The organism is Salinivibrio sp. ML323, from assembly GCF_001995745.1.
In the GTDB taxonomy this organism is placed as follows: Bacteria; Pseudomonadota; Gammaproteobacteria; order Enterobacterales; family Vibrionaceae; genus Salinivibrio; species Salinivibrio kushneri.
The window spans coordinates 1-115,343 of the sequence record NZ_MUES01000005.1 but is presented as its reverse complement, the minus strand read 5'-3'; the positions used below and the strand labels follow the sequence as shown (position 1 = coordinate 115,343).

The 115,343-nt window shown below is 50.6% G+C and carries 102 protein-coding genes, 1 pseudogene and 1 riboswitch (1 of these 104 running past the window's edge); of the genes and pseudogenes, 43 read left to right on the top strand and 60 right to left on the bottom strand.

Annotation, left to right across the window (positions count from 1 at the left end; genetic code table 11):
* The 4 genes in view from BZG13_RS05455 to pspA are tightly spaced (at most 50 nt apart) and all read right to left on the bottom strand, a layout consistent with a single transcriptional unit that may run on beyond the window.
* Positions 1–668: the start of a YcjX family protein gene (locus BZG13_RS05455; protein WP_077485656.1), read on the bottom strand. It extends 724 nt beyond the left edge of the window; only the first 668 of its 1,392 coding nucleotides appear in the window; it begins with the start codon at positions 666–668; its stop codon lies beyond the left edge, outside the window.
* Positions 669–718: 50 nt separating this feature from the next.
* Entirely contained in the window at positions 719–1,108 is a 390-nt protein-coding gene (gene pspC, locus BZG13_RS05450) for an envelope stress response membrane protein PspC (protein WP_077485654.1), read from the bottom strand.
* Positions 1,105–1,335, bottom strand: a complete 231-nt coding sequence (gene pspB / locus BZG13_RS05445) for an envelope stress response membrane protein PspB (protein ID WP_046073483.1) — start codon at positions 1,333–1,335, stop codon at positions 1,105–1,107. The genes pspC and pspB overlap by 4 nt, the downstream gene beginning before the upstream one ends.
* Positions 1,336–1,356: 21 nt before the next feature.
* Positions 1,357–2,025 carry a phage shock protein PspA gene (gene pspA, locus BZG13_RS05440; protein WP_077458064.1) on the bottom strand — a complete coding sequence of 223 codons (669 nt, stop codon included), beginning with the start codon at positions 2,023–2,025 and terminating at the stop codon, positions 1,357–1,359.
* 210 nt (positions 2,026–2,235) lie between these two features.
* Between pspA and pspF the strand changes: the two genes are divergently transcribed.
* From pspF to BZG13_RS05410, 6 genes are all read left to right on the top strand, one after another.
* Complete coding sequence (pspF, locus tag BZG13_RS05435) at positions 2,236–3,258, top strand: phage shock protein operon transcriptional activator (protein ID WP_077485652.1); 1,023 nt, start codon at positions 2,236–2,238, stop codon at positions 3,256–3,258.
* Between the two features lie 124 nt (positions 3,259–3,382).
* Positions 3,383–5,002 carry an ABC transporter substrate-binding protein SapA gene (sapA, locus tag BZG13_RS05430; RefSeq protein ID WP_077485650.1) on the top strand — a complete coding sequence of 540 codons (1,620 nt, stop codon included), beginning with the start codon at positions 3,383–3,385 and terminating at the stop codon, positions 5,000–5,002.
* Between the two features lie 3 nt (positions 5,003–5,005).
* Positions 5,006–5,968 (top strand): ABC transporter permease, encoded by a 963-nt coding sequence (locus BZG13_RS05425; RefSeq protein WP_069361474.1) that lies wholly within the window; start codon positions 5,006–5,008, stop codon positions 5,966–5,968.
* A complete protein-coding gene (sapC, locus tag BZG13_RS05420; RefSeq protein ID WP_069361473.1) occupies positions 5,955–6,842 on the top strand; it encodes a putrescine export ABC transporter permease SapC in 888 nt (295 codons plus the stop codon). Before BZG13_RS05425 ends, sapC begins: the two co-directional genes overlap by 14 nt.
* Positions 6,842–7,849, top strand: a complete 1,008-nt coding sequence (locus tag BZG13_RS05415; RefSeq protein WP_069361472.1) for a peptide ABC transporter ATP-binding protein — start codon at positions 6,842–6,844, stop codon at positions 7,847–7,849. Before sapC ends, BZG13_RS05415 begins: the two co-directional genes overlap by 1 nt.
* Positions 7,833–8,648 carry a peptide ABC transporter ATP-binding protein gene (locus tag BZG13_RS05410; RefSeq protein WP_077485648.1) on the top strand — a complete coding sequence of 272 codons (816 nt, stop codon included), beginning with the start codon at positions 7,833–7,835 and terminating at the stop codon, positions 8,646–8,648. The genes BZG13_RS05415 and BZG13_RS05410 overlap by 17 nt, the downstream gene beginning before the upstream one ends.
* A gap of 63 nt (positions 8,649–8,711) precedes the next feature.
* Here BZG13_RS05410 and pyrF read toward each other — a convergent pair whose 3' ends face one another.
* The 9 genes from pyrF to gyrA all read right to left on the bottom strand — a co-directional run bounded on the left by pyrF (position 8,712) and on the right by gyrA (position 19,786).
* Positions 8,712–9,410 carry an orotidine-5'-phosphate decarboxylase gene (pyrF, locus tag BZG13_RS05405; RefSeq protein ID WP_077485646.1) on the bottom strand — a complete coding sequence of 233 codons (699 nt, stop codon included), beginning with the start codon at positions 9,408–9,410 and terminating at the stop codon, positions 8,712–8,714.
* A gap of 87 nt (positions 9,411–9,497) precedes the next feature.
* A complete protein-coding gene (lapB, locus tag BZG13_RS05400; protein WP_069361469.1) occupies positions 9,498–10,667 on the bottom strand; it encodes a lipopolysaccharide assembly protein LapB in 1,170 nt (389 codons plus the stop codon).
* 3 nt (positions 10,668–10,670) lie between these two features.
* On the bottom strand, positions 10,671–10,958 hold the full coding sequence (locus BZG13_RS05395; RefSeq protein ID WP_069361468.1) for a LapA family protein: 288 nt from the start codon (positions 10,956–10,958) through the stop codon (positions 10,671–10,673).
* A gap of 288 nt (positions 10,959–11,246) precedes the next feature.
* Positions 11,247–11,531, bottom strand: coding sequence for an integration host factor subunit beta (gene ihfB, locus BZG13_RS05390; protein WP_046073494.1), 285 nt, complete (start codon positions 11,529–11,531; stop codon positions 11,247–11,249).
* A gap of 72 nt (positions 11,532–11,603) precedes the next feature.
* Positions 11,604–13,274 carry a 30S ribosomal protein S1 gene (rpsA, locus tag BZG13_RS05385; RefSeq protein ID WP_069361506.1) on the bottom strand — a complete coding sequence of 557 codons (1,671 nt, stop codon included), beginning with the start codon at positions 13,272–13,274 and terminating at the stop codon, positions 11,604–11,606.
* A gap of 102 nt (positions 13,275–13,376) precedes the next feature.
* Positions 13,377–14,060, bottom strand: a complete 684-nt coding sequence (gene cmk / locus BZG13_RS05380; RefSeq protein WP_069361466.1) for a (d)CMP kinase — start codon at positions 14,058–14,060, stop codon at positions 13,377–13,379.
* A gap of 200 nt (positions 14,061–14,260) precedes the next feature.
* Positions 14,261–15,547 (bottom strand): 3-phosphoshikimate 1-carboxyvinyltransferase, encoded by a 1,287-nt coding sequence (gene aroA, locus BZG13_RS05375; RefSeq protein ID WP_077485644.1) that lies wholly within the window; start codon positions 15,545–15,547, stop codon positions 14,261–14,263.
* A gap of 262 nt (positions 15,548–15,809) precedes the next feature.
* Positions 15,810–16,895 (bottom strand): 3-phosphoserine/phosphohydroxythreonine transaminase, encoded by a 1,086-nt coding sequence (gene serC / locus BZG13_RS05370; protein ID WP_077485642.1) that lies wholly within the window; start codon positions 16,893–16,895, stop codon positions 15,810–15,812.
* A 215-nt stretch (positions 16,896–17,110) separates the two neighbouring features.
* Positions 17,111–19,786, bottom strand: coding sequence for a DNA topoisomerase (ATP-hydrolyzing) subunit A (gene gyrA / locus BZG13_RS05365; protein ID WP_077485640.1), 2,676 nt, complete (start codon positions 19,784–19,786; stop codon positions 17,111–17,113).
* Between the two features lie 624 nt (positions 19,787–20,410).
* Between gyrA and ubiG the strand changes: the two genes are divergently transcribed.
* The 5 genes from ubiG to yfaE all read left to right on the top strand — a co-directional run bounded on the left by ubiG (position 20,411) and on the right by yfaE (position 25,960).
* Positions 20,411–21,121: a bifunctional 2-polyprenyl-6-hydroxyphenol methylase/3-demethylubiquinol 3-O-methyltransferase UbiG gene (gene ubiG, locus BZG13_RS05360; protein WP_077485638.1), complete on the top strand. Its 711-nt coding sequence runs from the start codon at positions 20,411–20,413 to the stop codon at positions 21,119–21,121.
* Positions 21,122–21,145: 24 nt separating this feature from the next.
* Positions 21,146–21,802: a phosphoglycolate phosphatase gene (gene gph, locus BZG13_RS05355; RefSeq protein ID WP_077485636.1), complete on the top strand. Its 657-nt coding sequence runs from the start codon at positions 21,146–21,148 to the stop codon at positions 21,800–21,802.
* A 396-nt stretch (positions 21,803–22,198) separates the two neighbouring features.
* On the top strand, positions 22,199–24,487 hold the full coding sequence (gene nrdA, locus BZG13_RS05350; protein WP_069361460.1) for a class 1a ribonucleoside-diphosphate reductase subunit alpha: 2,289 nt from the start codon (positions 22,199–22,201) through the stop codon (positions 24,485–24,487).
* A 52-nt stretch (positions 24,488–24,539) separates the two neighbouring features.
* Complete coding sequence (gene nrdB / locus BZG13_RS05345; RefSeq protein ID WP_077485634.1) at positions 24,540–25,673, top strand: class Ia ribonucleoside-diphosphate reductase subunit beta; 1,134 nt, start codon at positions 24,540–24,542, stop codon at positions 25,671–25,673.
* Positions 25,670–25,960, top strand: coding sequence for a class I ribonucleotide reductase maintenance protein YfaE (yfaE, locus tag BZG13_RS05340; protein ID WP_069361458.1), 291 nt, complete (start codon positions 25,670–25,672; stop codon positions 25,958–25,960). The genes nrdB and yfaE overlap by 4 nt, the downstream gene beginning before the upstream one ends.
* Before the next feature lie 36 nt (positions 25,961–25,996).
* On the opposite strand, the gene BZG13_RS05335 is transcribed toward yfaE, so the two are convergent.
* Complete coding sequence (locus tag BZG13_RS05335; protein WP_241824779.1) at positions 25,997–27,250, bottom strand: CinA family nicotinamide mononucleotide deamidase-related protein; 1,254 nt, start codon at positions 27,248–27,250, stop codon at positions 25,997–25,999.
* 226 nt (positions 27,251–27,476) lie between these two features.
* Here BZG13_RS05335 and tyrP point away from each other — a divergent pair, with 226 nt between their 5' ends.
* A complete protein-coding gene (gene tyrP / locus BZG13_RS05330) occupies positions 27,477–28,649 on the top strand; it encodes a tyrosine transporter TyrP (RefSeq protein WP_069361457.1) in 1,173 nt (390 codons plus the stop codon).
* 68 nt (positions 28,650–28,717) lie between these two features.
* Here tyrP and BZG13_RS05325 read toward each other — a convergent pair whose 3' ends face one another.
* The 3 genes from BZG13_RS05325 to cysB all read right to left on the bottom strand — a co-directional run bounded on the left by BZG13_RS05325 (position 28,718) and on the right by cysB (position 31,833).
* Positions 28,718–29,443, bottom strand: coding sequence for a sulfite exporter TauE/SafE family protein (locus tag BZG13_RS05325; RefSeq protein ID WP_100297945.1), 726 nt, complete (start codon positions 29,441–29,443; stop codon positions 28,718–28,720).
* A gap of 112 nt (positions 29,444–29,555) precedes the next feature.
* Positions 29,556–30,782, bottom strand: a complete 1,227-nt coding sequence (locus tag BZG13_RS05320; protein WP_077485632.1) for a methyltransferase — start codon at positions 30,780–30,782, stop codon at positions 29,556–29,558.
* Positions 30,783–30,855: 73 nt separating this feature from the next.
* Positions 30,856–31,833 (bottom strand): HTH-type transcriptional regulator CysB, encoded by a 978-nt coding sequence (gene cysB, locus BZG13_RS05315; protein WP_077458037.1) that lies wholly within the window; start codon positions 31,831–31,833, stop codon positions 30,856–30,858.
* A 367-nt stretch (positions 31,834–32,200) separates the two neighbouring features.
* Here cysB and BZG13_RS05310 point away from each other — a divergent pair, with 367 nt between their 5' ends.
* The gene (locus BZG13_RS05310) at positions 32,201–32,959 is read left to right on the top strand and encodes a DNA repair protein (protein ID WP_077485630.1); all 759 of its coding nucleotides are present in this window, start codon (positions 32,201–32,203) and stop codon (positions 32,957–32,959) included.
* Positions 32,960–33,033: 74 nt separating this feature from the next.
* Here the strand turns inward: BZG13_RS05310 and BZG13_RS05305 are convergent, their stop codons facing one another.
* Positions 33,034–33,549: a low molecular weight protein-tyrosine-phosphatase gene (locus BZG13_RS05305; protein WP_077485628.1), complete on the bottom strand. Its 516-nt coding sequence runs from the start codon at positions 33,547–33,549 to the stop codon at positions 33,034–33,036.
* A 215-nt stretch (positions 33,550–33,764) separates the two neighbouring features.
* Here BZG13_RS05305 and cobO point away from each other — a divergent pair, with 215 nt between their 5' ends.
* Positions 33,765–34,355 (top strand): cob(I)yrinic acid a,c-diamide adenosyltransferase, encoded by a 591-nt coding sequence (gene cobO / locus BZG13_RS05300; protein WP_077485625.1) that lies wholly within the window; start codon positions 33,765–33,767, stop codon positions 34,353–34,355.
* 47 nt (positions 34,356–34,402) lie between these two features.
* On the opposite strand, the gene BZG13_RS05295 is transcribed toward cobO, so the two are convergent.
* From BZG13_RS05295 to apbC, 5 genes are all read right to left on the bottom strand, one after another.
* The gene (locus BZG13_RS05295; RefSeq protein ID WP_077485622.1) at positions 34,403–35,482 is read right to left on the bottom strand and encodes a metal-dependent hydrolase; all 1,080 of its coding nucleotides are present in this window, start codon (positions 35,480–35,482) and stop codon (positions 34,403–34,405) included.
* Positions 35,483–35,534: 52 nt separating this feature from the next.
* The gene (locus tag BZG13_RS05290; RefSeq protein WP_158074867.1) at positions 35,535–37,670 is read right to left on the bottom strand and encodes an AsmA family protein; all 2,136 of its coding nucleotides are present in this window, start codon (positions 37,668–37,670) and stop codon (positions 35,535–35,537) included.
* Between the two features lie 122 nt (positions 37,671–37,792).
* Positions 37,793–38,380 (bottom strand): dCTP deaminase, encoded by a 588-nt coding sequence (gene dcd / locus BZG13_RS05285; RefSeq protein ID WP_046073840.1) that lies wholly within the window; start codon positions 38,378–38,380, stop codon positions 37,793–37,795.
* A 117-nt stretch (positions 38,381–38,497) separates the two neighbouring features.
* Positions 38,498–39,142 carry a uridine kinase gene (gene udk / locus BZG13_RS05280; RefSeq protein ID WP_069361447.1) on the bottom strand — a complete coding sequence of 215 codons (645 nt, stop codon included), beginning with the start codon at positions 39,140–39,142 and terminating at the stop codon, positions 38,498–38,500.
* Between the two features lie 141 nt (positions 39,143–39,283).
* The gene (gene apbC / locus BZG13_RS05275) at positions 39,284–40,408 is read right to left on the bottom strand and encodes an iron-sulfur cluster carrier protein ApbC (RefSeq protein WP_077485615.1); all 1,125 of its coding nucleotides are present in this window, start codon (positions 40,406–40,408) and stop codon (positions 39,284–39,286) included.
* Between the two features lie 157 nt (positions 40,409–40,565).
* On the opposite strand from apbC, the gene metG reads away from it, so the two are divergent.
* Together metG and BZG13_RS05265 are read left to right on the top strand one after the other, a co-directional pair.
* Complete coding sequence (gene metG, locus BZG13_RS05270; protein ID WP_077485613.1) at positions 40,566–42,602, top strand: methionine--tRNA ligase; 2,037 nt, start codon at positions 40,566–40,568, stop codon at positions 42,600–42,602.
* Positions 42,603–42,845: 243 nt separating this feature from the next.
* A complete protein-coding gene (locus BZG13_RS05265; RefSeq protein WP_077485611.1) occupies positions 42,846–43,625 on the top strand; it encodes a hypothetical protein in 780 nt (259 codons plus the stop codon).
* 60 nt (positions 43,626–43,685) lie between these two features.
* On the opposite strand, the gene serS is transcribed toward BZG13_RS05265, so the two are convergent.
* The 5 genes from serS to lrp all read right to left on the bottom strand — a co-directional run bounded on the left by serS (position 43,686) and on the right by lrp (position 50,523).
* On the bottom strand, positions 43,686–44,972 hold the full coding sequence (gene serS, locus BZG13_RS05260; protein WP_077485609.1) for a serine--tRNA ligase: 1,287 nt from the start codon (positions 44,970–44,972) through the stop codon (positions 43,686–43,688).
* 73 nt (positions 44,973–45,045) lie between these two features.
* On the bottom strand, positions 45,046–46,368 hold the full coding sequence (locus BZG13_RS05255) for a replication-associated recombination protein A (protein WP_443216353.1): 1,323 nt from the start codon (positions 46,366–46,368) through the stop codon (positions 45,046–45,048).
* Between the two features lie 11 nt (positions 46,369–46,379).
* Complete coding sequence (lolA, locus tag BZG13_RS05250; protein WP_077485765.1) at positions 46,380–46,979, bottom strand: outer membrane lipoprotein chaperone LolA; 600 nt, start codon at positions 46,977–46,979, stop codon at positions 46,380–46,382.
* Between the two features lie 46 nt (positions 46,980–47,025).
* Complete coding sequence (locus BZG13_RS05245) at positions 47,026–49,797, bottom strand: DNA translocase FtsK 4TM domain-containing protein (protein WP_443216354.1); 2,772 nt, start codon at positions 49,795–49,797, stop codon at positions 47,026–47,028.
* A 231-nt stretch (positions 49,798–50,028) separates the two neighbouring features.
* A complete protein-coding gene (lrp, locus tag BZG13_RS05240) occupies positions 50,029–50,523 on the bottom strand; it encodes a leucine-responsive transcriptional regulator Lrp (RefSeq protein WP_046073519.1) in 495 nt (164 codons plus the stop codon).
* A gap of 166 nt (positions 50,524–50,689) precedes the next feature.
* On the opposite strand from lrp, the gene ald reads away from it, so the two are divergent.
* The 7 genes from ald (at position 50,690) to infA (ending at position 58,252) form a co-directional block, all read left to right on the top strand.
* A complete protein-coding gene (gene ald / locus BZG13_RS05235; RefSeq protein ID WP_069361442.1) occupies positions 50,690–51,814 on the top strand; it encodes an alanine dehydrogenase in 1,125 nt (374 codons plus the stop codon).
* Between the two features lie 119 nt (positions 51,815–51,933).
* Complete coding sequence (trxB, locus tag BZG13_RS05230) at positions 51,934–52,896, top strand: thioredoxin-disulfide reductase (RefSeq protein ID WP_069361441.1); 963 nt, start codon at positions 51,934–51,936, stop codon at positions 52,894–52,896.
* 77 nt (positions 52,897–52,973) lie between these two features.
* A complete protein-coding gene (cydD, locus tag BZG13_RS05225) occupies positions 52,974–54,743 on the top strand; it encodes a heme ABC transporter permease/ATP-binding protein CydD (protein ID WP_077485607.1) in 1,770 nt (589 codons plus the stop codon).
* Positions 54,736–56,454, top strand: coding sequence for a heme ABC transporter ATP-binding protein/permease CydC (cydC, locus tag BZG13_RS05220; protein ID WP_077485605.1), 1,719 nt, complete (start codon positions 54,736–54,738; stop codon positions 56,452–56,454). The genes cydD and cydC overlap by 8 nt, the downstream gene beginning before the upstream one ends.
* Before the next feature lie 14 nt (positions 56,455–56,468).
* Positions 56,469–57,179, top strand: coding sequence for a leucyl/phenylalanyl-tRNA--protein transferase (gene aat / locus BZG13_RS05215; protein ID WP_077485603.1), 711 nt, complete (start codon positions 56,469–56,471; stop codon positions 57,177–57,179).
* Positions 57,179–57,904, top strand: a complete 726-nt coding sequence (locus BZG13_RS05210) for an arginyltransferase (protein ID WP_108743515.1) — start codon at positions 57,179–57,181, stop codon at positions 57,902–57,904. Before aat ends, BZG13_RS05210 begins: the two co-directional genes overlap by 1 nt.
* 129 nt (positions 57,905–58,033) lie before the next feature.
* On the top strand, positions 58,034–58,252 hold the full coding sequence (gene infA, locus BZG13_RS05205; RefSeq protein WP_021022425.1) for a translation initiation factor IF-1: 219 nt from the start codon (positions 58,034–58,036) through the stop codon (positions 58,250–58,252).
* Between the two features lie 61 nt (positions 58,253–58,313).
* Here the strand turns inward: infA and clpA are convergent, their stop codons facing one another.
* Both clpA and clpS read right to left on the bottom strand, forming a co-directional pair.
* Positions 58,314–60,569: an ATP-dependent Clp protease ATP-binding subunit ClpA gene (gene clpA / locus BZG13_RS05200; RefSeq protein WP_077485600.1), complete on the bottom strand. Its 2,256-nt coding sequence runs from the start codon at positions 60,567–60,569 to the stop codon at positions 58,314–58,316.
* A gap of 45 nt (positions 60,570–60,614) precedes the next feature.
* On the bottom strand, positions 60,615–60,935 hold the full coding sequence (clpS, locus tag BZG13_RS05195) for an ATP-dependent Clp protease adapter ClpS (RefSeq protein ID WP_046073527.1): 321 nt from the start codon (positions 60,933–60,935) through the stop codon (positions 60,615–60,617).
* Positions 60,936–61,743: 808 nt separating this feature from the next.
* Between clpS and cspD the strand changes: the two genes are divergently transcribed.
* On the top strand, positions 61,744–61,965 hold the full coding sequence (cspD, locus tag BZG13_RS05190; protein ID WP_046073528.1) for a cold shock domain-containing protein CspD: 222 nt from the start codon (positions 61,744–61,746) through the stop codon (positions 61,963–61,965).
* 77 nt (positions 61,966–62,042) lie between these two features.
* Here the strand turns inward: cspD and BZG13_RS05185 are convergent, their stop codons facing one another.
* Both BZG13_RS05185 and BZG13_RS05180 read right to left on the bottom strand, forming a co-directional pair.
* Positions 62,043–62,624, bottom strand: coding sequence for a thymidine kinase (locus tag BZG13_RS05185; protein WP_046073529.1), 582 nt, complete (start codon positions 62,622–62,624; stop codon positions 62,043–62,045).
* A 107-nt stretch (positions 62,625–62,731) separates the two neighbouring features.
* On the bottom strand, positions 62,732–64,315 hold the full coding sequence (locus BZG13_RS05180) for a Na+/H+ antiporter NhaC family protein (protein WP_077485598.1): 1,584 nt from the start codon (positions 64,313–64,315) through the stop codon (positions 62,732–62,734).
* Between the two features lie 88 nt (positions 64,316–64,403).
* Positions 64,404–64,585, bottom strand: a riboswitch (Lysine riboswitch).
* 271 nt (positions 64,586–64,856) lie between these two features.
* Between BZG13_RS05180 and BZG13_RS05175 the strand changes: the two genes are divergently transcribed.
* On the top strand, positions 64,857–65,282 hold the full coding sequence (locus BZG13_RS05175) for an H-NS family histone-like protein (RefSeq protein WP_069361433.1): 426 nt from the start codon (positions 64,857–64,859) through the stop codon (positions 65,280–65,282).
* Between the two features lie 51 nt (positions 65,283–65,333).
* Here BZG13_RS05175 and BZG13_RS05170 read toward each other — a convergent pair whose 3' ends face one another.
* The gene (locus tag BZG13_RS05170; protein ID WP_077485596.1) at positions 65,334–66,305 is read right to left on the bottom strand and encodes a lytic murein transglycosylase; all 972 of its coding nucleotides are present in this window, start codon (positions 66,303–66,305) and stop codon (positions 65,334–65,336) included.
* Between the two features lie 11 nt (positions 66,306–66,316).
* A complete protein-coding gene (locus BZG13_RS05165) occupies positions 66,317–66,592 on the bottom strand; it encodes a YcgL domain-containing protein (protein ID WP_069361431.1) in 276 nt (91 codons plus the stop codon).
* A gap of 269 nt (positions 66,593–66,861) precedes the next feature.
* On the opposite strand from BZG13_RS05165, the gene minC reads away from it, so the two are divergent.
* The 3 genes from minC to minE are packed head-to-tail and all read left to right on the top strand — an operon-like array spanning position 66,862 to position 68,625.
* Entirely contained in the window at positions 66,862–67,524 is a 663-nt protein-coding gene (gene minC, locus BZG13_RS05160; RefSeq protein WP_077485594.1) for a septum site-determining protein MinC, read from the top strand.
* Between the two features lie 17 nt (positions 67,525–67,541).
* Complete coding sequence (gene minD / locus BZG13_RS05155) at positions 67,542–68,354, top strand: septum site-determining protein MinD (protein ID WP_069361429.1); 813 nt, start codon at positions 67,542–67,544, stop codon at positions 68,352–68,354.
* Position 68,355: 1 nt separating this feature from the next.
* The gene (minE, locus tag BZG13_RS05150; protein WP_046073536.1) at positions 68,356–68,625 is read left to right on the top strand and encodes a cell division topological specificity factor MinE; all 270 of its coding nucleotides are present in this window, start codon (positions 68,356–68,358) and stop codon (positions 68,623–68,625) included.
* A gap of 56 nt (positions 68,626–68,681) precedes the next feature.
* On the opposite strand, the gene rnd is transcribed toward minE, so the two are convergent.
* From rnd to BZG13_RS05115, 7 genes are all read right to left on the bottom strand, one after another.
* A complete protein-coding gene (rnd, locus tag BZG13_RS05145; protein ID WP_077485759.1) occupies positions 68,682–69,833 on the bottom strand; it encodes a ribonuclease D in 1,152 nt (383 codons plus the stop codon).
* An 85-nt stretch (positions 69,834–69,918) separates the two neighbouring features.
* On the bottom strand, positions 69,919–71,610 hold the full coding sequence (fadD, locus tag BZG13_RS05140; protein WP_069361428.1) for a long-chain-fatty-acid--CoA ligase FadD: 1,692 nt from the start codon (positions 71,608–71,610) through the stop codon (positions 69,919–69,921).
* A 121-nt stretch (positions 71,611–71,731) separates the two neighbouring features.
* Positions 71,732–72,691 (bottom strand): alpha/beta fold hydrolase, encoded by a 960-nt coding sequence (locus tag BZG13_RS05135; protein ID WP_241824778.1) that lies wholly within the window; start codon positions 72,689–72,691, stop codon positions 71,732–71,734.
* Positions 72,692–72,709: 18 nt separating this feature from the next.
* The gene (locus tag BZG13_RS05130) at positions 72,710–73,255 is read right to left on the bottom strand and encodes a Slp family lipoprotein (protein ID WP_069361427.1); all 546 of its coding nucleotides are present in this window, start codon (positions 73,253–73,255) and stop codon (positions 72,710–72,712) included.
* 22 nt (positions 73,256–73,277) lie between these two features.
* Positions 73,278–73,580 (bottom strand): hypothetical protein, encoded by a 303-nt coding sequence (locus BZG13_RS05125; protein WP_069361426.1) that lies wholly within the window; start codon positions 73,578–73,580, stop codon positions 73,278–73,280.
* 32 nt (positions 73,581–73,612) lie between these two features.
* Positions 73,613–74,308: a tRNA (adenosine(37)-N6)-threonylcarbamoyltransferase complex dimerization subunit type 1 TsaB gene (gene tsaB, locus BZG13_RS05120; RefSeq protein ID WP_077485592.1), complete on the bottom strand. Its 696-nt coding sequence runs from the start codon at positions 74,306–74,308 to the stop codon at positions 73,613–73,615.
* Entirely contained in the window at positions 74,309–76,273 is a 1,965-nt protein-coding gene (locus BZG13_RS05115; RefSeq protein ID WP_077485589.1) for an ATP-dependent DNA helicase, read from the bottom strand. It abuts the gene before it with no gap.
* Positions 76,274–76,432: 159 nt separating this feature from the next.
* On the opposite strand from BZG13_RS05115, the gene purU reads away from it, so the two are divergent.
* A complete protein-coding gene (gene purU / locus BZG13_RS05110) occupies positions 76,433–77,266 on the top strand; it encodes a formyltetrahydrofolate deformylase (protein ID WP_069361423.1) in 834 nt (277 codons plus the stop codon).
* Between the two features lie 448 nt (positions 77,267–77,714).
* Positions 77,715–79,445 (top strand): arginine--tRNA ligase, encoded by a 1,731-nt coding sequence (gene argS / locus BZG13_RS05105; protein ID WP_077459555.1) that lies wholly within the window; start codon positions 77,715–77,717, stop codon positions 79,443–79,445.
* Between the two features lie 73 nt (positions 79,446–79,518).
* Here the strand turns inward: argS and BZG13_RS05100 are convergent, their stop codons facing one another.
* Complete coding sequence (locus BZG13_RS05100; RefSeq protein ID WP_077485587.1) at positions 79,519–80,124, bottom strand: DUF924 family protein; 606 nt, start codon at positions 80,122–80,124, stop codon at positions 79,519–79,521.
* A 165-nt stretch (positions 80,125–80,289) separates the two neighbouring features.
* On the opposite strand from BZG13_RS05100, the gene BZG13_RS05095 reads away from it, so the two are divergent.
* Positions 80,290–80,718, top strand: a complete 429-nt coding sequence (locus BZG13_RS05095; protein ID WP_069361420.1) for an HIT domain-containing protein — start codon at positions 80,290–80,292, stop codon at positions 80,716–80,718.
* Positions 80,719–81,020: 302 nt separating this feature from the next.
* On the opposite strand, the gene BZG13_RS05090 is transcribed toward BZG13_RS05095, so the two are convergent.
* From BZG13_RS05090 to znuA, 3 genes are all read right to left on the bottom strand, one after another.
* The gene (locus BZG13_RS05090) at positions 81,021–83,717 is read right to left on the bottom strand and encodes an AraC family transcriptional regulator (RefSeq protein ID WP_158074866.1); all 2,697 of its coding nucleotides are present in this window, start codon (positions 83,715–83,717) and stop codon (positions 81,021–81,023) included.
* A gap of 134 nt (positions 83,718–83,851) precedes the next feature.
* Positions 83,852–85,186, bottom strand: coding sequence for a murein DD-endopeptidase MepM (gene mepM, locus BZG13_RS05085; RefSeq protein WP_077485583.1), 1,335 nt, complete (start codon positions 85,184–85,186; stop codon positions 83,852–83,854).
* The gene (gene znuA / locus BZG13_RS05080; RefSeq protein ID WP_077485581.1) at positions 85,170–86,066 is read right to left on the bottom strand and encodes a zinc ABC transporter substrate-binding protein ZnuA; all 897 of its coding nucleotides are present in this window, start codon (positions 86,064–86,066) and stop codon (positions 85,170–85,172) included. Before znuA ends, mepM begins: the two co-directional genes overlap by 17 nt.
* Positions 86,067–86,146: 80 nt before the next feature.
* Here znuA and znuC point away from each other — a divergent pair, with 80 nt between their 5' ends.
* Both znuC and znuB read left to right on the top strand, forming a co-directional pair.
* Positions 86,147–86,911 (top strand): zinc ABC transporter ATP-binding protein ZnuC, encoded by a 765-nt coding sequence (gene znuC / locus BZG13_RS05075; RefSeq protein WP_077485579.1) that lies wholly within the window; start codon positions 86,147–86,149, stop codon positions 86,909–86,911.
* Entirely contained in the window at positions 86,904–87,695 is a 792-nt protein-coding gene (gene znuB, locus BZG13_RS05070) for a zinc ABC transporter permease subunit ZnuB (protein WP_069361415.1), read from the top strand. The genes znuC and znuB overlap by 8 nt, the downstream gene beginning before the upstream one ends.
* A gap of 70 nt (positions 87,696–87,765) precedes the next feature.
* Here the strand turns inward: znuB and sucD are convergent, their stop codons facing one another.
* From sucD to sdhC, 8 genes and pseudogenes are all read right to left on the bottom strand, one after another.
* Entirely contained in the window at positions 87,766–88,638 is an 873-nt protein-coding gene (gene sucD, locus BZG13_RS05065; protein ID WP_046073551.1) for a succinate--CoA ligase subunit alpha, read from the bottom strand.
* A gap of 2 nt (positions 88,639–88,640) precedes the next feature.
* Complete coding sequence (gene sucC / locus BZG13_RS05060) at positions 88,641–89,807, bottom strand: ADP-forming succinate--CoA ligase subunit beta (protein ID WP_077485577.1); 1,167 nt, start codon at positions 89,805–89,807, stop codon at positions 88,641–88,643.
* 105 nt (positions 89,808–89,912) lie between these two features.
* Positions 89,913–91,121 carry a 2-oxoglutarate dehydrogenase complex dihydrolipoyllysine-residue succinyltransferase gene (gene odhB, locus BZG13_RS05055; RefSeq protein WP_069361413.1) on the bottom strand — a complete coding sequence of 403 codons (1,209 nt, stop codon included), beginning with the start codon at positions 91,119–91,121 and terminating at the stop codon, positions 89,913–89,915.
* A 28-nt stretch (positions 91,122–91,149) separates the two neighbouring features.
* Complete coding sequence (sucA, locus tag BZG13_RS05050) at positions 91,150–93,960, bottom strand: 2-oxoglutarate dehydrogenase E1 component (RefSeq protein ID WP_077485575.1); 2,811 nt, start codon at positions 93,958–93,960, stop codon at positions 91,150–91,152.
* Between the two features lie 115 nt (positions 93,961–94,075).
* Entirely contained in the window at positions 94,076–94,786 is a 711-nt protein-coding gene (locus BZG13_RS05045) for a succinate dehydrogenase iron-sulfur subunit (protein WP_077485573.1), read from the bottom strand.
* A 14-nt stretch (positions 94,787–94,800) separates the two neighbouring features.
* Positions 94,801–96,485, bottom strand: a pseudogene (locus tag BZG13_RS05040) (FAD-binding protein).
* Entirely contained in the window at positions 96,486–96,836 is a 351-nt protein-coding gene (gene sdhD, locus BZG13_RS05035; protein WP_077485571.1) for a succinate dehydrogenase, hydrophobic membrane anchor protein, read from the bottom strand.
* A complete protein-coding gene (gene sdhC, locus BZG13_RS05030) occupies positions 96,830–97,222 on the bottom strand; it encodes a succinate dehydrogenase cytochrome b556 subunit (RefSeq protein WP_077485569.1) in 393 nt (130 codons plus the stop codon). The genes sdhD and sdhC overlap by 7 nt, the downstream gene beginning before the upstream one ends.
* 399 nt (positions 97,223–97,621) lie before the next feature.
* Between sdhC and BZG13_RS05025 the strand changes: the two genes are divergently transcribed.
* Positions 97,622–98,911 carry a citrate synthase gene (locus tag BZG13_RS05025; RefSeq protein ID WP_077485567.1) on the top strand — a complete coding sequence of 430 codons (1,290 nt, stop codon included), beginning with the start codon at positions 97,622–97,624 and terminating at the stop codon, positions 98,909–98,911.
* Between the two features lie 112 nt (positions 98,912–99,023).
* Here the strand turns inward: BZG13_RS05025 and BZG13_RS05020 are convergent, their stop codons facing one another.
* Together BZG13_RS05020 and BZG13_RS05015 are read right to left on the bottom strand one after the other, a co-directional pair.
* Entirely contained in the window at positions 99,024–99,782 is a 759-nt protein-coding gene (locus tag BZG13_RS05020; protein WP_077485565.1) for a Nif3-like dinuclear metal center hexameric protein, read from the bottom strand.
* A 141-nt stretch (positions 99,783–99,923) separates the two neighbouring features.
* The gene (locus BZG13_RS05015; protein WP_069361406.1) at positions 99,924–100,121 is read right to left on the bottom strand and encodes a DUF2517 family protein; all 198 of its coding nucleotides are present in this window, start codon (positions 100,119–100,121) and stop codon (positions 99,924–99,926) included.
* A 146-nt stretch (positions 100,122–100,267) separates the two neighbouring features.
* On the opposite strand from BZG13_RS05015, the gene BZG13_RS05010 reads away from it, so the two are divergent.
* Positions 100,268–101,074: a DUF1853 family protein gene (locus tag BZG13_RS05010; RefSeq protein WP_077485563.1), complete on the top strand. Its 807-nt coding sequence runs from the start codon at positions 100,268–100,270 to the stop codon at positions 101,072–101,074.
* A 63-nt stretch (positions 101,075–101,137) separates the two neighbouring features.
* Here the strand turns inward: BZG13_RS05010 and pgm are convergent, their stop codons facing one another.
* Both pgm and seqA read right to left on the bottom strand, forming a co-directional pair.
* Entirely contained in the window at positions 101,138–102,784 is a 1,647-nt protein-coding gene (pgm, locus tag BZG13_RS05005; protein ID WP_077485561.1) for a phosphoglucomutase (alpha-D-glucose-1,6-bisphosphate-dependent), read from the bottom strand.
* A 28-nt stretch (positions 102,785–102,812) separates the two neighbouring features.
* Positions 102,813–103,358, bottom strand: coding sequence for a replication initiation negative regulator SeqA (seqA, locus tag BZG13_RS05000; protein WP_077485559.1), 546 nt, complete (start codon positions 103,356–103,358; stop codon positions 102,813–102,815).
* A 99-nt stretch (positions 103,359–103,457) separates the two neighbouring features.
* Here seqA and BZG13_RS04995 point away from each other — a divergent pair, with 99 nt between their 5' ends.
* The 3 genes from BZG13_RS04995 (at position 103,458) to fldA (ending at position 105,152) form a co-directional block, all read left to right on the top strand.
* Positions 103,458–104,231, top strand: coding sequence for an alpha/beta fold hydrolase (locus tag BZG13_RS04995; RefSeq protein WP_077485557.1), 774 nt, complete (start codon positions 103,458–103,460; stop codon positions 104,229–104,231).
* Positions 104,232–104,291: 60 nt separating this feature from the next.
* Complete coding sequence (locus tag BZG13_RS04990; protein ID WP_021022467.1) at positions 104,292–104,513, top strand: DUF2788 domain-containing protein; 222 nt, start codon at positions 104,292–104,294, stop codon at positions 104,511–104,513.
* 111 nt (positions 104,514–104,624) lie between these two features.
* Complete coding sequence (fldA, locus tag BZG13_RS04985) at positions 104,625–105,152, top strand: flavodoxin FldA (protein ID WP_046073566.1); 528 nt, start codon at positions 104,625–104,627, stop codon at positions 105,150–105,152.
* A gap of 70 nt (positions 105,153–105,222) precedes the next feature.
* Here fldA and BZG13_RS04980 read toward each other — a convergent pair whose 3' ends face one another.
* Positions 105,223–105,723, bottom strand: a complete 501-nt coding sequence (locus BZG13_RS04980) for a DUF4442 domain-containing protein (protein WP_077485555.1) — start codon at positions 105,721–105,723, stop codon at positions 105,223–105,225.
* A 184-nt stretch (positions 105,724–105,907) separates the two neighbouring features.
* Between BZG13_RS04980 and fcrX the strand changes: the two genes are divergently transcribed.
* Positions 105,908–106,354, top strand: a complete 447-nt coding sequence (fcrX, locus tag BZG13_RS04975) for a ferric iron uptake transcriptional regulator FcrX (protein WP_069361401.1) — start codon at positions 105,908–105,910, stop codon at positions 106,352–106,354.
* Between the two features lie 52 nt (positions 106,355–106,406).
* On the opposite strand, the gene glnS is transcribed toward fcrX, so the two are convergent.
* Positions 106,407–108,074, bottom strand: coding sequence for a glutamine--tRNA ligase (glnS, locus tag BZG13_RS04970; protein ID WP_077485553.1), 1,668 nt, complete (start codon positions 108,072–108,074; stop codon positions 106,407–106,409).
* Between the two features lie 213 nt (positions 108,075–108,287).
* Positions 108,288–109,796, bottom strand: coding sequence for an N-acetylglucosamine-specific PTS transporter subunit IIBC (gene nagE, locus BZG13_RS04965; protein ID WP_077485755.1), 1,509 nt, complete (start codon positions 109,794–109,796; stop codon positions 108,288–108,290).
* A gap of 316 nt (positions 109,797–110,112) precedes the next feature.
* On the opposite strand from nagE, the gene nagB reads away from it, so the two are divergent.
* From nagB to BZG13_RS04945, 4 genes are all read left to right on the top strand, one after another.
* Positions 110,113–110,913, top strand: coding sequence for a glucosamine-6-phosphate deaminase (gene nagB / locus BZG13_RS04960; RefSeq protein WP_077485551.1), 801 nt, complete (start codon positions 110,113–110,115; stop codon positions 110,911–110,913).
* 11 nt (positions 110,914–110,924) lie between these two features.
* On the top strand, positions 110,925–112,061 hold the full coding sequence (gene nagA, locus BZG13_RS04955) for an N-acetylglucosamine-6-phosphate deacetylase (RefSeq protein WP_077485549.1): 1,137 nt from the start codon (positions 110,925–110,927) through the stop codon (positions 112,059–112,061).
* Positions 112,062–112,068: 7 nt separating this feature from the next.
* On the top strand, positions 112,069–113,283 hold the full coding sequence (nagC, locus tag BZG13_RS04950; RefSeq protein ID WP_077485547.1) for a DNA-binding transcriptional regulator NagC: 1,215 nt from the start codon (positions 112,069–112,071) through the stop codon (positions 113,281–113,283).
* A 395-nt stretch (positions 113,284–113,678) separates the two neighbouring features.
* Positions 113,679–115,259, top strand: a complete 1,581-nt coding sequence (locus BZG13_RS04945) for a cation:proton antiporter family protein (RefSeq protein WP_077485545.1) — start codon at positions 113,679–113,681, stop codon at positions 115,257–115,259.
* The last annotated feature ends 84 nt before the right edge of the window (positions 115,260–115,343 follow it).

Genomic DNA, 115,343 nt, shown 5'->3' with positions numbered 1-115,343 from the left:
AGTTCACCTGGCAGCACAAATCGACCTGGCTGCACCCAGTGCAAGCCTCCGTGCGCTTTACACTGATGCAAAAACGCGGTGTAGTCTTCGGCAATGTCCGCCAGCATTTTTTCATCCGCTGGGGCAAATGGATCAAGCGCCGCCGCTTTGGTTGTCCAGGTGGCCGCCAGCTCGCCGCGGCGACCAGTGAGTAGCCCTGCTTGTTTGGCCGACCATTGCGAGTAGCTTTGGCTTAACAAGGGCAAATCGAGCAGCCACTCCCCCGGATAATCGACAATATCCACGTATAGCGTGGCCATTTCATTGATTGCCCTCAGTGCTGCCGACTGGGGGCGATAGCGCACCGCGAGGCGTACTTCACTGACATCACGTGTCGGTGACGGCCATACCGGTGGGGTTTGATGAAGCGCCTGCATGGCACTGTCGTAATCAAACGCGGGCAGATGCATGTGCGGATGGGGCTCTCGACGTGCACCCAACCCCCGCCCCTGTTGCACCAATGACATCAGCGGTAAGTTCGGCTCGGTGCCTAAATGCGTCAATTGATTGATAAGAGATGTAATAAAGGCGGTTTTACCCGCGCGAGAAAGACCGGTTACCGCGAGGCGAACATGACGGTCAGCCCCACGGCTCACCCACTGCTTCACACGCCTTTTCACTGATGGCATAGGTTGATATGGCTCCTAATTGGCCAAGCTGCCCAAACAGGGCAGCGAGGTTAGAGTTGTTTGAAGGCTTGGTCGACGTTAAAGGTCGAAGAGGTCACATAGGCTTCCATGTGCGTCACCTTATCTTCCATTTGGCTAAACTCACGGTCGAGATCGGCAATCAATTGGCTCGCCGATTTTCCTGACTGCCAAGGTTTTTGCTTCACTTGATGCTCTTGTTGCGCGGCACTCGGCTCTTGCCTGACCTCTAGCGGCTTTTTATCCAGGATCAGTACCGCCGCGATATAAGCGACCACCACAAAGAACCCAAAACCGAGTAAAAACGCCGAGACAGTGAGGATGCGCACTAACCAAGTTTCCATGCCAAAGTGATTGGCAAGCCCGGCGCACACCCCAGCAATGCGGCCATTTTCTGGATCTCTATACAAGGTATTACTCATGCGCGTTGCCTCCAGTGGGGGGCTTCTGCATCCAATAAACGTTCTAGGTTATCAACCCGCGCCTGCAGCTTTTCGGCACGTTGCGCCAGCTGTTGCAGTGTCTCGTAATCTTGCCCACTCAGGCCTTGCGCCACTTGACGCTTACTGCGGTAATGCAGAAATAACCACAGCGGGGCGACAAACAGCAGAAAAATCGCCAGTGGGAAACCGAGAAATAATGATGACATGTCCGCTCCTTGTGGTATCGGTTACGATTGGTTGTTTTTCATTTTGGCTTTTAAAGACGCCAGCTCTTTTTCAATCTCATCCTGCGCTTGTAAGTCAGCGAACTCGTCTTCTAGGCCTTTGCCCTGGCCGACTTGATAACTGTCCGCTTCTGCTTCTAGTTCGTCAATACGTCGCTCATATTGTTCAAATTTTGCCATCGCTTCATCGGCGCGGCCACTGCCAAGGTGACGGCGCACATCGCGACGATTACCCGCGGTTTCACGACGAATTGTCAGTGATTGCTGACGTGCGCGTGTCTCGCTTAACTTGGTTTCTAGTGCCGCAATTTCGCCAGCAAGCTTCTCTACGCTTTCGTTAATCAGCGTCAGCTCCTCATCCAACGCAACTTTAACATCATGCGCTTTCTGCTTCTCAATCAATGCCGCACGAGCCAGGTCTTCACGATCTTTTTGCAATGCGAGTGAGGCTTTGTCCTGCCACTCTTGGATCTGGCGCTCGATGTTTTCAATTTTACGCGCGACCTCTTTTTTATCGGCTAGCGCTTTTGCCGACGAGGTACGCACCTCAACGAGGGTGTCCTCCATTTCTTGAATGATCAAACGGATCATTTTTTGTGGATCTTCTGCCTTGTCTAACAAGGCGTTGACGTTAGCATTCACAATATCAGCAAAACGCGAAAAAATTCCCATCATAAACTCCTTAAATACGCTTCCTCATTGATGAGCCATAGAGTTAAGGCCAATGGCGCGTTAACCCGTGGTACTCGGCTCTGACACATCCAATAGAATTCAAATCCCATGCCAACTTTTAATACGTTTATTTTCAATAAGTTAAAAAGGATTGCGTTACCCTACTAAAAAGGTCATGATGAAGGAAACCACTATTTGGTAAAAATCGCCATGCGTGAACAAGACAATTTACTGGGTGAATCGGACCGTTTTCTCGCCGTGTTGGATCATGTCAGCCAACTGGCACCGCTTAACCGTCCAGTGCTGATTATGGGTGAGCGCGGAACCGGGAAAGAGTTGATTGCACAGCGTCTTCATTATCTCTCAGCACGCTGGTCGCAACCATTGGTGAGTTTAAATTGCGCCGCACTCAGCGAAGGATTGATCGACTCCGAGTTATTCGGCCACGAAGCCGGCGCCTTTACCAGCGCCAAAGGCCGACATGCGGGACGCTTTGAGCGGGCGGAAGGCGGCACCTTGTTTTTGGACGAGATCGCCACCGCGCCATTGGGCGTGCAGGAAAAGCTGCTGCGGGTGATTGAATATGGCGAGTATGAGCGGGTAGGTGGTGTCTCTCCCCTGCGTGCCGATGTGCGCCTTATCTGTGCCACTAATGAAGACTTACCTGGACTGGCGCATGAGAACCGCTTTCGACCCGACTTGCTTGATCGGCTGGCGTTTGATGTCATTCACCTCCCGCCACTTCGCGAGCGTCAGCAAGATATTTTGTTATTGGCTGAGCACTTTGCGATGAAAATGGCCGTGGAGCTTGGCTACGCGTTATTTGCCGGCTTTTCCGAGCACGCTAAGTCTCAATTGTTAACGCATACGTGGCCAGGCAATGTGCGTGAATTAAAAAATGCCGTCGAGCGTGCCCTCTCCCGTCACAATGATCCCAACACGCCCATCGACACGATTTGTTTAGACCCTTTTTCACCGCCTTGGCAGCGGGCTCATTCTGCGGTCACTGCGGCCACTTCCACCACCAAAGCCGACTCACTGCCCCCTCTGCCACTCGACCTCCGTCAATGGCAAACCACGCAAGAACGCGATTTGGTCACAGCGGCGCTGTCGCAAGCCAACTATCATCAGAGAAAGGCCGCGCAGTTACTTGGCCTAAGCTACCATCAATTTAGGGGGCTGCTGCGAAAACATAACGTGGGGCAACACGACGCGCATGACCCGATGCGCTGAGTGTACGGACACAGATACACCCCCTATGCAAAGAAACACCAGATAGCCCCTACTTTGCTTGGTGGTAAAGCCGTTTCGGTGGTAGATTACGGGGTTTACTTTGATAGCTGATTTCACTTGGTTTATGCGCGTTTTTTTCCAGTTTTTGATCCTGGGGGTGAGTGGTCTGCTCCTTGCAGGTTGTGACGCTGCCAGCGATCAACGTGCGGCCGACAATCGTGGCTTTGTGTTTTGTGGCCCTGGCCAGCCGAACACCTTTAACCCTCAGTTGACCGATGGCGGCCTCACGGCTGATACCTTGTCGAGTCAGCTTTATGACCGTCTACTGCGACTCAATCCCGAGACGTATCAACCCGAGGCGATGCTAGCAAAAAGCTGGCAGGTGAGTGATGATGGTAAAACCTACACCTTTTCTCTGCGTCGTGGCGTCGCGTTTCATCGCAGTGCTCAGTTTACCCCTTCGCGGTACCTCAACGCCGACGATGTGGTGTTTTCCTTTCGTCGCCTTATTAACCCACGCCATCCTTTTCATCACATTTCCGGTGGTCAGTATCCGTGGTTTGATAGCATGAACTTTGCCGGCTTGGTGACCAGCGTTAAAGCGCTCGACACCTACCGCGTGCAATTTACCCTCTCTCGGCCCGATGTCTCTTTTCTCTCCACCTTGGCTACCAACTTTTCAGTGATCCTTTCAAAAGAGTATGCCAACCAATTGCTGGAGGCGGGCACGCCAGAGAAGCTCGATACCTATCCGGTTGGTACCGGCCCTTTCGCGCTGGCGGAGTACCAGCCACGCGAGCTTATTCGACTGCGCCGCCATTGGCAGTACTGGCAAGGCCCTGCGCCGATGGAACAGGTGGTGTTTGATGTTTCCACGCGCGGCACAGGGACGCTTGCAAAAATGCTGACGGGCGAGTGTGATGTGCTCGCCTCGCCCGTTGCGAGCCAGCTTCCCGTGGTTGTCGGTGATGAGCGCTTTAGTTTATCGTCGCAAACAGGGATGAATGTGGCCTTTATTGCGCTCAATACCCGCCACCCTGCGTTATCGGAAGTGGCAGTACGTCAAGCGATTAACCTAGCGATTGACCGAGGGGCGCTGCTCAGTTCGGTCTATTATGGCACTGGCGCGCCGGCCACCAGCTTACTGCCACCCATGTCATGGGCCTATGATCCTAATCGAAAAACCCAGTATGATCCCAAGCTGGCCGCAGCATTACTTGCCAAAGCAGGCTATCGTCATGGTTTCAGTGTCGATTTAACCGTGCCGCTTAAACCCACGGCGTTTAACCCCAGCCCACGTAAAACCGCGGAATTAATCCAAGCGGACTTGGGAGAAATTGGTATCGACGTCGATATTATCCCGGAGAAAACCGTCAATCGCACGTCCATTCGCCAAGGTGATGACAGCCACGATATGGTATTAACGGGATGGGTCGCCGATAATGGCGATCCTGATACGTTTTTACGTCCTTTGCTCACCTGCAACGCGAAGTTTACGGGCTGGAACATCTCTAACTGGTGTAACCGCTTTTTTGACCAAACGCTAAATCAGGCGATTGCCACGGACAAGATAGCCAAGCGCAAGGCGTTATATCAGGAAGCTCAAACTATCCTTGACCGTCGCATGCCCGTCATTCCCCTGGCCCACGGCATTCAGCATCAAGTGCGTGACGCCAGCCTAACCGGACTGACAATGACGCCCTTTGGGGCCGACAGTTTCGCCGATGTGTCGCGGGAGCGCTAACCGATGTTGATTTATACGTTACGACGCCTCAACTTATTTTTAATCACCCTAGTGATCCTCACCTTGGTCGCCTATAACATTATGTTGCTGGCACCCCATTCAAATTGGCACCAATTTGATTACTGGATAGGCTGGATTTACTACATTCGCCAACTGCTTGATGGCGACCTCGGCTTAGCCGCCAATGGCTCACCGGTTGTCGAGACACTGGCGCACGTCGCACCCGCGACCTTAGAGCTATGCTTTGCCGCGCTCTTTATTAGCTTGATTGTGGGCGTGCCATTGGGCACGCTGGCTGGCATTCGTAGCCAAGGGCCAGCCGATAAAGTGATTTCTTCGTTTGCTCTGGTGGTGTTCTCCATCCCTACATTCTGGTTGGCTATCCTCTTTATCATGGTTTTCTCGCTCGACTTACAGTGGTTTCCGGTGTCTGGGCGCTATAACCTTTTGTATGAAATCCCGCATATTTCCGGCTTCGCGCTGGTGGATTTGTGGCTGTCAGACTTACCGCTACAAGGCAAGGCCGCAACAGATATTGTCCGCCACCTGGTGTTACCGACCCTAACGCTTGCCGTGGTCCCGACCACCGAGATCATTAAAATGGTACGCGACTCTATGGCCTATGTGATGCGACAGAATTACATCAAAGCCGCCGCGACCAAGGGGCTATCAAAAACGGAAATCGTGCTTCGTCACGGGATGAAAAACGCCATTCCACCGATCATCCCTAATTTTGGTTTACTGGTTTCCACTATGGTGACCTTTGTGATCATCGTCGAGTCAGTATTTAACTGGCCTGGGATTGGGCGCTGGCTACTCGATACGCTCATCGCTAAAGATTATGTGTCAGTACAAGGCGGCGTCTTGGTCATTGGTGGGTTTGTATTACTGATTAATATCATCTCGGATGTATTGGGGGCTTTTATGAACCCGCTGGTAAGGAAAAAATGGTATGCCCTCAAATAGTGTGTACGTTGAACAGCATATCCCGACCCAATTCGAGCGCACCTGGAATGCGTTTCGTCGCAACAAGCTTGCGGTGATCGGCTTTTGGTGCCTGGTTGGGCTCATCCTTGTTACCTTATTTGCCCCCCTACTCGCCCCGTGGAGCCCGCAGCATCAAACAGGTCACTTACTGATGGCGCCCTCTTGGGTGCAATCAGGGCAAATTGAGTACTTTTTAGGGACCGATGATCTGAGCCGCGATATGCTCTCACGCCTGATTGCGGGCTCTCGACTCACCTTTGGCTATGCGCTGATCACCGCATTGGCCGCGTCGCTGGTCGGTGTGGCGATTGGCGTACTGGCTGGGATGACCAAGGGACTCAAGTCGAGTGTATTAAACCATATCCTAGATAGTATCCTTTCTATTCCATCATTATTGTTGGCCATTATCGTGGTGGCGTTTTTAGGTGTGGGAGAAACCCAAGTATTACTCGCTATTTGGCTATCACTGATCCCACGTATCATTCGCGCCGTGTATACCGCGGTGCATGATGAAATAGGGAAAGACTATATCATTGCCGCGCGCTTAGATGGAGCCAATGATTTTTATCTGCTCTATCACTCGATTTTGCCCAATATCGTCACTGTGCTGAGTACCGAAATTACCCGCGCGATTTCTGTCGCCATTCTTGATGTGGCGGCACTCGGCTTTTTAGGTCTTGGGGCACAGCCGCCCGCGCCTGAATGGGGCGCCATGTTAGGGGATTCTGTCGAGCTGATTTTCACTGCGCCTTGGACGGTCACTCTGCCTGGAATGGCGATTGCGTTCAGTGTGTTGGTTGTTAACCTAGTGGGTGAGGGGATCAGCCAAGCCATCAACGCAGGAACTGAATAATGCCGTTACTTGATATTCGACACCTGACCATAGAAATAGAAACCCCACAAGGCATGGTGAAAGCCGTCGATCGTATGAGTTTGACCATCAATGATGGTGAAATTCGTGGCTTGGTGGGTGAATCCGGATCGGGCAAAAGCTTAGTGGCTAAAGCCATTTGCGGCGTCACTAAGGATCAATGGCATGTGACCGCCGACCGATTACGCTTGGGTAATATTGACTTATTAGAGCTACCCGCGCGCGAGCGCCGCCATGTGGTCGGCAAAGACATTGCGATGATTTTCCAAGAGCCCTCTACCTGTCTTGACCCTTCCGAAGTGGTGGGGCATCAGCTTGAAGAGGCGATTCCGCCCGCTTCATTCTCAGGCAGTTGGTGGCAGCGTTTGAATTGGCGCAAACAACATTCGATTGCCTTGCTGCATAAAGTGGGCATCAAGGATCACAAGCGAGTCATGGAAAGCTACCCGTATGAGCTGACAGATGGCGAGTGTCAAAAGGTGATGATTGCGATGGCGATTGCGAACCGCCCTCGCCTATTGATTGCCGATGAACCGACCAACGAGTTAGATCCCATTACGCAGGCGCAGATATTCCGTTTACTGAGTCGCACCAATCAGCTCTCCAATACCACGATATTGCTGATTAGTCATGACCTGACCTTGGTGACGCGTTGGGCTGATAGGATCACCGTGATGTATTGTGGCCAGTCAGTGGAATCGGGTAACCGCGAGCAAATTTTGACGACGCCGCACCACCCCTATACCGATGCCTTATTGCGGACGATGCCTGATTTTAGTCGCGACATCCCCCACAAGAGCAAGCTAGAGACCTTGCCTGGCTCAATACCGCCACTACAGCATTTGCCCATCGGTTGTCGACTGGGGCCACGTTGCCCGTATGCACAGCGTAAATGTGTGGAAACCCCACATACGCAAAAAGTGAAAAACCATAAATTTGCCTGTCATTTCCCACTCAACATGGAGAACAAGCATGGCCGCTCTTCTTGAAATAGATGGGCTCACCAAAGATTATCATCACCGGACTGGGTGGTTGAGAAAGCGTGTCACTCATGCGGTTAAGCCTGTGTCTTTTTCATTGGATGTGGGGGAAACCATTGCCTTTGTGGGCGAGAATGGCTCAGGGAAATCGACGCTGGCACGCATGATTGCGGGTGTTATCGAGCCAACGGCAGGGCAAATCCGAGTTAATGGCGAGACGCTGCGTTACAAAGATTACCAAACTCGCTGTAAGTTGATTCGGATGATCTTCCAAGATCCGAACACCTCGCTCAACCCACGCAATCAGATCGGGCAAATCTTAGAAGGCCCCTTGCGACGAAACACCAATATGACCCCGCAAGAGCGCGGCAAACGCATTAAGAACACGCTATTGCGCGTGGGCTTGTTACCCGAGCACGCCTACTTTTATCCGCAAATGCTGGCCACCGGCCAAAAGCAACGGGTATCGCTTGCGAGAGCCTTAATTCTGCAACCCAGTGTCATTATCGCTGATGAAGCCTTAAATGGCTTGGATATGTCCATGCGCTCGCAAATCATCAACTTGTTGTTGGAGTTACAAGATGAGATGGGACTGTCTTACGTGTATGTGTCTCAGCATATGGGGGTGATTAAACACGTCACTGACAAATTGATGGTGATGCAAAAAGGGAACGTGGTGGAATCAGGCAATACCGCAGACATTTTTGCCAACCCGCAACACGGCTTGACGCAAAGGCTGATTGATAGTCATTTTACCGCACCTGTCTTAGACCGGCGTTCGCATAAATCAGCTGGCGCACGGCCATAGCCTGATCAAGAGCGGCATTGTTAGCCGCTCTTTTTATTGCCATTTATCTATGATCTTAATCGCTTAGCTAGTTAACGTTTGGTTGATCGCTGCCAGCACAGCAGCAGGATCGGCTGCCTGCGTTACTGGCCGACCGATCACAAGATAATCAGAGCCCGCTTGCACCGCTTCTTTTGGCGTCATCACTCGGCGTTGGTCACCTTGGTCACTGCCGGCGGGACGGATCCCCGGAGTGATCAACTTAAACCCATCTCCACATTCAGCCTTCAATAGACTGGCTTCATGCGCAGAGCACACCACCCCATCAAGCCCTGCCTGCTTGGTTAACCCCGCTAAGCGCTGCACCTGTGCTTGCGGTGACGTATGAAGGCCACTGTCAGCTAAATCGTTTGCTGTCATGCTGGTCAGTACGGTCACGCCAATCAACCAGGGGCGATTGCCGCCATAGGGGGCCAGGGCTTCACGTGCCGCAACCATCATTCGCTCGCCACCAGAGGCGTGGACGTTGACCATCCAGACTCCTAACTCCGCCGCCGCCGACACCGCACGTGCACACGTATTGGGGATGTCGTGGAATTTAAGATCGAGAAATACCTCATGTCCCCCCGCGTGCAGCTGTTTAACTAATGCCGGCCCAAATAAGGTGAACATTTCTTTGCCCACTTTTAAGCGACATGAGCCCGGCTCTATCTTATCCACAAAGGCCAGTGCTTGATTCATGTCTGCGTAATCGAGTGCCACGATGACTTTTGGGTCGTGCATGTTGTCTCCTTGTTCCTTATATAGTGTTCAGCTAAGCGGTGATTCCCGCGCGATAGATAAAAAAACAGCGATGCCAATGCATCGCCCTTATTCACCATCAAGCCCCCGGATTGGCTTGATTGCCCCCCAGCTTTTGCAGGACGGGCATTGCCAGTAAAGCGCGTGAGTGGAGAAGCCGCATTTTCGACAACGATAATGCGGTTTCACCTTCATCTGTTCGGCGACCAAGTCTTTTAGCGTGTTCAAACTGGTTTTCGCGCGGCCCTCTTCGGCTTGGTCGACATGGTATTCCATCAACTTGTGGAAACCGCGCATGGTCGGATTGCGAGTAAGCTGGCGGGTGAGAAAGCTTTGTGCCATCGCGATATTTTCATTGTTGCCAATCACTTCTGACAGCATCAGCTCTGCGCTGACCCCAGCGTTCTTTTCAATACACTCTTTTAAAAATCGGACCAAATGCATTTCACGCCCTAATGCACGGTAGCTCTCCGCCAGCAAAGGTAGCGCTTCACTGACAAAGTCCGCATCCTGCTCAAGGATGTTCTCCAGCTGCTTGATCGCCCCTTTGTAGTCTTCATGCTGGATATCGAGTTTGGCCAGCTTCAAACTGGCACGCACACAGCTCTTATCATACGACAGGGCGCGGCGAAAGCATTGCCGTGCCTTGTGTTCATCGCCCTCAGCGAGTTGTTGCATCGCCAGCTCACAGTGAAAATGGGCAATGTCTTTACGTAACTTATGCTTGCCCATCTTGACCAGTTTGCTCGCGGTATCAATGGCGTTTTCCCATTCGCGAGTTTGCTGAAAGATAGCCAACAACTGCTGAAGGGCAAACTCTTGATAATCTGGCTCATCCACCAGCTCGGAAAATATCTTTTCTGCGCGATCAAAAAAACCGGCGACCATGTAATCTTTGGCCAGCTGTTGCATGGCGAGGTTCCGTTGATCAAGCGTCAGATTAGGGCGAGCAATCAGGTTCTGGTGGATGCGAATCGCGCGATCGACTTCGCCCCGAGAGCGAAACAGATTGCCAAGGGCAAGGTGGGTATCAATGGTCTCATTGTCGACCTGAAGTAGCTCGATAAACAGATCGACTGCTTTATCTGATTGTTCAGACAGCAGCAGATTGAGCCCCGCCACATACTGACGAGACAAGTGATGTGACTGTTCTTGCCGTCGATGACGAGCATTCCTGTTACCCATATACCAGCCGTAACCGGCCGCAATGGGGAGCAACAGAAACAACAGCTCTAGCATGAATTATTGTTCCTTAAGCGGGTCCGTGCGCAATTTATCAAGTTCTTTGCGTTGCTTATCCACCTGCTTGCGCAGTCTTCGAGCGGTCACTCTCGCTTTTAGGTATAACGCACCGCAGATTAACCAGCCAATGCCAAAACCCATGACAAAGACGATACCCAAGATCACAGAAAGACGAAATTCCCCTTGGGCAATTAAGTAGTTAAAGTTGACCACATCTTGGTTTTGCGCTCCCAGCGCCAAGGTGATCAGAAAACATAACACCAGAAACAGAATGCCGAGTATTTTCACAAGTATTCCCTCATTGCGAAAGGCCTAGTGCCTCTTCAATTATGGCAGAACGACAAGATGCGAGGCACTTGTCACTGTGAACGTTTGCTTGATACAACAAAACGTTACTAATACACCCTTGGCTCGCGCTGTCCACTCGCATGATGGCAAGTGGCAAGGTTTTAGCTGTGGGTACAAGATCTTACACAGAAGGTATGATTATGCAGGAAATTCGCCACGCAAGCTATGATCGATAGGCATAAAAAAACGGCATACCTGCAGCATGCCGTTTTTTCCAGCGTCTATCGCTTAACCATAGATGTTAACGCGATCACGAAGCTCCTTACCAGGTTTGAAGTGCGGGACGTATTTACCGTCAAGCTCCACTTTTTCCCCTGTTTTCGGATTACGCCCCACACGAGGCGCGCGATAATGCAGTGAGAAACTACCAAAACCACGGATTTCGATCCGATCACCGCTTTCAAGTGTGGTCGCCATATGCTCAAGGATTTCCTTGATAGCATCCTCTACCTGCTTAGCAGACAGATGGGCTTGCTGACTACAGAGCCTTTCAATTAACTCAGATTTGGTCATAGACACCCCGCTTTAGTATGTTTCTCAACAGTATAAATGCAGAGGGGGAAAATTTCCCCCTCAACTTATACATTATTCGCTCTTCGCTGCTTTAAACGCGTCAGCCATAGCATTACCGATAGCGCCTTCATCAGATTTGTTCAGGCTAGCCATCGCTTCTTGCTCGTCAGCTTCGTCTTTCAGACGAACAGACAGGTTCAGAACGCGGTTCTTACGGTCAACGCCGGTGAACTTCGCTTCAACGCTGTCGCCAACTGAAAGGACTTGTGTCGCGTCTTCAACACGGTCACGCGCGGCTTCAGAAGCACGCAGATAACCTTCAACACCTTCTGCAAGCTCAACAGTTGCGCCTTTCGCGTCAACAGCCGTTACCGTACCGTTAACGATAGCACCTTTCTTGTTCGCTGCCAGGTAGTTGTTGAATGGGTCTTCTTCCATCTGCTTGATGCCCAGTGAGATACGCTCACGCTCGGCGTCAACCTGAAGAACCACTGCTGAGATCTCGTCGCCTTTCTTGTATTCGCGAACGGCTTCTTCGCCAGCCACGTTCCAAGAAATGTCAGACAAGTGAACCAGACCGTCGATGCCGCCGTCTAGACCGATGAAGATACCGAAGTCAGTGATTGACTTGATCTTACCAGTTACACGATCGCCTTTGTTCTGAGTTTCAGCGAATTGCTGCCATGGGTTGGCTTTACACTGTTTCAGACCAAGGCTGATACGACGACGCTCTTCGTCGATGTCCAGAACCATGACTTCAACTTCGTCACCCACGTTAACCACTTTAGATGGGTGGATGTTCTTGTTGGTCCAGTCCATTTCAGACACGTGTACCAGACCTTCAACGCCTTCTTCGATTTCAACGAAGCAGCCGTAGTCAGTTAGGTTGGTTACACGGCCAGTCAGCTTGTGACCTTCTGGGTAACGGTTAGCAATAGCTACCCATGGATCTTCACCCAGTTGTTTCAGGCCAAGCGATACGCGAGTACGCTCACGGTCAAACTTCAGAACCTTAACGTTGATTTCGTCACCAACATTAACGATTTCTGATGGGTGCTTAACGCGCTTCCACGCCATGTCAGTGATGTGAAGCAGGCCGTCAACGCCGCCAAGATCAACGAACGCACCGTAGTCAGTCAGGTTCTTAACGATACCTTTAACTTCCATGCCTTCTTGCAGAGAAGCTAGCAGCTCGTCACGCTCAACGCTGTTTTCTGACTCGATAACCGCACGACGAGAAACCACAACGTTGTTGCGCTTCTGGTCAAGCTTGATTACTTTGAACTCGAGCTCTTTGCCTTCCAGGTGAGAAGTGTCACGTACTGGACGAACGTCAACCAGTGAACCCGGTAGGAACGCACGGATGCCGTTCAGTTCTACGGTGAAACCACCTTTCACTTTACCGTTAATAACACCGTTAACGGTTTCAGCTTCTTCGTACGCTTTCTCTAGCTGGATCCAAGCTTCGTGACGCTTCGCTTTCTCACGAGAAAGCTGAGTTTCACCGAAACCATCTTCCACTGCGTCCAGGGCTACATCGACTTCACCGCCGATTTCAATTTCAAGTTCGCCAGCAGCGTTCTTGAATTGGTCAGCTGGAATAGACGATTCAGATTTCAGGCCTGCGTCAACCAGAACGAAACCGTTCTCGATAGCAACAACAGTACCCTTAACAATAGAACCTGGGCGAGTTTCGATTTCTTTTAGAGACTCTTCAAAGAGTTGAGCAAAAGATTCAGTCATTATATTTAAATCTTCAATTTGATAAACGTCCACGGGTATCCTACCGCATGGGGTTGTTAAATATGTTAGCTATCATCCTTGCAGCTAACGGTTATAGACTGCTTATGCAGCCGATAATTTGCTTTCAATAAACGCCAGTGCTTGTGCAATCACTTCGTCGATTGATAGCGACGTTGAGTCTAGCACTAATGCATCTGACGCGGGACGCAATGGCGCCACCGCTCGATTGCGGTCACGATCATCACGCTCTTGAATTTCGCTTAAAAGGCGGTCAAAGGTAACATTAACCCCCTTGCCTTGCAACTGATGCTGGCGCCGGCGCGCGCGTTCTTCTGCGCTAGCATCCAGGAAGATTTTCGCCTCGGCTTGCGGAAAGACCACGGTGCCCATATCACGGCCATCAGCAATCAAACCTGGCTCGCCGACAAACGCACGCTGACGGCGCAACAATGCCTCGCGAACACGCGGGAGGGCCGCGACTTTTGATGCTTGGTTGCCCACTTGTTCAGTGCGTAAGGCACCAGACACATCTTCCCCTTCGAGGATCACCTTCACCAGTTCACCCTCAGCGATAAATTGGACGTCTAGGTTCGCCGCCAACGGTACCAGCGCGTCTTCTGATGCGGTATCTACGTCATGATGAATCGCCGCTAATGCCAAAACACGGTAGATGGCGCCAGAGTCTAGCAAATGCCAGCCTAGTGTCTCCGCCAACCGCATACATAAGGTTCCTTTTCCTGCACCACTTGGGCCATCTACTGTAATCACAGGCGCCTGTGTCGGCATAAATCTCTCCACGTTCGTCAACTTTACTCGATTCGCGTCGCTTGCGGTTTAAAACGGGTTTGACGCCTGGCATATCGTCATGCGACAAACACACCGTTTGCCCAACAAGCCCATCGATAAATCGGCGCATAGTATAGAAGAAATCCGGCAGGAAATCATTGCTGCTGCGTCGATATCAGCAGCAATGAGTTGCAGTATGATTATTCCGCAATGCTGATTGCCGCGAGCTTCTCGAAATAATCCGGGAAGGTTTTTGAGGTGCAGCCTGGATCGTTGATAGTGACGGGCGTGTCACTTAACGCCACTAGCGAGAAGCACATTGCCATTCGGTGATCGTCATAGGTGTCGATGGCCGCATGTTGCAACTGCGTTGGTGGCTCGACATATAGATAGTCTTCGCCCTCTTCAACCACAGCACCTACCTTTTTAAGCTCGGTAGCCATTGCGTACAGACGATCGGTTTCTTTGACCCGCCAATTGTACACGTTGCGGATCCACGTCGGTCCCTCGGCAAATAAAGCGGCCACACCAATAGTCATCGCGGCATCAGGAATATGATTAAAGTCCATGTCGACGCCTTTAAGTGTTTGTCGACGGGCAAGCACATAATCCTCTCCCCACTCGATCTCAGCCCCCATCGCCGCGAGTGCGTCGGCAAACTGAATGTCGCCTTGTACGCTATGACGCCCAATACCCGTGACTTTCACTTCTCCGCCTTTGATTGCGGCTGCGGCAAGAAAATACGAGGCTGATGATGCATCGCCCTCTACCATAAAATGGCCTGGCGATTGATAACACTGCCCGGCAGGGATCACAAACGCTTGGTAGTGATCATTTTGTACCTCAACACCAAATTGCGCCATGATGGCTAGGGTAATATCGATATAAGGTTTAGAGACCAGATCCCCTTTAATAGTGATCCGGGTTTCTTGCTCCGCAAATGGCGCGGCCATCAGTAATGCGGTGAGAAACTGACTGGAGATGCTACCATCAATGCTAACGTCGCCACCCGCCAAGCCAGTGCCATGGATACGTAGTGGCGGATAGCCTTCAGTCTCAAGATACTGGATATCAGCACCAATCGCATTCAGGGCGTCAACAAGGTGGCCAATAGGACGCTCTTTCATTCTCGGTTCACCTGTCAGGGTGACATCTCCCTCACCCAGGCACAATGCAGCCGTTAAGGGTCGCATCGCCGTGCCCGCATTGCCGAGAAACAGCGTAGTCGCCTCAGCGCTATTAAACGGTTGTCCCAGTCCTTGCACCACACATTCGGTGCGATCGCTGGACAATTGATAGTCAACCCCCAACGCGGTAAATGCATTGAGCATATGCCGCACGTCGTCACTATCCAGTAAATTGGTTAATCGGGTGGTGCCTGAGGCTAACGCGGCAAGCAATAGCGCGCGGTTAGACACACTTTTAGAGCCGGGAAGATTAATTTGGCCGTTAACATGAGAAATCGGGGAAAGTGTCAGTTGCTCCATTCTGGTTTATATCCGTGATGCTTAGTGCCCCCAGAGTAACCAAAATACCGGTTACCTCACAATTATTATTTTTGTCATCCTCGCCTCCCAAATAAAAAACCGCTTCCCCGTAGAGAAGCGGCTTGGTTTTGTGCTCGAGCCATTGGCAGATAACGCCAAACGATGGCTGGTAACGCCAAGAGATGGCCACAAGCGCCAATGATTTGGGAAGGTCACCCTGTGGCATCTTAACGCAGCCGTCGAGCTTGACGGTCACGGCCCTTTACTGGCCGTATTTTTTCTCGAACTTGGCCATAAAGTCGACCAAGGCTTGAACGCCCTCAAGGGGCATGGCGTTGTAGATAGAGGCACGCATGCCGCCCACATCTCTGTGGCCTTTCAGCGCCTGTAAGCCCTGTTCCGTTGCTTCAGCAAGGAAAGTCTCATCCAGGTCGCTGTTCGCCAACTGAAACGGCACATTCATCAAGGAACGATTGTCTTGGTGAATGTCATTGCGATATAAGCTCGATTGATCAATCGCTTGGTAAAGCAGGGCTGCTTTTTGTTGGTTACGCGCGTAAATCGCTTCGATCCCGCCTTGTTTTTTCAACCATTTAAAGACTTCGGCGGCCAGATACCAAGCAAAGGTCGGTGGCGTGTTAAACATCGAGTCTTTCTCGGCCAACACTTGATAATTAAGCACACTAGGCAAGACGTCTTTGGCTAAACCGAGTAAATCATCACGCACAATCACCAAGGTCAGCCCGGCAGGACCAATGTTCTTTTGCGCGCCAGCGTAAATCACCCCATATTTCGACACATCAATCGGACGTGACAGGATGGTTGACGACATGTCCGCGACAATGGGTTTATGGGTTTCAGGCAAATCATTGATTTCGATACCATCAATGGTTTCGTTAGGGCAGAAATGGACATACGCCGCATCATCACTCAGTAGCCAGTCTTTCGCCGGCGAGATAGCGCGCTTGCCCTCTCGCTCGCGGCGAACATTGATAACATTGGGCGTGCAATAGCGTTTGGCTTCTTTGACCGCACTTTCGGCCCAGTAGCCGCCATCGACATAATCGGCGATGGTGTGGCTCCCCATTAGATTCATGGGCACCGCGGCGAACTGCGCTCGCGCGCCTCCCTGACAAAAAAGAATATGGTAGTTATCAGGAATCACTAAAAGTTCACGCAAATCTTGCTCTGACTGACGGGCAAGGGCTAAGAATGCTTGGCTGCGATGCGACACTTCCATCACCGAGGTACCAAAGTCTTGCCAGTTCATCAATTCTTTTTGCGCTTTTAGCATCACCTCGCGTGGCAACATCGCGGGGCCTGCGGAAAAATTATATACCTTATCCATGTTGGGGAGGGGCTCCTGCTTATTTGTCACTTGCGGCGTCGAACGTCGCAAGGGTTTCTCTGTTTTAAAAGGCGTGTGATTGATTTAACACGTTTCGCGAACAATTTGAAAGCGCCAACGCCGATCCGAACACAATTTCCGCCATCACTCCTGTTAATAGGCAATAAAAAAGGGTGCAGTTCACTGCACCCTTAAGACGTTATCTCAGCGACGACTTATGCGTCTTGATCATCATCAGACGCAGGCGACTGATCGTTAGCATCGCGTTCGCCATCATTGATAGGCGCTGATGCTTTGCCACCGTCAGACTGAGTGGTTGTCCCGGCTTCATTAGCCAGCGCTTCCATCTCCTCTTCGTCTGGTTCCTCGATGCGCTGCAGGCCCACCACTTTCTCGTCATCACTGACGCGAATCAAGCGTACACCTTGGGTGTTACGCCCTACTTGGCTCACCTCTTCTGCGCGAGTACGGACTAAGGTCCCCGCATTAGTGATCATCATCAGCTCATCGCCTTCACAGACTTGGATGGCACTGACAACGTCGCCATTACGCTCAGAGACTTTGATCGAAACCACCCCTTTGGTCGCACGACTCTTGGTTGGGTATTCTGCCAACGCTGTACGCTTACCAAAGCCGTTCTCGGTCACGGTCAAGATTTCCGCATTCTCTTGCGGCACAATCAAAGAGACGACCTGATCGTTTTCAGCCAATTGAATGCCTCGTACCCCCGCGGCGGTACGACCCATCGCGCGAACGGTGTCATTGGATGCCAGGAAGCGCACTACTTTACCGAATTGCGAGAACAGCATGACTTCACTGCTATCATCAGTGAGCTGGGCCCCAATCAGGCTATCGCCCTCACGCAAGTTCACTGCAATGATCCCGGCGCTACGTGGACGGCTAAAGTCAGTCAGTGGTGTTTTCTTAACGGTACCATGAGCTGTGGCCATAAAGACGTATTTGTCTTCTTCATACTCACGCACTGGCAGGATCGCGGTAATACGCTCATCTTCTTCCAGCGGGAGTAGATTCACAATTGGCTTACCGCGCGCATTACGCGATGCATGCGGCAGCTGATAGACTTTCAGCCAGTACATACGCCCGCGCGTCGAGAAGCACAGTATTGTGTCATGAGTATTAGCAACCAGCAGTCGCTCAATGAAGTCTTCATCCTTCATTCGCGTTGCTGATTTCCCCTTACCACCACGGCGCTGCGCGTCATAATCGCTCAGAGCCTGATACTTAACATAACCATCGTGTGACCAGGTTACCACCACGTCTTCTTCATTGATAAGATCTTCAATATCAATGTCGGCACTCGCCGCGGTGATTTCGGTCAGACGTTTGTCACCAAAGCCATCACGCACCGCTTCAAGCTCTTCACGGATCACTTCCATCAAGCGCTCGGTACTCGCCAAGATATGCAGCAGCTCCGCAATTTGTTCCAGCAAGCCTTTGTATTCGTCTAAAATCTTTTCGTGCTCAAGCCCAGTCAGCTTGTGCAGACGTAAATCAAGGATCGCTTGTGCTTGCTGCTCGGTCAGATAGTACGAGCCATCATCACGGGCACCAAATTCTGGCGCCAGCCATTCTGGACGGGCGTTTTCACCGCCCACGGCTTCCAGCATGGCGGATACGCCCCCGAGTCCCCAACCTTGATCTTGTAGCTCTTGCTTGGCCACAGCAGGGGTGGGCGCTTGACGAATGAGCTCAATCACTTCATCGATATTAGCCAGCGCAACCGCTAAGCCTTCGAGGATGTGGGCACGGTCGCGCGCTTTACGCAACTCATACACGGTACGACGTGTGACCACTTCACGGCGGTGGTTAACAAAGCACTCAAGCATCCCTTTAAGGTTAAAGAGCTTCGGCTGGTTATTATCCAACGCCACCATATTCATGCCGAATGACGTCTGTAATTGGGTTTGCGCGTAGAGGTTGTTCAGTACGACCTCAGCCACCGCATCGCGCCGACACTCAATAACAATCCGCATGCCCTCTTTATCGGACTCATCACGCAGCGCGGAAATGCCATCAATTTTCTTGTCTTTAACCAGCTCGGCAATCTTTTCAATCAAACGCGCTTTGTTGACTTGATAGGGGATTTCATTGACAACAATGGTCTCTTTACCATTTTTGTCAGTTTCGATATCCGCCTTGGCACGCAAGTAGATTTTGCCACGCCCGGTTTTGTAGGCGTCTTCAATCCCTTTGCGACCATTAACCATTGCCGCTGTCGGGAAGTCTGGGCCTGGAATGTGCTCCATCAGCTCATCAATAGTGATATCTTCATTATCGATATACGCCAGACACCCGTTAACGACTTCGGTTAAGTTGTGAGGTGGGATGTTGGTTGCCATCCCGACCGCAATCCCGGAGCCGCCGTTAACCAGCAGGTTGGGGACACGCGTTGGCAATACGTCCGGGATTTGCTCGGTACCGTCATAGTTCGGCACATAATCCACGGTTTCTTTGTCGAGATCGGCAAGCAGCTCATGGGCAATTTTCGCCATACGCACTTCGGTATAACGCATTGCCGCGGCTGAATCACCGTCGATAGAGCCGAAGTTACCTTGGCCATCTACCAACATGTAGCGCAGTGAGAACGACTGTGCCATGCGCACAATGGTGTCGTATACCGCACTATCACCATGGGGGTGATATTTACCGATTACATCGCCGACCACACGGGCCGATTTCTTATATGGCTTGTTCCAGTCGTTGCCAAGTACGTTCATCGCGAATAATACGCGGCGGTGTACTGGCTTTAGGCCATCACGCACGTCAGGAAGAGCTCGGCCAACAATGACGGACATTGCATAGTCGAGATACGAGCTTTTCAGCTCCTCTTCGATATTGACTGGCGTGATCTCTTTAGCAAGATCGCTCATGGAGCCAACATCCCTCAAATAATGTTTGCGTATTCAAATACGTGACCACGGAGGATAACACAAACCCTCTGTGGAGACACGCGAATATGGCTAAGATGTATCACGGATCTCGTTAGCAAACGCGCTGAGCGCGTCTACACGGACAAAAAGCCACCACTTGCGAAGCTAACTTTGATTTTTTTACTAGAAAAGCCCACAAGGTGTCTGAGCGCGAAAAAGGGATGATCCCTTTAACTTGAGCACACGATCACTTTTTTAGCAGGCACAGAAATATCAACCATACTTAGATGTGACGTGTCTGACCGACCTAACGTTGGTTAACCTGATACATAGAGGAGGCATGATGCTCACTCGTATCGTTAACGCGATTGGTGCCTGTCTCATAGCAGGCAAGTACCTTTTGGCTGGCATAATAGCCATCAGCGCCATTTTAACCGCGGCGTAATGTGGTTCCCTCTGCACGGCGGTGGTTGGCCGTCGTGCTATTTCTCTACCTGTGCACCTTGCCCTCGACTCAGGCTATCTATTTCCAGTCATATCACCGCGGCCCGTAAGAAGCATGGCTTCTTTTTATCGCGTTGGATTTCGTTATAATGCAGCAAAACCGATAAGGAAGCTGCAGTTATGAGCCAAGTACCTAATGTCGATCCGGCGGAAATTCAGAAATTCGAGGATATGGCCTCGCGCTGGTGGGATCGAGAAGGTGAATTTAAGCCTTTGCATCAGATCAACCCATTACGCCTCGATTATGTCTTGGACAAAGCAGGCGGGTTATTCGGCAAAACCGTACTTGATGTCGGGTGTGGCGGCGGCATCTTAGCGGAAAGCATGGCGCAAGAAGGCGCTGAGGTCACCGGCTTGGATATGGGCAAAGAGCCTTTAACTATCGCGCGCCTCCATGCCCTTGAAGCGGGTGTCGATGTGCAGTATATCCAATCGACTGCTGAAGAGCATGCCAGCAGCTATGCGCAGCAATACGACGTTGTCACCTGTATGGAAATGCTCGAACATGTGCCTGAACCCGCCTCCGTGATTCACGCCTGTGCACAGATGGTAAAACCCGGTGGTCATGTCTTTTTCTCGACACTGAACCGCAATACCAAATCTTGGCTGTTCGCAATTCTAGGAGCAGAACATGTGCTTAAATTGGTGCCAAAAGGTACGCATGAGCACCATAAGTTTATTCGCCCCTCAGAGCTGATGAACATGATTGATGGCACCCCGTTAACGGCCAAAGACATGACAGGGCTTCACTACAACCCGGTGTTTGATACCTATAAACTCTCCAACGCCAATGTCGATGTGAATTACCTGGTTCACACCGTCGCGCCCTAGCCGACTGATAAGGAGCTTGCCAGCATGACCCCATCGACCATTCTCTTTGATTTAGATGGCACATTGCTTGACACCGCCCCCGACATGGGTGAGGCCGCCAACCGCGTCCTCGCCGAGTTTGACTTGCCTCCGTTAACACGCGAGCAAATTTATACCCATACAAGTTTCGGCGCACGCGGCCTGTTAAGCGCTGGATTTGGCGAACAAGCACAACATCAAGACCCTGTCGCCCTCCGTGCGCGTTTTCTTCATCACTATGGTGATGCGATATGCCATGGCACCCAGCTTTACGCTGGCATAGACACCCTGCTCGACAAGCTGGATCAGTTGCGCATCCCCTGGGGCATTGTGACCAATAAGCCCGAAGCGCTTACGCATCAATTACTCGCCTTCTTCCCACGCCTGCAAAAGGCCAAAGTCATCGTTGGCGCCGATACCTATGCTCATGCCAAACCGCACCCTATGCCTTTGCTTGAAGCAGCCAAAAGCCTCAATTGTGTGCCACAACAAGGGCTGTATGTCGGAGACATTGAAAACGATATATTAGCGGCGCGCGCGGCGAATATGGGCGCAGCCGTCGCAGGATGGGGTTACACCGGCGATCAAGCCTTAGTTCATAATTGGAAAGCAGATCATATTTTCGCCAGGCCGGATCAGCTTAGCGCCATTCTTGGATCCTAGTCACACCCCACATTTTGTGGGGTTTGCTGTCTTTTCAATCAGTTAAAAACGATCACTGATCATCGCTAAGATCAACCAAAATAAATTTTTTTTATTACCAATTTTTGCCTTTCAGTGATTGAAATTCTCACTAATCTTGTCGGCCTTGCGTCACTAGGTTGGTGATTACTAACTTTATATATAACATCCCCAAGATATCCACACCCACCCCAACAAAGACTGGCTTGCAAAAAGTAGGTTATATCACTATCTTGTAACCGACTCGGACATCGCCCCCTATATATAGTGTATGAGCGACGAGATGTCCGCATAGAGGCCGACCAAAAAATCATCAGCATTTTATAAAAACTTGCGAAAAAGAGCAGTTTGGCAAGGGAATATTGGGAAAGCATACAAATGAACCAAGAAATTACCGTATTAAAGCGTGATGGACGCAAAGAAAACTTAAACCTCGATAAAATCCATCGCGTAGTGACTTGGGCTGCCGAAGGCCTCTCAAACGTTTCTGTTTCTCTGGTTGAGATGCGCTCTCACATCCAGTTTTACGATGGCATGCGCACGGAAGATATTCACGAGACAATCATCAAAGCTGCCGCCGATCTGATTTCCGAAGAGAGCCCGGATTATCAATATCTTGCAGCTCGCTTGGCTGTCTTCCACCTACGTAAAAAAGCCTATGGCCAGTTCGAGCCCCCTAAGCTGGTTGATCATGTCAAAAACATGGTCGAGAAAGGCAAGTATGATCAGCATATCTTGGAAGACTACAGCGAAGAAGAGCTTGATACCCTAGACAGTTACCTCGATCACTGGCGCGATATGAACTTCTCATACGCCGCGGTGAAGCAGCTGGAAGGGAAATACCTGGTGCAAAACCGTGTCACCGGTGAGATTTACGAAAGCGCACAGTTTTTGTACATGATGGTCGCTGCCTGCCTGTTTGCGTCATACCCGAAAGAAACACGTTTGGACTACATTCGTCGTTTTTATGATGCTGCCTCGCAGTTTAAGATCTCACTGCCAACGCCTATCATGTCTGGGGTACGTACGCCTACACGTCAATTTAGTTCTTGTGTGCTGATTGAGTGTGACGACAGCTTAGATTCTATCAATGCCACATCCAGCGCGATTGTTCGCTATGTATCGCAACGTGCAGGTATTGGTATTAACGCAGGCCGTATTCGCGCGTTGGGTAGCCCAATCCGTGGCGGTGAAGCCTTCCATACTGGTTGTATTCCGTTCTATAAGTATTTCCAAACCGCGGTGAAGTGCTGCTCGCAAGGCGGTGTTCGTGGTGGCGCAGCGACCTTATTTTATCCAATTTGGCACCGTGAAGTGGAATCACTGCTGGTATTGAAGAACAACCGTGGTGTAGAAGAAAACCGTGTGCGCCACATGGATTACGGGGTGCAAATCAACAAGTTGATGTATACCCGCCTACTTAAAGGTGGCAACATTTCCTTGTTCTCCCCGTCAGATGTGCCTGGCTTGTACGACGCCTTTTTCGAAGATCAGGATGAATTCGAACGTCTGTATACCCAGTATGAAGCGGACGACACTATCCAACGCGAGACGGTAAAAGCGGTCGACCTGTTCTCACTGATGATGCAAGAGCGCGCCTCAACCGGCCGTATCTATGTTCAAAACGTTGACCATTGTAATACCCATAGTCCGTTTGATGCATCGGTGGCCCCAATTCGCCAGTCGAACCTGTGCTTAGAAATCGCGCTACCGACCAAGCCACTGAACAATGTTGAAGATGAGAACGGTGAGATTGCACTGTGTACGCTGTCCGCCTTTAACCTGGGTGCGCTTGAATCACTCGACGAGCTGGGTGAGTTGGCCGACTTAACCATTCGTGCCCTTGACGCGTTATTGGATTATCAAGATTATCCGTTACCTGCCGCGCGCAAAGCGACCATGAACCGTCGTACCCTGGGTGTGGGTGTGATTAACTTTGCCTATCACCTCGCTAAGCACGGTGTACGTTATTCGGATGGCAGTGCGAATGGCCTCACCCACCGCACTTTCGAAGCGATTCAATATCACTTATTGCGTGCGTCCGTGGAGCTGGCGAAAGAAAAAGGCGCGTGTCCTGCGTTTAACGAAACCACTTATTCACAAGGTATCCTCCCTATCGATACCTACAAGAAAGACCTGGATGCGATTTGTGATGAGCCATTACATCTGGATTGGGAAACCTTGCGCAAGGATATCCAAACCCATGGTTTACGTAACTCAACGCTGACCGCTTTGATGCCGTCAGAGACGTCGTCACAAATTTCAAATGCCACCAATGGCATTGAGCCACCACGTGGTTTTGTCTCAGTGAAAGCCTCCAAAGATGGCATTCTCAAACAAGTGGTACCTGAGTATCACAAGTATAAAGATAATTACGAACTGCTCTGGAACATTGGCAGCAATGAAGGTTACTTGCAGCTAGTCGGTATCATGCAAAAATTCGTTGACCAAGCGATTTCTGCCAACACCAATTATGATCCGAGCCGACATGCAAGCGGTAAAGTTCCTATGAACCAGCTGCTTAAAGATTTGCTCACCGCGTACAAACTGGGGGTGAAAACCCTGTACTATCACAATACCCGTGATGGCGCGAGCGATGGTCAGTCGGAATCAACCGCGGCGCAGGCGGCTGAAGATGATTGTGCCGGCGGTGCATGTAAGATCTAACACACACATGCAAAGGGGCCCCTGGGCCCTTTTCTAGAGGTTTATAAGATTCATGGCTTACAGTACGTTTTCTAAAATCAACAATGACCCGCTCAAAGAACCCATGTTCTTGGGCCAGTCCGTTAATGTTGCCCGCTACGATCAGCAAAAATATGAAATTTTTGAAAAACTGATCGAAAAGCAGTTGTCGTTCTTTTGGCGCCCAGAAGAAGTGGACGTATCGAGCGATCGTATTGATTACAACAAGCTACCTGAACATGAAAAGCATATTTTCATCAGTAACTTGAAGTATCAAACCTTGCTGGACTCTATCCAAGGTCGCAGCCCTAACGTCGCGCTACTCCCACTGGTTTCTATTCCAGAGCTAGAAACCTGGATTGAAACCTGGAGCTTCTCTGAAACCATTCACTCTCGCTCTTATACCCACATTATTCGTAATATTGTGGCTGATCCGGCGATTGTGTTTGATGACATCGTGATGAATGAGCACATTCAAAAGCGCGCAGAAGACATTGCCCAGTATTATGATGACCTGATTGAGCTAAGTAACTACTACCACCAGCTGGGTGAAGGGACACATTCCATTAATGGGCAAACGGTCACGGTCAGCTTACGCGCGCTCAAGCGTCAGCTGTATTTGTGCCTGATGTCGGTCAATGCGCTTGAAGCCATTCGCTTCTATGTCAGTTTTGCATGCTCCTTTGCCTTTGCCGAGCGCGAACTGATGGAAGGGAATGCTAAGATCATCAAGTTTATTGCCCGTGACGAGGCACTGCATCTGACCGGGACGCAGCACATGCTCAACATTCTACGGAGTGGTCAAGACGATCCTGAGATGGCTGAGATTGCTAAAGAATGCGAGCAAGAGTGCTTTGACTTGTTCAAAAAAGCCGCTGAACAAGAAAAAGATTGGGCCGAGTATCTATTCCGTGATGGCTCGATGATCGGTCTGAACAAAGATATCCTGTGTCAGTACGTCGAGTACATTACCAATCTGCGTATGTCTGCGGTGGGCTTAGCGCCTGCCTATGATAATGCCACGCAAAACCCCATCCCTTGGATTAACGCTTGGCTGTCCTCGGACAATGTTCAAGTGGCACCACAGGAAGCCGAAATTAGCTCGTATCTGGTCGGTCAGATCGATAACGAAGTCAGCGTCGAAGACTTTGGCGACTTCGAGCTATGACCCGTATCACCATCGAAGTGAACGGCATAATGGTGGGTGGCAACACCCACCAAAACTTGCTGGAGCAGTTAGAAGACGCCGGTATTCAGCCTGAATATCAATGCCGAAATGGCATGTGTGGCGCCTGCCGCTGTAAGCTTAATCAAGGGTCTGTCACGCAGGGAGAAAGTATGGCGTTTGTAATGCCAGGCGAAATCCTCGCTTGTCAAAGTGCGCCGCAGACGGATGTGTCCATCGCGTTCGACTACCAACCCGCTGACATCAAAAAACAAGTGAACGAGGCGTAATACAATCGCCTCGCCTTCCGTTCTCTTGCCGACCTTCTATTCTATGCTGTCTGCATCAATGTAAATATCGTCATGTCGTGTCAGTGAAGCATAATCGGCAATCACCGTATACCCACTTAAGTAGCGCCTTAACATATCTAATAACACCGTAGAGATGTAACAGCGCGCATCGTCGTGAGACAGTTGCCGTTTAAAGCTTAATCGCTGCCCCCACTCGCCCTCTGGTGTGGAGATAGCCACACAAATTTGTCCGTGCAGTTCCGGGCCACAGGCAAGGCCAATTTGCTTTTGGTCGGGGCTGATCGTCGCACTGGCCATCGCCAGTGATGCCGCCAAAGGATTAGCCACCGCTTGCTCCGGCACATGCGCGTTCGACATTACCCAGCCTTGTTCAACCAAGTAAGCCGCTTGGCCATTGAGTAAGCTTGATAGCCAACCACCGGTAAATTGCTCGGCGACTTTCAACGCCATACCGTGACGTTTAACGTCAAACGCTAATGCTGACACCATTGGCTCATTGTATGACACCACGTAATCAGCAAGCCGCTGTTGCAATGCCTCAAGGAGGGTGTCTTTTTCATCATGGTCTGCATCAATAAACAGTTTCACCTCAATAAAAGGCAAACTCGAGCGATAGCCCAGTGACACATCGTCAGGAAGCACTAATGATGCCATCACGTCACTGATCCCGGACTCTGACAAGCCAAATGTAAACAAACGGTAACAAGATCGCGCTTTTGCTGCGTAAACATGTAACAACTCAGGAAGGATTTGGCGCTCAACCATGTCGAAAAACTCAGAGGGCACTCCAGGCGTAAAATAAAAATTACACCCATTGAGTTCACAGTGAAAACCACACGCTGTTCCTTTCGGGTTCTCAATTAAGCGCGCGCCGTCAGGTAACATCGCTTGCTTAAGGTTGCTTTGTGCCATCGGCCGGCCGTGTCGCTCAAACCGCTGTTTCAGCTCATCGAGCCACGCTTCGTTCAGTGTCAGCTCCACCCCCATCGCCGATGCCATCGCCGCCGTGGTGAGATCGTCCGTAGTGGGCCCAAGCCCGCCGTTCACAATAACCACTTGCTCTGTCTGTGATAACCGAACTAATTCAATCGCCATATCATCAAGGTCATCCCCAATGGTCACCCGGCGAGACATCGTTAGCCCGTTCTCAAATAAAGTCCTTGATAGCCATGCTGCATTGGTATCCGTGATATCTCCCAGCAACACTTCCTCTCCGGTAGAAAGCATCGCGATTTGTGGCATTGGTGCTTGATGTTGTTGGTTTTCCACCCTGCCGCTCCTTATTGGTCACCGTGATTCGTCTTTGATTATGACATTAGACCGCTCGATTCACTACCCCAGCCTAACCGTACACTTTACTTTACTGAGTCGTACCTTTAGCATTACACGCATCCGTTTTTTTATCTGCATAGACAGTGCACAATGCGCATAAATTCACGTTATCTTTTGTGCGAACACAACAATTAACTTTTTATTAACACTGGTTAAACATAATATGAATAAAGTACTAGGAAGTTCGCTGATTATCGCAGGGACCACGATTGGCGCAGGTATGCTTGCTCTACCGCTTGCCTCTGCCGGTATTGGATTTGGAGCGTCGATGGCATTAATGGGGGCGATGTGGGCGTTGATGACCTATACCGCGCTATTAATGCTAGAAGTCCATCAGTACGCTGACGCGGATGCCACACTACACAGTCTGGCCAAACAGTTTTTAGGGGATAAGGGGAAGTGGCTTGCCTCATTCGCCATGTTATTCTTGTTCTATTCCCTATGCGCCGCCTACATTGCGGGCGGGGGGAGTCAGCTTAATGAGAAGCTGGCCCAGTGGTCAGCGATCGAGCTACCGCCAGCAGCCGGTGCGGTATTGTTCACCCTCGTGTTTGGCTTAGTGGTGACGCTAGGGACGAGTAAAGTGGATTTAATCAACCGTGGTTTATTTACCGTTAAAGTCTTATTCCTGATTTTAGCGTTAACCTTACTCACCCCACACGTATCCAGCATTAACTTAGTAGAGATGCCAGTCGAAAAAGGGCTCTTGGTCGCTGCATTGCCCGTTATTTTCACCTCTTTTGGCTTCCACGGCAGTATCCCCTCGATTGTGCGTTATGTCGGGATAGATCTCCCTTCCCTACGCAAAGTGATGATCGTCGGCTCCACCCTGCCACTTGCCCTCTATATTTTTTGGCAAGTCGCGAGCTTAGGCACCGTTGCACAATCTACCTTAGTTCAAAACGGCGAGCTGTCTCAGTTTGTTGCCATCATCCAATCGGTGGTGCAGCAAGATTATATCGCCTCCAGCATTTCGCTGTTTGCTGATTTAGCCTTAGCCACGTCATTTCTTGGTGTCAGTTTAGGCTTGTTTGACTTTATCTCGGACAGTTTTAACCGCCAAGATAGCATACGTGGCCGCTTGCAAACCGCCGCTATAACCTACTTACCGCCTTTGGTATTCGCACTTTTCTACCCTCAGGGATTTATCACAGCGTTAGGTTACGCGGCGATCGCTCTGGTGATTCTTGCGGTGGTGTTACCTGTGCTGATGGTGCGTAAAGCACGTCAAACCGTCTCAACAGATGAGCATTATCAGGTGATTGGTGGGAACCTTGGCCTTAGCTTGGCAATGGTGGGAGGCATAAGCGTTGTAGTGGCACAGTTTATTGGCTGATCATCGCTCGCTAACCATCCAATGATTCAATGACGCCCCACTGACTGGGCGTCATTTTTTTATTTTTTCTAGCCACCCATCAAGCCGCGTACCAGCGTACTGACTCCAGCTAAGGTACAGAGTAGCAACATTGCCCGACGGACGAGCTGCGGTTTCACCTTTGGTGCGACGCGATAAGCAAGCCATGTCGCCACCAGTACGGCAGGCACCGCAAATGCCGCTTGCTTTAAGTGCCACCATGTCAGAAAGTCCGTGGCGCTTAAGGCGATCAAAGACAAGATGCAGCTAATCGCAAAGTACCCCGCCAAGCATGCGCGCATCTTATTGACATCCGCATGTTGCAATACAAGAGCCATTGGCGGGCCACCAATACTGGTGGTGGTGCCCATCACTCCAGAGGTAAAACCGGCGACAAAAAAGTTTCGTCGATTAGGGGCAATGTCAAAGCGCATCACACTCGCCAATACTGCGATTAAGACGGCTGCCCCGATGATAATTTCCAGCATTTGTGTTGTGACGACTAACATCACGCCCCCAGCTACAGCAGTCCCCGGCACACGGCCTAAGTAAGCCCAACTAAGATCACGAAATGAGAGTTGATGCCGATATTGCCAAGCATTAATACTCGCTAATGTCAGCCCTACCATAGAAATGGTGGTCGGGACGAGTTTGGGATCAATCATCAGCAACAGTGGCGCGGCCACAATCGCCATGCCAAACCCAACCAAGCTTTGCACAAAACAGCCAAGCCCCAAGATCATGGCCACCGCCATGGAGACGCCGATATCAGGCATAAAAAGTAACTTCAGGTAAAGATAGGTAACCCGAGTGTAACGATTTACCCAGTCTTGAGCGAGCTTTTACGGGTAATCGCCTGATCGACACTTGTCCACCAGGCGTAACACGTCAAAGGTGTGCTGGCCTACTGGGCGCATTGTTCTTTTCGGCGTGGATCAACAGGTTGCGTGGCGTCAATTCACGCTCACAAAACTGTATCAGACTCACCGAGTACCCATGCTGCTCAAGGTATAACACCCTATCCAACACCAGCCATATTTCCATTGCTCGGCGAAAAGCACTCTTAACGACGTTGATTTGTTCGAGGATGGCAAAACGGGCTTCTCCACGGCGCAAATAGCCATCCGCATCGAAGTCAGCGGGGAACGTAAGCCCTTTTTGTGCCGCCCCCCAGCGACAAAATGCAGCAAACCCTTGGTGAAGTTGTGATTTTTTCAGTGCCGGTAATGGCAAGTATTGATCTTGGTTTTGCCAGTCCCGCTGCCATTCATCAAAACCTAAGCGATAAATTACTTCCTGTTCCCGTTGGCGACGAACGCGCTGTCCGCCGGTCACCGACTCTTGGACGGCAAGTTTAAGGTCGGCTTTTTTCAACCGTACTCCCGTTCCCTGCGCGACATCCGAGAGCGGCTGATAAGTCTCCTCACGAATAAGGTGATAGCAACACGGCGAGACGGATAGGCGCGACATGCCACACGTCACCGCTTTTTGCAGGAGTTGTACATGCAAGTCGCCGCAGGCATGTAACGCTAACCCGTGGTCACAACCGGCCATCACAGCGGCAGCCTCCGCGCCCATGGCATCTAAGGGATAAAATCGCATCGCGAGGGCGTTGCGCAGCGCAAACGCTTGTCCTTGATCGCAAAGCGCCTTTTGCCATTCAATACTCTCAACCGGCTTAGCGGTCACCGATGACATGGCACGCCCGAGATACCCTTTTCCGGCACACCACTCAAGGTAACGTACCGTCTCCCCGTGAGTGGGAACTGCACCGATGTATGCCTCGATTTGCGCCCACTTTCTTCCCGGGACCCCTACCGCCAACCGCGGATCCACCCCCAGCTTGGTCGTACTCGCCTTAGGCACAGCGGTGAGTTCGGTCAATGACGCCAACGCAGGCCACCAACTCGACAGCTGGGTAATCACGGCGTCAGGTGCGGCTTTTAGCGCTATAACCTGGGAATAGTCCAAGCTTGCCAGCCAAGCGCATAATGCGTCTTCTTCCTGCCATGGTAAACGTCTATGTGCCATTGGCATTGGTTGCCATAGCCATTGGAACTGGGTAAGAAGTTGGGTTAATTGCTTGAACTGTTGCTGAAAAGAGACGGAAGACATGGCGGCTATCAAGACTTGAATAAAGCGTGATCAAAAAAGGCTGCTTGACGCAGCCTTGTCATACTCGTGCAGTTTAACGAATTGGCAGCGGAATGTCCTTAAACATGCCATCAATTTCTTCGTTTGAACGTAGAGCCACCGCTTGATCTATCACATTGCGCGTCAGGTGTGGGGCAAAGCGTTCAATAAAGTCATACATATAGCTGCGAAGGAAGGTGCCTTTACGAAACCCAATTTTGGTCGTGCTGGCACCAAAAATATGGCTGGCGTCAATGGCGACGAGATCTGAATCAGCTTGGCTATCCATCGCCATACTGGCAATAACCCCCACCCCTAGCCCCAACTTCACATAGGTTTTGATCACGTCCGCGTCTGTAGCGGTAAATACAATCTTGGGGGTGAGATTAGCCCGGTGGAACGCCTCATCCAACTCTGAGCGCCCGGTAAAACCAAAGACATACGTCACGAGCGAATAGGCCGCTAAGTCCTCGATGGTAATATTGTCTTTTTTCTGTGCCAGCGGGTGATCAGGCGTGACAATAATCGAACGATTCCAGTGGTAACACGGCAGCATGACCAAGTCTTCATAGAGGTGGAAAGCTTCGGTCGCGATAGCAAAGTCTGATGTGCCTTTGGCGACCGAGCTGGAGATCTGCGTTGGCGTCCCCTGATGCATATGCAAAGAGACTTTCGGATACCGCTTGGTAAAGGCTTGAATCACATCCGGTAGTGCATAACGGGCTTGTGTGTGGGTGGTGGAAATATTGAGGTTTCCCATTTCTGGGTGCGTATGTTCACTCGCCACCGCTTTAATGCTTTCAACCCGAGACAAGATGCTTTGAGAGATTTCCACAATGGCCTCACCAGCAGGGGTAACTTGGGTCAGGTGTTTGCCACTGCGCTCAAATATTTGCACGCCGAGTTCGTCTTCTAGTAATCGAACTTGTTTACTGATCCCAGGCTGAGAGGTATACAAACTCTCTGCGGTCGCAGACACATTTAGGTTGTGGTTGACGACCTCAACGATATATCTAAGCTGTTGTAGTTTCATAGTGCAGACGCGCGAGCCTCATGGGTTAAGTGACAGCATTGGGTTCTGATAGATTATTTATATACCCAAATTAGACTATTTAATAGGCTTTGGTTATATAAACGTTAGCGATTGCACATTCACTAAGCAACTTGGTGAACAAACGTGATATGACTCGACCGCTAAAATTTGATTATTCCGATACGTTTATCGCCAAGTGCACGATTATGGACCACACTATTAGCAGCGCATGCGAATCGGATGTCATGTGCAGAGTTAGAGGCGGATCACTCATACTGCCTCCATCCTTGATTGATGCTATCTCTGTCGGTTGAGATCGTGTATCTTAACCCGTTGAGTTTATTACAAGGAACATCGACGCTGAATTATGAATATTGCCTTGATAGCTGGCCTTTGTGTCATATTGCTCGGCCTGATTGTCGGCTACAACATATTGGCTCAACAACGTAAGCAAATTGAATCTCACAAGCGCCAAGAGATGGCAAAGCACATTGCAGTGATTGACGCCACCGAAGAGCTTATTGGTAATGCGCATAACCTGCCTTATAGCGGGACCTTGTTGGTTTGCTTGAATAAGAAGATCCTGGATTCCTTGAAAGCCATGTACGAAATTGATGATTCTGATAAATCCATCAAACAGCGTATCAGTGCGACGCAAGCGCAAATCGATGAAATCAAACAAAGCTACTCAAACCGCGAATCGACTTCCTTTAAAGTACCAGATAACGATCGACAAGCCATTTCGATGCTTAAGTTAGTAAAACGTCTGCGCTCGGTGGTGAAAGCGGAGCATTCAAAGGGACGACTTGCAACACAGGCGTTTGTGGCTGAGAACGCGCGCTTGGAGCAGATGCAGCTTAAAATCAATATTGAGAACGTGATTAAGCGTGCTAATGACGCCAAGCAAAAAGGGCAAATGGGCACCGCTCAGCAGTTATTGAAAAAAGCGATTGATGTGGTCTCGCCCAAAACCGATGATTACTCGCAAGAGATGAAAAAGCATTTAGAGCAAATGCATAGTGATATCACCCAAACACTGAATACGGGCCATGAGAAACTCCAGTCGGAACAAGAAGAAGAAAGAAGTGATCTGGACGAGTTGTTTGCGCCGAAAAAGAAATGGTAAATCAGCTTACGTAGGCTTAAAACAAACGGCGCGTTGATACGCGCCGTTTGTTTATTCTTCTCCTGCTCTTGCGCTCATCCCCTAGACGCGGACTCTCTCAACGAGCGTGGCAAAAGATGCGCTTCAATATGATCCAGCACCCCATCTGCCGCTTGTTCAAGCAAGTCTAACACCCGCTCAAAGCCGTCCGGGCCACCATAATAAGGGTCGGGGATCGGCCCATCGGTATGCTCCCCCCAGTGGAGAAATAAAGACAGTTTGCCTTGGTGCTCGGGTGGGCATTGCGCTTGCAAGTCAGCCAGGTTGCTCTCATCGGCTGCCAGAATCATGTCATGATAGCCAAAGTCAGCTGGGCCAACCTGGCGCGCGCGAATACCTTCAAACGAGTAGCCTCTCGCCTGCCCCGCCGCTTGGCTACGTGTATCAGGCGGATTACCCTGGTGATAACCTGCCGTGCCCGCTGAATCAATATCGACTGCCAAGCCTCGCGCCTGTGCGCGAGCACGTAATACGACTTCAGCGGTGGGCGAACGACAGATGTTGCCCAAGCACACCACCAAAACACTGGGCCTTTGATTATCCGATGTCATCAGCGTTAAACCTCCTTATGGCTAGGCTTTCAGCTTACCAGTAAGGATAAACGCTGCCTATAGTGAGGCAGGTAATCGACACCCGCCTGCTCTAGCGTTTGTATAAAACGCCCTATTTGGTTGGAACTGTTTGTTTGCGCACCGCGTGTCAACGTTGGCATCCAACCTATCGTCCCTTTAATATAGACCTAAGTTAACCAAAGGTTGGAAATCACATGTCAGAACACAGTCATCAACAGCGCCAGCAAAAACTGAAAGAAAAAGTCGATGCTCGGATTGACGCCGCACAACAAGAAAAAGGGCTATTTCTTATTATTACTGGCAACGGCAAAGGCAAATCCACCTCCGCGTTTGGCACCGTCGCACGCGCCGCAGGCCATGGCTTCAAATGCGGGGTGGCGCAGTATATCAAGGGAACCTGGGCATGCGGTGAGCGAGACTTACTCAGTCAGCATGGCGTGGACTTTCATGTGATGAGTACAGGGTTTACCTGGGATACCCAAGATAAAACGGCCGACACCCAAGCCGCACAAAAAATCTGGTCAGCATGCAAAACCATGCTCAGCGATCCTGGTTACGATTTGGTCGTCCTGGACGAAATCACCTATATGATCACCTATGGCTATATTGATCTAGACGATGTCATCGCTACGATTAACCAACGCCCCAGTGAGCAATCGGTGTTAATCACGGGTCGCGGTGCGCATCGTCGTCTCGTTGAAATGGCGGATACCGTGTCTGAGGTTCGTAATGTTAAACACGCCTTTGATGCGGGTGTTAAAGCTCGCCAGGGTATTGACTGGTAGGCGTTATCGAGAGCCTACAAGACAATAATGAGCGTGCAGAGGCACGCTCATTGCTTTGAAGTGCCGCTGGTCGGTACCGCTGTAGAGGATAGCGTATCAACAGACGTATCATTCGCTTGACACGATTGCCGACAGAGTTTGGCATCGATGGACTGATCGCCCAACAAGCGTTGCCACAATGCCGGGAGCGCGGTCTCAGGCAAAGGGCCAGGCTCGAGTTGTTGAGGCGCGACCGGCGCCCACTCCCCATTCATCTTTTGCTCTGCCAGTAAAAACTGAAACGGCTGATAGGCGGCCACCCCGAAGCGTAAGTCGGTGACGACCTGCTGCCCGTTTCGGTTTTCAAAGCGAATGAAATTACGCGAAAACGTCCGCAGAGCACTGAGGGTATCAGAGTTTGCCAGCGGCCACTCTCCCAGAGGCTGCGTGACCCAATCAATTGACGGGTTGGCATCAAGTCGTGAGGCCAGCCCCTCCCAGTATTGATCTTCGCCACTGACGACCACACGCCACAGTAAAGTGTTAAACGGCGTTGGCATAATGATCAACGGCTGGCCTTCCAGCAAGGTTCCTTGTGTTTGCTCGGCAACCCGGTTTTCTATTTGATGGAGCTGATACACAGAACTGGCCAAATAAAGACTCGAGACCATCAACCCAACACCACACATCCTGGCCCCAAGATGGCGCCATACCAGCGCGCTGATGAGCGCAACCAGTAGGGGCAACGTATAAAGGGGGTCGATAATAAATAAACTCGCTACCGCTACTGATGGCACATCAAGCGGCCAGAATAGCTTGGTGCCATATACCGTCATGGCATCAAGCAATGGATGGGTGACAAGCACCGCGATGACCAGCACCATCAATTGCCACAGTGGCCACTGACGCTGCCAGCGCCACCAGCACCAAGCAATGAGCGCGCCGACCCAAGGCAATACGAACAGCGAGTGGCTAAAACCTCGGTGATTCACAGTGTTCGCCACCGGATCGCCATAATCAATCAATACATCCAGATCCGGTAAGGTCCCCAAGGCCGCGCCCGCCAGCAGCACTTTCGGTGAGCAGCGTTTACCCGCAACCAAGCCCGCGACCGTCGCGCCTAACGCGGCTTGCGTGACAGAATCCATAAAGCGCCCTTTAATGACTTTGCATTAGATAGCCTGATGAGTGATGCGCCGATCACTGAAATAAATTAAGGAGTTTATCTGCCGTCTCTTTGACCTTATCGTCATCCGCTTTATCACCCAGTAGCTTTTTCAGCCCCCGTTGCGCCTCTTTGCGTACTTTCTCTTCTAACGCTTTATTACTGCTGAGTAACTGCTTAATATCTAATTTATAGCTCGGCGATTGCCAAGTACCAGCTACCGTCACTGGGATGGTCACATCACGCAGTTCATCAATATCTTTACCGCCCTGGCCTTTACTGGTCTCGACCACCGAGGTATAGACGTTAAAATCGAGTGTCTCTTTCAGCAGATCGGTTTGTCCGTCACTACGTACCCGAAGCGCCGGCGCTTCCAACAGTAAGTCGGTGGTGCGTGCCATGCCGTTACCTAGGGTAAAACTTGCCGTGAGTGCGCTAAAGTCCGTTTTACGTACTTCTTTGGCGGCCGCTGCCGACTCACCTTTTAGGGTTGCTTTCGCCTCTCTGAGCATCTGCGCCAAGTTAATGCCATTTATCGCGCCATCTTCGAAGAAAATAGCGACACTGCCTTGAATCGCTTGACGCAATGCATACGGTGACAAGCCTTTGCCCTGTACATTGATATCAAGATTCCCCTTACCTTCTAATAAGTCCACCTCAGCGGCATCTTCCAGTAAAGGAAGCACTTGGATCCCACGCGCTTTTTTACTCACCTGATAGCGCGCAGGGGTTTGTGTGGCATCTAGCATCCCTTGCACAACCACGCTGCCTTCATAGGCTTGTGTGGTCAGCTCGGACACGTCGACCTTGCCACGGTCGATGGCAACCGTCGCACGCGTTTTCCCCAAGGTAACATTACTCACGGTCAGCCCTTTCATCGCCAATGAGCCGACAATATCTAGCGTCTTCAACACACTCAGATCAGGCTCTTCTTTGCTCAGGGGCGCAGCTTGTTTGTTGGAGCTGGATGGTGCATTAGCGTCAGACTCACTTGCTTTTGCGGACTGACTAGGCGCTGCGTCTGTCGGTAGCAGCGTATCGAGGTTGATATGGTTGGTATTCAACGCAAAGCGCACTTGGGGGATCTCAGTCAACTTGACCGCCACTTTGCCATCCACCACAACATCATCGTCGTTCAACCGGCCGGTCAATTCACTGACCGTCACCGTTTGCTGGTTGATGTCAAACACAATATCCGCGGCTAGCGCTTGGCTAAGAGACGAGTGGGGAATAGGCTCGCCGGACAGTGTCGTGAGCATGTCTAACCCCTGAACAGTGACCTTATCTTGCGTTTTTGCGATAGTCACCTGGGCTTTACCTGAGCTTTCAATGTCGATGTCAGCCGTTTGCGCATTCACATTGAAGCCTAATTTCGCTGTCTCGCCCAGCGAAAAACTATCAAGGGTAATATTGGCTTGTTCAATCACCATATCACCTTGCTCTGCCGAAAGCGTCAACGCCAGTTTGCGCAACTGGCTTTGTATCACGTCACTGGCCAATTTCAACTCGCCTTGACCTTCCACCGCAAAGCGGGCGTCATTTTGCTCGCCGCGCAACGACAGTGATAGCGGCGTCCACACATCCGTCGCCAGATTGCCCACCTCAAGATCCACATCGCGCAGCGCCGTCATGGTGCCCGCTTGATCATCTTTGACGACCACACTCGCGTTAGCCACACTGAGCCCTTGTAACGATACATTCCACGTCTTTGCCTCGGTGCTCGTCGTCTCAGAGGATGAGTCTGATTCTGGTGTCGGCTCTGTTTGAGGCGCTGCGGTCTGTGATGTCGTGGTGAGGTTGCTCTCCCCATTACTCAGGGTTTGAATAAAAACATGAGGGTCTTGCAATATTATTTCGCCGACCTGCAAGGTTTGCGACATCAAAGGCAACACATCGACAGACAGGCGTGCTTGAGATAAGCGCATCAGATCGGGTTCATCAAAGCCAGGGCGATTTTTTATCGCGACATCCTCGACTGAAAACCCCAAACTTGGCCAAAACTGCCAAGCAATGTCGCCACCGATGACCATGTCATAGCCTGTCTGCTTTTTAACTTGCTCGACCAACAATGGCTTAAACTGGTTAGGGTTAATAGTCGCGAGCACAGCGGCGATGCCACCGATGACAACCACCACCAAAACAACAAGAGTAAGGGCGATTTTTTTTATCATTGCAAGATGCTCCTTGTGCATAACAGGCGATACCACTCGCGAGAGATACTCGCCTTATCGACCATGATTTCACGATCGGGTTCCCCGTTAGAAAAAATGCGCCCGTAGGCGCATTGCAATCGTTAAACCTTGTCTTGACTAATGCGAGAGGCGACGGCCCCTTGCTGATTTTTGTATTTTGCGTTGTCGCGTTTGTTATACGGCTTATCAGCCGCGCCCGACATAGGCTCAAAACTTAACGCACCAATCGGCATACCGGGTCGTAGCGCCAAAGGCAAACGACCATTGTTATAGAACTCGAGGACAATACGGCCCGACCAGCCCGGGTCAATCCGGTGCGCGGTCACATGCACCATCAGCCCTAAACGTGCCAACGACGAACGGCCATCAAGCCAGCCGACGATATCGTCCGGTAGGGTCACCGCTTCATGCGTGACAGCGAGCGCGAGCTGGCCTGGGTGAAGATAAAATGCCTCACCATCAGCAATCTCAATTTCATCACTCATCACACGTTCAAGCTGGGCATTGACCTCTTCTTTCGGGCCAGATAGATCGATAAATGCCGCGCCGTGATCATTAAAGACACGGAATTGATTGCCCAATGTCACATCCGCCGTCACACCAGAAATCGACGCCTCTGCCGGACGCGGCTCAATTTTGATGCGGCCATCATCAAGGTGTTCTTTGATATGCCTGTCGCATAGTCGCATCGGATAGTCCTCACGGTTAATACATGGAGCGATACACTGCGCACCGCATTCACTTAGCTCGTTGTCCTCTGCATACAAAAGCAGGGAGTGGTGATCCGTTAAGCCATCATAAGTCAATCAGGCTTTCAGTAATCGCGCGATATGCGCTTTTAATACATCAATCGCAATGCGGTTTTTCCCCCCGCGTGGCACGATAATGTCGGCATATTGCTTTGACGGCTCAATAAACTGCATAAACATAGGGCGGACCGTCTTCTGATATTGCTCCATCACAGAGTCCATGGTGCGGCCGCGTTCAGCCACATCACGTTTCATGCGACGCAACAAGCAAATATCAAGGGGGGTATCCATAAAGACGCTGGCATGGATAAGATTGCGCAGACGTGGGTCGGTCAGTAACAGGATCCCTTCCAAAATGATCACCTTTTTGGGCGTCATGGTGGTGGTTTCATCCATACGGGTATGCTCTGAGTAGCTGTACACAGGCACATCGACAGACTGACCGGCCGCGAGGCTTTCTAAGTGCTCGCAAAGCAAGTTATGGTCTAGCGCTTGTGGATGGTCATAGTTGGTTTGTACGCGCTCTTCCATGCTGAGATGGCTTTGATCGCGGTAATATCTGTCTTCCGTGATCACGCCGATTTGATGATCGCCGACTTTTTCCTTTAATTCCTTATAAATCGTGCTAGCGATCAGGCTTTTACCGGAAGCAGAGGCACCTGCTATGCCGATAATAACGCATTGGTGGTTGTTGTCACTCATAATATGAATACCCAGAGGAAGCTTGGCGGAATCTACATAAACCGCCTGATTATAGGGAGTTGAAGCCGCTGGCGCCAGAGAAAATCACGCTTCCCTGACGCATCCGTCGCTTTAAGCCTGCTACAGCTGCCCGTTGCTCAATCAGGGCGACACCGTTTGTACGCTTATTTGTTCAGGGCGCGTTTCCCCTTGCCAGTAAAGCTGACTGGCGACGGTGGCTGCCATTTGGCGATAAACCGCAGCGTGCTCACTGTCGGGGCGCGCCACCATACTCGGTGTGCCTGCGTCTATGTCCTCACGAATGGCGACATGAAGCGGTACTTGTGCCAAGACCGGTACCCCCTGTTCACGGGCCATTTTCGCCGCACCACCGGTACCGAAAATCGCTTCATGATGGCCGCATTGCGAACAAATATGGTAGCTCATGTTTTCTATTACCCCGAGAACCGGCACCTGTACTTTCTCAAACATCGCCACGCCTTTAATCGCATCAGCCAGTGCGAGATCCTGTGGTGTGGTGACCACCATCGCCCCCGTCACCGGAAACTGTTGCGCCAAACTAAGCTGAATGTCGCCCGTGCCTGGCGGCATATCAACCACCAAATAATCAAGTTCAGGCCAGCGGGTTTCATTGATCAATTGAGCAAAGGCTTTCGATGCCATCGGCCCACGCCAAACGGTGGCGTTATCGGCGGGCACCAGGTAACCAATTGAATTAGAGGCGATGCCGTGACGCCTCACAGGCTCCATCAGTTTGCCATCATGGGTTTGTGGCTCGCTGTCTTTAGCGCCGAGCATTATCGGCAGCGATGGGCCATACACATCCGCATCGACAATGCCCACTGATGCCCCTTCGGCGTGCAGGGCCAGTGCCAAATTGACCGCCGTCGTCGATTTACCCACGCCGCCTTTGGCCGAACTCACCACTAACAGGTTTTTCACCCCTTTGACGGGCGCTTTGTCACCACTTTTTATCGGCGCCACTCTCTGTGTCAGTTGAAACTGCTGCGCCAATGACGTCGACTGGGCACTGAGCCACTCATCGAGCGCCTGCATCACTGACGCCGCTGCAAATGGGAATGTCACCTTAAAGCCGTCTCCACTCGCGCTCACCCACTGTGGTTGGCTTGCCCACTGCTCCACCAAGCGCGAGTGTGAAAACTGATTCAATAGACTCACTGCGTCGTCCACATTGGTCAGCGGGGCGGCCGTGTCTTGTTTTTGTTTTTGTTTTTGTGCTTTTTTCTTTTTAGAACCAAATAACATGCATCACCATCCCATTGATTAAAATATATTAGGCCGGATTGGCAACGTTTAACGGATAAACCGCCTCACTCACGGCCTGCACTAGGCAAGGCATATCGTATCAGGTAAGATTTCCGCAATCATTCCATTCATATCATAAGAGCGAACAAACAAGATTATGGCTGCAACCCCACGGAAAATTCTGGTGACCTGTGCGCTGCCTTATGCGAACGGCTCGATTCATTTGGGCCACATGCTCGAGCATATTCAAGCAGATGTATGGGTGCGCTATCAGCGCCTACGTGGCAACACGACTCACTTTATTTGTGCCGACGATGCCCACGGTACCCCCATTATGTTGAAAGCACAGCAAATGGGTGTCGAGCCAGAAGCCATGATCGCTGGCGTGCAACAAGAGCACCAAGCCGACTTTGATGGCTTTGATATCAGCTTCGATAATTACCACAGCACCCACAGTGATGAAAACCGCGAACTCGCCTCGTTTATCTATACCCAGCTACGCGATAACGGTTACATCACCAGTCGAACTATTTCTCAACTGTTTGATCCGGAAAAAGAAATGTTCTTACCGGATCGCTTTGTCAAAGGCGAGTGTCCAAAATGTCACGCCGACGATCAGTACGGTGACAACTGTGATAACTGTGGTGAAACCTATACCCCGGCAGAGCTGATTAACCCTCGTTCAGCGGTGAGCGGCGCGACGCCCGTGATGCGTGACTCTGAGCACTTCTTCTTCGATTTGCCACAATTTGAACAAATGCTCAATGAGTGGACGAAATCCGGCTCACTGCAAAGTGAGATTGCTAACAAGATGAATGAGTGGTTTGAAACCGGCCTGCAGCAGTGGGATATTTCCCGCGATGCGCCCTACTTTGGTTTCGAGATCCCTGATCAACCTGGCAAGTTTTTCTACGTTTGGCTCGATGCGCCAATTGGTTATATGGGGTCATTTAAAAACTACTGTGACAAGCGCGGCGACATCGACTTTGATGAGTATTGGAAAGCCAACAGCGATGCCGAGCTTTATCACTTTATTGGCAAAGACATTGTTTATTTCCATAGTTTGTTCTGGCCCGCCATGCTCGACGGTGCCGGTTTCCGCAAGCCAAACAACGTCTTTGTGCACGGTTATGTCACCGTCAACGGCGCGAAAATGTCCAAGTCGAAAGGGACATTCATTAAAGCAAGCACTTACTTAAAGCACCTTGACCCTGAGTGCCTGCGTTACTACTACGCCGCCAAACTCAACAGCCGTATTGATGATCTCGATTTAAGCTTGGATGACTTTATTCAGCGCGTGAATACCGACATCGTCAACAAAGTGGTCAACCTAGCCTCTCGCAACGCGGGTTTCATCAGCAAACGCTTTGACGGTCAGCTATCAACGGTTTGCTCTGAGCCTGAGCTATATCAATCCTTTATCGATAAAGCCGAGCACATTGGCGAGCTCTATGAGGCCCGTGAATTCAATCGCGCCATTCGTGAGATCATTGCGCTGGCCGATAAGGCCAACCAGTACGTCGATGAGAAAGCCCCTTGGGTCATCGCCAAAGAGGAAGGAAAAGAGGCTGAGCTACAGGCTATTTGCTCAGTGGGTATTAACTTATTCCGAGTGTTGATGACTTATCTAAAACCCGTGATGCCAAAACTGGCCGAACGGGCGGAAGGCTTTTTAAACGATACCCTCACGTGGGAAAGCATTGCCACTCCACTCACTGGCCATCAGATCACCAAGTTCAAGGCGTTATTTAACCGGATTGATCCGAAAGCCGTCGATGCCATGATTGCTGATAGCAAAGAAGATGTTGCGACCGAAGAGGCGGAAAAAGCCAAAGCGCAAGGGCCTTTGGCTGATGATCCTCTCGCGGATGAAATTGAATTTGGTGACTTTGCTAAAGTGGATCTCCGTATCGCCAAGATCCTTGAGTGCGAAGCCGTGCCAAAAGCGGATAAACTGCTCAAATTCAAGCTCGATATTGGCGGTGAAACACGTCAGGTTTTCGCTGGGATCAAATCGGCCTACAAACCGGAAGATCTGGTGGGCAAGCACACTGTGATGGTCGCCAATCTAAAACCAAGAAAGATGAAGTTTGGCATGTCAGAAGGCATGATTTTAGCAGCCGGCCCTGGCGGAAAAGAGATTTGGATCTTAGAGCCTCATGAGGGTGCCCAGCCAGGTATGCGGGTCATGTAACCTTGCTGCCTCGTCAATTTGCACAAGCAGAGAATAAAGAGCCCAGCCGGGCTCTTTTTTTGCCCAATAGGTGCCAATCCTCCGCCTCCCTGCACTACAAGAGGGCAACCACTCCCTAACACGGTGCGTAAAACGCCCACCATCAGACCCCGATCAAGGCCATACAAGGCGTGATTAACCTCTCAATTTTGGCATGCTTCATGCTCCTTCAGAGAGACACGCGAGCCATAGCAAGGAGAGCATATGGGATGGTTAGTGATGATAGGAATACTGGTGCTCACGATTGCTAGCGTGGTGGCGGTCATCGTGTATCGTCAACGACCGGATTGGCGATTGCATCAACTGCATGAGTTACGAGCTTTGCTCCAGCATGCGGGTTACCTCGCCACCCAACCGCGCGTCGATCCGTATGACTATCAACGATTGCTGGATCAAACACGTCAGTTACACCACTTGGCACCCCATGCGCAAAAGCCAATGTATCGGCTTTTTTTCCATCACCTTCACGCCTTGCCACAATATGATGATGTGACCCAGGCCAAGATGAAAAACCGCGCCTTGCAGCACCTAGCGTACTTGGTGGATGAAGCCATCCCGCCGGTGTTAATTGCCTGTGGTGATGACCACACGCTCTCGTCTTACCAACAAATTTGGTATGCCGTGTTAGAGCTACTTCAAGCTCGCCAACGCTTTTCCTACGCGTCAATACAACTGGAGAACGCAACGCCCAATGCGCACCAGTCCCTAAGCTTACAACAACAAATACTCATCAAGCGCTTAGCACAACTGCGCGACCTTGAATTGGGCGATGCATTCACCAATAAGGTTAATCAGGTTATCTCACAGCTTGATAATGTACACACCTTGTCACTCAATCGCCGCCTGGCGGTGGCACAGCAAGTCAACGCCGTGATGCTTGATGCCCTCGATACCTTTCTGGCGACGCTGCTCGCGCGCTTTCCTGCACCAAAGGATGATATTTTCAATACGCTGTCACCCATCAATGACTCACACCATCAATGATCAACCTCTAAGCCATTAAAAAGCCGGCGCAAGGCCGGCTTGATAGCATCATGATGGCACTTACCCAATATGGGTTTGCCCGCCCATATAGGGGCGAAGTGCTTCAGGGATCTCAATACGGCCATCCGCTTGTTGGTAGTTTTCCAAAATAGCCACCAAGGTACGGCCTACCGCCAAGCCCGAACCATTCAAGGTGTGCAACAGTTCAGGTTTTTTCTCACCTTTACGACGGAAACGTGCCTGCATACGGCGAGCTTGGAAGTCCATGGTGTTTGAGCACGATGAAATCTCACGATAAGTGTTTTGCGCGGGCAACCAGACTTCTAGATCGTAGGTTTTCGCCGCACCAAAGCCCATGTCGCCGGTGCAGAGCAACATCTTACGATATGGCAGGTTTAGCAACTGCAATACTTTTTCTGCATCCGCAGTCAATGACTCCAGAGCTTCCATTGAGTCTTCTGGCTTAACCACCTTCACCAACTCAACTTTATCGAACTGGTGCATACGGATAAGGCCGCGCGTATCACGCCCGTATGAACCTGCTTCTGAGCGGAAGCAAGGTGTGTGTGCGGTCATGCACAGCGGAAGATCCGCTTCATCGATGATTTCATCACGTACCATGTTGGTCAGCGGCACTTCCGCGGTTGGGATCAAAGACATGCCAATCCCTTCTTCCGTCGCCGGCTGGGTATGGAACAAATCTTCACCAAATTTAGGCAGCTGACCGGTGCCATAGAGGCTGTCCGCATTAACCAGATACGGTACGTACATTTCGGTGTAACCGTGCTCGTTGGTGTGCAAGTCGAGCATAAATTGCGTGAGCGCACGATGCATACGCGCCATTTGCCCTTTCATCACGATAAAGCGAGAGCCTGACAGTTTCACCGCACTGGCAAAATCAAGACCACCGGTGAGTTCGCCGAGGTCGACGTGATCTTTAACCTCGAACTCAAATTGACGGGGCTCGCCCCAGCGCGAAATTTCCTGGTTTTCAGACTCGTCTTTGCCACTAGGCACTTCTTCGGCCGGTAAGTTAGGCACGCCCATCACGACATCATTCACTTTTTGCTGGAGCGCCGCGAGCTCTGTTTTCGCCGCATCCAATTCATCACCCAGGTTTGCCACTTCTTCGAGCAATGGTGCGATGTCTTCACCCTTTGCTTTAGCCTGGCCAATGGACTTCGATCGGGAATTACGCTCTGCTTGCAGTTGTTCGGTGCGAATTTGCAGCGCCTTACGTTGTTCCTCGAGTTCACGCATAGCGTCAACATCAAGCGTAAAGCCACGACGAGCGAGTTGTTGAGCGGTTTGTTCCAGCTCAGTTCGAAGTAATTTGGAATCCAGCATGCTAATCCTGTGCTTTCGGGTTATTGACTGTAAATTGACGAAGTTAAACCTTACCCAAAAAGGGTAAACTTGCCTAGCGCTTTTGCGGGCTTTTTATATCCTGCTCTGCGAGAAAGGCGAGCTTTTCGGCGATTTTAATTTCTAGCCCACGATTGACGGGCTGATAGTAACTCGCCTCGCCAAGCTCCGGGGGGAGATAGCGCTCTCCCGCGGCATAGGCATTGGGCTCATCGTGGGCATAGCGATAGCCGTCTCCGTGTCCCATTTGCTCCATCAATGCCGTTGGTGCATTACGAAGGTGCATAGGAACAGGCGCATTCGCGGTGTCTTTAGCATCACGCAAGGCTTGTTTCCACGCGGTATAAACCGCGTTACTTTTAGGCGCACTGGCCAAATACACCGCGGCTTGAGCAATGGCGCGCTCACCCTCTGCCGGCCCTACGCGGGTAAAGCAGTCCCAGGCGTTAAGCGCGACCTGCATCGCGCGCGGATCGGCATTACCGACATCCTCTGAAGCGATCGCAAGTAGTCGCCTGGCGACATAGAGCGGATCGCCCCCTGCACTGACAATCCGTGCGTACCAATACAATGCTCCGTCGGGGCTCGAGCCGCGCACCGATTTGTGAAACGCAGAAATCAAGTCATACCACGCATCACCTTGTTTATCGAATTGCGCCACTTTTTCGCCAGCCACGTCTTTAAGCATCGACATCGTGATTTGGCCATCGGCCATGTCTGCCAACATTTCCAATAGGTTTAACGCCATACGTGCATCACCACTGCATGCTGCCGTTAATGCTGCTTTCACGCCGTTATCAAAGGCTAAAGACTGCTTACCGAGCCCTCGCTGCGCGTCGGCGAGTGCTTGATCAATCACCGCTTCCAAATCGCTCTCATCAAGGCTGGTTAGGCGGTACACACGGGCGCGCGATAGCAGAGCGTTATTAAGCTCAAATGAGGGGTTTTCCGTGGTGGCACCAATAAACGTCACCGTCCCCGCTTCCACATGGGGTAAAAACGCATCTTGCTGGCTTTTGTTAAAGCGGTGCACTTCATCGACAAACAAAACAGTACGAATGCCGGCTTGCTTGTTTTGCTCTGCGCGCCCAATCGCCTCTCGGATCTCTTTGACGCCAGATGTCACGGCCGAGATCTGTTCCAGCTCTGCGTTGGCTTGGCGCGCGGCAATATCGGCGAGCGTGGTTTTACCGGTCCCCGGAGGCCCCCAGAAAATCATCGAATGGAGGGAGCCCGATTCAATCGCCCGGCGAAGCGGTTTACCCTCGGCGAGAAGATGGCGCTGCCCGATGTACTGGTCAAGCGTGAGGGGCCGCATACGTGCGGCCAGTGGGCGAAAATCGTCTGCAAAGTCAAGCGGTAAGGTCGCCACAGTCACCTCCGAGGCAATTATCTTGGTTGGCGCTGATCGTCGACCATCACTGAGTCGGGTGGCGTAAACGAAAACAGGTCCGACGCCGGTGTTTGTCGACTAAACTGGCTCAGCGTAAACTGGCTCTGTTGCCCATCTTGCTCAACCACGGTAAAACCGGTCAAGGTACCATCCGGCTTCACCGTGACCTCAAATTCGCCAATGGTGCCTGTGGTTTTTGGCGTTAAGGTAAAGGTGTCAGCCTCTTGGGTGATTTGATAAGCCTGCCAATCACTGGGCTGATTGCGCGTGAGCAATACAAACGGCGTTTGTGCCGTGGCATCCTCCAGCCACATCGCCGTCACTTGCTCAACAAAGGGGCTGTAGTACCAGAGCGTCTCGCCATCGGAAATCATGATGGTTTCGTCGGGTGAGGTTGTGGTCCAGTTAAACAAATTTGGCCGCTCAATGGCGAGCCGTCCTTTTGCTTGATGAATCACCTCCCCTTCTGGGCTGTGCACTGTTTGCGAAAACTGCACACTGAATGCGTCAACCTGACTCAAGCGTTCCATCAGGTGTTGTTGCGCCGGCGTTTTCGCCTGCACCGATAATGCAAAAAATAGCGATATCACCACCATTAGGTGGCGGATAGCAGAGAGTCGAGTCATGAAACCTTCCATTCGATCAATCTTTGGGTGGCGGTGGCGCGATGACTTCGCGATTACCGTTATGGCCTGGTGAGCTTACGACACCATGTGCTTCCAGTTGTTCCACGATCCGCGCTGCCCGGTTGTAGCCAATTTTAAATCGTCGCTGGACGCCAGAGACAGAGCCTCGGCGGCTTTCGGTGACAAATTCAACCACTTGGTCAAAAAGCTGGTCCAGCTCCTCACCCTCTCCGCCTGAAGGCGCCTCACCCGGTAACAAGCTATCGGAGCCTTGATCCCCTTTGGTTATTTCGTCTAGGTACTGTGGCTTACCACGTGCTTTCCAGTTATTCACCACACGATGCACTTCTTCATCACTGACAAAAGCACCATGTACACGGATGGGGTGGTTAGAGCCATTAGGCATAAAGAGCATATCACCCATTCCTAACAATGACTCTGCGCCACCTTGGTCAAGAATGGTGCGTGAATCTGTCTTAGTAGACACCGTAAACGCCATCCGCGTTGGAATGTTGGCTTTGATTAAGCCTGTAATCACATCAACGGACGGACGCTGAGTGGCAAGCACTAGATGAATCCCCGCTGCCCGCGCTTTTTGTGCTAGTCGCGCAATCAGTTCTTCCACTTTTTTGCCCACCACCATCATCAGATCGGAGAATTCATCCACGACCACCACAATATACGGTAATTTCTCAAGTTTAGGCGCTGACTCATCCATCGAGTCACCTGGCTTCCAAAGCGGATCGGGAATAGGGTTATTGGCGGCTTCCGCGGCTTTTACTTTTTCGTTAAAGCCTTTTAGGTTCCGTACTCCAAGCGCCGACATCAGCTTGTAACGACGTTCCATCTCACCCACACACCAACGCAGCGCATTCCCCGCATCTTTCATGTCAGTCACCACCTCAGTCAACAGGTGTGGGATCCCCTCGTATACCGATAGTTCGAGCATTTTAGGGTCAATCATGATAAAGCGCACGTCCTCGGGTGAGGCTTTATACAACATGCTCACCAGCATGACGTTCACGCCCACCGACTTACCCGAGCCTGTGGTACCGGCCACCAGCATATGTGGTGCCTTCCCCAAATCAGTGATAATCGCTTCACCCGCGATATCATTCCCCAGCACCACCGAAATAGGCGAGTGGCTATTCTTAAAACGTTCGCTTCCAATCACTTCGGACATAAACACCGTCTCCCGGTGCTCATTGGGAAGCTCAAGGCCAATGTAGGGTTTCCCTGGGATCACTTCGACCACACGCACTGCCGTGGTCGACAAAGCACGCGCCAAGTCTTTGGATAAGCCAGAAATGCGCGAGACTTTAACCCCAGGCGCAAGATCGAGCTCAAAACGGGTGATCACCGGGCCTGGATATACGCCCACTACGCGCGCCTGGACTTTAAAATCTTCTAACCGTGCTTCAACCAAGCGGGCAATCTTCTCAAGCTCTTCACGTGTCGCCTGCTCTGCAGTATGGCGAGCGGGGTCAAGCAGATCGAGGGTCGGGAAAGGTTCTGTCGGCGTAGGTAAATCCGGCTCATCTTTGACTAAGAACGGGTGATCCAGTCCAGCCGCCTGCTGCTGATTTTTTTGCGCTTGGCGAATGGTTTCCTGAAACGGGTCGTCATCCTCATCCGCGCCACTGCTCGCTTGTTCTGTACGCTCAAGCTCGGACAGCCCATCTTGATTGCCATAAGTTGTGTCGGCGTGATGCTGACTCGGTGCGATTGGTGCACTGTGCAGATCATCAGATGGTGTCTCTTGGCCCGTTTCAATAGAGGGAGCAGTTCCAGTATCAAGATGTGGCGTGTCCACCTCAACGCGCGAAGACAATACAGGCGCAGCTTCTTCATGCTCCTCCTCGTGCTCGATAGCAAGGTGCCACTGCCCCAATGACGGTTCCTCGGGTTGCGCATCATCGCTATCGGTAGCGCCCTGATCGTCAGCAACATCCGAGTCTGTTGCCGAACGCGCTTGTCCACCAAAGATAATAGGCGACGCTGCCTTGTTCTGTGCCTGCTCATCGTTGGCGGAATTCTCCGCCTTCTCCGGCGCTGACGGCGTCAGGCGGCGTAGGTCACTAAGTTCCATCCGCTCAGACGCATTGGCTGCGGTGCTCTGTGTGTCGGTGTCTGGAACGCCTAACTCGGTAGGCGCGTCACCGCGAATCCGATTGACCGCCCAGGTGACGCCTTTTAGTGTCATGGCACCGAGATTATCAACAATGGTCAACCAAGAAATGCCTGTAAAGAGCGTAAAGCCGGCCGCCCAGCCAAACAGCATCACCAAGGTCGTCCCTAATACGTTAAATAGCGGCAGCGCCAAACTGTTGGTGACATCCCCCATTACACCACCAGAGGAAAAATGCCAAAAATCGTCAAAATTCAAATCGGCCAACGAACAGCTGGTTAAAAACAGGATAAACAGTCCCAAGATACGCGCGCCGATAATGGTATAATTGATGGGTTCATCGTCGCTGCGGCGACGCAAGAACACCCACCCCCCGAGAATCGCCGCTGGTGGCAGCGGATACGCTAAGATACCAAACGAAAAGAAGAGACTATCGGCGAGCCACGCGCCCATGGCACCTGCTGCATTGTGGACATCACCATGCCAAGCGGTTTGCGACCAGGATGGGTCGGCCGGATTAAAAGACAATAGGGCGACCATGGTGAACACGGCTGCCGCGAGTACCAAAATAAACCCACACTCTTTTAATCGCTGAACGCCATCTAAACGCGCTTTAGCACGAGCCGCTTTGGGCTCCCGACGTAAAGAAAACTCCATCATCACCTGTTTAATACTGTTCGTGAACCGCATTCCTCATCCTACTCTGAGGCTTGCTTATGTTGCCCTGACTTTATCACATTCATGCCGTGAGGGCAGGCATGATGCCTGCCTACGCCAAATCTTTACCGAGATATCACACAATCTTGTGCTATCCGCACAAAAAATAAGCCGAGCATGACGCTCGGCTTCAGTCTCGACAAGTGGTGCGTCGCACCCCATTTTATCACCTGGCTAACGGGTATGGATAACCAGATGATTACTCTGTTTCACCTCTTCCATCACCACATACGTGCGAGTGTCATTCACACCGGGTAAACGCAGCAAGGTTTCACCCAATAACTTGCGATAAGCTGACATATCCGCTACTCGTGTTTTAAGCAGGTAGTCAAAATCCCCTGACACTAACGAGCACTCTTGAATATCCTCAAGCGTTTGCACGGCTTTATTAAATTGCTCGAACACATCAGGCGCACCGCGGTTGAGTGTGATTTCGACAAACACCAACAGTGATGCATCCAAATACTGGGGGTTAAGCAGTGCTGTATAGCCAAGGATATAACCTTGACGTTCAAGACGTCGTACACGTTCTAGACAGGGGGTAGGAGAAAGACCAACACGTTTTGATAACTCAACGTTAGAGACTCGCCCATCCTTTTGAAGCTCGTTCAGGATGTTGCGGTCAATGCGGTCCAATTCCTTGGAGGGCTTTTTTTTGGTATCTACCATTTTTTATTCCACCTTGTTACTTCCTTGCAAAAAGATATACCAAATTAAATAACATCTAAATGATCTTTAGCATCAAATACTGGTTTATTGCCTTTATACTAGCCTGAAAATTGACAATATCAATAAAAAGCCAGCCGATAACACTGAATAAACACGAGGTGACAGCATGATCATTGGCGTTCCAAAAGAAATCAAAAACCATGAGTACCGCGTTGGTATGGTACCCGCGAGTGTTCGCGAGCTTATTTCTCACGGCCACTCTGTTTACATCGAGACCAACGCAGGTAATGGTATTGGATTCTCTGACGACGACTATAAAGCCGCCGGCGCGTCTATCCTTCCCACTGCTGCTGACGTTTTTGCGAAAGCAGAAATGATCGTCAAGGTAAAAGAGCCACAAGCCGTTGAGCGTGCGATGCTCCGCGAAGGACAGATTTTGTTCACCTATTTGCATCTTGCACCAGATTTTCCGCAAACAGAAGACTTAATTAAAAGTAAAGCCATCTGTATTGCCTACGAAACGGTAACAGATTCTAAAGGTCGATTGCCACTCCTTGCGCCTATGTCTGAGGTCGCCGGCCGCATGTCTATTCAAGCAGGTGCACAAGCGCTAGAAAAATCACACGGCGGTTCGGGCATGTTGCTCAGCGGTGTGCCCGGGGTTGAGCCTGCGAAAATCGTGGTACTCGGCGGTGGTGTCGTCGGCTCGAACGCCGCTCGTATGGCCGTTGGTCTGCGTGCTGACGTCACGATTCTCGACAAAAATGTCGATACCTTACGTCGCCTCGATGAAGAGTTCCAAGGACGTGCCAAAGTGGTCTACTCCACAGAAGAAACCTTAGAGCAGCACGTATTGAACGCCGATCTGGTTGTCGGTGCGGTACTGATCCCAGGTGCGGCCGCCCCCAAACTGGTTAACGAAGACCACATTAAGCGTATGAAGCCCGGCGCAGCGGTTGTGGATGTGGCTATTGATCAAGGCGGCTGTTTCGCGACCTCACACGCGACCACTCATGCGGATCCCACCTATATCGTCGATGATGTCGTTCACTACTGTGTCGCCAACATGCCTGGCGCGGTGGCCCGCACGTCTACCGTCGCACTGAACAACGCCACGCTGCCATATATCGTCAAACTGGCGAATAAAGGCTATCGCGATGCCTTGGTAGAAGATGCGCACCTACGCAACGGTCTGAATGTGATTGGCGGTCAAGTGACCATCAAAGAGGTCGCAGAAGGCTTTGAGTTGCCGTATGTTGATGCCATGGACGCACTAAAGGCCGCGCATTAATCGGCCACACCAATCATAGAAATCGAGGGCACCATCACGGTGCCCTTTCTTTACCTTTCTAATTTACCTACAATCAGTCCATTCAAAAAACGAACCTCTTTTCCTGCTCGGAGACGTGAATGAGTAACATTAAGCATGCGAACCTGTTGATCCTGGGTTCAGGCCCGGCTGGCTATACCGCCGCTGTTTACGCCGCGCGCGCTAACTTAAACCCCGTGATGGTGACCGGAATGCAACAAGGTGGCCAGCTGACCACCACCACGGATGTTGAAAACTGGCCTGGCGATCCTGAGGGACTGACAGGACCGGCCTTGATGGATCGTATGAAAGCCCATGCGGAAAAGTTCGAGACTGAGATTATCTTTGATCACATTAACGAAGTGGACTTATCCGCTCGTCCGTTCCGCTTAAAAGGCGATAATGGTGAGTTCAGCTGTGATGCATTGGTTATCTCTACCGGTGCCTCTGCGCAATATCTTGGCCTTCCATCTGAAGAAGCCTTTAAAGGACGCGGTGTCTCAGCCTGCGCCACCTGTGATGGGTTTTTCTATCGCAACCAAAAAGTCGCGGTGATCGGGGGTGGTAACACCGCGGTCGAAGAGGCCTTGTACCTATCAAATATTGCCTCAGAAGTGCATGTTGTTCATCGTCGCGACACCTTCCGTGCCGAGAAAATCCTCGTTGACCGCATGATGGATAAAGTGAAGAACGGTAATATCGTGCTACACACTAATCGCGTGCTCGATGAAGTACTAGGCGATGAAATGGGTGTGACCCAAGCACGCTTGAAAGACACCCAAAGTGATGAAACCGAAACACTGGATGTGATGGGTGTGTTTGTTGCAATTGGCCATAAACCTAATACCGATATTTTTGCGGGTCAATTAGAGATGGAAAATGGCTACATCAAGGTCGAGTCGGGCCTCAATGGCAATGCCACTCAAACCAGCGTTGAAGGTGTGTTTGCTGCCGGTGATGTGATGGATCATGTTTATCGCCAAGCGATAACCTCTGCAGGCACCGGCTGTATGGCCGCATTAGATGCCGAGCGCTATCTCGACGCCTTGGCGAATAATCAGTAAGCCCACGCTCTCATGCAGGCCGCCATTCGGTGGCCTGCCCAGCCTATTTGTAGGCTCTCATAAAACAATAAGACGATATGGATAAATCTAAACAGCGGGCGCTAACCCAATGGCTCAAGTCGCAGAGCACGTTAGCCAAACCCTGGTTAGTTGCGACGATTAGTATTGCACTCCTCTCCGGTGTGCTTTTGATTGCCCAAGCAGCACTTCTCGCCCACCTGCTGCACCAATTGATTATTGAACAAACGGATAAATTCACCCTACTCCCCAGTTTTCTGGCGTTAGCTGGCGTCGTATTAGCACGTGCAGCATGCAGCTGGGCCAAAGAGCAAACGGGCTACCGCTGTGGTGAAGTGATTCGCCAACATATTCGTCATTTAATCCTGAATCGCCTCGAGGCGTTGGGGCCGGTGAGCATTCAAGGACGCCCAGCAGGTAGCTGGGCGAGCCTGATTTTAGAGCAAGTAGAAGAGTTACAAGACTTTTTTGCCCGTTATTTGCCGCAAATGGCCATCGCCGTGCTGATCCCCTTGGTGATCTTGGTTGCCGTTTTCCCAATAAATTGGGCGTCGGGCGTGATCTTTTTAGTCACCGCGCCGCTGGTCCCCTTTTTCATGGCCTTAGTTGGCATTAAAGCCGCTGATGCCAACCGGAAAAACTTTAAGGCACTACAACGTTTATCCGGTTACTTCTACGACCGCTTACGTGGACTGCCCACTCTCAAGCTGTTTAATCGCGTTGAAGCGGAGGCCGAGCAGCTTCATCTCGCATCACACACATTTCGCCAACGAACAATGGAAGTGCTGCGCCTGGCCTTTTTATCATCGGCCGTGCTGGAATTTTTCACCGCCATTTCCATTGCCGTTGTCGCCGTCTATTTTGGGTTTAGCTTTATTGGTGAGCTTGATTTTGGTCACTATGGTGCCTCTATTTCGCTGTTTACCGGTTTATTCGTCTTAGTGCTGGCCCCCGAGTTTTATCAGCCATTGCGCGATCTCGGCACCTTTTATCACGCTAAGGCACAAGCAATTGGGGCGGCCGAGTCGATCGTGGAATTTCTCGATGCCCAGCCAGATACCGGCACCCAAGGTGAAGCCACACCTGATTTATCCACCGTCACTATCATCGCGCACGACCTGGAGGTACTCAGTCCCGACGGTCACGTATTGGCAGGGCCAATGTGCTTTTCTATCCAACCCGGTGAACAGGTTGCGCTTGTTGGCGTCAGTGGCGCGGGCAAATCTAGCCTTCTTAACGCTCTGCTTGGTTTTCTGCCCTACCGTGGTAGCCTCACCATTAATGGCTATGAACGCAGTGAACTTGATTTAACGCATTGGCGTCAGTCGATAAGCTGGGTCGGGCAAAACCCACAACTTTTCCATGGCAGTATTCGCGACAATATTGCCCTCGCTAACCCTGAGGCAACGCCTGAGACCATCAACCAAGTGATGACCCAAGCGTACGTGGATGAGTTCGTGATGCGGCTGACCGATGGCTTGGCGCATCCTGTCGGTGACCGAAATGGCGGGTTATCAGTGGGTCAAGCACAGCGTATTGCGGTCGCGCGAGCGCTATTACAAGATGGTGCGCTCTGGGTACTGGATGAGCCAACCGCAAGCCTAGACGCACATAGCGAAAACCGCGTGCTAGAAACCTTGAGTGGGGCAACCCAAGCCAAGACCTGTGTCCAGGTGTCGCACCGTTTAGACTCGCTCGCCCACAGTGACCAAGTCTGGGTGATGATGGACGGAAAGTTAGTACAACAAGGCCCCTATCATACTCTCGCTGAAACCGGCCCGCTGGCTGAGATGCTGGCTTCCGCCGATAGGAGAAATCTCGATGCGTGAACTACTGCCCTATCTCCGCCTCTATAAGCGCCACTGGTTCGGTTTGAGTCTAGGTATGGTGCTGGCGTTTGCTACCTTGTTTGCCGCCATTGGCCTACTCACCCTCTCCGGTTGGTTTATTGCCGCTGCGGCTGTCGCCGGCCTGGCGGGCCTTGCCACCTTTAATTACATGCTGCCCGCCGCCGGTGTGCGTGGCTTTTCCATTGGTCGTACCTTCGGCCGTTGGGCTGAACGTGTGGTCAGCCACAATGCCACCTTCAAACTATTGGCCGATTTACGCGTATCATTTTTTCGTAAACTCGCCCCATTAGTTCCTGGTCAAGGGCTGAATATGCGTGATGGCGACTTACTTAATCGCATGGTCGCCGATGTCGATGCCATGGACCACGTTTATCTACGCCTAGTCAGCCCGATGGTGGTTGGTATCGTGGGCATCCTGGCGGTAAGTTTCTTCCTAGGTTGGTTTGACCCAATGCTTGGCATGGCGCTTGGACTGATCTTGCTCGGGTTACTGATTGGGCTGCCGATCCTTTTTTATCGCTTGGGTAATGATCAAGGCCGTGCACAGTTGGAACAAAATGCAGCCACGCGCATCGCACTGCTTGATTGGTTACAAGGCCACGCCGAGCTGGCTTTATTTGGCGCACGTGATCGCTATCGCGCCCGCATCGATGACAGCGAGCAAGCCATGCTGCACGCACAAGCCAATATGGCGCGCATCACCGGATTAGCCAATGCTGTGCTCGTCGCGGCCACAGGGCTAACACTGGTGGCGATGATTTGGCTGGCGGCAGATGGTGTCGGTGATCATAGGCCTGGCCCCCTGATTGCTATGGTGGCCTTTACGACCATGGCCAGTTTTGAGTTGATGATGCCGATCACTGCCGCCTTCCAATACCTCGGCAAAACGCTTACCGCCGCGAAACGACTGAATGCGATCACGGAGCGCGCGCCCAGTGTCCCCTTCCCCTCACAAGGACATACTGGCCCTGCTGTGGGCGATATTAGCTTTGATAATGTCAGTTACCAGTACCCAGGCGCAGCACAAGACGCGGTTTCAAACATCTCTCTTCGCATCACACCAGGACAAACACTCGCCCTGTTAGGAAGAACGGGATGTGGCAAATCAACCTTATTGAGCTTGCTTACCCGGGCGTGGGATCCCACGCAAGGTCAAATCACCCTTGATGAGGTGCCGCTCACGCAATGGCAAGAAACCGCGCTGCGTGACGCCATGTCTGTGGTGACGCAAAGTGTTGATCTGTTCAACGGCACACTGCGCGACAACCTCACCCTGGCTTGCCCAGAGGCATCAGACGATGCCCTCGCCACTGTCTTGCAGCGCGTTGGCTTGGGTGGACTGTTAGAGGGTCAAGGACTCGATGCGTGGCTGGGCGATGGCGGACGACAGCTTTCAGGCGGCGAGCGCCGCCGCTTGGGGATTGCTCGTGGCCTCTTGCACCCTGCGCCGGTTATGTTACTTGATGAGCCAACCGAAGGCCTAGATGTGCAAACCGAGGCGGAGATCCTATCCTTACTGCAAGACCATTGTCAGGATAAAACCGTGGTGATCATTACCCATCGATTGGTTGGTTTGGCACATATGGACACTGTGTGTTTAATGGATGCTGGCCGCATTATTGAGCAAGGCACACATCAAGACTTGCTGGCACGTAACGGTCGCTATGCGCAACTCATGAGCTGCTTGTAACGAGAGCGTGTGATATGACCCTTTTTTTACCGCCTTTAGCGCAAGATGACTTTCGCTTTCCGCCCGTGAGCGAAGCGCTCTCTCACCCCGATGGCTTGCTCGCCATTGGGGGAGATCTATCACCTGCGCGGCTAATGTCGGCTTATCGCAGTGGTATTTTCCCCTGGTTTGGCGAAGATGATCCTTTATTGTGGTGGTCGCCAAGTGAACGGGCTGTGATTAAGCCCTCTGATTTTCATGCCAGTCGCAGTTTGCGTAAAGCCGCCAAAAAGTCTGCGTATACCATCACGCTCAATCGCGCATTCGAGACGGTGATTGCTACCTGTGCGGCCATTCGTGGGCCTGAGCAGACCTGGATTACCGATGAGATGCAAGTTGCCTACTGCCAGCTTCATCAGCAAGGGGATGCTCACAGTGTCGAGGTGTGGGACGGCGCACAGCTTGTCGGCGGGCTTTACGGTGTCTGCGTGGGCCGCGTATTCTGTGGTGAATCCATGTTTTCCAAAGCCACCAATGCCTCTAAATTTGCACTTTGGCAATTCAGTCAATATTTTGCGCAGCAGGGTGGCCGTTATATTGACTGCCAAATGATGACGCCACATTTAGCCTCTTTGGGTGCCAGACCTTGGACCCGAGACGCGTTTATCACCGCGTTGCAAGCACACCGTGACCAGCCCATTATCCAGAGCAGCCAACCGCAGCAGATCGCAGATTGGAGAGCATAATGAGTGTGGGAATCCAAGTTGGCGTCACGCCTGCAGCATCTTGCCAATACTTGCCTGATCAGGAAGAGCAACTGGCGGTGGTAATGTCGGCGGATTACCACACGCCCGAGAAATATGCCGCGCTATTAGCTGCTGGCTTTCGTCGTAGTGGCAACCTTATTTACCGGCCGCACTGCCCACAATGTCAGGCTTGCCAAGCGATTCGGATTGATGTGAACCAATATCAACCCTCAAAAAGCCAAAAGCGTCATCGAAGCCAGCTCAATCGTCTAGAGGTTAAAGTGAGCGATCAGCTTGATGCTAACTGGTTTGCGCTCTTTCAACGGTACATCGCCGCTCGCCATGCCGATGGCAATATGTATCCTGCCAAGCGCCAAGCGTTTCTCGACTTTATCGGTAGTGACTGGTTATCCCCGCGCTTTATCCATTTGTATCAACGCGATCATCACCAACTTACGCTGGTTGCCATCGCCGTAACTGATGTCGTCGACGACGGGTTAAGTGCACTTTATACGTTTTTCGAGCCAGAGCACTGCTTCTCACTCGGACGCGTCAGTATTCAAGCACAACTACAACTGGCGAACTCACTCGGATTACCTTGGCTCTATCTGGGCTATCAAATCGATGCCTGCTCAGCAATGCGCTACAAAGCAGACTATTATCCACATCAACGCTTTATCAACCAGCAGTGGCGGGCGTTTACCTGGCCGGTTATTCCACAATAGTGGCTATTTTTTCTAGCAAGGAGCGCCCCAACAGGGTAAAATTCGCACCCGAACTTTACAGACTTTCAGAATAGAGGCATTATCTGTCGGTCAAAAAATTGGCTACCAGAAGAGGCCTAAGAGGATTCAATGGCAAAAGAAGACGTAATTGAAATGCAAGGCACCGTACTCGATACGTTGCCTAATACTATGTTCCGTGTAGAACTAGAAAACGGTCACGTGGTGACTGCCCACATTTCAGGCAAGATGCGTAAGCACTACATCCGCATCCTGACCGGCGACAAAGTCACGGTTGAAATGACCCCTTACGATTTGTCCAAAGGTCGCATCGTTTTCCGTTCGCGTTAATCCTCCGAACGCGATCAAAAAACCCGGCAGCGATGCCGGGTTTTGCTTTTTCTCGAACCGATTAAGCCGGCTCCATTTGATCACTGAATTGGAAGTCCAATCGGTTATCTTTCAATACCACACGAACTGTCCCCCCGTTAACCAGACAGCCAAACAGCAGCTCGTTAGCCAGTGGCTTTTTCAAGTTATCTTGGATAACACGTCCCATCGGCCGTGCGCCCATAGCCTTGTCATAGCCCTCTTCCGCTAGCCAGCGCTTAGCCTCTGACGTCACCTCAAGCGACACCCCTTTGGCGTCCAGTTGGGCTTGTAGCTCAACAATGAACTTATCCACCACTTGCAAGATAACCTGTTCATCCAAGTGGTTAAACCAAATGATGTTGTCCAAGCGGTTACGGAACTCTGGCGAAAACACCTTCTTAATTTCCGACATCGCATCATGACTGTGATCTTGCTGAATCAAGCCAATAGACTTACGCACCGTCTCGGCGACGCCGGCGTTAGTGGTCATCACCAAGATGACATTGCGGAAATCGGCTTTGCGCCCGTTATTGTCAGTCAGGGTGCCATTGTCCATTACTTGCAAGAGCAAGTTAAACACGTCTGGATGCGCTTTCTCGATTTCATCAAGCAGCACCACACTGTATGGGTGCTTGATCACCGCATCAGTCAGCAACCCACCCTGATCGTACCCCACATAGCCTGGGGGCGCGCCAATCAAGCGGCTCACTGTGTGACGCTCCATGTACTCCGACATATCAAAGCGCTGCAGCTCAATACCCATGGCGCGGGCCAATTGTACCGTGACCTCGGTTTTACCAACCCCGGTAGGTCCGGCAAACAAGAACGAGCCGACCGGTTTGTTATCATCGCCCAAGCCTGCGCGGCTCAGCTTGATCGCTTCAGACAGCGCCGTGATGGCAGTATCTTGACCAAACACCAGCATTTTGAGCTTGTCATCCAGTGATTGCAGCACGTCTTTATCGGACGACGAAATCGACTTCTCAGGAATACGGGCCATTTTCGCAATCATACTCTCAACGTCAGGGACATTGACCGTCTTCTTGCGTTTGCTGGCTGGCGCCATACGACACCGCGCCCCCGCCTCATCAATCACATCGATCGCTTTATCTGGCAAATGACGCTCATTAATGTATTTTGCCGACAGCTCGACCGCGGCACGAATCGCCTTGTTGGTGTAACGCACTTCGTGATGAGCCTCATATTTCGGCTTCAGACCCATCAAAATCTTGGTGGTGTCATCAATAGAGGGCTCAATCACATCGATTTTCTGAAAACGGCGCGCCAGTGCCCGCTCTTTTTCGAAGATAGAACCATACTCTTGGTAGGTCGTCGAGCCAATACAGCGTAACTTTCCGCTACTCAATAGCGGCTTAATCAAGTTTGCGGCATCGACCTGGCCACCACTCGCCGCACCAGCGCCAATGATGGTGTGGATCTCATCGATAAAGAGTACCGCGTGATCCTCTTTTTCGAGTTGCTTTAAGATCGATTTAAAGCGCTTTTCAAAGTCGCCACGGTATTTGGTGCCCGCGAGCAAAGAGCCAATATCGAGCGAATAAATCACGCAATCTTTGATCACATCTGGCACTTGCCCTTCAACAATGCGCCACGCGAGCCCTTCCGCAATCGCTGTTTTACCGACCCCGGCTTCGCCAACCAACAGGGGGTTATTCTTGCGACGGCGACACAATACCTGGATGGTGCGTTCGAGCTCTTTATCACGACCAATGAGTGGATCAATACCGCCAACACGTGCGAGCTGATTGAGGTTGGTTGCGAAGTTCTCCAAACGATCTTCACCCGGCTCCGCACCGGCCTCATCAGCCCCCATGTCACTACTGGGTAGATCGTCGCCTTCATCTTTCGTGGTGCCATGAGAGATATAGTTGACCACGTCAAGGCGACTCACGTCGTTCTTTTTAAGCAGATAAGCGGCGTGGGATTCTTGTTCGCTGAAGATCGCCACCAACACGTTCGCACCGCTTACTTCGCTACGACCGGATGACTGCACATGAAAAACAGCTCGTTGGAGTACGCGCTGGAAACTCAGCGTTGGCTGCGTCTCTCGCGACTCGTCGTCCGCAGGGATTAGCGGTGTGGTTTGCTCAATAAACGCATCAAGTTCTTTGCGCAGCGCCTCCAAATCTGCACGGCACGCGACCAGCGCATCGTGCGCGGCCGCATTATCGATCAACGCGAGAAGCAGGTGCTCCACCGTCATGAATTCGTGGCGTTTTTCACGCGCTCGTGCAAACGCGCCATTCAAACTGGCTTCAAGTTCTTTGTTAAGCATAAAGGCACCTCCCTCAAAAACCGCGCTAAAGCGTGATGGAGCCGGCTAAGCTTTCTCCATCGTGCACAGTAGCGGATGGCCATGCTCTTTGGCATACATCATTACCTGTGCCACTTTCGTTTCAGCAACCTCGGCGGTAAATACGCCACAGACCGCTTTTCCTTCATAGTGCACCGTCAGCATGACTTGCGTCGCTTTGTCCACATCCATGGCAAAAAACGTCTGGAGCACATCGATCACAAACTCCATCGGAGTGTAGTCATCATTATTTAGCACCACCTTGTACATTGATGGTGGTTGCAACTTTGTTTTTTCTGACGATTCGGCCTCTGCGTCAGGCAAACCCCACTGGTTCCAATTACTCATAACTCATTCAATGCATTGTTAGGGTGTCTCGGTAAGTGATGTGGCGGGGCACTACTGCCATCCACGTTTCCCGTCCACCTATACTTAAAGTTAAGCCACAGATTGTATTCCAGCAACCTTTTCATTGCGAACATCGTTTGCCTGAGCAATTGTTAATCACCGTATTACACACTAGTCTCTCGCGCAGAATTTCGTTCACTGAGTACGACAAAAACCTACCATTCGTGCCTGCACTAGAATGCATAAAAATTAAGGCATACCGACTAACGACAAGCCGGTTAGCGGATCGCATCAAGCGTGATAGGTGAGCATAGACACACATCTCTCTCGACTCGAGAATATTCACTTCATTTTCATTTTTAAGCAGGCAGACTGCGTGAATCATGCCAATAGCGCTCACACTAATCCATACACTTAAGGAGGAAAAGAGCCAGTTATTAGAATAAAAAGTAATAGTTACGGCCTGTTATAGCATATCTATCACTGCAATCACACTTTTTTAATAGCGAAAACATCTGGAGAAAACCCTAAAAAACTATGCAACTAAGATGTCTGTTTCTGAATGAATAATTGCCACTTCCTCACACTTTTTCGATTTGATATTACATTACTGTTATAAGTTATACCCCACACTTGACTGCCTAAAAGTATCTACTAAAGTGGAACATGTGGTCGATAAACTCGCCATATCACTTCTGTTCATTGGCAAGGGTGAGGGTGCGACAGTACCGCGCTGGTCAAATTGACGAGGTGAAATGAACGCGTTTATCACAGGTATGCAAAGTTTGATGCAAGAAGGATGTGTCGCATGGAAACTGGTACAGTAAAATGGTTTAACAATGCAAAAGGATTTGGCTTTATTTGTCCGGTAGAAGGGGAAGGCGATGTGTTTGCCCACTACTCTACCATCCAGATGGACGGATATAAGACATTAAAGGCGGGACAAACCGTCAACTATGAGGTTCAGGAAGGACCCAAAGGCTACCATGCCAGTGAAATTGTGCCAGTCGATCAAGAAGCGGCGAAATAGCGCTGAATCCGGTCGGCCAAATAGAAAAGGCGAGCTTACGGCTCGCCTTTGTTGTTCTTTACCGCACTCAATCCTGTCTAGAGTAAGCCGAGCATCTGTTTGTAATGTCGGCGACACACAGAGACATACCGTTCATTGCCTCCAATCACCACCTGATCACCATCGGCAATGGCATTGCCTTCGCTATCTTGGCGAATGACTCGGCTCGCTTTACGCCCACAATGACACACGGTTTTCAGTTCAACGAGCTTATCGGCCCACGCCAGCAAGTATTGTGACCCTTCAAACAGCTCACCACGAAAATCTGTTCTTAACCCGTAGCACAATACGGGGATCCGCAGCTTATCCACCACATCAGTCAGCTCGAGCACTTGCTGTTTGGTTAAAAATTGGCTCTCATCAATCAATAAACAGTCAACTTTCTCTTGCGCCAAGATGGTCGCGACGTGTTCGAACAGCGACGTTTGATTGTCATACAGGTGGGCATCAGCTTCTAAGCCAATTCGCGAACTGATTTTTCCAACCCCATAGCGGTTATCAATCGCGGCGGTAAAAAGTAGAGGCTGCATACCGCGCTCTTGGTAGTTAAAGGCCGATTGTAACAAGGTGGTCGACTTACCCGCGTTCATTGCCGAATAATAAAAGTATAACTGAGCCATAACTGTCTCTACACCTAATGCCCATTGTGGGCGAGCTGGATTAAATAAACAGGCATGCTACCGCACTAGCAGAAAAAGAAAAGCCCCGCCAAGGCGAGGCTAGATAATTAACCGACCAATTTACACGGGCGCTTTTTAAGCCACATTAACCCAGCACATAGTGCAACGAACGCAAACACGGTCGTCACCAATGACCAGAGAAGTGACGCGGTAAAGCCTAACACCACGAAGCCGACGGTTGAGACAATCGCCCCACCAATGGCATAAGGGAGCTGAGTCGCGACGTGGTCAATATGTCCACATCGTGCCCCTGTTGAAGACAAGATAGTGGTATCAGAAATCGGTGAGCAATGATCGCCAAATACCGCCCCTGCCAATACTGCTGAGAGCATAGGTAGCATCAGTGCAATGTCTGTCGCCGCGGCAAGATCGCCCGCGATAGGAAGCATAATACCGAACGTTCCCCACGACGTCCCTGTGGCAAAGGCCATCACTGCCGCCAACAAGAAGAGCACTACAGGCAAGAGTTGCGCCGGTAAGTTCCCCTCCACTAAGGACGACAAATATTGACCTGTTTGTAGGTCGCCAATAATATGACCAATCGACCAAGCAAATAACAGAATGAGGATAGCGCCAAACATAGACTTTGCGCCCACCCAAAGGGTTTTCGCAATATCTGATACCGCTATACCTTGTTTCGCTGTCATCACCAAGGATACGGCTAAACCCGCGAGTCCACCCCATAGCAATGACATCCCGACATCGGTATTTTCAAACGCCCCGAGCAGAGAAAAGGATTGATCCTCGGCTGCCAATGCCAACCCGCCGGTATATAACATTGCACCCACCGTCGCCACGACGAGTACAATAATGGGGGCGACCAAATCAGCCACGCTGCCTTTATCACTTTCCTCAATCCCTAGGTCGTCGCAAATATCAGCGCAGTTTTCACTTTCATCGCCCAGTCGACTGCCTTTTTTCGCCTGATATTCAAACTGACGCATCGGGCCAATATCCAGTTGAAACCAAACCACCGCAAACACTAGCAGCAAGGCAAAAATGGCGTAAAAGTTCATTGGGATCATGGTGACAAATGCCCCTAGCGCCGTGTAATCCGTGACGCCATGTGCCACCAAAATAGAGCCAATCACGGTAATGATATAAGCCCCCCAGCTTGATGCCGGCGTGATCACACACATAGGGGCGGCCGTGGAATCAAGAATGTAAGCCAGTTTCGCTCGCGAGACGTGAAACCTATCTGTGACAGGGCGAGAGACGGCCCCCACCGCTAAGCTGTTGAAATAATCATCAACAAAGATAAATACGCCGAGAAACGCCGCGAGCAGTTTCGCCCCACGTTTACTCTTGATCCGGCTTTGCGCCCAATTGGCAAACGCGCGGGTACCTCCAGAAAGAGACAGAAGCGCGGTGATCATCCCGAGTAAAATAAGAAACGCGAGAATACTTAAGTTCCAACTATTTAAGCCTCCATCAGCGATAAATAGCCCAGTAATCACCTCAAGCAGGTACTGTCCGGAAGAGAGGATAGAAAAATCGGTCAGTAATACCGTACCCAGTACGATTCCCATACCCAAGGACAATAAAACCCGTCGTGTAGCAATCGCGAGGCCCAGAGCCAATAAAGGGGGAAGCAGTGATAAAGCGGATGAAGAAAAATCTGTTAAGTTCATGATCTCAGTGTCAACCAGGTGGTTGGAGATCTACTGCAGAAATGAAGACGGTAAGGCGTGGTATCACACGGCAAACAGCTTGCCTCCTACATACAGTAGCGCTCCATAGTGTATTTCCAAGTACTATGGCAGTGCTGCCCCTATTCGGTAACAGCCCCAGCTCAATCGGTGTGATGACCTGATTGGCTTCGGCGTTGCTTCCTTTTATGCACTCTCATCGGAATCACCCTCTTGTGCACGACTGATAAACAACGCACCTCTACGTTAAGCGTGGTGCATTCTACACAACGTGCTTACCATCGCAACTCTTTATGGTTGAAAAAGCATCGACTAAACCCCAGCTTACGCGGTGCCAATAAAATACGTCTCATCTTCTATTTTTTTAGACATTCGCTTCAAAAAGACAATAGAATTAAAGTCAAATTTGCAGTTAACTTGCAATTAATGCGCAATATGACGTATTAATATAGGCCATATTGTATATTTCAATTATACTGCTATCATTCTTTCAATTAACATATAAATCAAATAGGAACCAATAATGTCTGATGCAATGAAAGCCTTACTCAATTTGCGTAGCTTGCGCGCACTTGCCAAAGAAATGTCAACCGAACAACTTAATGAAGCATTAGAAAAACTTCAAACGGTTGTCGAAGAGCGTAAAGAGCTTGACCGTCAAGCCGAGGCAAAAGAAAAAGAACGTTTAGAGAAGTTAGAAAAATACCGTGCTATGTTAGAAGCCGACGGTATTGGCCCAGAAGAAATCGTGGCATTGTTAGGTGGTGCTTCGAAGAGTAAAGCCTCGGGTAAACGCGCAACACGTCCAGCAAAATATCAATATACGGGCGAAGATGGCTCACAAAAAACCTGGACGGGCCAAGGCCGCATGCCTAAAGTGATTCGCGAAGCGATTGAAAGCGGCGCGGCCAAGCAAGAAGACTTCCTCATCCCAGGTCAGGAAGCCTAAGTCCATATTCCCGCATAAAAAAAGAGGCGCTCAGCCTCTTTTTTTTATCCCTTAACCAAATTTAATTCTGTCCGCCAAATGGCTCACCGCTAACGCAAAGTAGTGCGAGCGATTCCATTTCAATAAGCTCTGGTAGTTATTATAAACAAGATAAGCCCTGCCTTTACCATCATCAGGCTGAATCAACCAAGCGTTGATATCGACGGCCGGTAACGCCTGACCATTCATTCGCCGTACCCCACGCGTCTGCCACTCACTCAATGAGTGTGCTTTCTCACTGTTGGTGCCAAGCAAAGTACGATCGATGCCTTCAGGGATCTGTACCTGCCGTCCCCACGTGTAGGTATCATCCCATCCCGCTTTTTTTAAGTAATTTGCAGCAGACGCAAAGACATCAGCTTCCGTTTGCCAAATATCTTTTTTGCCATCTTGGTTTCCATCGACCGCATAGTTAATAAACGAACTCGGCATGAACTGGCATTGACCCATCGCCCCAGCCCAAGAGCCTTTCATCGCTTCAGGCGCAATGTGCCCTTGCTCTAATATCGTCAGTGCGGCCATGGTCTCTTTGCGAAAAAAAGCCTCACGACGGCCATCAAAGGCTAATGTTGATAAGGCTTCAATGACATTATAACTACCCTGAAGTTTGCCAAAATTACTTTCTACACCCCATAAAGCCACAATAAAACGCGGCTGAACCTGGTACTGCTCACCAATGGCTTTCAAAGTGTCGTAATGTTCACGATACAGTTGTTTCGCTTGAGCGACTTTCCAATCAGGCACAGCACGCGGAATATACTCATCCAGCGTGAGACGTCGCTCAGGTTGATTTCGATCGGAGCTGACTGCACGCTCATGGTATTTAACGTCCTTAAAGGCACGCTCAAGTAACGCATCACTGATGCCCGCCTCACGTGCTTCGGCTTTTAAGGTGGTCACATACTGCTCGAATCCGGGCTTGGCCATCACAGGGCTCACCAAGAGTGCCGCCGCGATAGAGGCTGAAATCATACCTTTGCGCATAGTCATCCTTTTTACAGTTTTTCGTTTTTATTACGAATGGCCTGCAATGCCGCGTCAGGTGGCGGAGGCAATTGCACAAAAAAGCCATCACTTTGCAGGCTTTGTTTAACCTTATTGATGTCAACTGCTGCCAGTTTATCGCGCTTGTCTAAGTTGATCATCATGGCAAATTCGGGCTGCCCAAAGCTATTCATGAGTGCCTCGGGCACATCATCAAATTTATCTTTCTCTGCAAGATAAAGATAGGTGCCTTCTTTCTTTTTACTACGATAAATTGCGCAATACATCTCAAAAGTCCTCATGAGCGTGCCATATTACAGGCGATAGATTGTCATCTTGGGGTAAAGGTTTGTTAAGCTTTGCAGCAAAGTGTGTCAAAACACGTTTCTGCTGCCATTTCTCATTCAAATGTTAAAAAAACACCATTAAAGGGAGAAATGCCGCATCAACGGCAAACCCTGCTTGCCGCATTGGCGCTGTGAATATACCATGCTATCCAACGTCTGATAATGCGCGTCTGACTCGTGTTTAAATGACAAAACCGGGATCGAATAACATGCTCAAACAACCGGAGTTGAAAGGCTCAACCTTTACCCTTTCCGTCCTCCACCTCGTTGACGATAATTTTGCTGCCGCTGCCAATGTTTTGACAGAGAAAGTCACCCAAGCACCGGCCTTTTTTCAAGGCGCTCCTGTTGTCGCTGACATTAGCCGTCTATCACGATGCCCTGATATCGGTGCCTTAAAGCAGTGCTTACAAGCCACAGGCATGATTCTCGTTGGGCTGACCGGCGTCACCCACAATGATACACGTGAGCTTGCGCTGGATGCGCAATTAGCCGTGCTCAAGTCGAGCAAGCAATCCCGAGTTGCCGATCCGATTCAGCCGCCTGCAAAAGTGGTCACCGCCCCTGTGCGTTCAGGTCAGCAAATCTATGCAAAAAACGCCGACTTGGTGATCCTCAATCATGTGAGTGCCGGCGCGGAAGTGATTGCCGATGGCAGTATTCATATCTATGGCGTTTTGCGTGGCCGAGCCATTGCCGGTGCAAGTGGACAAAAACAAGCGCGTATTTATTGTCAGAACCTTCAGTCAGAATTATTGTCGGTAGCAGGAAGCTATTGGCTCAGTGATAAAATTCCATCAGAACATATAGAGCGGCCTTCTATGGTCTCGCTTAATCAAGAAAGCTTACACATTGACCCCCTCACGCTATAAGAGAATAAGGAAGAGGAATGGCACGAATCATTGTAATTACCTCCGGTAAAGGCGGTGTTGGTAAAACAACATCGAGTGCGGCATTGGCGACCGGGTTGGCCATGACAGGCAAAAAAACGGCCGTGGTTGATTTTGATATTGGCCTACGTAACCTCGATTTGGTGATGGGCTGTGAGCGCCGCGTGGTCTACGATTTTGTTAACGTCATTAACGGCGAAGCCAATCTGCATCAAGCACTCATTAAAGACAAACGCGTAGAAAATTTGTTTATTCTGCCAGCCTCTCAGACGCGCGACAAAGATGCGTTAACGAAAGAAGGTGTCGAGCGCGTTTTAAAAGACATGGATGAACTTGGCTTTGAATACATTATTTGTGATTCACCCGCAGGCATTGAAGCCGGCGCATTAATGGCGCTGTATTTTGCTGACGAAGCGATTGTGACCACAAATCCAGAAGTGTCATCCGTGCGCGACTCTGATCGTATTCTTGGTATTCTCGATTCTAAGTCACGCCGCGCAGAAAACGGCGAGGATCCGGTAAAACATCACTTATTACTCACTCGCTATAACCCCGCGCGTGTGACCAACGGTGAAATGCTCAGTGTTGAGGATGTAGAAGATATCCTGCGTATTCCACTGTTAGGGGTCATCCCTGAAAGTCAGTCTGTATTGCACGCTTCTAACAAAGGTGAGCCAGTGGTACTGGATCAAGAGTCTGATGCCGGCCAAGCCTATGAAGATGCTATTGCGCGCCTGCTGGGTGAAGAGCGCCCCTTCCGCTTTATTGAGGAAGAGCGCAAAGGTTTCCTAAAACGCTTATTCGGAGGCTAATGTGGCACTGCTTGAATTCTTCCGCCCATCAAAGAAAAAGTCGGCCAATATTGCCAAAGAGCGTTTACAAATCATTGTTGCCGAGCGTCGCAGTGCGGATAGCCCTGCGCCGACTTATTTGCCCCAGCTCAAGCAAGATATTCTAGATGTGATCCGAAAATACGTGGATATCGCACCGGACCAGGTGTCTGTCAGCCTCGAACAAGGCGATGATGATCTGTCCGTCTTGGAGCTGAACGTCACCTTGCCCGAAGAGGGAAAAGAGAGCTAGCTCTCAATCACAACGGGCGAATACAGAAAGCGGTGGTTCAAGGCCACCGCTTTTGTTTATGCGCGAGATGATGACGATGCCCCTGGGGCGTTAGGGATCATCGTCAGCAATGTTTCTCCCACTAATCGCAAGCGCCACCCCGAGGCTAAGTCAGGGCGTTTATCTTCTTGACACTCCTCTCGCCATACCCAAGTAATCAATTGATTAAGCTGCTTTTTGGAGCCAATAAACTCTGGCGCTAAGCCTGATCTATCGGCCTCGGCTTGCACCTGCTCCTTCATCGCTTTAATCACCGACTTATACCCGGGTTCATCAACTAAACGTGTGATGGCCGGCGGGCATTTGGCTAACGGGATTTTATCCGCTTGGGTGGCCAACTTTATCAAGGTTTGCGCATGATAGCGTACTTCAAATTTGTCGAACCCATGCTCGTTCATTTGCTCAACGGTACGAATACCATAACGCGCCATTTTCCAGAGGTTTTGCTCTTTAACGATAAAGTTAAGAGCCATATTCCGGCGACGCGCTTCCTTAGCTCGCCACTTGGCAAGGTTTTGCAATACCGCTAACTGTTGAGGCTTAAGCTGCCACGCATACTTAATATCGAGATAAGCCGCTTCATCCGGCTTTACCCACTGCTTTTTACGGCACAACAAACCACACTCTTCTACCATGGCGTCATGCCACTGCGTATCGGATAGGGCTTGCGTCAGCGCTTGATAAAGCGGCAGCAAGTAATAGACATCAGCGGCCGCATACTGTTGTTGCTTTTCGGTTAAGGGACGCGCACACCAATCAGTGCGCGATTCTCCTTTATCTAAGCTCACGCCGACATAACGCTCCACTAAGCTTGCGAAGCCCTCGGAGACGCCATGACCTAAAAAAGCGGCGACGATTTGGGTATCTATCATGGGAGTGGGCAATACGCCCGCGTAGTGCTGAAAAACCTCTAAGTCTTCGCTACTCGCATGTAACACCTTGGTGACCTGGGTGTCAGTCAACAGCGCCCATAACGGGGAAAGATCATCAATGGTTAGCGGGTCAACCAGCACCAGTTGCTCGCCGTCATAAATCTGGACCAGCCCCAGTTGTGCATAAAAGGTACGCGTACGGACAAACTCGGTATCAAGCATCACAACGGCTTGGTCTCGAAAATGTGCGCAGATATCGACCAGCTGTTGATCGGTGGTGATTTGTTGATAGTTCACAAAAAAGCCCATAAAGAAAATGCCGGCGAGGCCGGCATTTCGTGAGTCGTTATCGACAGTTTACCCTTTTCTGGTTCGGTTCGCATTAAGCTGACGCTTTTTGCTCGGTGGCTTGTGGTTCATCGCGTAGCTCTCGACGCAGAATTTTACCCACATTGGTTTTAGGCAGTTCATCTCTAAATTCCACTACCCGTGGCACCTTGTATCCAGTGAGGTGTTTGCGACAGTGCGCCACAAGATCATCTCGCGTAAGCGACGGATCTTTTTTGACCACACAAATTTTAACCACTTCCCCAGAATTCTCATCTGGCTGGCCAATGGCGGCAACTTCTAGCACCTTGTCATGCAACGCAACGACATCTTCCACTTCATTGGGATACACATTAAAACCAGAGACAAGGATCATGTCCTTTTTGCGATCGACAATATGCAAGAAACCATCATCATCGAACTGCACCACATCACCAGTGGCTAACCAACCTTGTTCGTCGATACTTTCTCGTGTCGCCTCGGGACGATTCCAATACCCTTGCATCACTTGCGGGCCACGCACTAACAACTCACCCGGCTGGTTGTCCGCCACATCGTCACCCTGATCATCGACGATGCGCACCTCGGTCGATGGCACGGGCAATCCAATGGAGCCGTTGTAGTCACGTAAATCATAAGGATAGGCCGCTACCAGTGGCGAACATTCCGTTAACCCGTATCCTTCAAGCAGATGCTTGCCAGTCAGCTTTTTCCAATTTTCCGCGACCGCCCTTTGCACGGCCATGCCACCACCGACGGTCAAGCGCAGGTTAGAAAAGTCCAACTCATGGAAGTCTTCGTTATGGAGCAGCGCATTAAACAGCGTGTTCACACCTGTAATGGCTGTAAACGGGTACTTTTGTAGCTCTTTGACAAAACCTGGAATATCGCGTGGATTGGTGATCAGTAGATTTTGCCCACCCATTTCAATAAACAATAGGCAATTCACCGTGAGCGCGAAGACGTGATAAAGCGGCAATGCGGTGACCACTAACTCCTCACCTGCATTAAGTACCGGCTGATACGTCCCTTTAGCTTGATAAACGTTAGCTAACATATTTCTATGCGTGAGCACGGCGCCTTTCGCCAACCCCGTGGTGCCACCGGTATATTGTAGAAACGCAATGTCTTCGCCTTTCAAAAAAGGCTTCACATATTGCATACGTCGGCCTCGGCGCAGCGCTTGGCGCATGGAGGTGGCATGCGGCAAATGATACTTAGGCACCATTTTTTTGACGTATTTGACCACGAAGTTAACCAGGGTCCCTTTGGCACGTGGCAACTGTTCGCCCAAACTGGTCAGTACCACGTGTTTAACCGGCGTATTGTCGACCACTTTCTCTAGCGTGTGAGCAAAGTTACTCACAATCACAATCGCTTTTGCTCCGGCATCCGTTAATTGGTGCTCAAGCTCACGAGGGGTGTATAACGGGTTCACGTTCACGGCCACACAACCGGCTCGTAAAATACCAAACAAGGCAATCGGATATTGCAGCAAGTTCGGCATCATAATGGCAACGCGATCGCCTTTTTTCAGTTTCAGCTCGTTTTGTAGATAGGCAGCAAACGCACGGCTGCGCTCTTCCAGTTTACGAAATGTCATGACCTGCCCCATATTCATGAAGGCAGTTTGATCCGCGTACTGCTGGACAGAATGTTCAAACATCTCGACCAAAGAGCGATGGGCATCTGGATCTATTTCCGCCGGCACATCCGACGGGTAACGATTAAGCCATACCTTTTCCACTGGCTTTCTCCTATGTGTTAGCTTGCAGGCTATTTTGCCTGCTTCGATCGACGCGAGGCATAATTCAAACAGGTGTTTAACCTGCCCACCATAGCGTTAACATTATTTTTACACGAGCATTTTAAGTGCGCGTTTGAATTTTGGTCACAAAATCCGTTATTAACGACACAGTTTGTTGCGGTTGCTGAAGGTGACAATGGTGTGTCCCGGGGATCTCAATGAGTGTCAATTGCTTAAACCACGTGGCTCGTTGCGCGGCATCGGCAGAGCGAAGCGCAGGATACCCATCTGTCGCGCGAATCGCCAGCACAGGGCATTCAATCGCTCGAATAATCGACTCTCCATGGCCGGGCGCCATGCGATACAGGGGCTCACCACCAAGTTTGGGATCATGACGCCAACGCACACCATGGCTGCATGTCTCAATCCCGCGAGCAACCAGTGGCATCAATAACTGACCGGCGACTTTATTAATGGATGCGCGCAATTGTAGCGCCTTCATCGCAGAATCAAAGAGACGTGGTGTTTTTTGCACTGAATTTAAGCGCTGATTGAGACTTTTCGCCATGCGTTCGGTGATTTTATGTTCAGGCTCAACAATAGGCCCCAATGCTTCTATCGAGATAACCCCCGCGATTGATGCTGGAAAGCTGGCTGCATAACAGCTGGCCACTAGGCCTCCCAATGAATGCCCCACCAATATGACGGGCCCCGTTTGCTCCGATTGCGAACAAGGTGTCTGGTGAAGGATTTGATGCAAACTGTCGAGATAATCGAAAAACGGGTAATGATAATCCCCGGCTTTATGCTCAGACAAACCATGCCCAGGCCAATCAAACATCAGTAACCCGTAGTCTTGGGGCAGCGTGGGGATCAGCGAATGAAAACTCGCCAGGTTGTCTTGCCAACCATGTAAAAAAACCAATGTTGGCGCTAAGCCGGTCGCCGGGCGTATTGCCGCTGCCACTGTCACATCATTAAGTCGCATCGAGGTCGGCGTTAAGCCAGACGATAACCCGAGTGCTGCCGGATCAGACGCCAATAATGCCTCGAATGTCTCCGTCAATGGCGGTGTCATCATCACGATCCCATTTGAGGGCTAATAAGGTAAACTAATCACGCTTTGCACCCGTCCCGTGCCAACGCCAATGCGCACTCGGGAGCAGTACAAGCCGTAGCAATAAGGTCTGTCATCATCAACCACATGCTGTTCAATATCCCACAGCTGATGTCCTTTTACCCTAAGCACGGGGTAATCATAGGAGTAATCCCCCACTTTTCCCGCCTGACGGCCCTGAAAGTCGCCCAACACCGTTATTGGCCGGCCTTTGGCATAATCAGCCGGTTCAATAAAGCCAGTAAAAATCGCTTTGAAGCGCCCCAGTGAAGAGGCATCGATATCAGGCCGACCCGCTGTCGACGTGGGCAAGGCCACGATTTCAACCACGGAGTCCTGCTCACGGTTATTCACCCCGACAATCAAGCCACCCAGGCGTACCTCTTCTCCTTGATTTGCTTGGGTCATTTTCGCGACCACCGGGTATTCGGTCACGGGCTGGTCCATCCGGCCTTTTAATGACTCAGGCAAACTGGTACAGCCACTCAGTAATAGCACGCCGCATAAGGCAAACAAGTAAGATTTCATATCAGGCTCCTTTCACGCCACATCATACATAGATATCGACGCCCACTAAGTTGATCAGTTCCTCTCGCCTGGCTTGATTTAACACCGCGAAATAGGAAGCCATCGCTTGACGGCCGCGACCGTCCGGCAAATCATATTGCACGTACTCTTGCTTCGCCTGCTCGGCTTGCGCAATCGCGGCGGGATCGACACGTTGGCGCACCGCCTTAGCCACCTGTGTCGTCTTGGGCGTTTGCTTGCGCGTGGTTTGCGGCTTTTTGCCTGTGCGCTGGGGGTGGTTAGGCCGGTTTGTCTGTGGGGAGGATACACCGTTAATCGATACCATATTCACGTCCTATGCTGCCGGCCTCATGGGGGTTATTCGCGCCCGGGTAACTTTTTCCAAGTGACTTTGTCCCGCAGATATGTGGGGCTAGCAAGTTCCGCTGCGACCATGTCTCCCGCATGATACGCATGCTTAGCAATCTCCAGCATATCTTGTGCTTGGGGGTATAACACCTCTGACGACGCCGTCTGCAATGCCAAGCGAGCGGCTAGATCAGGATAGGCTGCCCAACCGGTTCCTGCCAATGTCCACACTCCCTCAGTACAGTCAGGGGTGAGTGCTTCCGGGGCGACGACCCTCTCTTCACCGACACACTGCCATGCGCCAGTGTCAGTCCGCCGATATTGGCCGACATAGAGTTCACTCATACGCGCATCAATCGCCGTCAGTACTTGGGTCGCGTTGTGTAGCCGATAGCTTTGTGCTGCCATCGCTGCCAATGTTGAGACACCAATCATGGGTACATCCGCCCCAAACGCTAAACCTTGTGCAATACCAATGCCAATACGCACACCGGTGAAGCTTCCTGGCCCGCGGCCAAACGCCAGCGCATCTAACTGCGCCAGTTCAACCCCCGCTTCTGCCAATACTTCATCAACCATGGGGAGGATCTTGTTGGTATGCTCACGCGGTGCAATTTCGCTGCGCGTGATAATCTGGTCATCACAGCACAGTGCGACAGAGCAGTTTTCGGTCGCCGTATCTACGGCCAATATTCGTAGCGTCATTTAACCCTCTATCGGTTGATCGAATGAATACGAGTTCATTATGTTGCTGTTGGTGTCACTGCCCGACAAAAAATCGTCGATGTGGTGTAAGTCCCGCGTGCGAGGGATCGCCGGCAAACTGCGCAAAAAGGTTGCGCCGTATGCGCGGGTCACCAATCGGTTGTCACAAATAACCAGTGCACCAAAATCTTGTTGATCCCGAATAAGACGCCCCACCCCTTGTTTTAGGGTGATCACCGCTTCGGGGATCTGTACCTGAGCAAAGGGATCGCCCCCTTGCAATTTACAATCTTCTATTCGTGCTTTTAATAAAGGATCATCGGGGGAGGCAAATGGGAGTTTATCGATGATCACACAACTAAGCGCTTGCCCACGCACATCAATGCCCTCCCAAAAGGCGCCCGTCGCCACCAGCAAGGCATTGCCCAACGACAAATATTCTGCCAATAGGCGCTGCTTGGGCATCTCTCCTTGCATGAGGACGGGCAATGACAGATGCTCACGAAACAGGGCTGATAGCTCTCGTACCATTTGATGCGACGTGCATAGGAAAAAGCAACGCCCTTGGTTACGTTCAATCACCGGTCCCAATAATGCGGCCAGTTTGTTGGCTCGACGAAAACTATTGGTTTCCGGCACGTGTCGGGGCACGCAAAGCCTCGCCTGATTGGGATAATCAAAGGGGCTTTCCAGCGTCATTTGCTGCTTAGCGTCAATCCCTAGGCGGTGGTTAAAGTGCGCGAAGTCGCCTTCAACGGCCAAGGTCGCGGAGGTAAAAATCCAAGCGCCCCCCTGTTCGGCCATTTGCTCACGAAAACGATCCGCCACCGATAAGGGGGTAATATTGAGGCTAAAGTGATGCCGCGTACATTCGTACCAGTAGGAGTACCCGGTGATTGAGGTGTCTTTTAAGCGTGCAAGCCGCGCTTTAAATAAGGTAATCCGATCAAACGCAGCGTCAAGCAATTGACTTCGGCCGAGTGATAGTTTTACCACGTCATGGGCAAGATCGAGCGCGTCAGCCAATCGTACCAACTCTTTCTCTACGCTGGGCGAAGCCTGAAGTTCACGCCAATTACCTCGATATCCGGGCTCGCCCATCACCAAGCGCATATCCATCGCCGCTTGCGAAAGGCGATCAGCGACTTTTTCCAGTTGACGCGTATCCCGTAGCTCAGTGCGATAGGCGATATGAATGTCTTTGGCAACATCTTGCAATTGTCGACTAGATAGCGATTGACCAAAATACTGACTGGCGATATCGGGCAGCTGGTGCGCTTCATCAAACACCATCACGTCTGCTTCTGGGATCAACTCGCCAAACCCCGTTTCTTTGATGGCCACATCAGCCAAAAAGAGGTGATGGTTAACCACCACCACGTCGGCATCCATCGCACGACGCCGCGCTTTAACCACATAACAGTCTTCATAGCTTGGACAGTCTTTACCAAGGCAATTGTCATTGGTAGACGTCACTACAGGGATCAGGGGGCTATCTTCAGCCAGTGCGTCACACTCGCTCAGATCCCCCGACTCGGTATACGACGACCACTCACGAATTTTAACCAGCTGACTCAATTGCCCAGGCTCGCTGTCGGGACGATGGCACTCACTAATTTGTCGCTCGAGTCGCTCTGGACACAGGTAATTAACGCGACCTTTCAATAAGGCGGTCGTCCCTGTGTAGCCCAAGGCTGACTTCATCAGCGGTAAATCACGGTGGTAAAGCTGCTCTTGCAGATTTTTCGAGCCAGTGCTGATGATGGCCTTTTTACCACTTAATAAAACAGGGGCGAGATAGGCATAGGTTTTCCCGGTTCCTGTGCCCGCTTCCACCACGAGCTGGCCTTGGTCACGAATGGCCGTATCAACAGCAATCGCCATATCTGTTTGCGGCTGGCGAGGCACAAAACCATCAATCGCTTTAGCCAGCGCACCGGTGTCTGAGAAAACCTTACGGATCATTGTATAAATACACAGGGGGAAAGCCGCCATTATGCCAAACCCCTCTACGGGATGAAACCACTCCCCTGAGAAACCCGTGACGCATCGTAAAATCACTTTGACCTTGCGGCTGAGACAGGGTACAACCGAGGGTTTAGTCATCAGCAGTACACGACCAACATGGAACGAAAAACACTTCTCACGGACTGTCCTGACGCTCAAGGGCTCATCGCGACCATCACCAACATTTGCTATAAACATCAGCTCAACATTATTCACAACCGAGAGTATGTTGATAATGTCACTGGGCAGTTTTATATGCGCACTGAGCTAGAGGGGATTTTTAACGATCACACCCTGCTTCTCGACCTTGACCATGCGCTACCGCCTGGCAGCCAGCGCCAGCTGATTAGCTCGCGCCGCAAACGCGTCGTCATCATGGTCACCAAAGAATCCCACTGCCTCGGCGACATTTTAATGAAAGCTTATGATGGCTCGCTCGAGATTGATATTGCCGCAGTGGTGGGTAATTACGACAAACTACAACATCTGACTGAGCGTTTTGATATTCCTTTTCACTATGTCAGCCATGAAGGTCTGAGCCGTGAAGAGCACGAGCAAGCGATGCTCAAAGCGATTCAATCCCATCAGCCTGACTACATTATTCTCGCGAAATACATGCGAGTTCTGACGCCTGACTTTGTCGCTCAATATCCGCATCGCATCATCAATATTCATCACAGCTTTTTACCTGCCTTTATCGGGGCCCGTCCCTACCACCAAGCGTTCGAGCGTGGGGTCAAAATCATTGGCGCGACGGCGCATTTTGTCACCAATGACTTGGACGAGGGCCCGATTATTGGCCAAGACGTGATTCATGTTGATCACAGCTTTAGCGCACAAGATATGGCCAAAGCAGGTCGAGATGTAGAAAAGAGCGTACTAAGTCAGGCTATCGAGTCTGTCACCGAGGACCGTGTGTTTGTCCATGGCAATAAAACCGTGATCTTGTAAAACGACAACATTGGTTGAGCCAGTGCTTAAGCACTGGCTTCGCTGGCAATGATTGGCGCGAGTGAATAAGGAGGAAAGGCCAGCACTTCTAGCAACTGATTGATTTTATCTGTAAAAGCTGCTTGATCTCGCATCAGGGATGTCCAATTGCTGGCATCATGCACAGTGACCTCTCAAGGTTTTAAGGTGCTCGTTGTCTTCCAGTCGCGAAAGATATCAAGGATGGTGTTGAATAACTATTGCCAATGCCTGCTGTTTTATGGGTATCATTAGGGATAATCCGCGTCGATTGACGTCATGGTTCGCAACAATACAGCATCCCGCCAACACTGTGTTTGCACGCTTGGTTACGTGGCAGTGCAGTGTTGGCGGATTCTTGTATTAATAAGCTGGAAGCCCACAAAACGGGTCATTCATAATCAGCCCGGCTAGTAGTAAAGGTAAGCAAGTGAATATTCAAAGTCTTCTTAACGAAAAAGTGTCTGCCGCGATGGTTGCGGCGGGTGCGCCTGAGGGCACGCCAGCGGCAGTGCGTCAGTCTGCGAAGCCACAATTTGGTGACTATCAAGCCAATGGTGTGATGGGCGCAGCCAAAAAGCTCGGTACAAATCCCCGTGAATTTGCCCAGAAAGTGTTGGACGCCCTCGATTTAGGTGATGTGGCGAGTAAAACAGAAATCGCTGGTCCTGGCTTTATCAATATCTTTTTGAATGATCAGTGGCTGGCAAAGCAAGCGGATGCCGCCCTGTCGGACGCACGCCTCGGTGTCGACAAACAAGACACACAAAACATTGTGGTGGACTATTCAGCCCCCAACGTGGCAAAAGAAATGCACGTTGGCCACCTTCGCTCCACCATTATTGGTGATGCTGTCGTACGCACACTGGAGTTTTTGGGTCACAACGTCACCCGCGCCAACCACCTAGGTGACTGGGGAACCCAGTTCGGCATGCTCATTGCCAACTTAGAATTACACGAGTCACGCGGTGACGATATTTCCATGGAACTTGGCGATATCGAAAATTTCTACCGTGAATCCAAAGCCCGTTACGATGAAGATGACGCCTTTGCTGCAACAGCGCGCGACTACGTGGTTCGCCTGCAGCGCGGCGATGCCTATTGCAAAGAAAAGTGGGAAAAACTGGTGAAAGTGACGTTGGAGCAAAACCAACGTAACTATGATCGCCTGAATGTCTCATTGAGCAATAAAGACGTGATGGGTGAAAGTCTGTATAACGATATGCTGCCCGGTATTGTTGAAGACTTAAAAGCCAAAGGGATTGCCGTAGAAGACGATGGCGCGCAAGTTGTCTTTCTCGACGAATACAAAAACAAAGACGGCGAACCAATGGGTGTGATCATCCAAAAACGTGATGGTGGCTATTTGTATACCACCACGGATATTGCTTGCGCTAAATATCGCTACGAGCAGTTCAATGCCGACCGTGTGCTCTACTTTATTGACTCACGCCAGCACCAGCACCTGATGCAAGCGTGGACCATTGTACGCAAAGCAGGCTATGTGCCGGACTCGGTCAGCCTTGAGCACCACGCTTTTGGCATGATGCTCGGCAAAGACGGTAAACCCTTTAAGACACGCTCAGGTGGCACCGTTCGTCTTGCTGACTTACTCGATGAAGCAGAAACACGTGCTAAAGCGCTGATCGCTGAGAAAAATCCTGAGATGGATGCTGAGACGCAGCGCGATATCTCAACCACGGTGGCGATGGCAGCCGTCAAATATGCCGATCTGTCAAAGCATCGTACCACAGACTATATCTTCGACTGGGATCACATGCTGGCCTTCGAGGGCAACACCGCCCCTTATATGCAGTATGCCTATACCCGTGTGGCGTCAGTCTTTGCCAAGTCTGGGGTTGACCGTGATGCGCTCGACGGTGAAATGCTGATTGAGCATGAGAAAGAAAAAGCGCTGGTCGCCAAACTGCTTCAGTTTGAAGAAGCGGTTAAATCGGTAGCGCGCGAGGGTCAACCTCACCTGATGTGTAGCTATCTGTTTGAGCTGGCTGGTTTATTCTCCAGCTTCTACGAAGCGTGCCCTATCTTGCTTTCTGAAGGGGACACTCGCCAAAGCCGCCTCAGAATGGCGGCATTGACGGCCAAGACCATCAAGCAAGGCTTAGATCTGTTGGGGATCGACACGCTTGAGCGCATGTAACCAGGTTGGCTTATCTGTGTTGTTCGGATAAGCACAGAAGCGCTGCGCCCACTTATTGCAAGTGGGCGCTTTTTTATCCCTGACCAAAATGCTGATCCGTTTCGCTAAGCCATAATCGTTCCTCGGGGGTCGATAACCGTCCCATCACCGCATTGCGATGAGGAAATCGACCAAAGGTGGCGATGATGTCGTAATGTTGGTGTGCATAATCAAAACATTGTTGGTACCAAGCTGTTGCCTCCCCATTCACTTGCTGACGCAGTTGATCAAACCGAAACAATGCTTCTTCTTGGTCTGTTTCTTCTTCAGCATGCTCTAAAGGGAGATAGAAGAACACCCGCTGAAGCGGCGTTAAGGCTTGGTCGTCGCCTTTCGCCAGCCCTGCCTTACATAGCGCCAACGCCAAGGCATCATATCGATAGGCGGCTGCCAACCCGCGATATAAGTTTCGCGGGAATTGATCGAGCAGAATAATCAATGCCAAACGCCCCTCAGGGATCTGGGCCCAGTCATTTAATGCGCCCGCGCCAGCGGCACTGACCCAAGATTGGAATCGCTCGCGAATCGCATCATCAACGTCTTGGCGACCGCCAAACCATCGTGCCTGCGCGGCGGACGAAGGAACCGACTCACTACGCTCGTCGCCAAACCAAAAAGCTAGGACGTCTTGATAGTGCATGCCACCTCCTCTCGCATTCGTCGACACATTTAGCTTTCAACATTGTGTTAAGCGTACTTGCTTTTTGTTTCTTATGAGGCGAATCCGCCTATTCGGTGAGGAGTTTGTGACCCAAAAGCAAGTTGTGATGTAAGCTAAGCACTCGCATTGCAATCAGGAGTTTATATGTCCTTTGTTCTCCACTCACGATTAGCCGCCGATAGCGCGTATGTCGGTGATTTCCCTCTTTGTCAGTTACGCCTTGCGCATGCCGATATTGGTCCATGGCTTTTGCTGATCCCACGTAAGCGGGACATCGAAGAAATTCACCACCTTGACGATACTGAGCAGCAATCGCTGTGGCAAGAGTCGGCCATAGTCGCGCGCTGTCTTGAGCGTTTATTTCACCCTGACAAACTCAATATCGCCGCGATTGGCAACCTGGTTCCCCAGCTCCATCTCCACCATGTTGCTCGGTTTAAAACGGATCCGGTATGGCCAAATCCGATTTGGGGCCACCTACAAGTGGGGCATCGTCCTCGTGAACAAGCCCAGCCCCTCATCGACCAGCTGAGAGAGACCCTCGCCGCCAGTGGATTAGTCATCAAGGCGTAAGTGCACTTCGTTATTTTCGTCAAAACCAAAATAAAAACGGCATAAGTAATTGTATATAAATAGGTTAACCGAAGATCTGTCAAAATAAGATTGGCGGTTTCGTCATAACAATACCCGCTCACATTAGGGTATATTGACGCCACTGGTTAAGGGAGTACACATCTGACCAGCCCCTTTTTTACCAGGGCGGTTCCCCGCCCTCGGCAGCAAGCGAAGGTGTCGTTGACACCCGTGGCATGGCTCCCCGGTTATGCCACGTTTTCTTTTACACGTATTTCGTTACCTGAGGTTTCACACCGGCGCTAGTCATCGATATCTGCCACGGTCACATCAGTCGTCGCGCGTCGATAATGCGAGGGACTGACACCAAAGTAGCTTTTAAATCGTTGGCTAAAGTAGGCCGGATCGCGATAGCCACACGCTTCAGCCACATCCGCCACGGCATGGCCATGTTGCAAGCGCGTAGCGGCATCACTCAGCCGTTTCTGCGTCACATAAGCGGTCACTGTCACACCAAAATACTGTCGACACTTACGTTGCAAATTACGCTCTGACATCGCTAACGCGCCAGCTATCTGAGCCATTGAAAAGTCAGGATCTTGGTACCTAGCCGCGATAACATTCTCAAACTCGGCGGTCCATCGCTGATTGGCTTGGTCTGAATCCAGCGCCAGTGATGAGGGCGATTCACATCCACGAGGATATGTAGCAGCTGCGATGTCATCCCGCGACCCAGATGTGGGCACGCTCGATGTGTCTATGTGCACCGCCGACAAGTGACGTTGTCTCAAGGCTAAGATGACAGCCGCAAGCACCAGGCTCACAAAGCAGGCCAGTACCATGCCATTGATAATGTGAGGCAATAGAGGCAGAGAGACAGAGATGTCTAACACAGTATGGGAGGCGCCATCACGCGGGATAGCAATACGTAATTGATAGTGCCCGCCCACCATATTGGCCAAGGAAATCGTATCACTACCGGTTTGCTGCCAAGCAGCCAATTTATCAGCCATTGGCTGCCCAGCGTGCTGATAAGGCACGAGCTGATAATGTACGCGTGTCACTTGTCGTTCGGGTGGCCAACTCCCCCACGCGAGATAGGCGGGGCTTTGCTCGAGTAATGTCACCGCCGTTTGCTGTCGAGGGCCAATACGCCAACGCTTACGTTGCTGCCAAACAGCGCCAATCACGACGTTTGGCGGTTTACGCAAAGAAAAAGCCAATTGGTCAGTATCTATCTGGTAGGTATAATCCCCTGCCAGCAGCGTGAGCTGATGGGCTTGGGTCGCGTAACAGGCTACTTTTTCTGCCTCAGAGGGGAGACGAAATGTGCGCACAAACCCTCGCGGAGCAATGTGTACCAATGCTTGGTTGCTGTACGCCCATATGCCATCGCGGTTACCCGTGACACAGTGGAATCGCTCACCGGGTAATGACAAGTAAACCAATGACGCGGCGTCTGGCGCGCTAGGATCGTATTGGTATAAGCCATGGGCACTGGTGAGCCACAAACGACCTCGTTCGTCGGTATACATATCCTGCACAGGTAGCCGGTCTTTTGCCAAGGGGACCGACTTAAACTGCCCCTCTCGATACCGTGTTAACCCATGCTGATCACGGATCCAAACATTGCCGCGGCCATCATCATAAAAGCCTAACACCTTACCCGCGTGATGAGGCTGCCATCGTGTGCCATAACTGATTAGCGTCATTGTGTCCGGCCAGTAGCGCATCACCTGATCGTCAACCGATAACCAGATTGTACCCTCGGCATCAGTATACAAATGCTCAGCAGGCAGGGTTGCCAACCGATCGGGGATGACGATGCTTGCCCCTGTTAGCGTATTAATCCCTTGCGTACCTGACGGTGTTGACCACCAAAGGCGCTGAGCGTCTCGGGTAGCACTGAGGTATTTGTCGCTTGGTACGACCGAGGGCGACGGTAGAGTGCGATACCCACTTAAATCGCGCCAACTGTCCCCCTCTAGCGCCCAAGGGTTACTTTGCGCCATAAAACCATGAGTAAACACGCTGGGAAAGACGCGGTGTTGATGAGTGATCCAACGTTGCCCTGGTGCACGGTAACGTGTCGCCTGATCGGTTGAAAACCAGATCCCACCCTCAAAATCTGCCCATAAAAAAGTAATGCTTTGGCCAGCAATCCGCTGATCGCCTGGCTGCCAAGCCGGCGTCGCGACGCCATCGAGGGAAAGTCGAAATAACCCATTGTGATTAGCGGCCCACAACCCGCCCGAGCCGACCGTCATTCTATGGTAGTTCCCACGTGTATTCAGCACGTGCTGGGCTTGTACTTGATTGCCCGACACTGCCAGCAGATAAACACGCTTTTCGGTACTGACCCATGCTCTGTCTTGTTTCGCCGTGATCGCTGTAATCGGCGTAGAAAAACGTGTCAGTTGGCGTATTCCCCCGTCGCTGAGTTGATATAAGCTTGTCCCGACCGCAAACAGTCGATGGCCCGCCGTGAACCACACATTATTGGCACGCCACGGACCCGTTCGCCACACGTGAAATGCCTTATCTTCCCGTTGATAGACGCTTATCTGGCCGCTTTGAATGTGCCATAGCGTATTATTGATCGTCGCCAGTCGTGGCGATTGGCGCGGGTGAGGCGCAGAATCAGTGCGCGTCTGTGCAACGGCATCGGGCAATGGGAAAGCGGTAAGCGTATTGGTACTTGGCTGGAAACGATAAACATGTTCTCTCCCTGCCATCCAAAGCGCCTGGTGAGCATACGCAATGGTCAGTATCTTTTCATCAGGCAAGGTAAGGGCATCGTTGAGTGGATGACGCTGATGGCCATCAAAAAAATAAATGCGTCCTTGGCTATCCAACAGCCACATACCGCCAGATGACTGCACCGCCACATCACGGACATCACCGAGGCCATTAAGACCGCCGTATGACTGAAACGATGAGAGCAACGCATCATGCGCCTGCAAAGGTAGGCAAGGAAAGATGAGAGCCAGCCATAACAAACAGAGACATTGGCGTTTCATGTACGAGAAGAGAGACAGGTTGCAGGATTTAGTGACGTAGTGTCGTGCGACCTGCCTCTAAATAAAACCCTGCAACCCTAAATGTGAGCTAGGCCTCACATAATTGACACTCATTACCCATTTAATCGCTGCGCCAACGCCTGATGGGCACGTTTAGCTTGACGCTGAAACGCCCTACGCTCGTCATTAGGAACCGGATGCGCTTCAGGCAGCGGCACCTTCATCGCATTGACTGGATGGCCATATTTGAGCAATTCGAAATGAAGATGGGGCCCCGTTGAGCGACCGGTATTACCACTCAAACCAATTCTCTGCCCCATCGACACATGATCGCCCGGCTTCACTAAAATCCGGTTTAAATGTAAGTATCGGGTAGAATACTCACGCCCGTGTTTGATCACCACGTAATTACCCGCTAACCGATGTTTGCGTGCTTTAACGACAACACCATCACCGGCGGCCAATACTGAGGTACCGACTGGCGTCGCGAAGTCAGTGCCATTATGCGGTGAAATACGCCCGGTGATCGGGTGTTTACGATGTGGGTTGAACGATGAGCTAATACGATAGCGCTTTGCGGTGGGATAACGACGGAGCGCGCGATCCAGACTCTGCCCTTGCTGATCATAAAAGCGTCCATCATGATGACGATAGACAAAAATGTCTCGACCGCCCGACTTGTAGAGCATGGCCGTGACCTTACCCGATGACACGGGTTTATTGTCAATAAACTCTCTGTTTACTTGTACCGCAAACTGGTCGCCGCGACGCGATTGACGTCCGAAGTCAAACCGCCACTGTAGCGCCGAGACCAGATTTTGAATCTGATTAGGCGTGAGTCCCGATTGGCGCGCCTGCTGATAAAAGCTACTGTTCACCCGTCCAATCAAGGTCACACTTTCAAACTCGCCTTTGGTTTCCAAACGCTGATAGTCAACGGTATCTTGTCCGAACTGGTAGTCGTCACGATATTTAATCGATTGATAAACGGTGAACGTCAGCAGTTGACCTTCCTCGTCAACTTGCCACTCCATTTTTTGGCCACGGCGAATATCGCCAGCTTTATCGTTCACATCCAGCATTTGGTAAAGCTGACCGATCGACAGACCATACTGTGAGAAGATCTCGCCGAGTGTATCCCCTGCCGCGACGGTGTGGTGATGAACACGGGGCGCCTCAGATGTGATGTCTTGCTCGAGCGCATCTTCAGGCACACTCAAAGCAGGATCATCAGCATCCAACCCTTGTTCAATCGGTTCACTGTGATCCACTGTCGCCGGCTCTTGGCGTTGATTGACCGCCGGCAATGATTGCCGTTCTTTGGAAGAAAAAGGATGGGGCTGCCACATCAGGGCAGCGCCAACTAAAAGAGATAATGAAGCAAGGGCCAGCTTGTGCTGGCGAGGAAGTCTGGCTGTCACAGCGAGCCAGTTAGTCAGTAGTTTCATGCTTTAAACAACGTGTGAAACGATTTCCTAAATCTTTTAAAAACACCTGATAACTATCAGACGCTACCGGAATGGATGTCGCCAATGGATCTAAGGCAAGTACATTGACGTCATTGTGTCGTGTCACAGCATCAATCAGTGCGGGATTAAACTGCGGCTCAGTGAAGATACAGGTCGCATCGTGATTAAGCAAACCTCGGCGAATAGTGACTAAGGTTTTCGCGCCCGGCTTTTGACTTGGGTCAACCGTAAAGTGGCCTGTTTTTTCCAAGCCAAATGCATCTTCGAAGTAACCGTAGGCATCATGAAAGACAAAATAACCCGATTGAACTTTGGTGGAGAGATCTTGCTGAATATCGGCAACGGTTTGATCAAGCTGTTCATTAAAGCGAGTCAGGTTGGCCTGATATTGCTCTGCTTTATCAGGCGCGGCCTCAATCAGTGCGTCTGTAATGGCTTGCGCCGCGACTCGGGTCGTTTTTGGTCCCAACCAAAGGTGCGGGTCAATATTGTGCTCGCCATGATCGTGACCATGATGATGATGGTGCCCGCCATCAAAATGGCGCAAAGGCATATTCTCGACCTGCGTCAAGGTCAATACCGACGGTTTATCCACCAACAATTTAGACAGAAAAAGCTCTAGCTCGGGTCCTGCCCAGATCATCACATCCGCTTGGTTTAAACCGCGTATGTCCGATGGCTTTAGGGCATAGCTATGCGGTGAGGCCCCCGGCGGCAACAACACATCGACGGTATCGTCTTGTGTCACAAGCCCTGCCGCGATCAGCTGTAAAGGCTTAATCGATGTCATTACCGACATGGCTTGCGCAGGCAATGCCAGTAGTAGTGCAATAAATACCCCAATAATACGCGCAGTCATCTTTCCTCTCATTCTTATGTTTTCTCACTGGCGATAAATGTTATAATATAACAATTCTAATTCACAATGCTTTTTTCACTATGACTGACTCGCTAGTCTCGCTCGATGCGGTGACGGTGACCTTCAATGGCCGCCATGTGCTGGACAAGGTTTCAATGCAACTAAAGCGTGGGCAAATTACCACGCTAATTGGCCCCAATGGCGCAGGAAAATCAACGCTTGTTAAAGCACTGATCGGTTTAGTTAAGCCGAGCGCTGGCAAAGTACAGATAGCCCGAGACGTAAAAATCGGTTATGTGCCTCAGAAGTTGCAGTTGAATCAAACCCTGCCACTCACGGTTGATCGCTTTATTCGTCTCGGCACACGCTATACCAATGCGCAGATTAGCCACGCGCTACAAACAGTCAATGCCGAATCCTTGCAATATGCGAATATGCATACTCTCTCTGGCGGTGAAACCCAACGCGTGCTGCTCGCCCGCGCGATTTTAAAGCACCCTGATGTGCTCGTATTAGATGAACCAGTACAAGGGGTTGATGTCAGTGGTCAGTTGGAGATGTATAGCCTGATTAGCCAGTTGCGCGATAGCCTTGGGTGCGCAGTACTCATGGTCTCACATGACTTGCATTTAGTCATGGCCAAAACCGATGAAGTGATTTGTTTGCAGCATCATGTCTGCTGCTCCGGTGAGCCCGATGCTATCTCGCAGCACCCTTCTTATGTGGCAATGTTTGGTCGCCAAACCAGTGAGCAACTTGCGCTCTACCACCACCATCATCATCATAAACATGATCTTGCAGGGCAACCTGTAAACTGCGAACACCAAGAGCATCATCATGATTGAGTTCTTACTTGCCCCTATCATGGGCGGCTTATTGATCGCCGCCATAGCCGGCCCTTTGGGCTCATTTGTGGTCTGGCGGCGGATGGCCTACTTTGGCGATACCCTCGCTCACGCCTCACTGCTCGGGTTAGCGTTAGGCTTTTTGCTACAAATCGACTTAAACCTCGCACTCGTGATCACCTGTTTACTCTTAGCGGTTTTATTGGTGGGACTACAGCGCCAACATCTGGTCTCTACTGATACCTTGCTCGGTATATTGGCTCACAGTGCCCTGTCACTGGGGCTGGTCTCGGTGAGTTTTTTAGACAATATGCGCGTCGATCTCATGGCTTATTTGTTTGGCGACCTGTTGGCGGTCTCGTTTGCTGATCTTACATGGTTAGCGATCGGAGCCTGCCTAACACTGGGTGTGTTGGCCTATTACTGGGAGCAACTGCTATCGATGACCGTCAGCGAAGAGCTTGCCAAGGTAGAAGGTATTGCGGTAGAAAAGCTGCGGCTGTTATTGATGCTACTGATTGGTTTGGTCATTGCGCTGGCAATGAAATTTGTCGGGGCATTGATTATTACCTCTATGCTAATCATTCCCGCGGCAACGGCACGGCGCATCGCGTCAACCCCAGAGCAAATGGCCTCGTTTGCTAGTCTCATTGGGATGGCTGCGGTGATGCTAGGCATGGCAGGCTCTTGGTTTTATGACACGCCTGCAGGCCCGTCTGTGGTGGTGGCAGCAGCCAGTGTCTTTATGTTGGCTCAACTACTACCCAGTCGTTCAAACTCATAACAACAAAGTTGATTGCATAACAAAGCCGCTCATCAGAGCGGCTTTAATTGATGCGATTACCTTGGCTGGCTTACCAGCTTGTTTTTTCGCGCAATGCTTTACCAATATCAGCCAGGCTTTTAACCGTCGTAACGCCCGCTGCTTCTAGGGCAGCAAATTTATCGTCTGCGGTTCCTTTACCACCAGAAATAATTGCTCCCGCATGACCCATGCGCTTACCTGGAGGTGCCGTTACCCCAGCAATATAAGCCACAACGGGCTTGGTCACATTGGCTTTAATGTAAGCCGCCGCTTCCTCTTCTGCTGTCCCGCCAATCTCACCGATCATCACGATCGCCTCGGTCGCCGGATCCTTTTCAAACATTTCCAAAATGTCGATAAAGTTTGAGCCCGGGATAGGGTCCCCACCAATGCCAACACAGGTAGACTGGCCAAAGCCTTCGTCAGTGGTTTGTTTGACGGCTTCATAGGTCAATGTGCCTGAGCGTGACACAATACCCACTTTGCCAGACTGATGAATGTGGCCTGGCATAATGCCGATCTTAGACTCATCCGGGGTGATCACACCTGGACAGTTAGGGCCAATCATCCGCACGCCTGCTTGATCTAGCTTCACTTTTACTTCCAGCATATCCAGCGTTGGGATACCTTCGGTAATACATACAATCAGCTCGATACCGGCATCGATCGCTTCTAGGATCGCGTCTTTACAGAAAGGGGCAGGGACATAAATCACTGATGCGGTCGCACCTGTCGCCTCGACCGCATCGGCCACCGTGTTAAACACAGGCAAACCTAGGTGCGTCGTACCGCCTTTACCCGGTGATACACCGCCGACCATTTGTGTTCCATACTCAATCGCTTGCTCTGAATGAAACGTACCTTGTCCACCTGTAAAACCTTGGCAGATCACTTTGGTATCTTTATTAATCAGCACTGACATTGTTATTTATCCTCCGCGGCAGCAACGACTTTTTGAGCGGCTTCGGTTAGCGATGTTGCCGCAATGATATTCAAACCACTATCGGCCAGTTTCTTGGCACCGACATCAGCATTATTTCCCTCGAGGCGAACCACCACAGGAACTTTAACGCCAACTTCTTCGACCGCACCAATGATGCCATCTGCGATAAGATCGCAGCGCACAATACCGCCGAAGATATTCACCAAGACAGCCTTGACGTTGCTGTCAGACAGAATGATTTTAAACGCTTCTGTTACGCGCTCTTTGGTCGCGCCACCGCCCACATCGAGGAAGTTAGCTGGGCTGCCACCGTGTAAATTAACAATGTCCATGGTGCCCATGGCCAAGCCCGCGCCGTTAACCATGCAGCCAATATTGCCGTCGAGCGCAACATAGTTAAGCTCCCACTGTGCGGCGTGGGCCTCTCGCTCATCATCTTGGCTCGGGTCGTGCATTGCACGTACCTTTGGCTGGCGATAAACAGCGTTGCTATCAATGGCCAATTTCGCATCCAAGCAGTGCAAGTTACCTTGGTCAGTAATAACCAGAGGGTTAACCTCAACCAATGCGATATCTTTATCCAAAAATAGCTGGCCGATACCCACAAAGATTTTGGTAAACTGCTTAATTTGTTCACCTTCTAGGCCCAATTTAAACGCCAGTTGACGGCCCTGGTATGGCTGAGGACCCACGAGCGGATCGATCGATGCTTTATGGATTAGCTCAGGGGTTTCTTCCGCCACCTTCTCGATTTCAACACCGCCTTCAGTCGATGCCATAAAGACAACACGACGAGAGCCGCGATCGACAACCGCACCCAGATAAAGCTCTTTGGCAATATCAGTGCATGACTCAACCAAAATTTTGCTTACGGGTTGACCGTTTTCGTCGGTTTGAAAGGTCACCAGGTTTTTACCTAGCCATTGTTGCGCAAATTCGCGGATTTCTTCTTTGGAGTTGGCCAGTTTTACGCCACCCGCTTTACCACGGCCACCGGCGTGGACTTGGCACTTTACTACCCATTTGTTTCCGCCAATTTTATCGGCTGCTTCGGCAGCTTCTTGTGGAGTATCGCAAGCATAGCCCTCTGAAACTGGTAGACCATATTCAGCGAACAGCTGCTTTGACTGATATTCGTGCAGATTCATGATGTTCTATCCGTGTTAGTGTCCATTATTGTGTCTTTTTGCTTTCCAAGTGAGGGGACCTCCGTCCCCTCAAAATGACGCCCCCGCCAACACGGGGAAACGCCATTAAACGTCCAGAAGCAGACGTGTTGGGTCTTCTAGAAGTTCTTTGATGGTCACCAAGAAGCCTACCGATTCACGACCGTCAATCAAACGGTGATCATAAGAAAGCGCGAGGTACATCATCGGCAAGATTTCGACCTTGCCATCCACCGCCATCGGGCGGTCTTGGATCTTGTGCATGCCAAGAATGGCTGCTTGAGGAGGGTTAATGATCGGCGTTGACATTAATGAGCCAAACACACCGCCATTAGTGAGGGTGAAGTTACCGCCTGTCAGTTCATCAACGGTGAGCTTGCCATCACGGCCTTTAATCGCCAAATCGCGGATGCCCTTTTCAATATCCGCAAAGCCCAGCTTGTCGCAATCGCGCAGCACTGGTGTGACCAAGCCACGTGGTGTGGATACCGCCATGCTGACATCAAAATAGTTATGATAAACGATATCATCACCATCGATGGACGCGTTGACTTCTGGGTAACGCTTCAAGGCCTCTACCACCGCTTTAACATAGAAAGACATAAAGCCGAGGCGAATATCGTGACGCTCTTCGAAGCTGTCACGGTATTGCTTACGCAGGTCCATGATTGGCTTCATGTTCACTTCGTTGAACGTGGTGAGCATCGCGGTACTGTTTTTCGCTTCTAACAAGCGCTCAGCGACACGCTTACGCAGACGCGTCATTGGCACACGCTTCTCGCCGCGTTCCGCCACAGGTGGCACGTCTTGGCTTTGTGCTTTTTGCTCACCCTGCTCTGGCTGGCTCTTAAGGTGTGCTTCAACATCTTCTCGCGTAATGCGTCCACCCACGCCTGTGCCTTTCACTGCGTCTGCTGAGAGATCATGCTCCGCGAGCAAACGACGTACCGCGGGACTTAACGCGTCGTTCGTCTCCTCCTCAAGAGAAGCCGTATGGCGCTTGTCAGGTGAAGACTCTGATTGTGCAGGAACGTCTTTGGTTGGCTCACCTGCGACGGCACCTTCTTTGATCTTAGCGATGGCCTGTTTCGCTAATACGGTTGACCCTTCATCTTCAATGATGGACTCCAACACCCCATCAGCAGGGGCAGGCACTTCCAGCACGACCTTATCTGTTTCAATATCAACCAGTACTTCGTCACGGGTTACCGAGTCACCTGGCTGTTTGTGCCATGTGGCAATGGTTGCGTCAGCCACAGATTCGGGTAAATCGGGAACCAGAATGTCGATTGTCATATCGTATTTATCCTTAATGTTCTAGTTCTTACTTTAGGGTCAGAGCGTCTTGAACTAACGCTTTTTGTTGTTTCTGGTGTACAGACATATAACCTACCGCAGGTGATGCCGATGCCGAGCGTCCGGCATAGGTTAACGTAGCATCTTTGGGTAAGGCTGCACGGAAGTTGTGCTGGCTGCTGTACCACGCCCCTTGGTTTTGTGGCTCTTCTTGACACCATACAAAGTCTTTCGCATTGCTATAAGACGCAATCGCATTTTTTACCGCTTCTAGAGGGAATGGATAAAGCTGCTCAATACGGATAATGGCAACATCATCAATCTCTTGCTCTCGGCGTGCTTGTAGCAAATCATAATAGACTTTGCCCGAGCACATCACCACGCGTTTCACTTTGCTTGGCTCAAGGTCATCCATCTCGCCAATGGCAGGCATGAAGTCACCCTCGGTCAGATCTTCCAAGTTAGACACACACAGTGGGTGACGTAACAGCGATTTGGGTGACATCACGATCAAAGGACGACGCATGGGGCGCACCACTTGCCGACGCAACATATGGTAGACCTGCGCGGGGCTCGATGGCACAACGACTTGCATGTTTTGCTCAGCACACAGTTGCAAGTAACGCTCCAAACGTGCTGACGAGTGCTCAGGTCCCTGCCCTTCATAGCCATGAGGAAGCAGCATGGTCAGGCCACACATCCGGCGCCATTTTTGTTCACCGGAACTGATGAACTGGTCAATCACTACTTGCGCACCATTGCCGAAATCCCCAAACTGCGCTTCCCACACGGTTAAACCGCCTGGCTCTGCCGTTGCGTAACCGTACTCAAATGCCAGTACCGCTTCTTCCGATAACACGGAATCGAAGATCTCGAATGGCCCTTGTTTGTCATGGATATTCGCAAGTGGCAAATACGTGCTGCCATCTTCTTGATTATGAAGCACCGCATGACGGTGGAAGAAGGTACCGCGGCCTGAGTCTTGACCCGTAATCCGGATACGTTTGCCATCATCGACCAAGGTGGCATAAGCAAGGGTCTCAGCCATCCCCCAATCAACCATCTTTTCGCCTTCTACCATCGCTTTGCGATCTTTGTAGAGCTTGGCAACACGGCTATGGAGCTTATGACTGTCTGGCAGTTGGCAAATACGATGGCCCAGCTCTTTCAGGCGCTTAACATCGAACTTATTGGCCCACTCTACCGTCCAATCGTGGCCTAGATAAGGCGTCCAGTCGACAGAATGCAACACCATGGGTCGCCACTCTTTCACTACGCATTCACCACTGTCGAGAAGATCACGATACTCATTGATCATCTCCGTGGCTTTTTCGAGGTTAGCGACACCTTGTTGATCCAATACATCAGCATACAGCTTACGCGGAGTGGGATGCTTTTTGATCTTTTGGTACATCATCGGCTGAGTTGCATTGGGCTCATCCGCTTCGTTGTGGCCGTGGCGACGGTAACAAACCAAATCAATGACCACATCACGCTTAAACTCATTGCGAAAATCGAGTGCCAAGCGCGAGACAAAAGCCACCGCTTCGGGATCGTCGGCATTGACGTGGAAAATAGGCGCCTGCACCATCTTAGCGATATCTGTACAGTATTGCGTCGAGCGTGAATCAGCCGGATTCGACGTGGTAAACCCAATTTGGTTATTGACCACGATGCGCACGGTGCCGCCAACTTGGAAGCCTCGCGCTTGCGACATGTTGAAGGTCTCTTGTACCACCCCTTGCCCAGCAATAGACGCATCACCGTGGATAGTGATCGGGAGGACACTCGACCCAGTATTGTCTTCTAATCGGTCTTGACGAGCACGCACAGATCCCATCACCACTGGATTGACAATTTCAAGGTGTGAAGGGTTAAACGCCAAGGCAAGGTGCACATCACCGCCCGGTGTCGCGAAGTCAGATGAAAAGCCCTGGTGATACTTCACATCGCCCGTGCCCCAGGTATCGTCTTGCTTACCCGCGAACTCGTCGAACAACTCAGAGGGTTTTTTGCCTAGCACATTCACCAGCACGTTGAGACGGCCACGGTGAGCCATACCGACCACGACTTCTCGTGCGCCTTCGCTACCTGCGTGGCGAATCAGCTCTTTCAGCATCGGGATCAGCGAATCACCGCCCTCAAGAGAGAACCGCTTAGCGCCGGGGAATTTGGCCCCCAGATAACGTTCGAGGCCTTCAGCTGCGGTAAGCTCTTCCAAAAAAGTCAGTTTCTCTTGCTCGGTAAACTGCGGCTGTCCAACCACAGACTCCAGGCGACCTTGGATCCAGCGCTTTTCTTCGGTATCGGTAATGTGCATGTATTCTGCACCGATCGACCCACAATAGGTCTTTTCAAGTGCATCATACAGCTCACCCAATTGCATATTGTCTTTACCAATCGCAAATGAGCCGACGTTGAAGGTTTCGTTGAAGTCCTGCTCATTAAGAGAATGAAAAGCAGGCGACAGATCTGGTACAGGTTTACGTTTCCATAGTCCGAGAGGATCTAGGCTGGCCTGTTGGTGGCCGCGGAAACGGAAAGCATTAATCAGTTGGAGAACTTTAACTTGTTTCGCGTCTACGTCTGGATCATTGACTGAAGCACTTGCACGCGATGTATCGGTAGCTAAGCGTCGAAAGTAATCACGAACACGAGAGTGGGGTTGTTCTACCGCGGTGTCACTCACCACTGGTAGCTGGTCGAAGACCGCTCTCCATTCTTGATCAACTAACTCCGGGTCACTGAGGTACATTTCGTAGAGATCTTCTACGTACGTTGCATTGGCGCCAGCCAAATGAGAAGACTCTATCCAAGCCTTCATCACGCCATTTTGCATTGTTATCCCTTAACCACTAGTTATTTATCCAAACACCGGTCTGAGGCCGGGTTACCTGTTATTAAGCCCCGTCCAAGGACGGGGCATTTTTTATCTACGTTATTGGTTGTGCGTTTTAAACGCCGCGCTGAATCAGCATAGACTTGATATGCCCAATTGCCTTCGTTGGGTTCAGCCCCTTCGGACATACACTGACACAGTTCATGATCCCGTGGCAACGGAAGACACTAAAAGCGTCGTCTAGATCAGATAACCGCTCTTCGGTTGCTGTATCACGGCTATCCGCCAACCAGCGGTACGCAGCAAGCAAGCCCGCTGGCCCGACAAACTTGTCAGGGTTCCACCAAAATGAAGGGCATGCGGTACTACAGCATGCACACATGATGCACTCATACAAACCGTCTAATTCAGCGCGATCTTCCGGCGCTTGCAGGTTCTCTCGCGACGGTGGCGTTTCATCATTCATCAGATAGGGTTTGACACGCTCGTAGTTTTCATAGAACTGTCCCATATCAATGATGAGATCACGCACGACCGGTAGACCAGGTAGCGGGCGAATCACAATTTCCGACTTGTCCATCAGTGACGACAGCGGCGTGATACACGCAAGGCCATTTTTACCGTTCATATTGAGGCCGTCAGAGCCACAGACACCTTCTCGGCACGAGCGGCGGAAAGCCAACGTAGGATCTTGCTCTTTCAGCTGGATGAGCGCATCCAGCAGCATCATGTCAGACCCTTCAGGCACATCCAGCGTGTAGTCTTTCATGTATGGCGCATTGTCCACATCTGGGTTGTAGCGATAGATAGAAAACTTAACATTCATCGTTCTCGACCCCCTTAGTAACTGCGGACTTTCGGTGGGAAAGCCTCACGGTGCACTGGCGCCATATTGACGTCGCGCTTGGACATAGCTTCGGTTTCTGGGTTATAGATGGAGTGGCATAGCCAGTTCTCATCATCGCGATCTTGATAGTCGAAACGCGCATGTGCGCCACGGCTTTCAGTACGATAATGGGCTGACACCGCTGTTGAGTACGCGGTTTCCATCAAATTCTCCAGCTCCAAACATTCGACGCGCTGGGTGTTGAACTCGGTTGACGTGTCATCAAGACGCGCCGACTTGAGTCGCTCACGAATTTCCTTCAGCTCTTTCAGCCCTTTTTCCATGGCCTCGCCTTCTCGGAACACGGAGAAGTTTTCTTGCATACAAGCTTGCAAGTCTTTGCGGATCTCAACCGGATCTTCACCCTGTTGGGTGCTATTCCAACGATTAACACGCGCCAGGGACGCCTCGATGTCTGACTCACTCGCATCGCGCGCTTCTACTTGTGCGGCGAGTGTCTCCCCGAGATGAAGGCCGGTCGCGCGGCCAAAGACAACCAAGTCGAGCAGTGAGTTGCCGCCCAAGCGGTTCGCACCATGCACAGACACGCTGGCAATCTCACCACAGGCAAACAAACCTTGTACTTCAATGTCATTGCCAAGCGGGTCTTGTTTGATCGCTTGACCAGATACCTGCGTTGGAATACCTCCCATCATGTAATGACAGGTTGGGATTACCGGAATCGGCTCTTTGATAGGATCAACATGCGCAAAGGTGCGAGACAAGTCGAGAATGCCAGGAAGACGAGACTCGAGCACATCTTTACCCAAGTGATCCAGCTTGAGCTTCAGGTGCGGTCCCCATGGCCCATCACAACCACGCCCTTCTCGAATTTCGATCATCATCGAGCGAGCAACAACGTCACGACCTGCGAGATCTTTAACATTAGGCGCATAACGTTCCATAAAACGCTCGCCATCTTTATTGAGCAAGTAACCGCCTTCACCGCGGCAACCTTCTGTCACCAATACACCCGCGCCTGCAATGCCGGTTGGGTGGAATTGCCACATCTCCATGTCTTGCATGGGCACGCCTGCGCCAGCACCGTTGCCTTGGACTTAAAGTAGCAAATCTCGCCCGTTTCCATACACATGGCGGTCGCACCAACAATCACACCATCTTGGTTTTTCACCAAATCAAGCGCATACCATTCAGAGAAGATGGTGGTCTTATTTTTAATGTTTTGCTGATACAAGGTGTGCAGCAGTGCGTGCCCGGTTCGGTCAGCTGCCGCCGCGGTGCGTGCAGCTTGCTCGCCACCAAACTCTTTAGACTGGCCACCAAACGGACGCTGATAAATGGACCCATTCTCAAACCGAGAAAAAGGTAACCCCATCTTCTCTAGCTCAATCACTGATTGCGGGCCCGTCTTACACATGTACTCAATGGCGTCTTGGTCACCAATGTAGTCTGACCCTTTTACCGTGTCGTACATGTGCCACTGCCAGTTATCTTGGTGGGAGTTACCCAGTGCTACCGTAATACCACCCTGCGCCGACACGGTGTGAGAGCGGGTTGGAAACACTTTAGATAACAGCGCACAGGTTAGGCCCTGCTCTGATATTTGCAGTGCGGCGCGCATACCTGCGCCGCCTGCACCAATGACAATTGCGTCAAATTCGCGAACTGGAATACTCACTTACACACCCCACAATACAAAGAAACCGGCAAAAACGTAGATCAGTAGCACGGCCACAACGCCAAGTTGCAACATGCCACGCAGCAAGGCTGGCTTAATATAGTCAGTCAATACTTGCCACATTCCGATCCAGCCGTGAATCAGCACGGAGACCAGGGCTAACATGGTAAAGACTTTGGTACTGGTCTGGCCGAAAAACGCTGTCCATGAGGTATACGTAATCTCAGGGCCAAAAACGGCAAAACCGACCATATAAAGTGTGTAAAGTGTGATGAGAATCGCAGTGGCGCGAATCAGCACATAGTCGTGCACGCCATTGCGCCCGACCGATGAGATGTTTTTCGTTACCATACTAAAACCCCCGCCAACACAGACAACACGCCAGTGATAACAAATGCAACCTGCGCACTTTGCACGCCAGACTCCAGTTCTTCAAAATAACCCATGTCTTGGATCAAATGACGGATCCCACCGACAATGTGATAAGCCAGCGCCGTCAAAATGCCCCAGAGGATCAATTTGACGAAAAAGCTATCGACAATGTCAGCAGCGGATTGAAATCCATCAGGAGAAGAGAGAGACAGGCTAAGCAGCCATAGGAGGATGGCGATCGAGACAAAGGTGATGACACCTGCCACTCGATGCAATATAGACGCAATCGCTGTTATCGGAAAACGAATCGTCTGGAGGTCGAGGTTTACGGGTCTTGACTTTCTTTCTTTCACGATATTGCCCACTCAGCTCCATTGAGCATTTATAGTTATTACACTCTCTGAACCTCAGTACTCAAAGCGTAAGACCTGCAACATCTGCGTAACGCGCTTCATGTACCTTATTGCTTATAACTGCAATTCTTGGCGAATGGATCACGTCAGTTAGGAAAGGTGTTTGAGCCCCTAAACGCTCTAGGATACTGATTTGCCCAGAGACCTCAGAAAAGTATACGTGGCGTAACAGACAATTACAAACGCACAAAATTGACCGGAATCTCACAACAGATATTTAACGCGCATTGCAAATAAGTTATTAACTGACGCACACATCGATAGGTTAAAAATTGACATCATTAGGGTCGATCGGTACAACGGTCGAGTCCGTATCCTGGATGGGATTATAAAATAACAAAGGAGATTGTTATGGCAGAGAAGAAAGCTACCCTACACATTGAAGGGAAAGCACCAATCGAACTGCCGATTATCGAGGGCACCGTCGGTCCAGAAGTCATTGATGTGCGCAAGCTGGTAAACGAAGGCTATTTCACCTTTGATCCTGGTTTTGTCGCAACGGGGTCATGCGACTCGCAGATCACCTACATCGATGGCGCCGCTGGCGTATTGCTGCACCGCGGTTACCCGATAGATCAACTTGCCAATAACGCTGATTATTTAGAAGTCTGTTATATCCTGCTCTACGGTGAAGTCCCTACAACGAAGCAATATGATGAGTTTCGCTCAATGATCGTGCGCCACACCATGGTGCATGAGCAAATTGCGAGCTTCTTCCACGGCTTCCGCCGTGACGCTCACCCAATGGCCGTTATGGTCGGGGTTGTAGGTGCACTAGCCGCGTTCTATCACGACTCTCTCGACATCAACAACGACCAGCACCGTGAAATCACGGCGTTCCGTCTGTTGTCAAAAATGCCGACACTGGCTGCGATGTGTTACAAATACTCAATCGGACAGCCATTTATCTACCCACGTAATGATCTCGATTACGCGGAAAACTTCCTTCATATGATGTTCGCCACCCCGTGCGAGGAATATGAAGTCAACCCAGTGGTCGCGCGCGCAATGGATAAGATCTTTACCCTGCATGCCGATCACGAACAAAACGCATCAACGTCAACGGTACGTCTGGCAGGCTCTTCAGGGGCTAACCCATTTGCTTGTATTGCGGCTGGGATCGCCTCGCTATGGGGGCCGGCCCACGGTGGTGCCAACGAAGCGTGCTTGCGCATGTTTGAGCAAATTGGGCATGTGGATAACATTCCTGAGTATATTGCTCGCGCGAAAGACAAAGACGATCCGTTCCGTCTGATGGGCTTTGGTCATCGCGTTTACAAGAACTATGACCCACGCGCAACTGTGATGCGTGAAGCCTGCCATGAGGTGCTTAACGAGTTGCAAATTCAGGATCCACTACTAGATGTAGCGATGGAGCTGGAACGCATCGCATTGTCAGATGATTATTTTATCGATAAGAAACTCTACCCGAACGTTGATTTCTATTCAGGCATTATCCTGAAAGCAATCGGGATCCCTACATCGATGTTTACGGTGATCTTCGCGATGTCTCGTACCATAGGCTGGATTGCCCACTGGAATGAGATGCATACCGACCCGCACAAGCGAATTGGGCGTCCGCGTCAGCTTTACACCGGGTATACGCAGCGCGAATTTACCCCAATGGATAAGCGCAGCTAAAGCGCGAATGTCATACCACAAAGCCGCCAACAGGCGGCTTTTTGTTTATCATCGGCAGTTTATCACATGGCTGCGTCTACCTTTCATCGCACTTAGCCTCAATGCCTAGGCGTCATGCTGGATTGTCGATATCAATAAAGTGCACATTCAAACCATGCTGCTGAGCAAGCCACTCCCCTAGCGCTTTCACGCCATAACGCTCTGTCGCATGATGCCCTGCCGCGATATAATGCACACCCTGCTCGCGCGCCGAAAAGGTCGTGCGCTCAGAAATCTCACCCGACAGATACGCATCCATCCCTTGTGAAGCGGCCAAGTCGATAAAATCTTGCGCGCCACCGGTACACAGACCGACGGTTTCAATCCGCGTTTGTTGGCCACCGTCAATCACAAGGGGCGCCCGGTTAAGCACCGTGGCCACTTGTTGCTCAAACTGTGCCAACGTCATGGGGGTTGAAAGCTTTCCATAAACAGGAATCGAGACAGGATTGTCAGGCTCCAGTCCCCCAAGCAGCTCAATGCCTAAACGCTTGGCAAGTTGCGCGTTGTTACCCAGCGTCGGGTGAATATCCAACGGCAAGTGATAACCGTAAAGATTGATACCGTATTCAATCAACTTCTTGATCCGTTGGTACTTCATGCCGCGAATTTGCTGTGGTTCGCCGCGCCAGAAGTAACCATGGTGCACCAAGATGGCATCCGCGTTCTGCTCAATCGCTGCGTCAATCAAATCTTGGCAGGCCGTCACCCCGGTGACGATTGTTTTTATCTCATCACGCCCTTGCACTTGTAGACCATTCGGGCTGTAGTCTTTAATGCTATCCGGTTTTAGTTCGGCGTTGAGCAATGCTTCCAGTTCAAAATTATTCATAGCATTCACATTCACTTGCGAGACAATGGCAACAGTGTAACCTGACAAGCAAACATAAAAAAAGCGGTGAGACCGTGTCTCACCGCTGACTGAATATCACGAATTTGTTCCGCGGGTATATGGCCACTCATCAATGACGGACTAGAAAAACCCGCCGGCTTTTTCCGATTCAGCCAACCAAACAGGCTTGGTACTGTCTTTAAGCCAGACTTGGTGTAAATGGCTATATATACGCGATGCCATTGGCGGCGCAATCAGTGTTGGCAGGCAAGTGATGCCCGCGATCACGACCGCACAGCGGCGTAACACAACACGGGTTTTATCGAACGGTGTATACATAATCAACCTCACTCATCTGACCAGTTTGCAAGCATGCGCATAGTGTACCACCCGTTTTGTTTTTTTACTACATAAATGGTGATTTTTTACCCAGAAACCACCGTTTTAGCTTTAACAGTCTCTTAACAAGGTAATAAACTTACATCATGAGTGACACCTATCCCTTATTTAGTAACCAAGCCCAAATTAACCCCGATTTTAGCTGGGTACAAAATCAGCTCTCACTGCTCAACGATAAGCGCTTCCCAGTTGTGCCTCATCACCTTTGGCAACCCCCATTACTGCCATCTCCCACGCCCTATACGGGACCAAAGCGTATCGGCTTTTATTATCAATGGTTGCTCAGTCAGCTCATTGATTGTCACCCTCATTTGGTACTAGAAGCTGAGGAAATCCAGATTAATGAAGGCGGCAAGACGCAAGGTGCCATCGACTTTTTAGTCAACTATCAGGGTCAATTAGAGCACTGGGAGGTAGCGGTAAAATTCTACCTCGCGTATGAAAACCGTTGGTTAGGCCCCAATGCCAAGGATGCGCTCGATATCAAAGTGGCGCGAATGCTTGACCATCAATTGGCGCTTTCGAGTCACCCAAGCTTTTGCCAGCAATACCCATACTGGCAGCCGAGTAAAAAGCGTCTGATGGTGCAAGGAAGGTTGTATCGCCATTATCATCATGGCGAGCAGCCCCTACCAGACTGGCCACCTATCAATCATGACAGCATTGGTGGGTGGTGGTGTTGGCCAGATGCATTACCAACAGACAGGGAATTTGCCGTATTGGCGCGCGATCAATGGCTATCACTGCCCGCCTTTGCGGAGCTACCCAAGCTAGAGCGAGCTTCACTTAAGGGGCTCACTCGAACCTGTCACTTATTAGACGACTCACTCACCCCTTGGTTCGTGGTGCCAAATGACTGGCCCGCCAATATGCCGCCACTGCCCTCTCGCTAATAAAAAACGCGCACTTTGCCAGTGCGCGTCGTTTTGATCGCCGCGAAACACAGAAGCGGTTCGCTAAACACCTTGCTCATTGAACACACGATCAACAATTTGTTGCGCTTCTTGCTCGATGAGACGTAAGTGATCATTGCCTTTAAAGCTTTCACAGTAGATTTTGTAAATATCTTCTGTCCCGGAGGGGCGCGCTGCGAACCAGCCAAATTCTGTGACCACTTTCAAACCGCCAATAGCAGCGCCATTGCCCGGCGCATGCGTCAGTTTGGCGGTAATGGGATCACCGGCTAAGGTCTCTGCCGTCACCATATCGGGATTGAGCTGACTGAGCACCTGCTTTTGCGCTGCATTGGCAACCGCTTGTAATCGGTTATAGGCTGGATCGCCATGCTTGCCGGCGAGTTTCTGATAATACGCCTGCGGTGTAAGTCCTGTTACCGCCAGAATTTCTGCCGCCAGTAAGCAAAGAATGATACCATCTTTATCCGTTGACCATGGCTGCCCATCAAAGGTTAAGAATGAGGCGCCAGCACTTTCTTCTCCGCCAAAGCCAAGCGTTCCTTCACTCAAGCCAGGCACAAACCATTTAAAGCCGACGGGCACTTCAACCAGCGGACGGGCGAGATCGCCAACCACCTTATCAATGATCGCACTGGACACCAGGGTCTTACCCACGCCTAAATCGGCTGACCACTGCGGACGGTGACGAAATAAATAATCGATGCACACCGCTAAATAGTGGTTAGGATTCATCAAGCCAGCCGGAGTCACAATGCCATGGCGATCGAAATCTGGATCATTACCAAATGCCAAATCATAATCGTCCTTGTACGTTAGGAGTCCAGCCATGGCGTATGCTGAAGAGCAATCCATACGAATCACGCCATCACCATCGCGAGGCATAAAGCCAAAGGTTGGGTCGACATGATCATTAATCAGGGTAATATCGAGTTGATAATGCGCGGCAATTTGCTGCCAATAGCGGATCCCGGCTCCCCCCAAAGGGTCGACGGCAAGTTTTAATCCTGCCGCCTGAATGGCCTTGATATCAACGACATGCTCCAGCCCTGCGACATAAGGCGTCACTAGGTCTTGCTCCTGGTAGTAAGCGCTTGCCCGTGCTTCGTCGATAGCCAATCGTTGAACGCCTTCTAAGCCGGCATCAATATAGTCGTTGGCGCGTGCTTCAATCGATTTTGTGATAGCGCCTTCTGCTGGGCCACCATGAGGTGGATTATACTTGATGCCACCATCTTGCGGCGGATTGTGTGAAGGGGTGATCACAATCCCATCCGCTTGCTCAGCATGATCACGGTTATAAGCCAGAATTTGTTGAGAAATGCCCGGCGTTGGCGTATAGCCCTGCTCGGCTTGCGCAATAACCTGTACCTGATTGGCCGTTAATACTTCAACCACGGCACCGAAGGCGGGCTCAGAAAGCGCATGAGTGTCTTTTCCTACAAAGACAGGGCCAGAAATACCGCGCGCGCTGCGCTCATCACAAATTGCTTGTGCAATCGCGAGAATATGGTCGCGATTAAATGTGGTGTTCAACGCGCTTCCACGGTGGCCTGACGTCCCAAACGCAACACGTTGCGACGGATGACCTGGACGTGGTTGAGTCTGGAAAAAACGCGTCACAAGCGCCGGAATATCACACAAATCTTGCGGGTTCGCGCGCTGTCCGGCTTGAGGATGCACTGCCATAATTCTCTTCTCCCATGAGTGGCATAGATTAAATCGCGTTCACAACCTTCTCAGTCAAATCACTCGGGAACTGCATTTTTTCCATAAGCTGCTCCACCATCTGACGCTTACGGCCAGTATTCGTGTTGGTGATGACCCAAAAAGGTGTTTCTGGAATCTGCTTGGGTTTGGTGGTTTTGCCGCTTTCTAATAAAGTTTGTGGATTATCGGCAAAATACAGACGGGTACGCCCTTTTAGCGCCATACCATCTGCGAATCCTTGTTGGTCAACACGGTATAAGGTGGTGAGGATCAGCATGAAACGACCAATCGCTCGTTCTTGGGCCGCAAACTCATCTGAAATCAATAACGTTCGCATCGCTTTGACACGATCGACGGACGCACTGCGCCCAGCATCTTTACTGACAACAATACCGCTAGAACGAGAGGACGTCGTCGGCGCAGCCTGAGTGGGCTGCGGTGCCGAGTCCGACAGCAGTAAGCGACGCAGGATGTCTGATGCGCTTTCGCCAATATGCTGAGTTTGGCTGGCAATATACCGGTATAGATCGTCGTCAACCTCTATCGTCTTCATTGTTTTTCATCGCGTCCTGTTTATCGTTTAACGGGGCGATTATACAGAGATAGATAGGTATACTCTACGTTAAAGCCAGTAATCTGAGAGAAAAGCAACGTGTTATTAAACGGAAAGTCTCGCGGTGAGGGCTCACCGCTTGTATTGATCCACGGTTTATTTGGTGATCTCGACAATTTAGGCGGGCTCGCCAAGACACTATCCGAGCATTTTTGTGTCTATCAAATTGATCTACCTAACCATGGTCGCTCCTATCATACACAGGACACAGATTATCGAAGCCAGTCCGATGCCGTGGTCGCGTGGATGGATGCACAACAGCTTGAGTCAGCCATTATCGTTGGCCATTCAATGGGTGGCAAAGTGGCGATGGCCGTCGCTCAGCGCTTCCCAGAGCGCGTCGAACAACTGGTGGTGATGGATATTGCCCCAGTCGATTATCAAGTTAACCGCCATGACAACGTGTTCAAGGCATTGCATCAGACGCAAAGGGTGACACTGGAAAGCCGCCAAAAAGCGCAAACCATGATGAATGAAACGATTGAAAATCCAGGCGTGAGCCAATTTTTATTGAAATCACTCTATAAAACCGATCACGGTCACTACGCCTGGCGCTTCAATATTGATAATCTTTATCACGGCTATCGTGACATCATGGGGTGGACAGATTTTGGCCAATATGCAGGCCCCACTCTGTTTGTCAAAGGGCAGAACTCTGAATACATTCTGCCAGACCACCGCGAGGCCATTATCGCTCAGTTTCCGCATTCAAAAGCACATATGGTGGCAGGCACGGGTCACTGGCTACATGCTGAAAAGCCAGCGGTGGTTGCCAACGTCATCGAACGTTTTTTAATGCCGAGCGAGCGTTAACAGTTAAGTGACCCTTGTGATATATTGCGCCGCATAAGTCGGTGCTCATTGGAGGCACGCATGCTTTACGAGCACTTTCAATTGCTCGAGAAAATAGGTCTAGATCTCGTCTTCGCCGCGATTTTCTTTTTTATCGGCATGGCAATTAAAGACGTGTTACGTGAGGGCAATGTGCCAGTATTCGGCCGACGGATCGTCTGGTTTGTGCTCACACTAGGCTGTGTCGGCTTTATCGTAAAAGGTGTGATTCAGTTGGTTTGGGAGGGGGTCGGCATCGGCTAACCCTAGCACTGAAGTCACTGGTTAATCATATAGGTTTGAAAAAGCGACGCTTTTTCTTTAATTCGAGTTAGTTGCAAACAGCAACCCACTGACAAAACGGGTGTTTTTTATATGGCGAGTGTAGGTCTCTTCTTTGGTAGTGACACGGGAAACACGGAAGCAATTGCAAAAACCATTCAAAAGCAGTTAGGCAAACAAATGGTTCACGTGCAGGATATCGCAAAAAGCAGCAAAGAAGATATTGATAACTTCGATTTGCTGCTGATCGGTATTCCAACATGGTATTACGGTGAAGCACAGTGCGACTGGGATGACTTTTTCCCAGAGTTAGAGCAAATTGACTTCTCAACAAAACTCGTGGCTATTTTCGGCTGTGGCGACCAAGAAGATTACGCAGAATACTTCTGTGATGCCATGGGCACCGTCCGCGACATCATTGAAGCGAAAGGCGCTACCATCATTGGTCACTGGCCAACTGAAGGGTATGAGTTTGAAGCGTCGCAAGCGTTGGTTGATGACAACCACTTTGTCGGCTTGTGTGTGGATGAAGATCGCCAACCTGAACTGACCGACGAGCGTGTAAGCAAGTGGGTAAAACAAGTTTATGAAGAAATGTGTTTAGCAGAGCTTGAAGACTAAGTTTTGCTTATCAAACGCCAAGGATGCTCAACCTTGGCGTTTTTTGTCTAATTCAACGCAAACGGGTCGGTCACGCAGCTTGTTTGCTGGCTGCATCTAGATACTGACGTTTCTTCCTCACGTATAGGGTGCGCTTTACTTCCGCGACCACGTCACCATTTGCATCTTTCACATGTACCACGAACTCTGGCAACACCTTATCGCCCCGTCCTGCTTGTTGTTGGATATCGGTTAACACCGCATCGCTGATCACAAAATCTGCGTACAAGTCCGTGGTTCCCGGCTTAATAAAATTGATATCAGCTTGCTTGTCCCACACATGGTACTGAGGACCGAGAATGCCCATTAACATCAGCGCATAGACAGGATCAGTCAAGGAGAAGATGCTACCGCCATACTGGGTACGGTTAGCATTTTTATTCCACCAGCGGAGTTTCAAACGCATATTGACACGTTTAAAATCCTGGCTAATGGCATCAATGTGGATCCCTGCGCCCCAAAAAGGTGGCCAGCTGTTAAGTGCCCACTTAACAATACGTGGTTTGTAGAAGCGATACATGTAAGTTGACATCCTTATCTGGTCTAACCAGATAATATTTACATCTAGTAAACATTGATGCAACCACAAATGATCAATTTTCCCCCTGAGAACGCATGTCGAGAGTAGCGAGAGCAGTGCAATTTTGATAGGCTTGTAAGATATTTTCCTTGCTAATCCAACTGTCTTAACTCAGGCAGAAAACAGGTAGATACACATGTCAGACAATAACCAGGCGTTGAAGCAAGCTGGGCTCAAGGTCACCCTTCCACGGCTCAAGATCCTAGAAGTGCTGCAACAGCCAGATTGCCAGCACATCAGTGCCGAAGACCTGTATAAGAAATTAATCGATCTAGGTGAAGAAATTGGCCTAGCGACCGTGTACCGCGTACTGAACCAATTTGATGATGCAGGCATTGTCACGCGTCACCACTTTGAAGGCGGCAAGTCCGTATTTGAACTGGCGACCCAGCATCATCATGATCATCTGGTCTGCCTTGACTGCGGTAAAGTGATTGAATTTTCTGATGATTTGATTGAAGAGCGTCAGAAAGAAATCGCCGCGCGCTTTAATGTGCAACTAACAAATCATAGTTTGTATTTGTATGGCCACTGTCAGGAAGGTGACTGCAAAGCCGATCCATCCATTCACAACGCTGACTAAATCAGTCATATGTGTCTTAAAAAGCCGGCGTGATAATCACGCCGGCTTTTTATTATTTACCTTCTATCTTCGCCCAGGTATCACGTAAGCTCACCGTCCGGTTGAAGACAAGCGCATCCTCACGGCTATCTTTATTATCTACACAAAAATAGCCTGTACGCTCAAACTGGTAGCCCTTTTCGACAGGCGCATTTTGCATGCTTGGCTCGACAAAGCCATGCTGTACCTGTAACGACTCAGGATTAATGGTTTCCGCGAAGTTGTCCGCGCTGGCCGGATTTGGCACCGTAAATAAGCGGTCATACAATCGGAATTCAGCGGGTAACGCCTCAGCCGCAGAAACCCAATGGATCACGCCTTTCACTTTTCGCCCATCGGCAGGATCTTTACCGAGGGTGTCTGGATCATAGCTGCAATATACAGTGGTAATATTGCCCTCATCGTCTTTTTCACAACGCTCCGCTTTTACCACGTAGGCATTGCGCAAACGTACTTCCTTCTCCAGTACCAGTCGCTTGTACTTCTTGTTGGCTGATTCACGGAAGTCTTCTCGCTCAATCCAGATCTCGCGCGAAAATGGCACCTGGCGCGTCCCCATCTCTGGCTGATTGGGATGGTTGGGTGCATCAAGCCACTCCACGTCATCGGCTTTGTTTTCAATCACCAGTTTAATGGGATCGAGCACCGCCATGGCGCGTGGTGCATTTTCGTTTAAGTCATCACGCACGCAAGATTCAAGCGCACTCATTTCAATGGTGTTATCTTGCTTAGTCACACCAATACGCTGACAAAACTCACGAATGGAGGCAGGCGTGTAACCCCGACGACGCAAGCCTGAAATAGTCAGCATACGCGGGTCATCCCAACCGTTTACTAACTGCTCCTCCACCAGTTGGTTCAGCTTACGTTTAGACATCACGGTATACTCGAGATTCAAGCGGCTGAACTCATATTGGTGCGGCGTACAGTCGATAGTGATGTTTTCCAATACCCAATCGTATAGGCGTCGGTTATCTTGAAATTCGAGAGTACATAAAGAATGCGTGATCCCTTCCAGTGCATCTGAAATGCAATGAGTAAAGTCGTACATTGGATAAATGCACCACTTGTCGCCAGTCTGATGATGATGCGCAAAACGAACACGGTATAAAACCGGATCCCGCATCACCATAAAGGGGGACGCCATATCGATTTTAGCACGCAAACAGGCCTTACCTTCGGCAAACTCACCCGCTCGCATTTTTTCAAACAGTGCCAAATTCTCTTCAACCGAGCGTTCACGATAAGGGCTGTGCTTGCCCGGCTCGGTCAATGTGCCACGATACTCTCTGATCTCGTCAGGCGTCAGCTCTTCAACGTATGCCAACCCTTTTTCAATCAGCTCAACCGCGTAGCCATAAAGCTTATCAAAGTAGTTTGAGGAGTAACGCACCTCTCCTGCCCAGTCAAAGCCCAACCATTGGACGTCACGCTTGATAGATTCAACGTATTCCACGTTTTCTTTTTCTGGATTGGTATCATCAAAACGCAGGTTACATTCACCCTGATAGTCTTGTGCGATCCCGAAGTTCAAACAAATTGATTTGGCATGGCCGATGTGCAAATAGCCATTCGGCTCAGGCGGGAAACGTGTCACGACCGCTGTGTGTTTCCCTTCCGCCAAGTCTTTATCAATGATTTGGCGAATAAAGTTGGTGGGACGAGCTTCAGCATCACTCATCAAGGTTACCTCGTATCAAAAATGCGAATTTTAAAGCTACATAGGCACTATGATCTCCTATTCCGCGCTGTGACTCAACCCGTTGTTGTCATTGTCATCGCGGTGCAGGCCTATTTGTTACTTTTTTGCTCGAAAAGGGTGACAGCGCACCTAAAAAAGCGCCCAGCTGTTAGCTGGGCGCGTTGTTCAGATTATTGTGGTGCTGTACCCCATTTAAGGCAGCGCGACTTTTGACAAATCTTCATCTTCTGGGATTTGTTTCAGTTCACCGGCAATGATTTCTGCTAGGGGGCCAAGAATGACCTGCAAGTTATTCTCGCCAAGCTTGACGACCCCCATCGCCCCAATCGCTTTCAATTTCGCTTCATCAACCATCTCGCGGTCGGCAACCGACAGACGCAGACGGGTAATACAAGCATCAATTGATGTGAGGTTTTGATGACCACCAAGGGCTTTAAGGTACTTACGTGCCAGTTCGCGATTATCGCTCGCTTCACCCGTATTGGCGCTCGCCGGTGCACTTTCTACTGCATCATCTTCTCGGCCTGGCGTTTTCAGGTTCAAGGCTGAAATCGCGGCACGGAATGACACATAGTAGAGCGCAAAGAACACAAGGCCCAAAATAGGTAGCATGTACCACTGGTTAGCCACCGGGTTTTTCGATGACAACACCAAGTCAACTAACCCTGCCGAGAAGCCGAAGCCTGCCGTCCAGTCGAAAGTGGCGGCGATGAACAGTGAAATACCCGTTAACAGCGCATGCAACACAAACAACAAAGGTGCGACAAACAAGAATGAGAATTCGAGCGGCTCAGTCACCCCAGTAAAGAAAGACGCAAAGCCAGCGGCAATCATGATAGACGCAACACGCGCTTTATTCTCAGGACGCGCAGTATGATAAATTGCAAGTGCAGCACCTGGAAGACCAAACATCATGACGGGGAAGAAGCCTGCCATGTACATGCCTGTGGTCCCTTTAATCGCTTCGCCTGTTTCAAGGCCTTGTGCTCCCATCCAGAAGCGGCCCAAGTCGTTAATACCGACGGTATCGAACCAGAACACGGCGTTAAGCGCGTGGTGCAGACCAACAGGGATAAGTAGGCGGTTAAAGAAGCCATACACACCGGCACCCGCCGCACCCAGATTGGTGATGCTTTCGCCAAACTGAACCAAGCCACCAAAAAGAACAGGCCAGACAAACATCAATACAAATGAGATGATGATCGCCACCAATGAGACCAAGATCGGCACCAAACGCTTGCCGCTGAAGAAAGCCAAGGCTTTTGGCAATTCAACCCCGCTGTAGCGGTTATACAACTCAGCGGACACCACGCCGATCAAGATACCGATAAACTGGTTGTTGATTTTGCTAAAAGCAAGCTCATTGTTGCCGACTGAAATATCGACCAAGCCAATTTGACTCACCGCACCAGGCGCACACAGTGTAGTGATAACCATAAAGCCAACAAACCCTGCCAGAGCGGCGGCGCCGTCTTTATCTTTTGACATGCCATACGCCACACCAATGGCAAATAACACTGACATATTGTCGATAATCGCTGCCCCTGATTTAATCAAGAAAGCAGCTAAGGCGTTGTTTCCACCCCATCCAGTTGGGTCAAGCCAGTAGCCGACCCCCATCAAGATCGCAGCTGCTGGCAATACCGCAACCGGTACCATCAGCGCACGACCTATACGTTGTGCATAACCAAGAATATTCACCGTCGTTCCCCCTTTATATTTTTCTGTGTCCACCACGCTAGCGCTCGCTACGCGGTTAGACATCTAACTTGGACGCTTGCCCAAGGACTTTTGTTAAATCACTTCTTTTGTAAAGCAATGTTAGTCAATTGCAGTTTATGTCAATAAATTCGCCTCGCAAATTAAACCCGCGTTATTTGTGAGAATCATCACCAAACCACCCCATATACAGAGAAAATTGTTAGCCTGATCATAAAACTTATTTTATGATGAAAATAAATAAGCATATCCGTTATGCTATGGCCACGAACTACGCATTGATAGAACGAGGTGACCCATGCGACTCATTCCTTTACAAACCAGCCAACAAGTCGGCCTATGGTCGGCTCGCTATATCGTTGATACCATCAACACGTTTTCGCCGACTGCCGATAACCCCTTTGTTCTGGGCTTACCCACGGGGGGGACGCCACTCAACACCTATAAGCAACTCATAAAACTCCACCAGCAAGGTGAAGTCAGCTTCAAGCACGTGGTGACCTTTAATATGGACGAATACTGTGGGATCCCTGCTGATCACCCACAAGCCTATCGTACCTTTATGTACCAAAACTTTTTTAACCATATTGATATTCAAGAAAAAAACATCAACTTGCTTGATGGCAATGCGACCGATGTCGATGCCGAGTGCCAACGCTATGAAGAAAAAATCAAGGCATACGGCAAAATCCATCTCTTTATGGGTGGTGTGGGTAACGATGGTCATATTGCGTTTAATGAACCCGCGTCATCATTAGCCTCAAGAACACGGATCAAAACCTTGACCGAGGATACCCGTGTGGCAAACTCTCGCTTTTTTGATAATGATATCAATCAAGTACCTAAGCATGCGCTCACTATTGGTGTCGGCACCTTATTAGATGCAGAAGAAGTCATGATCTTGGTGACAGGACACAATAAAGCCCAGGCACTTGAGGCCGCGGTGGAAGGCTCAGTGAACCACTTATGGACAGTATCAGCGCTACAACTGCACCCAAAAGCGATGATTGTGTGTGATGCGCCTTCAACAGCAGAACTAAAAGTAAAAACTGTGAAGTATTTTCAAGAGCTTGAAGCCCAAAATATACACCATTTATAAGGAATTGAAGCATGTATGCGTTAACTCACTGCCGGATTTTTACTGGCCACGAGGTGTTGGATGATCATGCCATCGTGATTCGAGAAGGCCTGATTGACGCCGTCTGTCGACAAGACGCCCTACCCAATAATATTGCCACGCGTGGGCTCAACGGTGCATTAGTCAGCCCAGGCTTCATTGACCTTCAGCTTAATGGCTGTGGCGGGGTGATGTTTAATGATGCCATTACGCCTGACACCATCGCGACCATGCATCAGGCTAACCTTAAGTCAGGTTGCACCAATTTTCTCCCCACCCTGATCACTAGCTCTGATGCCGATATGCAAGCCGCCATCAGCGCCATGCGGACGTACCAACAACAGCACCCCCATCAGGCGCTGGGGTTACACCTTGAAGGCCCTTATTTGAATATCGAAAAAAAGGGGATACACAGTGCTGACTATATTCGCCCAAGCAAGAATCAGATGATCAACTACTTGTGCGACAATGCGGATGTGATTGCTAAAGTCACCCTCGCGCCTGAATTGGCACCTGCGTCACATATTCAAGCCCTTAAGCAAGCTGGTATCGTGGTTTCTGCTGGCCATACCAATGCCACTTACGCACAAGCTAAGCAAGGCTTTACCCATGGCATTTCCTTTGCCACGCACCTGTTTAACGCGATGACCTCTATATCAGGCCGTGAGCCAGGCGTCGTCGGTGCTATCTACGATACACCGGATGTTTACACTGGCGTGATTGCTGACGGCTTTCACGTTTCATACCCTAACATTCGTCTCGCACATAAAGTAAAAGGTGAGAAATTAGTGTTGGTTACGGATGCGGTTGCACCAGCAGGAGCAGACATGGATCACTTTATTTTTGTAGGTAAGAAAGTATATTACCGTGACGGTAAGTGTGTTGATGAAAATGGCACGCTTGGCGGCTCGGCTCTGACGATGGATCAAGCGATTTATAACAGTGTTGAGCATGTAGGGATCGCCTTGGATGAAGCTTTGCGGATGGCTACGCTCTATCCCGCTCGCGCAATCGGTATCGAACAACACTATGGCAGCATTCGTCCGGGGAAAGTTGCGAATCTTGCCATTTTCGACCGAGCAATCAACGTTCAAGCGACGATCGTAAACGGACAATATCTACAAAGCTAGGACACCTATGACTGGCGGAAAAATCGGGAATGTCGATCTTGTAAAGCAACTTAACGGAGCTGCCGTTTATCGATTAATTGATCAACAAGGGCCTATTTCACGCATACAAATTGCCGATGTAAGCCGATTGGCGCCGGCAAGTGTGACCAAAATTACCCGCCAACTGTTAGAAAGAGGTCTGATTAAAGAAGTGGCACAACAAGCGTCGACAGGCGGACGTCGTGCCATTTCTCTCACCACCGAGTGTGCGCCCTTTCATACCCTTGCGGTACGACTGGGTCGTCACTTTATTGAGTTGTCTTTGTATGACTTAAGTGGTGCCTCGTTGGCTGAACACGGCGAAACCTTCCAGTACCATGATCAAGACGAGCTTGTTCAAGGCTTGATTCATATCGTTAGTCAGTTTTTGGAAACGCACCAACACGCACTCCGAGAACTGATTGCGATATCCGTAGTGATGCCTGGCCTGGTTGACCCTGATTCAGGGGTGGTCGAATACATGCCCAACATCAATATTAAACAACTTGCGCTTGCTGATACCTTGCGCGAAGAATTTGGTGTGCAGGCTTTCGTTGGCAACGATATCCGCGGACAAGCATTGGCGGAGCACTACTTTGGGGCGAGCCAAGACTATTACGACTCTATGCTAGTCAGTGTGCATCATGGTACTGGCGCGGGGATCATCGTCAATGGGCAAATTTTTCTTGGCCAGAACCGGAATGTGGGTGAACTTGGTCATGTACAGATCGATCCACTGGGTAAAAAGTGTCAGTGTGGCAACTTTGGCTGCTTAGAAACCGTGGCGTCGAACGAAGCGATCATTGAACACGCGCAACAGCTGCTTGCACAAGGGCATCCCAGTAGCCTCAGTTATGATCAAAGTCTGACTATCGAAGCGATTTGCCAAGCCGCAGAGCAAGGTGATGAGTTGGCGCGCCAAGTATTGGTGAAAGTCGGTAATCATCTGGGTAAAGCGATCGCGATGACCGTCAATCTATTTAACCCACAGCTGGTGGTCATTGCGGGCAAGATTACTGCAGCAAAAAGTGTGGTCTTCCCTGCCATTGAGCGCTGTGTCGAGAATCAATCATTGCCGAGTTTCCACGAAAAGCTGGCGATTGTTAGCGCAAATCTGGAGGCTCAGCCTACAATGGCTGCGTTTTCCTTAGTCAAGCGGGCGATGCTTAATGGTGAGCTCCTACAAGAGCTGCTAGAAGAGTAAGACGTTAGTCAGAAAGCCGAAATTGCCTGGCTGACACCAGTCAGGCTTTATCTACCTGCGATGAGCGTATGCATAAAGCCTCGCTGATACGCCGGCATACTCACTGGGAGTCGAGCACTCCCCTCTTTATTCCGTCCCGCCTATTGCATCCACGCCTCTAGTCACTCAGTCAACACCCTGTCTTGAGTCACCTTTTTTAAGTCAATCTGTTTATGTCACCCATGCAGCAAAAGGCTGGAAGCTTTCGTCGATCGGCGCTTCACCGCCACTGTCACTATGCTGTCGGTTCTCACGCTTCCTGATTTTACATTCACATACTGACCACAAAACGTGTACATTATAGCCACGTTAGCGACAACGCCTTGTCTCACTCAACTTTAGAATAAGTACAAGATATGGAACTGGTTTTTATTTCCGCCGCATTTATCAGTGGCTATGCATTAATGCGCTGTCATCTCCCGCCATTGGTTGGCTTTCTTATCGCGGGCTTTGTCCTGCATGCCATGGGCTACCAGTCGACACCGATGATCACGCAGTTGGCCGATCTGGGTGTCACCTTGCTGCTGTTTACTATCGGCTTAAAGCTTGATGTCAAAACCTTGCTTGCCAAAGAAATCTGGTTTGGAGCCACGGCCCATAATGTCCTGACAACCGCCTTTTTTACTCTCGCGCTAATGGGCCTTAAAGCACTGAGCATTCCTATGCTGTCAGGCATGAGTCTATCTGAGATGCTGCTGCTTGGCTTCGCGCTTTCATTTTCTAGCACCGTCTTTGCCATCAAAGCGCTGCAAGAAAAAGGGGAGCTGAATGCCACCTATGGCACCTTGGCCATCGGTATGCTGATCATGCAAGATATCTTTGCCGTGATTTTCCTCACCGCGACATCGGGCAAAACCCCCGAACTGTCCGCCCTCCTCCTCTTTGGTTTACCTCTGCTAAAACCGCTATTGGGTAAGCTTTTGGACAAGGCAGATCACGGTGAAATCTTGGTTCTTTATGCCGTGTTCCTCGCCCTCGTGGCTGGCGCGGGGCTGTTTGAGGCGGTAGGGATTAAACCTGACTTAGGCGCGCTTATTCTCGGTATGCTGCTTGCCAGTCACCCACGTGCATCCGAAATGGCCAAGTCACTGTTTAATATGAAAGAGCTGTTTCTGGTTTGCTTTTTCCTCAACATTGGCTTATCCGAGCAGCCTACCTGGCAGAGCTTTAGTTTTGCACTGATCTTGATGTTATTACTGCCCATCAAGGGCGTACTCTACTACTGGATCGTCAGCGGCTTTCGATATCGAGTTCGTACGGCCTTATTCACCACGCTCACCTTATTCAACTTCAGCGAGTTTGGACTTATAGTGGGTGGCTTGGCGTATAAAACAGGACTGATGCCCGGCCCGATCCTGGTTTCCATCGCCATTGCGGTATCACTCAGTTTTGCCTTTTCCGCTCCCCTCAATACCTTTAGTAACCAGCTGTATGGGTGGGCGTCACGTTGGCTGCCTGAACGTGCCCCCGACAAGCTTCACCCCAGTGATCAACAAATCAATCTCGGTGATGCCAACATATTGGTACTCGGGATGGGACGCATTGGCTCAGGTGCCTACGACGAACTTGCCACCACACACCACCAACCGATTGTGGGGATTGACACACGAGAAGACTCGGTGACGCGTCATCAGCAAGAAGGACGACGTGTCATTTTAGGCGATGCAACCGACCCCGACTTTTGGTCGCGGGCGGTGTCTGATGGCAATATCTCGCTCATTCTACTCGCCATGCCTCATAGCCATGCCAATACACTGGCGCTCGAGCAAATTCGGCAAACGGGATTTAATGGCAAGGTTGCCGCCATTGCTAAGTACCAAGACGAGCTTGATCAACTTAAAGCACTTGGCGTGGATGAAGCCTTTAATATCTACCAAGAGGCGGGTAGCGGCTTCGCGCGCCACGTAAGAGACCGCTTCTCTCACCCGGATAGCTAGCGCCCCATGGCGACACGACTCACGCACAAGCCTCGTTGCTTGTGCGTTTTTGTATAAAAACTGCACCATTTTTAAATTTAATTC

Bases quoted from the DNA above. Each gene is read 5' to 3' on its own strand.
- clpA (WP_077485600.1), bottom strand. From the start codon at position 60,569: ATGCTTAACAAAGAACTTGAAGCCAGTTTGAATGGCGCGTTTGCACGA.
- znuA (WP_077485581.1), bottom strand. From the start codon at position 86,066: ATGACTGCGCGTATTATTGGGGTATTTATTGCACTACTACTGGCATTG.
- sucD (WP_046073551.1), bottom strand. From the start codon at position 88,638: ATGTCAGTGCTGATTAATAAAGATACCAAAGTGATCTGCCAAGGTTTT.
- nagA (WP_077485549.1), top strand. From the start codon at position 110,925: ATGTATGCGTTAACTCACTGCCGGATTTTTACTGGCCACGAGGTGTTG.
- nagB (WP_077485551.1), top strand. From the start codon at position 110,113: ATGCGACTCATTCCTTTACAAACCAGCCAACAAGTCGGCCTATGGTCG.
- udk (WP_069361447.1), bottom strand. From the start codon at position 39,142: ATGAGTGACAACAACCACCAATGCGTTATTATCGGCATAGCAGGTGCC.
- BZG13_RS05295 (WP_077485622.1), bottom strand. From the start codon at position 35,482: ATGGATTCTGTCACGCAAGCCGCGTTAGGCGCGACGGTCGCGGGCTTG.
- seqA (WP_077485559.1), bottom strand. From the start codon at position 103,358: ATGAAGACGATAGAGGTTGACGACGATCTATACCGGTATATTGCCAGC.
- aat (WP_077485603.1), top strand. From the start codon at position 56,469: ATGACCCTTTTTTTACCGCCTTTAGCGCAAGATGACTTTCGCTTTCCG.
- sapA (WP_077485650.1), top strand. From the start codon at position 3,383: ATGCGCGTTTTTTTCCAGTTTTTGATCCTGGGGGTGAGTGGTCTGCTC.
- BZG13_RS05320 (WP_077485632.1), bottom strand. From the start codon at position 30,782: ATGTCTTCCGTCTCTTTTCAGCAACAGTTCAAGCAATTAACCCAACTT.
- aroA (WP_077485644.1), bottom strand. From the start codon at position 15,547: ATGGAGCAACTGACACTTTCCCCGATTTCTCATGTTAACGGCCAAATT.
- ihfB (WP_046073494.1), bottom strand. From the start codon at position 11,531: ATGACCAAATCTGAGTTAATTGAAAGGCTCTGTAGTCAGCAAGCCCAT.
- BZG13_RS05020 (WP_077485565.1), bottom strand. From the start codon at position 99,782: ATGAATAATTTTGAACTGGAAGCATTGCTCAACGCCGAACTAAAACCG.
- gph (WP_077485636.1), top strand. From the start codon at position 21,146: ATGACCCCATCGACCATTCTCTTTGATTTAGATGGCACATTGCTTGAC.
- trxB (WP_069361441.1), top strand. From the start codon at position 51,934: ATGAGTAACATTAAGCATGCGAACCTGTTGATCCTGGGTTCAGGCCCG.
- purU (WP_069361423.1), top strand. From the start codon at position 76,433: ATGGAACGAAAAACACTTCTCACGGACTGTCCTGACGCTCAAGGGCTC.
- sapC (WP_069361473.1), top strand. From the start codon at position 5,955: ATGCCCTCAAATAGTGTGTACGTTGAACAGCATATCCCGACCCAATTC.
- lapB (WP_069361469.1), bottom strand. From the start codon at position 10,667: ATGCTAGAGCTGTTGTTTCTGTTGCTCCCCATTGCGGCCGGTTACGGC.
- BZG13_RS05170 (WP_077485596.1), bottom strand. From the start codon at position 66,305: ATGCGCAAAGGTATGATTTCAGCCTCTATCGCGGCGGCACTCTTGGTG.
- ald (WP_069361442.1), top strand. From the start codon at position 50,690: ATGATCATTGGCGTTCCAAAAGAAATCAAAAACCATGAGTACCGCGTT.
- nrdA (WP_069361460.1), top strand. From the start codon at position 22,199: ATGAACCAAGAAATTACCGTATTAAAGCGTGATGGACGCAAAGAAAAC.
- fldA (WP_046073566.1), top strand. From the start codon at position 104,625: ATGGCGAGTGTAGGTCTCTTCTTTGGTAGTGACACGGGAAACACGGAA.
- lolA (WP_077485765.1), bottom strand. From the start codon at position 46,979: ATGGTGGTGATATCGCTATTTTTTGCATTATCGGTGCAGGCGAAAACG.
- BZG13_RS05410 (WP_077485648.1), top strand. From the start codon at position 7,833: ATGGCCGCTCTTCTTGAAATAGATGGGCTCACCAAAGATTATCATCAC.
- BZG13_RS05305 (WP_077485628.1), bottom strand. From the start codon at position 33,549: ATGACATCGGATAATCAAAGGCCCAGTGTTTTGGTGGTGTGCTTGGGC.
- pspA (WP_077458064.1), bottom strand. From the start codon at position 2,025: ATGGGAATTTTTTCGCGTTTTGCTGATATTGTGAATGCTAACGTCAAC.
- BZG13_RS04990 (WP_021022467.1), top strand. From the start codon at position 104,292: ATGCTTTACGAGCACTTTCAATTGCTCGAGAAAATAGGTCTAGATCTC.
- yfaE (WP_069361458.1), top strand. From the start codon at position 25,670: ATGACCCGTATCACCATCGAAGTGAACGGCATAATGGTGGGTGGCAAC.
- rpsA (WP_069361506.1), bottom strand. From the start codon at position 13,274: ATGACTGAATCTTTTGCTCAACTCTTTGAAGAGTCTCTAAAAGAAATC.
- sucA (WP_077485575.1), bottom strand. From the start codon at position 93,960: ATGCAAAATGGCGTGATGAAGGCTTGGATAGAGTCTTCTCATTTGGCT.
- cysB (WP_077458037.1), bottom strand. From the start codon at position 31,833: ATGAAACTACAACAGCTTAGATATATCGTTGAGGTCGTCAACCACAAC.
- BZG13_RS05115 (WP_077485589.1), bottom strand. From the start codon at position 76,273: ATGATCCGTAAGGTTTTCTCAGACACCGGTGCGCTGGCTAAAGCGATT.
- minD (WP_069361429.1), top strand. From the start codon at position 67,542: ATGGCACGAATCATTGTAATTACCTCCGGTAAAGGCGGTGTTGGTAAA.
- glnS (WP_077485553.1), bottom strand. From the start codon at position 108,074: ATGAGTGATGCTGAAGCTCGTCCCACCAACTTTATTCGCCAAATCATT.
- BZG13_RS05135 (WP_241824778.1), bottom strand. From the start codon at position 72,691: ATGATGACACCGCCATTGACGGAGACATTCGAGGCATTATTGGCGTCT.
- BZG13_RS05290 (WP_158074867.1), bottom strand. From the start codon at position 37,670: ATGATAAAAAAAATCGCCCTTACTCTTGTTGTTTTGGTGGTGGTTGTC.
- znuC (WP_077485579.1), top strand. From the start codon at position 86,147: ATGACTGACTCGCTAGTCTCGCTCGATGCGGTGACGGTGACCTTCAAT.
- pspB (WP_046073483.1), bottom strand. From the start codon at position 1,335: ATGTCATCATTATTTCTCGGTTTCCCACTGGCGATTTTTCTGCTGTTT.
- BZG13_RS05165 (WP_069361431.1), bottom strand. From the start codon at position 66,592: ATGTATTGCGCAATTTATCGTAGTAAAAAGAAAGAAGGCACCTATCTT.
- BZG13_RS05425 (WP_069361474.1), top strand. From the start codon at position 5,006: ATGTTGATTTATACGTTACGACGCCTCAACTTATTTTTAATCACCCTA.
- BZG13_RS04945 (WP_077485545.1), top strand. From the start codon at position 113,679: ATGGAACTGGTTTTTATTTCCGCCGCATTTATCAGTGGCTATGCATTA.
- BZG13_RS05100 (WP_077485587.1), bottom strand. From the start codon at position 80,124: ATGCACTATCAAGACGTCCTAGCTTTTTGGTTTGGCGACGAGCGTAGT.
- cmk (WP_069361466.1), bottom strand. From the start codon at position 14,060: ATGCCGACACAGGCGCCTGTGATTACAGTAGATGGCCCAAGTGGTGCA.
- BZG13_RS05095 (WP_069361420.1), top strand. From the start codon at position 80,290: ATGTCCTTTGTTCTCCACTCACGATTAGCCGCCGATAGCGCGTATGTC.
- clpS (WP_046073527.1), bottom strand. From the start codon at position 60,935: ATGAGTAATTGGAACCAGTGGGGTTTGCCTGACGCAGAGGCCGAATCG.
- znuB (WP_069361415.1), top strand. From the start codon at position 86,904: ATGATTGAGTTCTTACTTGCCCCTATCATGGGCGGCTTATTGATCGCC.
- BZG13_RS05045 (WP_077485573.1), bottom strand. From the start codon at position 94,786: ATGAATGTTAAGTTTTCTATCTATCGCTACAACCCAGATGTGGACAAT.
- BZG13_RS05175 (WP_069361433.1), top strand. From the start codon at position 64,857: ATGTCTGATGCAATGAAAGCCTTACTCAATTTGCGTAGCTTGCGCGCA.
- apbC (WP_077485615.1), bottom strand. From the start codon at position 40,408: ATGTTATTTGGTTCTAAAAAGAAAAAAGCACAAAAACAAAAACAAAAA.
- sucC (WP_077485577.1), bottom strand. From the start codon at position 89,807: ATGAATCTGCACGAATATCAGTCAAAGCAGCTGTTCGCTGAATATGGT.
- sdhD (WP_077485571.1), bottom strand. From the start codon at position 96,836: ATGGTAACGAAAAACATCTCATCGGTCGGGCGCAATGGCGTGCACGAC.
- dcd (WP_046073840.1), bottom strand. From the start codon at position 38,380: ATGCGACTATGCGACAGGCATATCAAAGAACACCTTGATGATGGCCGC.
- pgm (WP_077485561.1), bottom strand. From the start codon at position 102,784: ATGGCAGTGCATCCTCAAGCCGGACAGCGCGCGAACCCGCAAGATTTG.
- lrp (WP_046073519.1), bottom strand. From the start codon at position 50,523: ATGGTAGATACCAAAAAAAAGCCCTCCAAGGAATTGGACCGCATTGAC.
- pspF (WP_077485652.1), top strand. From the start codon at position 2,236: ATGCGTGAACAAGACAATTTACTGGGTGAATCGGACCGTTTTCTCGCC.
- BZG13_RS05415 (WP_069361472.1), top strand. From the start codon at position 6,842: ATGCCGTTACTTGATATTCGACACCTGACCATAGAAATAGAAACCCCA.
- infA (WP_021022425.1), top strand. From the start codon at position 58,034: ATGGCAAAAGAAGACGTAATTGAAATGCAAGGCACCGTACTCGATACG.
- BZG13_RS05210 (WP_108743515.1), top strand. From the start codon at position 57,179: ATGAGTGTGGGAATCCAAGTTGGCGTCACGCCTGCAGCATCTTGCCAA.
- mepM (WP_077485583.1), bottom strand. From the start codon at position 85,186: ATGAAACTACTGACTAACTGGCTCGCTGTGACAGCCAGACTTCCTCGC.
- BZG13_RS05310 (WP_077485630.1), top strand. From the start codon at position 32,201: ATGAATATTGCCTTGATAGCTGGCCTTTGTGTCATATTGCTCGGCCTG.
- pyrF (WP_077485646.1), bottom strand. From the start codon at position 9,410: ATGCACGACCCAAAAGTCATCGTGGCACTCGATTACGCAGACATGAAT.
- BZG13_RS04980 (WP_077485555.1), bottom strand. From the start codon at position 105,723: ATGTCAACTTACATGTATCGCTTCTACAAACCACGTATTGTTAAGTGG.
- BZG13_RS05265 (WP_077485611.1), top strand. From the start codon at position 42,846: ATGGGATGGTTAGTGATGATAGGAATACTGGTGCTCACGATTGCTAGC.
- BZG13_RS05325 (WP_100297945.1), bottom strand. From the start codon at position 29,443: ATGCCTGATATCGGCGTCTCCATGGCGGTGGCCATGATCTTGGGGCTT.
- BZG13_RS05010 (WP_077485563.1), top strand. From the start codon at position 100,268: ATGAGTGACACCTATCCCTTATTTAGTAACCAAGCCCAAATTAACCCC.
- serS (WP_077485609.1), bottom strand. From the start codon at position 44,972: ATGCTGGATTCCAAATTACTTCGAACTGAGCTGGAACAAACCGCTCAA.
- tsaB (WP_077485592.1), bottom strand. From the start codon at position 74,308: ATGACGCTACGAATATTGGCCGTAGATACGGCGACCGAAAACTGCTCT.
- minC (WP_077485594.1), top strand. From the start codon at position 66,862: ATGCTCAAACAACCGGAGTTGAAAGGCTCAACCTTTACCCTTTCCGTC.
- BZG13_RS05180 (WP_077485598.1), bottom strand. From the start codon at position 64,315: ATGAACTTAACAGATTTTTCTTCATCCGCTTTATCACTGCTTCCCCCT.
- tyrP (WP_069361457.1), top strand. From the start codon at position 27,477: ATGAATAAAGTACTAGGAAGTTCGCTGATTATCGCAGGGACCACGATT.
- BZG13_RS05185 (WP_046073529.1), bottom strand. From the start codon at position 62,624: ATGGCTCAGTTATACTTTTATTATTCGGCAATGAACGCGGGTAAGTCG.
- metG (WP_077485613.1), top strand. From the start codon at position 40,566: ATGGCTGCAACCCCACGGAAAATTCTGGTGACCTGTGCGCTGCCTTAT.
- nrdB (WP_077485634.1), top strand. From the start codon at position 24,540: ATGGCTTACAGTACGTTTTCTAAAATCAACAATGACCCGCTCAAAGAA.
- BZG13_RS05245 (WP_443216354.1), bottom strand. From the start codon at position 49,797: ATGATGGAGTTTTCTTTACGTCGGGAGCCCAAAGCGGCTCGTGCTAAA.
- gyrA (WP_077485640.1), bottom strand. From the start codon at position 19,786: ATGAGCGATCTTGCTAAAGAGATCACGCCAGTCAATATCGAAGAGGAG.
- cydD (WP_077485607.1), top strand. From the start codon at position 52,974: ATGGATAAATCTAAACAGCGGGCGCTAACCCAATGGCTCAAGTCGCAG.
- BZG13_RS05130 (WP_069361427.1), bottom strand. From the start codon at position 73,255: ATGAAATCTTACTTGTTTGCCTTATGCGGCGTGCTATTACTGAGTGGC.
- pspC (WP_077485654.1), bottom strand. From the start codon at position 1,108: ATGAGTAATACCTTGTATAGAGATCCAGAAAATGGCCGCATTGCTGGG.
- nagC (WP_077485547.1), top strand. From the start codon at position 112,069: ATGACTGGCGGAAAAATCGGGAATGTCGATCTTGTAAAGCAACTTAAC.
- cydC (WP_077485605.1), top strand. From the start codon at position 54,736: ATGCGTGAACTACTGCCCTATCTCCGCCTCTATAAGCGCCACTGGTTC.
- BZG13_RS05025 (WP_077485567.1), top strand. From the start codon at position 97,622: ATGGCAGAGAAGAAAGCTACCCTACACATTGAAGGGAAAGCACCAATC.
- BZG13_RS05125 (WP_069361426.1), bottom strand. From the start codon at position 73,580: ATGGTATCGATTAACGGTGTATCCTCCCCACAGACAAACCGGCCTAAC.
- cspD (WP_046073528.1), top strand. From the start codon at position 61,744: ATGGAAACTGGTACAGTAAAATGGTTTAACAATGCAAAAGGATTTGGC.
- serC (WP_077485642.1), bottom strand. From the start codon at position 16,895: ATGGATAAGGTATATAATTTTTCCGCAGGCCCCGCGATGTTGCCACGC.
- odhB (WP_069361413.1), bottom strand. From the start codon at position 91,121: ATGACAATCGACATTCTGGTTCCCGATTTACCCGAATCTGTGGCTGAC.
- ubiG (WP_077485638.1), top strand. From the start codon at position 20,411: ATGAGCCAAGTACCTAATGTCGATCCGGCGGAAATTCAGAAATTCGAG.
- BZG13_RS05015 (WP_069361406.1), bottom strand. From the start codon at position 100,121: ATGTATACACCGTTCGATAAAACCCGTGTTGTGTTACGCCGCTGTGCG.
- cobO (WP_077485625.1), top strand. From the start codon at position 33,765: ATGTCAGAACACAGTCATCAACAGCGCCAGCAAAAACTGAAAGAAAAA.
- fcrX (WP_069361401.1), top strand. From the start codon at position 105,908: ATGTCAGACAATAACCAGGCGTTGAAGCAAGCTGGGCTCAAGGTCACC.